This window comes from Gemmatimonadaceae bacterium, from assembly GCA_036003045.1.
Lineage (GTDB): Bacteria > Gemmatimonadota > Gemmatimonadetes > Gemmatimonadales > Gemmatimonadaceae > JAQBQB01.
In genome coordinates, this window is the sequence record DASYSS010000057.1 from 57,672 (window position 1) to 169,981 (window position 112,310).

Below are 112,310 nucleotides of genomic sequence, written 5' to 3' on the forward strand. Positions count from 1 at the left end.
CGCGCGATGCGGGATGAGCTGCGTGTGGTCGTCGCGAAACTCGGTGTGCGTCATGCCGAGCGGCTTGAAGATGTGGTCGGCTGCGTAGTCGCGGAGCGACTGGCCCGACGCGCGCTCGACGACCATGGCGAGCAGCGCGTAGCCCGTGTTGCTGTAGAGGAACTCGTCGCCGGGCGTAAAGTTCAGACTTTTCTGACGGCTGACCAAATCGATGAATTGCGACTCGGTGAGGAGGCCGTCGCTCGGCCACCCCGACAATGCGAGAAGTGTGAAGTAGTCGCGTAGCCCGCTCGTGTGGTGCAGCAGCTGGCGCAGCGTGATCGGCGAGCCGAACGAGGGCACCTGCGGCACCCAGCGCCGAACCCAGTCGTCGAGCGACAGACGCCCCTCTTGCGCGAGCAGCACGATGCTCATGGCCGTGAACTGCTTGGAGAGCGAAGCGATGTAGAAGCGCGTGGACGGTGTGATCGGCGTGTCGTGCTCGAGGTCGGCCATGCCGTACCCCTTGGCGAACGCGAGCTGCCCGTCACGCACGACGCCCACGGCGCACCCCGGCGACGATGTCGAGCTGTACGGCGCGAAGATGGAGTCGACCCATCGATTCGCGGAATCGACCGGCGTCAACCGCGCCGCCGGCGCCGACCCTGCCTGCGCACCGGCGGCCGCGCCACCGACGACAAGCGCGACGATCACCCCGACAAAGGTGCGCCGAACCAAGCTCACGGAGGTGCCTCCCATCTCAGCAGCGCTCTTCAATCCTTCCATGGTACGCAAGGGATGTCCAGCAGAGGACTGAAATCCTTGCAAGCCGTAACCGCGCGGACAACCGCGACCTAGGGACTACGCCCGCGAGGGAGTGAAGGATTCGGGGCCGACGAGGCCATCTCGTGAGCGACTGATTCGCGGGCTAAGTTGGGCCGCATGCCGAACGCCGCCGTCGACCAGACGCTCAAGACTACCCCATTCCACGCTCGCACGGCCCCGCTCGTTCGCGCCCAAACGTGGCGTCGATGGGCGGGTTATCAGGTGGCGAGCGCATACGAGCCGCACCCTGATCGCGAGTACGCCGCTGTTCGCAATGCCGCGGCCCTGCTCGATGTGTCGCCGCTGTACAAATACCGAATTGCCGGGCCGGATGCGGCGCGCCTGCTCGATCGCATGGTCACTCGCGATGTCAGCAAGTGTCGCGTCGGCCAGGTGCTCTACACGCCGTGGTGCGACGTCCACGGCAAAGTGATCGACGACGGCACGATAAGCCGCCTCGACGAGCACACGTTCCGACTGACGAGCGCCGAGCCGAACCTGCGTTGGCTATCGATGAATTCCGTCGGGCTCGAGGTCTCCATCGAGGACGTCTCGGAGCGCACCGGCGCGCTTGCGCTGCAAGGTCCATCGTCCCGGACCATTCTCCAACACCTCACACCCGCGGATCTCTCCGCCCTCAAGTATTTCCGTCTCGTGCACACCACTGTCCGCGAGATCCCGGTGACGATCTCGCGGACGGGCTATACCGGCGATCTCGGCTTTGAGCTCTGGGTCGACGCCGATCGCGCCACGGCTCTCTGGGACGCGCTGATCGAAGCTGGCACGCCGTACGGGATCACGCCGGCCGGCATTTGGGCGCTCGATCTCGCGCGCATCGAGGCGGGCCTCGTGATGCTCGACGTCGACTACTACTCGTCGCATCGCGCCGTGATCGAGGACCAGAAATCGTCGCCGTTCGAGCTCAATCTCGCGTGGACCGTGAGCGCCGACAAAGGTCCGTACAACGGCCGCCGCGCGCTACGCGCCGAACACGCGCGTGGACCCGCCTGGGGGTTCGTCGGCCTGGACGTCGACTGGGAGTCTCTCGAAAGGATCTACGCGGAGCGAGGGCTCCCGCCGCACCTGCCGACCGTCGCCTGGCGCACGAGCGCGCCCGTCTACAAGGACGGAAAACAAATCGGCTACGCGACCAGCGGTTGCTGGTCGCCGTTGCTCAAGAAGTATCTCGCGCTAGGCCACCTGGTGGCACCGCATTTTCAGCCCGGCGCCGGCGTGGAGCTCGAGGTTACCGTCGAGCACCGGCGCAAACGCGCACGCGCCGTTGTCCGCAAACTCCCGTTCTTCGATCCGCCGCGGAAGAAGGCATGAGTATGCCCGGTGTCCCAAAACAAGACGCCATCGTCGTCGGCGGCGGGCACAACGGACTGGTGTGCGCCGCCTACCTGGCGCGCGCGGGCCTCAGGACGCTCGTCCTCGAGCGACGGCCTCTCGTCGGGGGCGCGGCCGTCACGGAAGAGGTGTTCCGCGGCTTCAAGTTTTCGGTGTTCTCGTATGTCGTGAGCCTTCTGCGGCCCGAGATCATCCGCGACCTCGACCTGCCGAGTCACGGGCTGCAGATACTGCCGCTCGAGAGTACGGTCACGCCGCTCGACAATGGCGACTACCTCGCGGGGTGGGCCGATCCGGACGAGACGCGTCGCGAGCTCGCGCGGCATTCGCCTCGCGACGCCGAGGCGGCGATCGAGTTCGGGCGGATGATGCACCACATGGCGATGGCCGTGAAGCCGATCCTCGCCATGGTGCCGCCCGACCCGTCGTCGCTGGCGCCGTCGGATTTGCGCGGCCTGCTCAAGCTCGGCGGCCATCTGCGCGCGTTGGGAGCGGAGCGATTTCACGCGCTCTACAAGCTGATGACGATGAGCAGCGCCGATTATCTGGACGAGTGGTACGAGTTCGACGCACTCAAAGCGACAAAGTCCGCCAGCGGCATCATCGGCACCTTTCTCGGCCCCCGGTCGCCGGGTTCGGCGTACGTGCTGCTGCATCACTACATGGGTGAGATCGACGGTGCGTTTCGCGCGTGGGGATTTCAGAAAGGCGGAACCGGCGCGATCAGCGAGGCCATCGCGTCGTCGGCGCGCGCACTCGGCGCCGAGATCCGCACGAACGCGCCGGTCGACCGGGTTCTCGTCCAGGATGGGCGCGTGCGCGGCGTCGTGCTCGAGAACGGCGACGAGATCACCGCGCCGATCGTGGTCTCCGGGCTCGACCCCCGCCGCACGTTCCTGCAGCTGGTCGATCGCAAGGAGTTGCCGGGCGATCTCGTGGAGGAAGTCGAGCGGTACAAGTTCCGCGGCTCCTCGGGCAAGGTGAATCTCGCGTTGAGTGGCTTGCCGGAGTTCACCTGTCTGCCCGGCGTCGGTCCGCACCATCGCGGTGCGTTCTCGATCAGTCCGAGCGTCGAATATCTCGAGCGCGCGTACGACGACGCCAAATACGGGAACTTCTCGCGCAATCCGTATATGGACATCGTGTTTCCGTCGATGATCGATCCCGGCATGGCGCCGCCGGGCAAGCACGTCATGAGCATTTTCGTCCAGTACGCGCCGTACAACGTGACGGGCGGTTGGGACGCCGTGAAGCGTGAGGCGTTCGGCGACGCGGTTGTGAAGACCGTCGCACGGTACGCGCCGAACATCGAATCGCTCATTCTGCACCGACAGGTGCTGACGCCGGCCGACATCGAACGGATCACGGGCCTCTCCGAAGGGAACATCTTCCAAGGCGAGCTCGCGCTGCACCAGCTCTTTTTTCTCCGGCCGGCGGCGCAATCGGCCAAGTATCGAACGCCAATCAAGGGCTACTGGCAGTGCGGGGCCGGAACGCATCCCGGCGGCGGTATCATGGGCGCGTCGGGCCGACTCGCCGCGATGGAGATCGTCTCGTGACCGCCGTTTCCACCTTCGACGCGATCGTCATCGGCGCGGGCTCGAATGGGCTCGTTGCCGCGGCGGCGCTCGGCAGGGCCGGGCGACGCGTGCTCGTTGTCGAGCGGGCGGAGGAGATCGGAGGACAGCGACGAACGTCGGAGTTCGCGCCCGGCTTTCGCGCAGCGCTGTCCGCCGACACGGGCTGGCTTCCGCCGACGGTCGCCCGCGGGCTCGCGCTTCCGCCGATTGATGTGGTGACACCCGGCGTCGGCGCGTCTGTCGCCGGCGATGGCGGCGTGCTTGCCCTTTCCGCCGACCGCGGGTGGGCCGCGGACTCGATTCGCCCATACTCGACACGAGACGCGGAACGGTGGGCCAATTTCACCGAGCGACTCGCAAAGCTCGCTGGTTTTCTCGAGGCGCTCTACCAGCTCCCGCCGCCCGACGTTGACGCGGCGCTGTCATTGGGTGAGCTCGCGCCGCTCCTGTCGCTCGGTCGCAAATTTCGCGCGCTCGGCCGCGCGGACATGCTCGAGCTGTTGCGCGTGCTGCCGATGTCGCTTCAGGATTTGCTCGACGACTGGTTCGAGAGCCCGCTGGTCAAGGCGGCCGTGGCCGCCGGCGGGGTTCGCGACATCCGCCAAGGCCCGCGATCCGGCGGCACGTCGTTCGTGCTCCTGCACCACCTCATCGGCGCGCGAGCGGGCTCGGTTGGCGCGCGGCCGTGGTGGCGTGACGGGCCGGATGCGTTCATCAGCGCGGTCGCCGACGTCGCACGCGGCAACGACGTTGCCGTCCGCACCGGTGCCGGCGCCGCCACGATCGTCGTGCGCGACGACGTCGTCACGGGCGTCGTCCTCGACACCGGCGAGGAGATCTCGGCACCGATCGTCGTTTCGACGGCCGATCCGGTGCTCACGTTGCTCGGCTTGGTCGATCCGGTCTGGCTCGATCCCGAATTTCTCCACGCGGTGCGGAACATCAAGCTCCGCGGATGCACTGCGTTCGTGCGTTTCGCCCTCGACCGCCTGCCCGACGTGTCGGGCTTCGACGATTCAACGTCGGCGCTCACCAGCACGATGAGCTTGACGCCGTCGCTCGATGCGCTCGAGCGCGCGTACGACGCGGCGAAGTACGGCGGCGTTTGCGGCGAGCCGCACATCGAGATCACGGCGCCGACGACGCGCTGGCCGTCGCTCGCTCCCGCCGGACAGCACGTGCTCCTCGCCCGAGTGCACTACGCGCCGTATCAGTTGCGTGATGGTGCGGTGTGGGATGATACGCGTTCGTGCGAGCTCGGCGAGACCGTGATGGGGGCGATCGGCCGCGTCATGCCGGGCTTCGCCGACGCGGTGCTGCATCGAGAGGTCCTCACGCCGCCCGATATCGAGACGCGCTTCGGCGTCACGCACGGCGCGATGACGCACGGCGAGATGACGCTCGATCAAATTTTGTTCATGCGCCCGGTACCCGGTTGGGGACGCTACTCCATGCCCATCGACGGCCTCTATCTGGCCGGATCCGGGGCGCATCCCGGCCCGGGCGTCCTCGGCGGGGCGGGATGGTTGGCGGCGAAACGGATCCTGAGGGGCAAATGACCACGTATCACCGTACGGTCGAAGCGTACAAGCAGGGCGCGCATACGATGCCGCGCGAGTATTACACGTCGCCCGACGTCCTCGTCGAGGAGCGCGAGCGTATTTTCGCGCGCCACTGGAACTGCGTCGGCCGAGCGAGCCGAATCGCGCGGCCGGGTGATTACATCGTGCGCACTGTCGCCGGAGAATCGCTGATCGTCCTTCGCGATCGCGACGGCGAGCTGCGCGCGTTCTTCAACGTCTGCCGGCACCGTGGTACCCAGATCTGCCGCGAAGCGTCGGGTCAGTTCTCCGAGACGATCCAGTGCCCGTACCATGCGTGGACCTATACGACCGATGGACGGCTCATCGGCGCGCCGCATATGCACGAGGTCGAGGGATTCGACAAGCGCGATTTTCCGCTGCACGCGGCGGCCGTGGCTGAATACGGGGGCTTTCTGTTCGTGAACGTCAGCGACGAACCGCAGCCCTTCGACCAATATTTTGCGCCGATGATGCCTCGGCTCTCGCGCTTTGGTCTCTCCGATCTCGAGGTCGGTCACAGCGTACGCTACGAGGTGCAGGCGAACTGGAAGCTCGTCTTCCAGAATTACTCGGAGTGCCTGCACTGTCCGATGATTCACCCTGAGTTGTCGGTCGTCCTGCCGTACCAGAGCGGGGCCAACGATCTGATCGATGGACCGTTCCTCGGCGGATACATGGAAATCAGCGCGCCGCACGAGAGCGCGACACTCAGCGGCCGAGCCTGCGGACGACCGGTGGCTCCCGCGCTGCCCGAGGCCGATCGGCATCGCGCGTTCTACTACACGCTCATGCCCAACCTGATGCTGAGCATCCATCCGGACTACGTGAACTACTATCTGCTCACGCCCGACGGTGTCGATCGGACGATCGTCGAATCGGAGTGGATGTTTTCACCGGAGAACAGGCACGACCCGGACTTCAATCCGGCCGACGCGGTCGCATTTTGGGACGTGACCAACCGGCAGGATTGGGACATCGTCGCCTGGAGTCAAAGGGGAATCGGCTCGCGCCGATACGCGCCCGGTCCATATTCGCCACGCGAGAGCATTCCCGCGGCGTGGGATCGTGAGTACCTGCGGTTGATGACGTAGGGACCGCCGGGTCGCCGGTCCACCGGCTGAAACCCGGGCGAACGGAGTGCGTACGACCTCGGGGGCAGGTCGCGCTCACTCTCGCCGGGACCGACATGCAATCGCTGCTTCGCGACGTCCGCTACGGCCTTCGATCGCTGTTGAAAGCTCCGGGTCTCACCGCCGTCGCCGTCCTCGCGCTGACGCTCGGCATCGGGCTCACGACGACGATGTTCAGCATCGTGTACGGCGCAATGCTCAGAGGGCTGCCGTACGCCGAGGGCGACCGCATCGTCACCCTTCGCCGGGAAAACCCGGCGCGCGGAATCAACCAGTCGGGAATCTCGCTGCTCGATTTCGGCGACTACAAGGCGCAACAGCGGTCGTTCTCCGAGCTTGCGGCCGTGACGTCGGGGACGATCTTCGTGAGCGGCGACGAGAAAGCCGAGCGTTTCGACGGCGCCTGGATAACGTCCAACACGTTGTCGATGACCGGCGTGAAGCCGATTCTTGGACGGCACTTTCGCGCCGGCGAGGATACGCCGCAGGGCGAGAAGGTGGCGATTCTGGCGTACCGCATGTGGCACGACCGCTACGCGTCGGACGCGAACGTCATCGGACGCATCATCCGCGTGAACGGCGTGCCGACGACCGTGGTCGGCGTGATGCCCGAGCGGTTCGAGTTCCCGGAGAACGACCAGATCTGGCTCCCGATGCAAACGGATCCGAACGCGACCGATCGCGAACACAGCCCGCAGTACGAGGTCTTCGCAAAGCTGAAGCCGGGGGTGTCCCTCGATCAGGCAAACGTCGAGGTGGCGACGATCGCCAAGCGGCTTGCGGCCGCCTATCCGCAGGCCGACGAGGGATTCACGACCACCGCGCGAAACTTCATCGACAGCTACATCGGCAAAGAGCCGCGCCAACTGCTCTGGACGATGCTCGCGGCGGTCTTCTTCGTGCTGCTCATCGCGTGCGCCAACGTGGCGAATCTTTTGCTCGACCGCGCGGCGCATCGCACGAAAGAAGTCGGCGTGCGCACCGCGCTCGGCGCTTCGCGCGGCGCCGTCGTCCGCCAGTTCCTGGCCGAGTCGCTGGTGCTGTCGCTGGCGGCCACCGGTTTCGGCGTCGCCGTCGCGTATTTCGGCGTGGACGGATTCAACCGAGCCCTCGCCGCGACGACGCAGGTGCCATCCTTCATCGACATCCGTCTGCATCCGCAGGTCCTGCTGTTCACGATCGGCGTCGCGGCGCTCACGACGCTCGCCGCCGGCGCCATCCCGGCCTATCAATCGTCGCGCGCGGACATCAACGAGATCCTCAAGGACGATTCCCGCGGCGCATCGAGCTTCCGCATCGGCCGCATCAGCAAAGGGCTCGTGATTTTCGAGATCGCGCTGTCGTGCGGGCTGCTCGTCGCCGCGGGCCTCATGATCAAGAGCGTCGCGCAGTTGCGGAATCTCGATCCCGGGTTCACGACGAAGGACGTGCTGACCGCTCGCGTCGGCTTCCCCGCCGCCTACACCGACACGATCGCGCAGTGGCGCTTCTTCGACGACGTGCAGCAAAGAGTCGCGGCGTTGCCGGGCGTCGTCTCCGCCTCGGTGAGCTCGGGACTTCCGGCCACGAGACAGGGCTTTGGAGGCGCGACGTTCGGCCTCGAGGGACAGAGCTACCTCAAAGACAAGGATTATCCGAACGCGCGTTGGTTGTCGGTGACACCCGACTTCTTCAACACGGTGAAGGCGCCGGTCCTCGACGGCCGCGCGTTCACGATCAGCGACCGCCCCGGCGAGCTTCCTGTTGCGATCGTCAATCGCGAGTTCGTCTCGAAGTTCTTCAAGAACCAGAGCCCGATCGGCAAACGCATTCGCATCGGAAACTCGACCAGCAAGCAGCCGTGGCTCACCGTCGTGGGTGTCGTCGGCAACATGTTCACCGGCGACAACGAGCGCCCGATCGTGCCGGCGATCTACCAACCGTTCGCTCAGTCGCGCCAGAATTTCGCCTGGATCTCGCTGCGCACGTCGGGCCCACCGACGTCGCTCGCCCCGTCGCTCCGCCAAACCGTTGCGTCGGTCAACCCGGACATTCCGCTCTATTGGGTGGACACGTACGAGCACCAGATCGCGCAGCAAGTATGGTTCGTCCGCGTGTTCGGGACGATGTTCATGATCTTCGGGTTCGTCGCGCTCTTCCTGGCGTCGGTCGGCCTGTACGCGGTGATGTCGTTCTCGGTGAGCCGCAGAATCCGCGAAGTCGGTATCCGCATGGCCCTCGGCGCGCGCGCGCGCGACGTCGTGCGCATGATCTTCCGCCAAGGCCTCGTCCAGCTCGTCGTCGGCATGTCGCTCGGCCTGCTGTTCGCGACCGGGATGGGCCAGCTGCTCAAGGCCATTCTCTTCCAGGTTCAGCCGCGCGACCCGTCGATCTTCGTGGGTGTCGCGGTCGTGCTGACCCTGGTCGGCTTGATCGCGTGTCTGGTCCCCGCGCTACGCGCGACGCGGGTGGACCCGCTCGTCGCGTTGCGAAGCGAGTAGCACGATGGCGTTGACCGCGCGTGCGACGGTATCTAGCTTGCTTCGCATGGCAAACGGCGCACTGAACCGCAATCGCTCCAATAATCGGAACTCCAACCGGAACTCTGGTTAGGGCGCACTCGGCTGTTCAGTGATCGAGAGGCCCGCCAGAAGTCGACATGGCGGGCCTTTTCGTTGAGGTGGCAGTCTGTGGAAAGATGTGACGTTGGAAGCCTCGGCGAGTCTGGACGATCGACAGGGTGGTGTTCGCCGCAAGACGTCAGTTGTCGTCGATGGGGCGTAGGTCAATTGGCAGACCGTCTGACTGTTAATCAGAAAGTTGGTGGTTCGAGTCCACCCGCCCCAGTCAATAGAACATTTTTTGGATGGCACGGTTTGAGACTGCCCGCTGACCCAATCGGCGGGCAGTTTGTTGTTTCTTCATGACGATGATGTTCAGAGTAAAGCATACTGTGAAGTTTTTTGAATGGCCCGCCGACGTCGTGACCACTAAATTGCCGCGGAACCATCAAGCTGACCCGTGGAGGACATGGCGTGCCCGAATTGAGAACGAGGAGGCTGTTCCTGGTCGGGTTCGTCGGCTTTCTCTTCGCACAGTTCGCCATCGCCTTTTGGTGGTCCGAACCGTATCCCGCAGTGATCGAGCCGGGCTTCCTCGGGAGTCCGCCGACCACCGGCAGAGCGACCATTCGAGGCTATCGCGTGGTCGCCAGCGGGCCCGCCGACTCCGCGTTGGTGCTGGGGGCCGACACCTTTTTCGACCGCGTGCCGAGTTCGTATCTGATGTTCGACCTGCCGTTCCTGCTCGACTCCACGCCTCCGCCGTTTTCGGGCGTGCTTCAGGTTCGCGGCAAGTTGCTCCATCGCGCCAAGCTGCGATCGGATGCCGGCGTGCTCGAGTTCGATGCGTACGCCGAAGAGCGCTTGTCGGAGCTGACCGGGCGCGCCGACTGGGACAGCCTGCGCATTGAAGAAACGTTGCGCGACGTCGACGCCGAACGGTTGAATTACGTCGAGCCCCCGCGAGTGCATCGAAGCCGAGAGTTTCATCTCCGGTGACGGCCGGGCTCTCGACCACGGGCGCTGCCGCCTCGCCCACGGCCGGCACCGCATCCGCCGGCGGACCTCTCGGCCGCGCGCAGTCCTGGCTCGACCACGAGTATTTCGTCAGCGACGAACAGCTCGGATTCCTCCGCGTGCTGTATTGCGCGTTCGTCTTGTTCGTGATCGGCCTTCCCACGTTCACGTGGATTGCGAAGACGCCGCAGCTGCTATTCGACCCGCCGCTCCTGAGCCCGGCCGACCTGCTCTCGGGGTGGCCGTCGTACGGGTTCTTGTGGACGCTGAGTTTCGCGCTCGTCGTTTGCTTCTTGCTGTTGCTGCTCGGGTTTTTCGTGGCGACCGTGTCGGTGTTGACCTCGGTACTGCTGATCGTCGGCTCGAATCTTCAGTTCTCGTTCGGCAAGATCGACCACCACATACTGCTCGCCCTCGGGCCGCTGGTGATGGCAGGATCGGGATGGGGAAATCGGTTCACGCTCGCGCGCGGCCGGGCGGCGCCAAATCGGTCGGGGGTCTGCCTCGGCCTATTCGCGATCGTCGTCGGCTTCGCGATGTTCACGGCGGGATTTCAGAAACTGGTCACCGGCTGGCTCGATCCCCGCACGCAGGCGAGCTACGGCCACTTGATTCAGAATTTCTACGGCACCTCGAGTGGCGTGCTGCTGGCTCCGTTCGCGATGCACGTACGATCGAAGTTCGTGTGGGAAGGGCTTGACTGGGCGACTGTCGGCTTCGAACTGTTGTTCCTCGCTGCGGTGATTCGACGGACGTGGTTTCGCGCCTGGATCGTGCTCGCGGTGTTCTTTCACACCGGCACGCTCCTCGTGCTCGACATCGGCTTCGCGGTCAATTTTTCGGCGTATCTGTTGTTCGCCGACTGGCCGGTTCCGCGATTCAGATTGTCACGACGGAGCGCGTGGCTTGTCGCCGGCTGTGCGTGCGTCGTCGCGCTCTCGTTTTGGTGGCAGACCACCGCTCCGAACCAGCAGGTCCAGATGGGATCGTCGTTGGCGGGGTACGTCGTGAACCGGGCCGTTGGGCCGGCGAACGTGAACGGCACGACCGACGAGATCTTGCCCGACATCCTCGCTCTGCTCGCCGTGGCGGGGTTCCTGATTCGTCGCTCGCGGAATCCGGGACCCGGCGTTATGGTCTCTGCATGAGACCGGAAAACCACCTGCGTGCGGTACACGACGGACTCAAAGGGCAACCAGGTGCGCGCGCAACAACAGACCGAAACGACCGAACGCGAGGTGCCGATTACCGGCACTCTGCACCTCGAGACGGTCGCCCATCCCGACTGACGCCCGTGGGAGGGCGCACTGAATACCCGCCGCTCATGAGACTCCGTTTCTTCTTCCTCGCCGCGACGGCGCTCGGCGCCTGCACTCACCATGTCGTCAGCGCGCCCGCGGCATCGGTGCGCTTCGGCGTGTATCGATTCGCGGAGCATCCCGACGGCATGAAGGACCCGATTCAGGGCCGCGTTCTCGTGAAGGAGGACACCGTGGTGGTCGAAGTGGAGTCGCGGTCGTGCCGCTACTTTCCGCAGAGCACGCGGCTGGACGTGTTCGTGTACGACTGCGGCGACGTCGGGCTGTCGTTCAACCGGCTCCAGCCGGTCGCGGGCGCCCAGTTTTCGACTCACAAGACGGTCCTCGACCGCTCGGTGAGCTGCATTCGCTACACGACCGACAGAAGCGGGAATCAAGTGTGCACACAGCAACACACCGAAAACGTCGAACGCCAGGTGCCGGTCTCCGGCAAGCTGCATCTGGCATATGTCGCGAATCCGTGAGTTTCGCCGCTAGCCGCGAAACATGAAGTAGACCGCGCCCACCATGCACAGCCCCGCCCAGAGGAAATCGAGCTTGAGCGGCTGGCGCATGTAGAGCACGGCGAACGGCACGAACACGCCGAGCGTGATCACTTCCTGCATGATCTTGAGCTGGCCGAGTGTCATCGCGCCGAAACCGATGCGGTTCGCCGGCACCTGAAGAGTGTACTCGAAAAAGGCGATTCCCCAGCTGGCGACGATTGCCACGAGCAGAGGACGGCTGCCCAGGTTCTTGAGGTGGGCGTACCAGGCAAACGTCATGAACACGTTGGAACCGACGAGCAAGAGCGCGCTGCGGGCGATCGTGGGATTCATCGAAGGGTGTGCTGGTCGCGGTAGAAGTCGCGCCTGAAAGATCGAGCGTCGCGCGGATGCACGCCATTCCGGCTACACTTCAATGTCCCCACCCCCACACCCCCCACCCCGACGAGAGCTCGATCATGGTCTTCCGCGTTGTCCTTCTCGCGCTGGCCGCCGGAGCGGTCGTTGCACCGCCTCCGATGCACGCTCAAGGCGGATCGCTCGGCGCCCCTTCAGCGACGCGAGCGTTTCCGGCCGACTCGGTCGTGCGGTCGATCATCAAGCAGCGCGTGGACGACAAGCGCAGCGCCGGAATCGTCGTCGGCATGCTCGACGACGACGGCCGCACACGCGTCGTCGCCTATGGTGATCCGGGCCCCGGGCAGCCGCCGCTCGACGCAAATTCCGTCTTCGAGATCGGCTCCATCTCGAAGGTCTTCACGGCGACGGTGCTCGCCGAGCTGGTGAAGGAAGGACGGGTCCACCTCGAGGATCCGATCGATAAGTTCCTGCCCGCGTCGGTCCACGTGCCGGAGCGCAACGGGCTGAAGATTACGCTCGGCACACTTTCCGAGCAGAACTCCGGCCTGCCGCGGATGCCCAACAACTTCAGGCCCAAGGACCCGAAGAATCCATACGTCGACTACGGCGTGCCCCAACTCTACGACTTCGTCTCGCACTACACGTTGACGCGGGACCCCGGCGCGCAATTCGAGTACTCGAACCTCGGGGTCGGCCTCCTCGGCCATGTGCTGACGCTCATCACGAGTCAGTCGTACGAGGAGATGGAGCGGGAGCGCGTCTGGAAGCCGTTGGACATGCGAAACACCGGCGTCGTGCTCACGCCGTGGATGAAAGCACATCTCGCGCTCGGCCACGACGAGCAGGGAGCCGTGACGTCGAACTGGGACCTCGACGCGTTGGCTGGGGCCGGCGCGATCCGGTCGACGACGAACGATATGCTCAAGTTCGCCGCGGCGAACGTGCACCCGGAGCGCGGGCCCCTGGGGCCGACGATGGCGTTCGCGCAGCAGGAGCGCGCTCCAGCGGGCGGTCCGCAACAGAAAATCGGGCTCAACTGGTTGAGCATTCACACGGCATTCGGCGACACGATCGTCTGGCACAACGGCGGAACGGGCGGTTATCGCACGTTCATAGGCCTCGCGCCCTCACGCCACATGGCGGTCGTGGTGATGTCGAACAGCGGAGGAGAGGGCGCGGACGACATCGGCATGCATCTGCTCGACCGGGGGATCCCACTGCAGCCGAAGCCGATTCCACCGAAGAAGCGCACCGCGATCGCCGTGGGCCGCGATGTCCTTCAACGATACGTTGGCACGTATCAGCTCGGACCGCAGTTGGTGCTGGAGGTCACCTTGGCGGACTCGGTGTTACAGGTCCGTCCGACGGGGCAGAACGTCGCCGACCTGTTCGCCGAGTCGGAGACTGACTTCTTTTTCAAGGTGGTCGACGCACAGATCACCTTCACGCGCGATGCACAAGGAACCGTCACCGGGCTCGTCCTCCACCAGAACGGCGCCGATCTTGCCGCCAAGCGCATCCGATAGTTCGCAGTTCGGAATCTTACCACTTTAGGCGGAGGCTTCAGATGCGGCGGTTACTCTTGCTGGCGACGCTCCCACTCGCCCTCATGGCATGCGGCAGCGACAACGACAACACGCCGACGATCGTGTCTTTGGCGGGGACATGGAATCTCACGACGGCGAACGGCGCGGCGCTTCCGTTCACGATCTCGAATACCGGGGGCACGAAGGTCGAGCTCCTGGGCGCGAGCGTCGTGGTGACGTCAACCGGCACATTCACGGGGACCGAGTCGATTCGAACCACGGTCGGCACGGGAACGCCCACGACGTCGACGCTCCCCTTGGCGGGAACCATCAGCGCGAGCGGGACACTGGTCACCGTGACGCTCACCGGCTCGACCGCGGTGCAAGGAACGCTCACCGGCACCACGCAGTTCTCGTACAAGGATCCCACGACTCAAGCGACATTTGTGTTTGTAAAGCAGTAGATACGCATTAGTGACATAGGACACAGAGCGTACGCGGCCCTTGCGGCCGCGTACGCTCTTGTGTACAGTGCGGCGTGATGCCGCCACGCCGTCGCCCTCCGGGATTGTCGAGGGAACTCACACGCGCCGTCGGTCTTAGCGTCGCGCTCGCCGTGCCGTGCACGGCGCAGGAGACCGGGGCGGCCTCGAGTGCTCACCGCCACGCGGTCGTTGTATCGGGCGACGCCGGCTCGCTGCCGAATGCGTTCCAGGACCCAGGGTGTGGGGACGTGACCGGTGATTATGTCCCCGAGGTAGGTGTGGGCGCGTCTGTCATCGATCGTCTTACGTCGAGTTTTTTTCTTGCGGCTGACGTACGGGTGAGCTCCGGGTTCGTGGCGGTGGGCTGCGAAACGATAATCCCCTCTCCGATCGAAGTAGCACCGGGCATCTGGGAGACTCGCTACGGGTTCCGGCGAGCACCCGGAACCCCGCAGGTCCCGCTCATACGGAATCTCCTTCGAGCGGGCTTCGAGACGCCGGCCAATTATCCAGCCATCATCCGCGCGGCGCTCGGTGGCGGCTTCATCTGGAGCAGCCGGTCCGTTCCGATGGCGACCGCGTCGGTCGCCCTCAGCTCGAGCGGTGCTGGGAGACGCCTCTTCGTTGAGGCAGAGCGGGACATCGCATGGTTTCGCCTTGCCGAAAACCGATCGCAGTTCCGGCAGGACTCGATCGGCGCTCGAACGCCGCTCGCCGACTATGTCGTCACGCGAAAGACTCATCCCGCGTGGACGACGGTGCGGCTCGGTTTCGAGTGGCCTTGGGCGTGATTCGGGGCGGATTCGAATCGAAATGCCGTTGCGTTGGAGCCGGCCTCAGAGCGCCTTGAGTCTTCCCTCGAAGTAGCCGAGCACCGTCATCACGAGCATCACGCCGGCGAGAACGAACCAGCCTACCGCCAGCAGCCACCGCGGATACTCGCGCACCGGCAACACGCTCGAAAACAACAACGCGATCCCGATGAGGATCGCGTCGACGAAAACTCCGAGAACGGCTCCGGACGCTGCGCTCCACCAGATGACGGTCGCGCGCATCGCGGCGGTCAGGGCTTGATCTGGATCGGCGCTCCCTTCGGCACGGCGGTGAAGATCTCGTCGATTTCCGCGTCCGTCACCGCGATGCACCCTTCCGTCCAATCGACATCGGCCTGCGCCGCTCCCACGCTCTTGTAGACCGGCGGCAGCCCGTGGATCATGATGTCGCCGCCCGGCGAGACGCCCATCTTCCTCGCCTGCTGAACGTGTATGGCATCCGGATACGAGATGTGCAGCGCGAGATGGTATTTGCTCTGACCGTTCTTGTAGTCGACGAAGTAGAGACCTTCGGGAGTGCGCCCGTCGCCGCGCTTCACTTTGTCGCCGACGGGCTGTCCGCCGAGCGCGATGCGGTACGTGCGGACGGCGATTCCCGTCTGATAGAGCGTAAGAGTTCGCTTGCCCTTCTCGACGACGATGCTGTCGGCGATGATGTGGCTGCGCACGCCGGTCACGGGCGTGACCTTGACCGTCGGCGTCCCGGATCGCGTGATCGAAACGGCGGAATCTCCAGCGGGGACGACGAGCGCGGCAGCGAGGCCGACCAGCGGAAGGAGCATGCGACCAATACCTGCGACGGAAGGAACGCGTCCTACCTCTGACGCGTGAGATCAGGATTGATGCCCCAATATACGGTGCCGTTCGCCGAACGTTCCAGGGTAGACCCCGGACCTTTGGCCACCGAGCGGACCCGGCCGCAGGACCCACGGGCGGCTACGCGCGTTTCTTGAGCCGCTCGAGGTACGCTTTCCGTGCCTTTGCCACCTTCGGCGCGATCACGATCTGACAGTACGGTTGGTTGGCGTTGTTCGCGTAGTAATCCTGATGGTATTTCTCGGCCGAGTAGAACGCTGACGCCGGCACCACCTGAGTGACGATCGGATCCGCCCACACATGCTCGCGCGTGAGCTCGGCGATCGTCGACTCGGCCGTCTCTTTTTGCTGGCGCGAATGGTAGAGGATGACCGACCGATACTGCGTGCCCACGTCCCCGCCCTGCCGGTTGAGCGTGGTCGGGTCGTGGATGGTGAAGAACACGCGGAGCAGGTCGCGGTACGAAATCTCCTCCGGGTCGAACGTCACCTGCACGACTTCGGCGTGGCCGGTGAGACCGGAGCACACGTCGCGGTACGTCGGGTTGAGATAGTCGCCGCCCGCGTAACCCGACTCGACGCGCTCGACGCCGCGCAGCTCGCGGAAGATGGCGTCGAGGCACCAGAAGCAGCCCCCGCCGAGCGTCGCGACTTCTCGTGTGTGTTCGCTCATGGTTCCTTTCCTCGCTTCCGCAACTTAGAGGCGGGGGGAATGCCGGGCTTGCCCGCGATCGGCGAGCCGTGCATGCTCCGCGCATGGCTGAGCGACTCGCCGAAACGGTAGACATCGAGACCCCGGAGCTCGTCGTCGTCAGCTATACGCTGGCAGGCGTCGGTTCGCGCATCGCGGCGGGGTTGATCGATTTATTCGTCTGTGCCGCGCTCCTGTTCGCTGTCATCCTGCTCGCGGTTTTCGTGGGGTCGCCGGTCAGCCCCGAGGAGCTCGCCCGCGGCAGCACGTCGACGGCGTGGGCCTCGGCAGTCGTTGTGTTCATGCAGTTCGCCATCCTCTGGGGCTACTACCTGCTGTGCGAGGGCCTGTTCGACGGACGCACGGTCGGCAAGCGGCTGCTCGGACTGCGCGCCGTTCGCGACGGCGGCTACTCCGTGGGATTTGCCGCGTCGGCGGTGCGCAATCTCATGCGCATCGTTGACCTGCAGCCGCTCTTCACATACCTCGTTGGGATCGCCGGCATCGCGATCTCGAAGTCGGGCAAGCGACTCGGCGACGTCGTCGCGGGAACGATCGTCGTGCGCGAAGCCATGGTGAACCAGCCCATCGCACGCGTCGAGCCGGCGCGAGACACCGAGCTCGCCGTCGCACCCGCCACCGCGCTGCTCGACGACGCCGAGTACCAGCTGCTCGATCGCTGGGCAGCGCGCCGCGGTGACCTGGATCCCGACCGACGCGCGGCGCTGACTCGCCAAGTCGGCGCGCGATTGAAAAACGTCGTCGGCGAAGTGGACGATCGGGAGCTGAGCGGCACGTTGTCGCGACTGCTGGCGAGCGAACGCCGCGCACGCGAGCGCGGGGTCGCGGCGCGTGGCGCGACGGGCGCCAGCCGAGAGCGCTACGCGATCGTCACCACACGGTCGCCGCGCTGGATCGCGTTCGCCGCACAGTTGACGGCGGCGCAACGGCGAGGCCTCAAATCGTTCACCGAGGCGCAGGTGAAGGAGTTCGTCGAGGAGTATCGCGCGTTGTCGACCGACCTCGCACGTTTGCGAACGGCGACGCGCGGGTCGGCGAGCGACGAGCTTTTCTACCTCGGCCGGCTCGTGACCGGCGCGCACAATCTGCTGTATCGCGATCGGCGCAACACGTTCGGTGAGATCATGCGCTTCATCGCGATCGACGTTCCGACCGAAGTGCGGCGCTCCGTGGTCCCGATCGCGCTCGGCGCGGCGTTCCTCTTCGGTCCCGCGGCGATCGCGTGGACGGCCGTCATGCGCAATCCCGACATCGCGCCGACGTTCATCCCGACGTCGATGCTCGACCGCGCCGAGGAAGGCGTCGAGCGCGCGAAGCACCAGGCGGGCTACATCCCCGACCCCGAAGTCTTTCGCCCGCTGATGGCGAGCAAAATCATCGCCAACAACGTGCAGGTGACGTTCGCCGTCTTCGCGTTCGGCATCACCGCGGGCATCGGTAGCTTGCTGATGCTGGTCCTGAACGGCGTCTCGCTCGGCGGCGTGATGGGGCTCTATCAGTCGAAGGGGATTCTCACGTTGATCGTCGCCTTCGTCGCGCCGCACGGCGTGCTCGAGCTCTCCGCGATCTGCATCGCCGCCGGCGGCGGCTTTCTCATCGCCGCCGCCATGCTCATCCCCGGCGACCGCACGCGGCGCCGCGCACTCGTCGAGAACGGCCGCCGCGCCATGAAGCTCATCTCTGCGTCGACTCTCTTCCTGATCGTCGCCGGTTCGCTCGAGGGCATGGTGTCACCGATTCCAAACTGGCCGCTCTGGGCCAAGCTCGCGGTGTCCGCCGCTACACTGGTGCTGATGATCGCGTACCTCACCGGCGGAGCTTCACGGCGGCGCCCGCTCGCGGCGGTCGAGACAACCCCTGCGTTGGTGCCCGACGAAAAGCCGCTGTTGTCGCTCGCGAGTCGTTGAACACCGACCGCTTCCGCGGCGAGACTTGGGGTGGAACTGTCTTCCGCGGACCAGTGAAGTATTGCCGACACTGCCCGGCAATACTTCCTCGGCTCCGCTCCAGACAGTCCCACCCCTCGCCTTCCACTAGACTCACGCCCTTCAGATCTCGCGCTGTGCCTGGCGCTGCCGCCTGACCCTGACGACTAGAGTGACCGTCCCGCGCAGCGATCTCGTTTAAGCCACTCCGCGCTCTTTAACGCACTCACAGCTGCCCTCGCGCCTTGATCTCCAGATATCGATTGACTACGGTGGCAGCCATGCGCGCCGGGGAGACGTCGAGCACGACGAGGCCGGCGCCGCGCATGCGGGCGAGCGCTTCGTCGCGTTCGCGCACCAGCTCCTCGGCTGCAGCACTGCGATAGAGCGCGGTCGCGCCTTCGGTGCTCGGCTTGGCCGCGACCATCAATGCTTCGTTTTGAATCGCGACGACGACGAGCAGGTGGCGCTGGGCCGAGCGGCCAGCGTACGCGATGAAGTTCTTCGCCGAGCGCACGCTCACGACGTCGGTGAAGAAGACCACCAATGCGCGCCGCCGCTGTGAAGTCGCGAGGACGCGGAAGGCCGATAGGTAGTCCGGCTCGGTGAGCGTTGCTTCGAGTCCGCTCAAGGAGCGGTGCAGCGCGCGCAGGGCGCGGTCGCCGCGCTGCGGCGGGACCGACGCGCGAATCTGATCGTCGAAGGCGACGAGCCCGACGCGATCGCCGCTCGTCGCCGCCACATCGCTCAACACGAGCGCGGCGGAGAGCACGTGCTCGAAGCGCGAATAGTGTCCGGCGAGCTGAGTCATCGCGCGTCCGCAGTCGATGAGCGAGAGCACTGTCTGCGATCGCTCGATCGTCTGTTCGCGGCTGATCAGGCGGCCATGCCGCGCGGTCGCTTTCCAATCGAGCAGGCGCGGATCGTCGCCCGGGACGTAGTCGCGCAGGCCGGCGAACGCGGTGCCTTCACCGCGCAATTTGAGCGCGCGAACCCCCGCCTCGCTCAGGCGATTCTGGAGCGCGAGGAGTCGAAACCGGCGCACGTTCGTGAGCGACGGGACGACCGTGATCGACTCGTCCGTCTTCGGCGGCGTGACGACGATGCGCGCCAGCAAACCGAGCGGAGTGACGATGCGCATCGCGATCGGTCCAAGCGCGTACCGGCCGCGCGTCTCGCCAACGACGCTCAGCGCGAGCGAACGTTCGTCGAGCGGCGGCACGTCGTGCTCGCCGGCGCCAAGCTCCCCGGAGATTCCTTCGGGAATGCGGTCGTACAGCGTCGCACGCGCGGACCACGCCCACGACGAGCGCAGCGTGTAGGTGATGTCGGCGGCGTCGCCGAGTCCCAGCATGTCCGGAGCACCGCGCTCGACGACGATAGCGTAGCGGCGCGGCAGGAGCAGGTAGTCGGCAAGCGCTGCGACGGCGATCGCCGCGATCAGCGCGAGCGCGAGCTTCGCGCCGACGACCGGAACGATCCACGCGACCGCGGCGGCGAGCACGACGCCGGCGAGCCGCCGCGTCGGATAGATCCGCCACCACGGACGTTTCGCCTGCAGGCGCGCCCACCAACCGGCTGCCATCAGGTCGGCGCGACGACGCGAGTCAGCAGCGTGGAAAGGACTTCGTCGGTCGTCCTTCCTTCGACGCCGAGCTCCGGTGCGAGGATCACACGATGCCGGAGCACGGACAACGCGCGGGCCTTCACGTCGTCCGGCGTGGCGAAATCGCGGCCGTCCATCACCGCGCCGGCGCGCGACGCCCGCATCAGCGCCACGCTCGCCCGCGGCGACGCGCCGAGCACGAAACTCGGGTCGTCGCGCGTGGCTCGGGTGATCGACGCGATGTACTCGCGCACTTCGGGAGCCACGCGAACCTGGTCGACCAGTTGCCTACACTGGCGCGCCTGCTCGGCGGAGAGCACCGGCTCGACGATCGCCATCGCCCCGCCCTTCTCCGGATCGAATCCCGATTCGTGGATCTCGAGCATCTTCGCTTCGGCCTCGGCCGACGGATACCCGACGACGACCTTCATGAGGAAGCGGTCGAGCTGCGCCTCGGGAAGCGGGAACGTGCCCTCGTGCTCCACGGGATTCTGCGTCGCCAGCACGGTGAAGAGCTGATCCAAGGGGCGGCTCGTGCCGTCGGCCGTCACCTGGCGCTCGGCCATCGCCTCGAGCAGCGCCGCCTGCGTTTTCGCCGGCGCGCGGTTGATCTCGTCGGCGAGCAGCAGATCGGTGAATACGGGGCCGGGCTGAAACTCGAAGCCGCGCACCGGGTCGCGATAGAGCGACACGCCGGTGACGTCGGCCGGCATGAGATCCGGAGTGAACTGGATGCGAGTGAACCGCACGGCGAGCGCGTTGGCGATCGCGCGTACGAGTAGGGTCTTCGCTGTCCCCGGCACGCCTTCGATCAGCGCGTGGCCGCGAGCGAGGAACGTCGCCAGCACGTCCTCGATCGCGGCGTCCTGTCCTACGATGCGCGTCGAGACGGCGTCGCACACGCGTTTCGCCAGCTCCGCCCCTTCCTGAACGGTGAGTGTCATGATCGAGTTGAAGGTGTCGATTGCAACTGGTCTTCGATGTCCGACAACGCCTTCCCAACCGAAGCGAAGTCGCGCTTGCCGGTATCGCTCGTGCGCGCCCGGTTCACCATCTCCACGCGTGGCGCCAACGACGGAATCCTTCGCGCGACCGCGGCGAGAAACGCGGCGTCGTCGGCGGACGCCGGCACGGCGACGATGCCGCGCATTCGTCGCCGCAGCCCGCTGACGAGCGTCGACGTCGCGGTGCGTGTCGCGCCGACGTCCTCGTACGCGCGCCCCAAGGCCGCCGCGTGCTCGAGCGGCGAACGACGCATGATTTGCGTGGCGCTCCTGGGGACCAACGGCCGCGGCGCCATCGCGAACAACAGAAGCAGCCCGGCGACGAGCGCCTGCGCGAGCAGATGCCCGGATGCCGCGCGCCGTAGATACCCGACCGCCGCTTTGAGACTTCCGCCATGGACGCCGAATCCGTGGTGGAATTCGTCGAAGACGAGGACGGGCGGCGTTCCCGTCGGCGGACGCGTGTACTCGATGAGCCGCATGGCCGCGATATCCGCCCCCAAGCGGCAGACACGAACCGCCTCGTTGCTGAACACGTCCGACCCTCCGACGATCGCGACGTGTCCCTTCCCCATCTTCAACCCGACGCCGGACACCGGCCGACCGAACCCGGTGCCGGCGTGAAGCAGCAGTTCCACCGGACCGGGGGCATGACGAGTCCACATGATCTCGCGCACCTCGGGGGGGACGACAAAGAAGTCGGCCGTCGAAACTGCGCGGCGCTCGCAGCTGGAATCGACGGCCGCCGTCATGAGCTGGGCGCGAAATCCTGCGGTCACGCCGAGCGAATCGGCCAGCGCATCGTCGCCGTCGAGCGAGAAAAGCAGCCCGCCGCCTTTGCGCACGTTCTCGAGCAAATTGTGAATCTCGTGAGCCCCAAGCGGTTCGCTCGGAGCAAGCACGACCTGCACGGTGCGGCTCGTGTCGCCGCGTCGGCGAAGTGAGTCGAGCGTCGTGATGCGTCGCTGCGTCCGCCAGCCGAAGCGCCCGGACAACTCGTAGACGATTCCCGCGCCGCCGGGCGCGGTCGAGAAGCTGCTCAGCCCACCCGCCGACCGTCCGGGCGCCTCGGGCGTGAGCAACGCGATGAAGAGCGTGAGCACCCCGAGCGCGATGGCGATGCTCGCCGCGTTGAACCGGCCGATGTTGGAGCGCGCCGCCGAGGGAGCGCTCACGCGGCGGCGCGACGGGGCACGATGCCTTCGGCGGCGCGAGCCAATCGCACGTAGTCCTCGTGCGTCGGCGCCGTCCATCCGAACACGCTGCGGTCGAACTGTCGCGCGAACGACCAGAAATCTCCGGCCACGGGCGACTGCCGCTGTCTCAAGTCGCGCGCGTAGTCGCCGCTCGTCTTGGACGCGTGATACCGCACGGCGCCCATCCGCGTCAACGCGTCGAGCACACCGATGTACACCGCGTGACACGCGCCCACGAAGTCGCCCGCCGCGTCCATCTCGGCGGCCATCGCCCAATAGTCGCGCCGTTCACCCCCGATCGCGCGCAATCCCACGCCGACGCGCCGGCGAGCCTCGATTTGTTGGGCGATCACGATTCGGCCGGCGACCGCGAGGACGACGACCACCACCGCGGCGATGAGCAGATACCGCGCGTCGGGCCATGCCTTGATTTGCTCGAGCAGGTCGCGGATCCAGCGAAACACCGCCAGCAGAATGCGGCCAAGAATGGACTGGCGGACCGGGACGCTGTACGCGCGCTGCCGCACGATGGCAGCCACCGTATCGTGGATCTGTTTCGCCGTCCACGGACCGGCGACCGCCTGAGGCGGAAGGAGGATCATCTGACTTCGGTTACGCGACCGGTCCCGCGGTGGGCGACGTATCGGTCACTGCCCCGGCGAGATATTCGACGTCGAAGCCTTCGTTGCGGATTCGCGTGTCGAAGTAGAGCACCGTCTCTGTGATTCCGAGAATCGGATAGACCACGATCGTGACCGCCGTGGCGAGAACGCTGGTGATCACTTTGCTGGGCTGCAGGTTGATCAGCATCACGGCGCCGAGGTTCACGATCGTCGAGAGGACCACCACGAGGATCAGCGTGCCGAGAATGTGCCACTTGTTGCCTCTCGACAACCTGCCCGATCGTCCGAGTGCGTCAAACGCGCCTTTGTCCTCGAGCACAACGGCCTGTCTCACCGCGAAGAAGTACGTGGCGAGGAAGATCCCGGGAACGATCAGGAACATGAACCCGACGCCGATCAGCGCGAACGCGACGATGGTCGAGACGATGAGCGGGAGCATGCGCCCCAGCGTGTGGCGCAACGCTTGGGCAACGTCTATCGGCTCGTCGAGGTACACGGCCTTCGCCAGAATCGAAACGGCCCCGCCGGCGAGCCCGTAGATGATGATCCCGGCGGCCGCCGTGATGAGCAGTACGCGCATGATGCCGGGTGTAAACTGATCCGGCGTCTCGGGAACGTTCAGCGAGAAGATGAGCCGAAGCGCGAGCCAGGGTACGTAGACGAGCGCCATGGCGACCATGAACGGCACCGGCGCGCGGCGGTACACCTGAAACGCCGCGTCGATCAATTCCGTCGCCGAGCGGGGGCGCAGAACGAGGTCGGTCATCGGGTGGGCCGGTGGACGGGAGGACGGCACGACGGGAAGGCGTCAGGAGCAACTTTATAACTTGGGAACACCCGACTTGGCGCGCAACAAAGACCGCACACGCGCAAGGTCAAAATTGCTTTGACCATCGGGCGATTCGGCAACCACCTATTTCGGGGATCGATCGACGCAGTGCAGCCATGTCTCGTCGTGAATGATTTGAAGCTTGGAGCGAGCTACGACACGATCGCACTCTGGGCGCGAATCAGCACGGAGGGTAATTCTAGAATCTCGAGATCCAGCCGCGGTAGGCTCGCTCAGAGCCGGCACCGGCGAAACGACGAGCGCCACGAGGGAGGATGACTCCCACGTGGCGCTCGCTGTTCGGTGACCTGAGATCTGTGACCGGCTCTTTACGCAGCCATCCCGTCGCGCAGGACTCCCGCCGTGTCGCTCTCGCGAAGCCGCTTGAGCGCCCGATCGCGGAGCTGGCGAACCCGCTCACGGGTGACACCGAGCTCGCGTGCGATCTCCTGCAACGTCATCGGACGGTTGCCCTCGAGACCGAAGTACAGGATCAACACCCGGCGGTCGCGCGGCGGCAGCACGTCGAGCGCGCGGCCGATCGCCTCACGCCGCGAGTCGCTCTCGATGCCGCCCGGAAGCACGTCTTCGTCTTCACCGCGGTCGAGCACGAGCGTCTCGCCGAGCGTACGACCCGGCTCACCGGAAATGGCCGGCTCGTCGAGCGATCGCGTCGGCTGGAGCAGTGCGACGAGTCCGCGCGTGACGTCGAGCGACAGGTCGGCGACGCTGGCGATCTCCTCCTCGTACGGCTCGCGCGACAGGCGCTGGCGGAGCAGTTCCTGAGCGCGCGACACACGCGACAGGTCCGCCGCGCGGTTGAGGGGCACCTGCACCGTTCGGCTCTGCCGCTGCACGGCGGAGTGAAGCGCCTGCCGGATCCACCACACCGCGTAGCTGATGAAGTTGACGCCGACGTCCGGATCGTACTTGTCGGCGGCGCGAACAAGACCGGCGTTGGCCTCGCTCACCAGGTCGGCGAGGGGGACACCGCGGTTCTGGTACTGTTTGGCGACCGAGAACGCGAAACGAAGGTTGGCGCGAATAAGCTCGGAACGGGCGGCATCGCGCTCGGCGTCCGAGGTGGCGCGGCGCATCTGGCGAGCGAGCTCTTTCTGCTCGTTTGCCTTGAGCACCGGCTCACCCCGCAGCTCTTCTATATAGAGGTCCAGGAGGTCGCGGTCGTTCGTGGTCGGGTACATCTCAGAATCACCTCCGGCGCCAGAGGGCGCCGAACCTAAAGTCATACAGTAGTACAACCTTACGCGTCGCTAGTTCACCCGCGTGAGCCACTTTTTATCCGCAAAATCCGGGATGTGTTGCCCCCCGCGGTCAGTCTCGCACTTGTGCAGCCACTCGCCCTTTCGCCGGCTTAGAACGCGCGGAAGCTGGAGCGAGTTCCGCACCCATCCGCCTGCGCAGCTCGGCCATGTATGCCTCGAACACGTCCGGCCGAGTCCGGTAGTACACAAACTGCCCATCCTTTCGGGACTCCACCAGGCCCGCGCTCGCTAACTCCTTGAGGTGATGGGAGATAGTTGCCTGCCTGACGGGAAAGCACCCGCACAGCCGCTGGCAGCCGACCTCGGCTTGCTGCGCGATGTGCTGGAGGATTTCAAACCGCCTGGGATCGGCCAAGGCCTTGGCGATCCGCTGGAACTGCTGGGACTCCACTGTCTGCTCAGGCTCCGGAATCGTACGATCTATAGATAAGCATCTAATTGTGTCGCGCAAGAGGCGCGCGGGAACGGCAAGGTCGCGTTCGCCGAGTTGGCGGACGCGACCTGCTGTTCGGCCAGCTTTGGAGGCGGGCTAGGCGGCACGGCTGCGTTTCGCTGACGCTACTCGGGCCGAATAGAAGAGCTCGATGTGCTTGGCGACGTAGCCAAGGTGCTCCTCGACCGCGAAATGACCTGCATCGAGGCGATGCAGCTCGGCGGACGGAAGATCGGCGAGATAGGCATCGCCGCCGGCGGGAGTGAAGAAGATGTCTCCCTGTCCCCAGAAAATGAGCGTTTCCGGTTGCCGCTCGCGGAGATACGCCTGCCACTTGGGATACAGCGCCACGTTCGTGCGATAGTCGTGGAAGAGGTCGAGGTGCAGTCGCTCGGCGTGAGGCCGTTGCAGCATGGCGATGTCCGACTCCCACGCGTCGGGGCTGACCCGGTCCGGACGCTTCGCCCCGTGCAGGTAGATCTGCTTGACCGCCTCGCGCGCCAGTAAGGCGCGGAGCGGGGCTTCCGTCGCCTCGGAGCGATCTGTCCACAGCGCGTGAAGACCGGCCCACGCCGCGCTGAACCCGACTTCGTATCCGTTCGAGTTCTGAACGATCAGCCACTCGAGCGCGTCGGGGTTGGCGTCCACGAGACGGAACCCAACTGGACCGCCATAATCCTGGACGAACAATCCGAACCGGTGAAAACCCTTCAACGCGAGGAATCGGCCGATTACCTGCGCGATCCGGTCGAACGTGTAAGAAAAGATGGCCGGATCGGGGGTGTCGCTCAGACCGAAGCCCGGATAATCCGGCGCGATGAGATGGAAGCGGTGGCTCAGCGCGCGAATCAGATCGCGGTGCTGGTGCGACGACGACGGAAATCCATGCAGCAGGACCAACTTGGGATTCGCGCGATCACCGGCTTCGCGGTACGCGACATTCAGATCGTCGACGGCGATGCTGCCGTACTCGACGGGATTGATCTCGTTCGACAACGGACGCTCCTGGAGAGTGTGTGTCTCCGTTAGCGTCGCGAATGAGCGAGATCTTACCTCGGCTCTTCGGAGGCCCTCTCCCGCACCAGGGCGAGCAGCCCTTCCATGTCCTCACGACACGCGTCGCAGTTGCGCATGTGCGTCAGGAATTCCTCGAATTGATCCGAGACGGGTTCGCCGCGGCTCACAAGGTCGCAGTAGGCGTCCATCAACTCGCCGGCTTCGTCGCAGCCGGGGTCATCGCGGTCGCTGCCGAGCAAGCGATCGAGGTCGATGTCGGTCATTTGACTGGCCCTCCATCGTGATGGCCCGACGCCTCGAGCGCACGCCGCAGCTTTGCGCGCGCGTCGTGGAGCGTCTTGTAGATCGCGCCGCGCGTGGTGCCGAGGCGTTCCGCGAGCACGTCGGTGGGGACTTCGTCCATGGTCACGCTCTGAAAGATGAACCGCTGTCGCTCGGTGAGTTGCTCGTCGATTGCCCGGCGCAATGCCGCCAGCAACTGTCGCTGCTCGATGCGCTGGAGCGCGGGTGGCGCCGAGTCGGGGAGCCGGTCCCAGATCGAATCGTCGTTCTCCACTCTTCGGTTTCGCCAGGCAACGCGACGCAGGCGAGACGAGGTCTCCAGGATCGCGAACTTGCATGCCCACGTCGTGAACCTCGCGGTGCCTCGATACGAGTCCAGCTTGGCGAGGATCGCCATGAGCGCGTCGCTCGCCGCTTCGACGCAGATGTTGTCGAAGTCATCGAGCGCGCGCGCCGGCAGCGTGGGACGCCGGCGGAGCGCTTCGCTCCTCGTCGCTCGGAGCAGCAGTGCATGCAATCGGGCGACCGCGTCGTCGCGACCTGCGGATTCGGGCCGCAAGGCGCGAATCCACTCTGCCGATTCCTCGTCGAGAACGAGCGCGTTGGTCATGCGAATGTGGGGCTCAAACTAGTCGCGCCCAATGTGCCGCCGATCACCGAAATCGGCCCGGGACGCTGCGATGCGCCGAAAATTAGAGCGCTCTAATCTTTCGATGCACTGGCGCCAGCCCGGTCACTCGTTCAGCTTTCGGGGCGTGAACGACCGCCCCTCCCTCCTTCACGTTCTCCTGGTCGAAGACGAAGATGCGGTGCGCCGGGCCTTTGCCCGTGCCTTGACCGCCGACGGCTTCACCGTGGATGAGACAGATTCAGCCGAATCCGCGCTGGCGCTGGCGAACCGCACGACGTACGACATCATCGTGCTGGATATGAGCCTGCCCGCGCACGACGGCGTCTGGTTCATCGAGGAGCTCCGCTCACAGGGCTTCGAGACGCCGATCATGGTCAGCTCGGGACGCGGCGCCGACGCCGACGTCGAGGGCGCGCTCGACGCGGGCGCCGACGAATACGTGATCAAGCCGGTCTCGGCGACGACGTTGTCGGCGCGCGTGCGTGCGCTCGCCCGCCGCGCGGCTCGATCCGCACGCCGCACCGGCGTCGGCGATCTCGAGCTCCACGCGGAATCGCACACGGCCTCCGGATCGCTCGGCAGCACAAGCCTCACGGCGAAGGAGTTCGCGCTCCTCAGCCTGTTCGTCGAGCAGCCGCGCCGGCTGTTATCGCGCGACGATCTCCTGCAAGCGGTTTGGGGCTATTCGTTCGACCCGGAGACGAGCGTCGTCGACGTCGCCATGCACCGCCTGCGGCAAAAGCTCGCCAAGGTCACGGACCAGATCGCGATCGAGTCGCGGCGCGGAGCGGGGTTCATGCTCGTGGCCACCTTCGCGGCGACCCCGCCCGGCACGACGCCCTCGAGTCCTGCCTAGATCACCTTTTCGACGACCTGCCGAATCAGCTCGTCGAGCGGGATCTTGGTCAACGCGAGAGGAATGAAGGGCGCCGCCAGCATGAGCGTGTGGACCAGCAGCGCGGGAAGGCTCACCGGCAAGAGCCGAACGCTAGTCGCGACCTGGTAGGAGTTCCCGAGGTCCGCCAATGATTGAATGTCGGACGAGCCGAGCAGGCCCGTCTCTTGTGCGGTGGAGTCGTCCAGCCATTTGCGCCGAAAGCTGTCCACATAGCGCGTTGCAAGACTGCCGTAGTCGACGGCTCCCTTGAGTCGCGCCTGAACGAGCCTGAGCGAAAAGAAGGACAACGGCAGGATGGAGAGCAGTGTCAGAAAGATTGGCGCGATCCACATCTGCGCCACGAAGCTGTCGAGACTCGCGCCGTCGTGCAGGATGCGCCCGCCAATTCTGGCCGCCAGCGCCGTCGTCTGGGCGAGAAAGCCAAGTCCGAGCGCCGCCACGCTCAGCGCGAGGAAACCCAAGCCGCCGGTCCGATCCGGGTGCAGAGGGTTGAGGTTCAGCTTGAGCCGCGAGACGTGCCAGAGGAACTGGTACCAGACGAGGAGCCGGTAGTACCAGCGAAGCAAAACGAAACGGAACACGTTGAGGCTCACGAACACGTACCACCAACCGCCGAGCGTCAGAGAAACCGTGCCGTTCGGATGCGCCGAGACATACCAGACGCCGGAACGCAGCGACCAATTCTGGTGCCAGATCCATCCGGACAGCACCGTGGTCGCAACCGCGAGCGCGATGGCCATGAGCCCGGACGTGCGCATCGCCTCCGACTGCTCGACCAACGCGCGGAATCGCGGCTCGTCTTCGGAGGCGATGAGCCGGCGCTCGAGGAAGGGCCCAACGATGTAGCGGGAACGGCAGTGAATCAGCGGCTCCGCCGCGATCAGCAGCGGAAGAGCGACCAGCAGTCGAACCTGCGCATTGAGATCCTCGAGGAACGGCTCACGAACCGCATCGATCGCACGCCCTTCGAAGAGGGTGATGAGCAGAAGCGGCGCCCAGGCGACGGCGATGACGACGACGAGGTCATGCCGCAGCCCCGGTCGGCACAGCGAGTGACGCCATTGGCGGAGTAACCAGATTGCTCCTCCTCGCGAACGGTGTCGCACGGCGGCGAAGCGGCCGTGCGACATACACATCTTCGCCCGACGCGTTCGAACCGGTCCATTGGTCGAAGGTGTCATCGTGCTCGACGGCTACAGTTCACGGCCGCCTACCGGATCAAATCACTCGTCAAAGCCCCACCGCCGGCGGCGCCCAAGGCCGTTCGCTAGCCGCTCACATCGGCACGACGTCGTCCGGCTTCCACGTCTGATCGAAGAACGGCTCGAGCGGACCATAGAAACGGAACAGCACGAACCACCCTTTGCCCGGACGCGTCTGGATCCAGTTCTTCTCTTTTCCGGGCGGCGCCGCCGGCCCGAAGAAGACGTCGATCGAATCGTCGTCGTTCAGCTTGGGGCCCGTGTATGTGCTCACCGAGGGAAACGGCTGGTCGTTGCGCAGCAGCGACCGGCTGTCGGCGTCGTAGGCAACCACCGACCAGAAGTTCTTGACCGGAACATCGGCGGGAAGATGAAGGCGATAGTTCTTTCCGCCGTCGAAGAACGCGCCGGTCGCGTCGCGCGGCGTGAACAGATACTGCGACCCGGAGCCGACGTGCTTCTCGACCATCGCCGGCGACATTCCGATCGCGATGTAGGCGAAGCTCGCGCGCCGGTCGGTGTTGGTGAACCCCTGGCTGTCGAACTTCGCGCTGCCGCCGACGAACGCCCACTCCCAGCGACGGTCCGGATACACGAGACGGGCGTCGTCCTGTGACGCGAAGCTGTTCGTGCGTGCGATCGCTTCGGCGAACTGCGCCGCTTCGTCGAGCAGCTTGCGCCGCTCGGGGTCGGGCTGGAATGGCTTGCCGTGCTCGATGCCGACCGCGGCGAGCTGGAAGCGATCCTGGTCCGAAAACCGATCGGCGGGCTCACGCTCGACGATCCAGGCGAGATCGTCGAAGAAACGCGCGTCGTCGGTGAAGACGGTGTCGATCGGTTGCTGCGACGCATCGACGAACGCGGTCGGGGTCGGAGCGTCCGCCTTGCTCAGCGGATAGATCTTCGTCGTCTTGATGAGATCGACCGCCGGCAGGGTCTTGCCGTCAACCTGAAAGCCGCGCACGCCCAGACTCGCGCAGTATGTCGGCGATTTGACGACGATGTAGCCCTCGCGGACGTCATCCCTGTAGTCGGGCGGCAGCACGAGGAACTTGCCTCCCTTCCCCTTGTCGACTCCGGTCGTGCCGATGTCCGCGAGCGAGTTCTGCCACAGATCGCTGATGACGCCGAGCATCGACGGTGGAACCTCGATGACCACCGGGCCGTCGCGCTTGAGGTCGAGCGACGCCAGTCCGTAGATCGTCTCGGTGTTTCCGGTCAGGAGCAGCGACGCCGCGTCCATGAGCGTTTCCCAAATCACGACCTGGTTCGGCTTCCCCGCGCCGGCCTCGATCACACTCCGCCAGACGTGCAGCCATGAGACCGGCGGCATGTGGACGAGGTACGCTTCCACCGCGCGAATGAACACGAGCGAGTTGCGCAGCTGGCTCGCCGCGGGCCCGGCCGGGAAGCTGTTCTGGAACTCGAATGCTCCGAACCGCGTCCTGACCGTTTCCGTACCGAACCAGCCGTGTCCCTTCGTCGGCTTGGCCGGAGTCCCTTTCACCTGCGTCGCCATCGACAGCTCCTCCCCTCCCGCCGCTAGTCTCGCGCGAACGCGCCGACCGCTTCTTTCTCCAGGTCCAGGTAGACGTCGTCGCCGACGTCGAACGCGACGCCGAGGATCGTGCCGTCCGTGAACGTGCCTGGTGCCTCGTATTCATGGCTTACACGGTCTTCGCTGTCGTAGCCGACGCACAATCCGTCGCCGGACAGAGTGAAATGGCCGCTTTGCGTCCGCATCGGTCCTTCGGCGACGACTTTGTCGTCGACGTACAGCTGCGTCTTGCCGAGGGACTCACCGTATTTGCCGGACTTCTCTCTCACGAACGCCATGCCCACCGCGTGGTTACCGGGATCCAGCGGCGGCGACACGAATTTCTGTTCGGGGTGAATGCCGAGAAAGTTGTAGACGTAGTAGAGCCGGCGATCCTTGATGAACAGCGTGTGGCCGCCGAAGCGCGATCCGTGCGCGAAGATCACGCCGTGCGAGTCCGACGTGAGCTTGACGTCGGCGATGATCTTGTACGATCGGCCGCGAATGTTGACCGCGACGCCCTCGGGCACGGGCGATGTGCCGGGCAGATAGATGTACCGCGAACGCGGCGGCTCAGGGAGCGGGTGCCGGATCGTGAGCAGCTCGACGGCCGTTCGATCGTCCAGCGGCAGCACGCAGTTCTTGTCGGCTTCGTCGAACCACGCCTTGATCAGCTCATCGAGCTTTGCCGGGTTCTCTTTGGCGAGATCCTTGGCCTCGGCGCGGTCGGCGTCGACGTGGAACAGCTCCCACTTGTCCTTGTCGAAGTGCCCGACGCCGCTGATGGGCGCGTGGAGCGCCGCCGCCTTCCAACCGTCTTTCCAGATTCCTCGAGTGCCGAGCATCGCGTAGTACTGCACTTTCTTCGTCGTCGGGGCGTCGGCGCCGTCGAATGTGTAGCGCATCGACACGCCGTTCAGCGGGTACTGGTCGACGCCGCGATACACCTTCGGCATCTCGAGACCGACGACGTCGAGAATCGTGGGGACGATGTCGGTCGAGTGGTGATACTGATGCCGCACCTCCCCCTTGGCCTTGATTCCCTTGGGCCAGTGAATGACGAGCGGGTCGCAGGTGCCGCCGGAGAATTGCGAGTAACGCTTGAACATCTGGAACGGCGTGCTGAACGCGACTGCCCAACCCGTCGGATAGTGGTTGTACGTCTCCGGGCCGCCGAGCTGGTCGAGGTACTTCATGTTCTCGGCGATGTCGTCCGGGTAGCCGTTGAAGAATTTGTTCTCGTTCACCGAGCCGTTCGGCGTTCCCTCGCCCGACGCGCCGTTGTCGGCGCAATAGAAGACGACCGTGTTCTCGAGCTGCTTGGTCTTTTCGAGATACTCGATGATGCGGCCGACCTGAGCGTCGGTGTACTCGGAGAACCCGGCGTAGACCTCGGCCATGCGCGCGAAGAGTGTCTTTTCGTCCGCGCTGAGCGTGTCCCACGGGCGCACCATGTCGGCCGGCGCGGTGTCGGCGACGTCCTTCGGCAACGGATTGAGCGGCGTGAGCGCGGTGTCCTTGGGCAGGATGCCTTTCGCGATCATTTGCTGGAGGACATCGTCGCGATAGGCCTCGTACCCGTCGTCGAACTTTCCCTTGTACTTGTCGGCGTACTCTTTGGGAGAGTGGTGCGGCGCATGGTTCGCGCCGGGACAGAACCACATGAACCACGGTTTCGACGGGTTCGCCGACTGCTGGTCGCGAAGCATCCGGATGGCCTGGTCCGCGAGATCCTTCGACAGGTGGTAGCCGTGCTCCGGCGTGTCCGGTTGCTCGGTGAAGTGGTTGTCGTCGACGAGCTCGGGATACCAGTTGTTGGTCTCGCCGCCGAGGAAACCGTAGAAGCGGTCGAAGCCTTTTTGCAGCGGCCATTCGGAGCGACTGCCTCCGCTCGAGATGTCCTCGACCGGCACGTTGTGATTCTTGCCGAGCCAGAACGTGCTGTAGCCGTTGTCCTGAAGCACTTGCCCGATCGTCGCGCATTCGGCCGGCAGGCGTCCGGCGGCGCCGGGAAATCCGTCGGTCGCTTCGGTGATCGAGGCGCACCGGTTCACGTTGTGGTTGCGACCGGTGAGGAAGGTCGAACGAGTCGGCGAGCAGAGGGCGGTCGTGTGCCACTGCGAGTACATCAAACCGTTGTCGGCGAGCTTCTGCAGCGTCGGCATGTTGATGCGTCCGCCGAACGGTGACCACGCAGCGAGCCCGGTGTCGTCGTAGAGAACGATCAGAACGTTCGGCGCGCCGCTCGGCGCCTTCTTCAGCTCGTACGGTTTCCAGTCCGGCTTGGAATCGCGAACGTCGAGCTTGATGACGCCTTTGAACGGCTCGGTCATGCAGTCTCCTCTCGGTTGGCCCGCGCATACTGCCCACGCATGGACCGAAGGTCCATCGGACTTTGGCCCAAGCGACTCAGCCCGCCGGCTGCGCCTCGGGGAACGTCCACGTGCCGTGGAGAATCGCCGGGCACGGGCGATACAACCGCACGGTGTAGTTCCACCCGGGCATGATGGGGAGACAGTTCGGCAGCGCGCCGTCGCATGTGCCGAAGTGCACCGTCACCGATTGATCCTCGTTCCTCTTCGCGGTGAGATTGTTGATCGTATACGCGTCGAACGGGTTCGGCTCGAAGTAGCCTTGTGCGTTGTAAACGCTGATCGACCAGAATCCGTCCACCGGCACGTCGCGCACGGTGAGTCGGTACGGCGTGACACCGTCGTTTTTCTCCGGTATCACGTTGAGATACGTCGCGTCGCGCTCCGGATTGCCGCCCCAGGCCATCGCGCTGCCGATCAGATGGCGCACCGGATCGACCTCGGCTCGCGTGCCAAACATGCGGCGCGAGTCGGCGACGGTCGTTCCCAGGGCCAGCAACGCCTCCCGGACTGTTCTTTCCGTGGTGAGATCCCAGTCGGGGAGCTCGAGCGACCCGCGATCGCTCTGGCCGACGAGAATCGCGTCCTGGAGCGCGCGGGCCGCTTTCAGGTCCTCCGCATCGTTCGGGTTCACGAGCGTGCGGACCGCGATCATGACGTAGCGCGTGCCAAGCCGGTCTTTCGTATAGGTGTAGCGCCCCTTGCCGTAGACGACGCCGGCGGCGTACTGGTCTTCGTCGATCACCATCATCGACATGAACCGGGAGCCAGGGTCCGGCAACGTGATCGTCACCGGACCCGCGTCGAGATCGAAGACAGCCGACGAGTACAGCGTGTCCCGGTTCGGGCGCACGACCGTTTGATTGTCCACCGGCATCACGTCGCGACGGTGGTGGAATTTCCCGAGGCCGCCGGCCTGTTCCACGGCGCTCGCGAAATACAAGTCTGTTTCCGCGCGGTTGAAGTTGTCGGCCGTTACGAGGCTGATCATCGGACGCTCCGTGGACAGCTAGCCGGCCTTGGGCATGAGCTTGGCGACGACCTCGTCGAGATTGAACGCGGCGGGCTTCGCGCGGATGGGAAACTCCTTGAACGACTCCATCCACTGCGCGGCGATGGCCTGAGCGGGAATCAGCAAGAACGCGCGATCCACCATCCACTTGTCGTAGAACAGGGAGCTGTCCTCGCCCGCTTCGAATGGATCTGAGCGCATGTTGTAGAACTTTGGTATGCGCATTGTCGAAAACGGCTCGCGCCAGACGTCCAGTCCCTGTGCGCGTTGCTCGTCGAACGACGCTTTCCATTGGTGGACGCGGATCGCCAGCAGCTCTCCGTCGTCGCTCCAATAAAGGAACCCTTCGCGAGGGCAGTTCTCGACCTCGCCCCTCAAGAACGGCAAGAGGTTGTAGCCGTCGAGATGCACCTTGAAGGTTCGTCCGTCGATGGCATATCCCTTCTTGACCTTTTCGACGAGATCGGGCTCCCCAGCCGCCGCCGCGAACGTGGGGATCATGTCCTGCAGGGAACAGATGTCGTTTATGACTCGGCCCGGTTTGAGCACACCTGGCCACCGCATCACGAATGGGACGCGCCAGCCGCCCTCGAAGTTGGTGTCCTTCTCGGCGCGGAACGGCGAACAGCCGCCATCCGGCCACGACATCTTCTCCGCTCCATTGTCCGTCGTGAACACGACGACGGTGTTGTCGGCGACGCCAAGCTCCTCGAGCTTCTGGAGTAGCTGACCGACGTAGCCGTCGAGCTCCACCATGCCGTCCGGGTAGACTCCCAGGCCCGTCTTCCCCTTGGATGACGGCTTGAGGTGCGTGAAGATGTGCATGCGCGTCGTGTTGAAGTAGCAGAACCAGGGCGCGCCTTGTTTCGTCTTTCGCTCCATGAAGTCGAGAGCGCTCGCGAGGAACTCCTCGTCGACCGTCTCCATCCGCTTCGTGTCGAGCGGGCCGGTGTTCTCGATCGTCTGCTTGCCGACTTTGCCGAACTGGGCGTCGATGGTCGTGTCGTCCGTGTCGGTTGCCTTGCAACGGAGCACGCCGCGCGGTCCGTACTTTTTGCGGAACGCCGGGTCCTTCGGGTAGTCCGGGTTCTCAGGCTCTTGCTCGGCGTTCAAGTGATACAGGTTGCCGAAGAACTCGTCGAATCCGTGCACCGTCGGCAGATGCTCGTTCCGGTCACCGAGGTGGTTCTTGCCGAACTGTCCCGTGGCGTAGCCGAGATTCTTCAGGAATTGCGCGATCGTCGGGTCTTCGGCGCTCAGTCCGAGCGTCGCGCCCGGCAGACCCACCTTGGTGAGCCCGGTGCGAATCGGCGACTGGCCGGTGATGAATGCGGCTCTCCCGGCGGTGCAGCTCTGCTGACCATAAAAGTCCGTGAAGAGCGCGCCTTCCCGCGCGATGCGGTCGATGTTGGGCGTGCGATAACCCATGATGCCGAGATTGTACGCGCTGACGTTGAACCAGCCGATGTCATCCGACATGATGAACAGAATGTTCGGCTTGTTGGCGGCCGGCGGCGTCTGTTTGGTCTGCGTGGCCATTCGGTGTCTCCGGAAGGCAGGTCACTGATTGATTCGTCGATCGAATCGTGCGCGAGCGAGTGTCAGCCGAACGGTCCGACGTGGAACGCGAGACTCATCACGGCGAGCAGGCCGACGACGAGCAGCAATAGCGCCACGACCAGCGTGTACGACCGAGGAAACCGGCTTTCGCCGTGTACCAAGCCTTCGGCGCGCATCATCTCACGCTCGGCGCGCAACCCCGCCATGAACGCGAGGTGATAGCCGATTCCGACCACGAGCATCACGAGGCCGAGCACGACCAGCGAGAGGCCGAATCGGCGCGCCTGCCCGTGGGGGGATCGCGTGATCAACCCAGTCTCCGCCACGTGCTCGAAGAACTGGTAAATCGTGAAGCCGAAGCTGATCAATGACAGCGACGTTCGAATCACCGACATCAGCGTGCGGTCCGCGCTCATGCGCGTGCGCTGGAACGACATGCCGGTCCGTCGGGCCGAGAGCTCGACCGCCGGGTCGTCGAAGGAATTCGCGGCCGACTTCGGCGAGGCCGGTTCGTCAGAGGCCATACGTCGCTTTCACGATCGAAGCTGGAATGGGCGCAACCTGCGCTCGAGCGCGCGACGCACCCCATTGGACTTTCGCCACACGGCGCGGGACCGGATCGGACCAAATGCCAATGGGACCGCTGACGGGCGAGACGTACGCTCGAAGCCATGCTGCACGCCATCGTGATCGTGGCGAAGGCCGCGTTCATTCTGCCGATCGTCAAGGTGAGCCTCGCGCTCGCCGTGCTTGCCATCGGACTTCGCTCGAGCGAGGGAGACGCCCTCTGGCTTGTTCGTCACCCGGGGTTGCTCGCGCGATCGATCCTGTCGATGAACGTCATCGTCCCGCTCGTCGCGCTCGCGGTCACGCAAGCGCTCGGCGTTCAGCCGGCGGTCAAAGTCGCGCTGGTCGCGGCGTCCATTTCTCCCGTGCCGCCGATCCTGCCGAACCAGACGGGAAAGGCAGGCGGCGAATCGGCGTATGCGATCGGATTGCTCACCGTCGTTTCACTCGTCGCCATCGTGCTCGTACCCATCAGCGTCGGGGCGCTCGCCGCGCTACTCGGCGCGTCGGCGCATCTCGCCGCCGGCCCTGTTGCGATTCTGATGGGCGAGACCGTGCTCGTGCCGCTTGGCGTCGGACTCGTGCTTCGTCAACTCACGCCCACGTTTGCGGGACGCCTCGCCACGCCAGTGAACGTGGTCGCCATGGTCGTGCTCGTGGCGGCGTTCCTGCTCATCCTCTTCGGCGCCTGGCCGGCGATGCGAAGTCTTATCGGCAACCGAGCGTTGGTGGCTGTTTTGATCGTCACCGCACTCGCGCTCTTTGTCGGCCACGAGCTCGGCGGACCTGTCGACGCGAACCGCCCGGTGCTCGCCCTCGCCTCGGCGCTGCGTCATCCGGCGGTTGCGATCGCCGTCGGCCTCGCGGCCTTTCCGAGCAGCAAGCTCGTGGCACCGGCGGTCCTCCTTCAATTCGTCGTGGCAGCCATCGCGGCGAGCCCTTATGTGAGGCGGTTCAAGCGGGTCGCGACGCGGTCGCGACAGATCGCGTTTCGGGATGCGCCGGTGACGCGAGCGAATCGCAATACGTCGCCGCGATCCAATCGGCCCATGCCACCCGGCTAGCCGCGCTGGCCAACGGGACTCGCGCGTACGCCTCCTCCAAAGGTCCAATTTGGCGGCTCTCTGGCCCGCGTGAGTTTCCGAAAGTCACTGATGCAGGAGTTGTAATGAAGCACTCGAGAATTGGTGCGCGCGTCGCCGTCGGCATAGCGGCGCTCGCCGTGGCGGGGTTATCGCCGAGCCGGGCCGCCGCGCAGGACACCACCTACACGAAACCGGTCGCCGACTCGGCCGCCGGCGACGTCGACCGGATCGACAAGGACGCCATCGACGCGCTCGAGAAAATGGGCGCATACCTTCGCACGCTCAAAGCGTTCAGCGTGCACGCCCTGGTCACGACGGAAGACGTCATGGAAAACGGGCAGAAGGTCCAGCGCTCTTCGGTTGTCGATCTGACTGCGTCGAGGCCGGATAAGATGCGGGTCGAGATCGCGGATCAACGCCAGCCGCGCACCCTGCTCTACGATGGCAAGACCTTCACGATGTGGGCGCCGCGCGTGAAATACTACGCGACGACCAACGCGCCGTCGACGATCATCGCTCTCATCGACACGCTCGATGAGAGGTTCGACATCGACGTGCCGGGCGCCGATCTGTTCCGATGGGGAACCGCCGAGTCGGACGTCGCCAACATCACCGACGCGACCGACCTCGGCCCCGCGGCGATCAACGGCGTGACGTGCGAACAGTACGCCTTCCGGCAGGCGGGATTGGATTGGCAGATCTGGATTCAGCGAGGCGACTTCCCGCTGCCGCTCAAGCTGGTGCTCACCACGACCACCGACGAGGCGCGACCGCAGCATTCGTCGACCTACACGTGGAACCTCGCACCGTCGTACAACGACAAGGCGTTCGTCTTCGACCCACCGAGTGACGCCAAGAAGATCACGTTCGCCGACGTCGCCGCGGCCCGCGCCGCGGAAAAGAAAGCCGGGGGGTACAAATGAGACGATTCATCGGACGACTCGTGCTGTCGATGCTCGCGTTGCTGCTCATCGTCGGCCACGCTGACGCGCAGCGTCGCGGCGGCGGCGGACGCCGCGGCGGCGGCGGGTTCCGCGGCGGTGGCGGCGGATTCCGAGGCGGCGGTTTCTCGCGCGGCGCGGCGCGGTCCAGCGTCACGCGGCCCAGCTTCAACCGGGGCGGGGGCTCGTTCAACCGCCCGTCGATCAGCCAGCCGATCAACCGCCCGAGCGCGCCGGTCAACAGGCCGAACGTCGGCACGGCCGCTGGTCAGATCGCCAACCGGCCAGGCAACATCGTCAGTAATCGACCGGGCAACATCGTCAATAATCGACCGGGCAACATCGTCAACAACCGGCCCGGCAACATCATCAACAACCGCCCGATCGACATCGGTGACAATGTCGCCGTGATCGGCGGCGGCGGCGGTTGGTACAACGATTGGGACGGCTGCTGCTATTACGGCGGCTGGGGCGCCGCCGCCGCCGGCTACGCCGCCGGCGCGCTCGCCAGCAGCACGGTCGGCACGGTGGTGTACGACCTGCCGTCAACTACGTGCACCAGCACGGTCGTGAACGGAATCACCTACCAGCAGTGCGGCAGCACCTGGTACAAGCCCGAGTTCAACGGCACGGACGTGACGTACGTGGTCGTCAGCCCTCCGTGACGCACACGATGAGTGCCTAGCGCGACACGCGTTCGCATCTTCGAGCGCACCCTCTTCCGCCGGCGACGTGGACCTCCGCCCGTCTAACCGGTGTCATCATCGAAGAGGGTGCGTTCGCTTTTTCTCGGTAGCGCCATGGCGCCGCGCGGAGTGAGTCGCTGTCCCCTGTCGCTGACGCCTAGAGTGATCGTCCCGCGGAGCGATCGCGGTCAAGCCGCTCCGTGACACGCCGTGAAGGCAGCGACGAGACGGCTCGACGTCTGAAGCGCGAGCCGAGGCGATACTGACTGGCCGTATCGTCAGTGTTGCACGGGTCGGGCGGAAGACCTCGGGCGGCTCGGCGCGTGACTCCAGCAAACGGTTTGCACGGCGCACGCAAGAGCGGCCGAGAGGTAGAACCAGTCGGTCCTACGCCTCGGCCGCGGCGCGCTCGTCGATGTCTCAGGCGGTCAGGGCGACTTGAGCGGCCTCGAGTCGATGGGCGGCAGGAATGCGGGCGTCACCCGGCCGATGCACGACGTGGGTGGGTCGGCGTTCGGGTCCCGCAGGAAGGCATCCATGATCAACGCCGCGCATGCCATGGCGAGCGGCCGCGCGAACGCGACGTGGCCGGCGTTGGCGAAGTGAGCGCGGCGTGCGTGCGACAACGTCTTCGCGGCTTCATCGGCGAGGGCGGCGGGCGTCTGCGCGTCGTAGCCGGACGAGATCAACAGCGTCGGAATGTCGCTGCTCACCGGATTGATCGCCTCCGGCCCAGAGAACGGAACGCCGAGCGCGTCGCAGAGCATGCGGGTGCCGGCCTTCGGCTCTCCTTGCGGGCGATCGCCGCAGAGGTCGATGTAGTAGATCAACGGCGCGGTTTGGCGCGACGCGGTCTGCAGCGACGGGTCGATCGCCGCCGCGAGGAAGACGCGCAACGCGAACTCATCGTGCAGCGTGTCGTCCTGAGCGAGCTCGGTGATGATGCGGGGCACGCTGGCGCGCATGCCCTCGTCGCTCGACGCGACGCCGAGGACGCTCAACACCGCCGCGCCGGCGACCTCGATCGTGTGCCACGGATCGGACGCGCCGAACTGCGCCGTCCGGCGGAGCGCGCCGCCGCCGTCGGTCAGCTTGGCGACCCACTTGGCGAGGTCGCCGTACTGCGCGACGCACACCGAATCGCTGCGGCATTCGTTGATGACCTGAGCCGCGATGGCGCGCCCGGCGGTGGCGACGTACGTGGAGTCGAGAATCTGCGTCGCGCTCGGGGGCGCGATGCCGTCGAGGATCGACGCTTCCACCATGTCCGGATGACGCCGCATGAAGTGCAGCGATTCGCGGCTGCCGTACGACGCGCCCAACATGATGACCTTGTTCAAGCCGAGCGCGTGCGCGACGTCGGCGATGTCCTCGACCGCCGGCAGCGTGGTGAAGTTCGCCGGATCGACGCCGTGCGCGCGGAGCTCGCGTGCTCGTCGCGTGAGCGAGTCGTTGAGCGGTTTGACGGCGAGCGCGCGCCTCGCGCGCGGCTCGAACACGACCGTGCCGAGGTCAGGCGAGGCGCGGTCGGGGACGGACGAGTAGCCGCGGTGGTCGAAGGCGATGATGGGATGGTCGCGCAGCAGCGTCTGGCCGGCCGGCGTCTCGAGCAGGACGCGCTGCGCCGCGTCGATCGACGACTCGCCGGGTCCACCGGGGAGGAAGACCACCGGGTTGCCGTGCGCGCCCGCCATCGAATAGACGACGACCGGGAGCACGACGGGGACCAGATGCGAGTCTTTCGGCCGAGCGCGATTCTGCGGAACGGTCACCGTGCCGCAGCGCATCGTGATGCCGCCCGTCGGCGGCGGGCCGAAGACCGAGTTGCAGGGGAGCTCGACGAATTTCGGTGGTTCGCCGGAGGACTTCGAGCTCTGTGCGTTCGCGACGCTGTGGCCGGCGAACACGACTCCCGCGAGCAGAGCACACGCGGCAACAAGGTTCTTCTTTCCGCACGACATCATCCACCTCAGCTGCGTAACAGCGGCGCGACAGCGGAGACTGGTGTGTCAGCGCCCCAGCGCCACGATGCGCAACGTCGGTGCGGATTGCGTTCGTCGGCATTGGCCGATGAACCTACGCCGCTTTGTCGTCGGGATTGACCGTTGGACCAACGCAGGTGATCCGCACCACAACGGCATCGTTCATGAGGATTCAGTGGTTACCCGGGGCGCGTTGCCAGGTCTGGAGCCGCTCGGGCCACGCAGTCTACCTCACGCGGATACGTGAGATTCAGGAGTAATTGCTATGACAAGAACGATGATGCTCGACTTGCAGGAATTGCGACGCCCGGCCCGCAATGCCGCGCGTCTGCTGGCGCTGCTGTGCGCACTCGCGGCTGCTCCGCGCGTGCATGCGCAGAACGTCTCGACGTCGCGGCCGCAACCGACGCTGAGTTATGTGCAAGGTTCGGAAGCGAAGATCACCGGCTTCATCATCAACCGAAACGGCGACAGCCTGCTCGTGCGTGACGAGACAACTGACGCGATCAGCCTCGTTACGGTCAACGACGACACCAGGATCTCCACGCCGTCGGGCACGTTGGCGCTGGGTCGGCGTCGGCAGGGTGAAGACACGCTCATCCCCGGCCTGAAGGTTCACCTGAAGGGAACGGGCGGCATGGGTGGTGAGCTCGTCGCCTCGTCCATCCTCTTCCACGCCAGCGCGCAGAACGTTGCGGAAGGCGTCGCGGCCGGTACGCTCGACATGCGCGTGTTCATGGACTCGGCGACCGCGGCCAACCGCGACAGCCTCGAGGCCGTGACTCGCCGTGGCCGTGACACGCTCAACGCGCTCATCGATCGTGCACGTGGATCGATCGGCACCATCAACGGTCGCATCGACAACCTCGCGAAGTTCGACCTGTCGCAGTCCCGGGCAATCTTCTTCGCCAGCGGCCGCGCCCAGCTGACTCCTGAAGCCAAGCGCACGCTCGACAACATGATCTCGGCGTGCAAGAGCATGAACACCTGCGTGTTCGAGGTCTCGGGCTTCACGGATTCTCGCGGCAGCATGTCGCTCAACGAGCGCCTCAGCTATTGGCGTTCGCAGTCGGTCGTGCAGTACCTGACGCAGACCGGCGGCATCGACCTTCGCAACATCGCCACTCCGGTCGGCCTCTCGGAAACACAGCCGATTGCTACGAACGCAACATCTAGTGGCCGTGCGCTGAACCGTCGCGTGCAAGTCCGGTTGCTCTTCAACCGCGCGCTCGCTCAGTGACGCTTCGTCGAGACCGAGCTCCACACGTACGCTTACGACCCTTCGCGGGTCTGACGCGCACCTCGGACTCGGTCCCCCTCCCGGCCCTCGAGCCGGGAGGGGCTTGGGCGTTCTCGCAACGTTCGTCGCCGGCGCCCGCCAAGTGATTCGACGTTCTCGCTGGCGGCGCCCTATCGCCAGGAGCGCCGCGGTGGCGGCCTTCGCGGTGGCCACGTCTTGCTATCACTGGGCCGAGGTCACGACCTCGTGGGGCGCGCCGGGACGGCGTAGGATGCAGTTCGACAACGTCGTCGCCGTGTTCGCGTCGAGCGACGATCGTCTGCGCATCGCGATGGAGAATCGGATCGTCGCAGAGTTTCCGAGAGGAACGCCTTCGTATCGGGCGCTGGCCGCGATCGACCTCGGCGACGCCGCGGCGGTTCGCGCCGTGTTCGACGACGATCAGTTCGACGCCGCGATCATCATGACCGTCGTTCTCGCCGACCCGCGGCCGACCTCGCTACTGGCCGCTGACCTTCCGAGGTCCCGCCATCCCCTCCCGGCTCGGACGATCCGAGAGCAGTGGGACCGCCTCTGGAATCCGCCGTTCGATCCGGCGTCGGTGCCTCCCAAGCGATTGGTAGCGATCGAGGTTCAAGTGTATTCGCTGCGCGACGATCACCTCGTTTGGGCTGGACGCGGCGACCCCGGCGACGCGAAAGCCATCGCCAAGCTCGGCGACGCCGCGGTTGCCAATCTTTCGCGCGAGCTCGCGCGAGAGGGCATCCTCGCGTACGCTCTTCCGCCGCACCAGGACGGTTTTCGCGTCGCCGAATGAACGTCCGGGCAACGCTCATCGGGCTCGGCGCGCTCGGCGTCATGGCCGATGCGTCGCGCGCACAAGCAACGGCTACATCCGACACGCTGCCGTGGAACGCCGCCGTCGGCCGCTTCGGCTCGGTGCGGGTAGGATTCGCCTTCTTATATGATGCAGACGCCTATCGGCAGTCGGCGGTGAACGAAGCGCAGGTCGGTTCGCTGGCGACGGTCGGCGTGGTCCGCACCGGCCGTCTCATTCTCGACGGGACGTTGGGTTCCGCCCACCGATGGCGCTACCTGCTGGCAGTCGAGTCCAACAGGCTCGAAGACATCGACCCCCCGGAGTTCACGCTAAAAGATCTCGCGCTCAGCATTCCCGCCGGCGGGAACGTGTGGATCAGCGTTGGCCGGCAGAAAGAAGGCGCATCTCAAGACATCTATCTCGGGACGCGAACGCAGCCGTACAGCGAACGCTCAGCCGGCGTCACCGCATTTTTCCCCACGCGCAACGACGGACTTCGCGTGTGGAACAGCGGGTCATTCGCTGCTGACGGCCGCTGGGGCTGGTCGCTCGGCGCGTTCGACAGCTTTCTGTTCAACGGGGACTCGTTTCGCGCCAACGGCGGCCAGTACGCCGCACGCATCTTCGCGGCGCCGGTCGCGGACGACAAGACCGGTCGCGTCGCGCAGCTGGCGTTCGATGTCCGCGCGACCGGTGCGCAAGACGGTTTCATCGAGTTCAAGACGAAGCCCGAGGTCGACGCGGCGCCGAACTTCGTCAATACGGGGCGAATTCCGGCGTCGAGCGCGACTACGATCGACGTCGAGGCGCTCATGCAGCGACGGTCGCTTTCGTTCGTCGCCGAGCTACTGCCGACGTTCGTCGCGGGAACGCCGAACGGCACGCTCCACTTCGTCGGGTGGTATGCCGGCGCCAGCTGGCGCTCCGGCGGAACCCCGCGAGCCTACGATGATGAAACCGGCTCGCTGAGCCGCGTCGAGCTGGAACGGCGGAAGGTCGTTTGCGAACTCGCCGCCCGGTTCAGCAGTGCCGATCTCACGGACAGGTCGGTCGACGGCGGCGCGCTCGAGCGCGGAACGCTCGCCGTTGCCGTCTACGCGCCGCACGACCTTCGCGTGCTGATCGATTACGGCTTCATGTCGCTCAGCAAGAACGGCGTCGGGCGCGCGAGCTCGCTCACGGCGCGCGTGCAATGGGAACTGCGCTGACCCGGCGACGCTGAGCCACGCGTTCGCGGGCGACAGGCATTCACCGGTTGGACCATCGTCCACTGCGAGTTCGTCGGCGCTAACCCATAGGTTGCGCGACCGCACCCGCCCTACATCGCGCTCACGCGGTACGCGCCGTCAACTCATTTCGCGAGGCTCCCTGCATGCCCGCTACGAACACTCGCACCGAACACGACCTTCTCGGTGATTTTCAGGTTCCGGCCGACGCGTACTATGGCGTCCAAACCGCGCGCGCCCTCGAGAATTTCAAGATCACCGATCAACCATTGAGCGTCTTTCCGAACTTCATCAAGGCGCTCGCCATGGTGAAACTCGCGGCGGCGCGGGCGAACTTCGAGACTGACGGTTTTTCCAAGGACATACTGACCGCGATCGAAAAGGCCTGCCAGGAAATCATCGACGGCAAGCTCCACGACCAGTTCCAGCTCGACATTCTCCAGGGCGGCGCGGGCACGTCGACGAACATGAACGCCAACGAGGTGATCGCGAATCGCGGCCTCGAGCTGATGGGCAAGAAGAAAGGCGAGTACAAGTTTCTCGATCCGCACGACCACGTGAACCGGTCGCAGTCGACGAACGACTCGTATCCGACGGCGATGCACATCGGCATGGCGCTCGGCAACGCGCAAGTGATCGCCGCGTTCGAGCAATTGATCGAGGCGTTCAAAGCGAAGGGACAGGAGTTCAAGGATCTGCTCAAGATGGGGCGGACGCAGCTGCAGGACGCCGTCCCCATGACGCTCGGTCAGGAGTTCGTCGCTTTCGCGCGTACGCTGGCCGACGAAGTCCGCGCGCTCGAAGCCGTCAAGGTCGTTCTCTGTGAAGTCAGCATGGGCGGCACGGCCATCGGCACCGGTCTCAACGCGCCGCCAGGCTACGCGCAGAAGTGCGCCGATCATCTGGCGAAGGTCACTCACCTTCCGGTTCGACTCGCCAATGACCTGATCGAGGCAACGCAGGACACGCAGGGTTTCGTGCTCTATTCGTCGGCGCTGAAGAGCCTGGCGATCAAGCTCGCCAAGGTCGGCAACGATCTCCGTCTCTTGTCGTCGGGCCCGCGGTGCGGACTGCACGAAATCAACCTTCCGGCGACGCAGCCCGGCTCGTCGATCATGCCGGGTAAGGTGAATCCAGTGATTCCCGAGGTGACGAACATGGTCGCCTACCGCGTGATCGGAAACGACCTCGTCGTCACGCTCTCCGCCGAGAACGGGCAGCTGCAGCTGAACGCGTTCGAGCCGGTGATGGCGGCCTGCATCTTCGAGTCGCAGAAGCTGCTCGTGAACGCGGCGGACACGCTGCGAAAGTTCTGCGTGGAGGGGATCACGGCCAACAAGGACGTGCTCAAGCACTACATGGATTCGAGCATCGGGACGGTCACGGCGCTCAATCCGGTGATCGGCTACGACAAGGCGACCGAGCTGGCGGCCGAGGCCTTGGAGTCGGGCGAGGGGATACTCGAGATCGTCCGCGAAAAGCACATCCTCACGGACGCGCAGATCGACGAGATTCTGAGCCCCGCGGCACTGACCGGATCGGGACGATAGCGGAGCGACCGGAGACGGGTCATGGCTCTGCCGCTGCGGCGTCCCTCGCCTGAGGAACCGCAATCCACGGCGCCGGCGAGAACTCCGCCGGCGCCGGACACACCGGAGCCGCCACAACCCAAGCGTCTCGCGCGTGCCATCTCGTTGGCCATCGCGCTGATCATCTGGTTCATTCCGCCGCCCGGGGGCTTGTCCGCGCAGGCGTGGCACTTGTTCGCGATCTTCGCGGCGACGATTCTGTCGGTCGTGATCGGCGCGTTCCCGATCCTCACGGCGTCCGTTTTCGCCGTCGCGGCCTCCGTGCTCACGAGAACGCTCTCGGCCGAGGAGGCCTACGACTCGTTCGCCAACCCGACGATCGTCCTCATCATCGTCGCGTTTCTCGTCGCGCGCGCAGTGGTGAAGTGCGGACTCGGCCAGCGGCTCGGCTATCGCGCGATCAGTTGGTTCGGCAAGTCCACGCTCGGCCTCTCGTACAGCATTTTTGGCGTCGATGCGGTCATCTCGCCGGCCTTCCCGAGCAACACCGCTCGGTCCGGCGTTCTCTACCCCCTCGTGTTCTCGATGGCCGAGGCGGCAGGCGCGACTCCGGATCGGCACGATAGACGACGGCTCGGGCAGTTCTTGATGTTCTCGGGCATGGCAAGCCTATCGCTTTCATCGGCGCTCTGGCTCACCGCCATGGCGGGGAATCCCCTCGGCGCCGAGATCGCCAAGAAGAACGGCGTGAACATCGGATTCGGGTCGTGGCTCGTCGCGTCGGCCGTGCCGACGATTCTCGCGATGGCTCTCGTCCCGCTGGTGCTGTACAAGATCATCAAGCCCGAGGTGACCGCGATGCCGGAGGCGCCCGCCGACGCCCGGCGGAAGCTGGCGGAGCTCGGGCCGCTGACGCGCGACCAAAAGATCGTCGGGCTCACGTTCCTCGGCATGGTGGTGCTGTGGGGACTCGCCAGCACGCTTCACATCGATCCGACCGCAGTCGCGTTCCTCGGACTTGGCGTCATGCTCGCGACGAACGTGCTGACGCTTGGCGACATCGCGCACGAAGGAGATGTCCTCGCGACGTTCATCTGGTTCGCGTCGCTCTTCACGCTGAGCAGCCAGTTGAACAAGCTCGGCTTCATGGAGTACGTCGGTGACCGACTCGCCACGGCGTTGGGAGGATTTCCGGTCCTCGCCGCCGCGGTAGTGCTGCTGATCGCCTATGTGCTCTTGCATTACCTGTTCGTGAGCCAGACCGCGCACCTGCTTGCGCTGTTCGGCGTGTTTCTCGGCGTCGGCGTCAAGCTCGGCGCGTCGCCCTCGATCCTCGCTTTTCAATTGCTCTTCGCAACGAACTATTTCGCGGCGATCACGCCGCAGGCATCGAGCGCGAATCTGCTCTTCGCGGGGAGCGGATATCTGTCCCAGGGCCAGCTGTATCGCCTGGGAGCGCTGCACACCGCGTTCTGTCTGCTGTTGTACCTGGTCGTGGGCACCGGGTGGATCTGGCTGGTCGCCCGGTAACGTCGTCGTAAAGAGAGTCTTACCGTCGAGGCGTCAAATGCGGAAAAGGAATCTGGTCCCGATGTTCATGGTGTTCGTTGCGTCGGCGAGCGTGTACGCACAGGGCGGCACGGCGGGCGGAACGGTGTCCATCGACACGATGTCGTTGCCGAAGGTGGTCGTGCTCGCGACCGGCGGCACGATCGCGGGCGCGGCGAAGAGCAACGTGACCGCGGGGTATTCGAGCGGCCAGGTGGGCGTCGATGAGCTCCTCGCGGCAGTCCCCGAGGCGAAGCGCCTCGCGCGGTTGAGCGGCGAGCAGGTCTCGAACATCGGCTCGCAGGACATGAACGACGAAGTCTGGATGAAGCTGGCAACGCGCGTCAACCAGATTCTCGCCCAGCCGGACGTCAGCGGCGTGGTCATCACGCACGGCACCGACACGATCGAGGAGACCGGGTACTTCCTCAATCTCGTCGTCAAGTCGGCGAAGCCGGTGGTGCTGACGGCGTCGATGCGGCCGTCGACGGCGCTCTCGGCGGACGGACCGTTGAATTTCTTCAACGCCGTCGCGGTGGCAGCCGACAAACAAGCGCCAAACCACGGCGTGCTCATCGTCGTCAATGACTGGATTCACGGCGCGGCGTCGCTCACGAAGACGAGCACCACCGCGGTGCAGACGTTCCTGTCGCCGCTGTCCGGCCTGATCGGCACGGTGAACTACGGCAAGATCGAGTGGTACCGCGGGCCCGTCGGCAAGAATACCGTGAACTCGGAGTTCTCCGTCGACGCGACGACGACTTTGCCGCGAGTGGACGTGATCATGGCCACGGAAAACATGGACGGCACGCTGATCAACGCGGCGGCCGCGGCGGGGGCGAAAGGAATCGTGATCGCCGGCGTCGGCAACGGCAACATGACCAAGGCCGCGCTCGACGCGCTCGCGGCGCAGGCCAAGCGCGGCATCGTGTGCGTCCGCTCGACGCGTGTCACGACGGGGGAAGTGGGTCGCAACGTCGAAGTCAAAGACGACAGCCTGCACTTGGTCGCATCGCTCGCCCACAACCCGCAGAAGTCCCGCGTGCTCTTGCGGCTGGCACTGCTGAAAACGTCAGACCCGATGACGATCCAGCGCTACTTCGACGAATACTGACGCAACGGCCGCCGCGGTCGACGGGGGACCGCGGCGCCACTCACGCTCTCGAGCATCGCCATGACACTTCCCCGACTTGCGCTCGGAGCCCTCGTCGTTCTCTCGGCGTTCGGAGCACCGCGCGCCGCAACCGGGCAAAAGCCGGGACAGAGCCGACAGGACTCCACGCGCGACTCGATCCTGTCGGTGGAACTGACCGCCGGCGAGGCGGACAACGAGCCGATGCGCCGGAACCTGTTACGGCGCCTCGAGTGGAATCTCGGCTTCACGACGATGCACGTCGGCGGCGGGATGCTGTTCGATTGGATCGCCTACTGGCAAGATTCGGCGAGCAAGGAGCAGTTTCCCAACCTGAATCCCCAATACAAGTTTCGGGATGGGCGCATTCTGTTCGGCGGGCGCTTCAAGACGAAGCGGCCGTTCACCTGGCAGGCGGGCATCATGTACGACGTCGCGACGTCGCGCTGGCTCGTCCGCCAGACCGGGTTCATGGTCTCGGTGCCCGAGATCTACAGCCACTTCTTTCTCGGGCGAGCGAAGGAAGGGTTCAGCCTCAACAAGGTAATGGTCGGGTACGACGGCTGGTCGATGGAGCGTCTGCCCTTCACCGACGCGACCGTTCCGTTGCTGGCGGACGGTGTCAAATGGCTGTTTTACAACCCGAACAACCACTTGTTCTTCAACCTGGGCGCGTTCATGGACGCGTTCTCCGAAGGTCAGAGCTTTTCGTCGTACAACTATCAGTTCGTAGCGCGCGCCGGAATCGATCCGCTCGCCGGCGACACGGCCGGCAAGCTGTTGCACCTGGGGATGAACTTCCGCATCGGCGACGCCGACAAAGACTCGCTGCGTCTTCGATCCAAGCCCGAGGCGTTCCCGGCGCCCTACTTCATCGACACCGGAAAATTCCCCGCCAGCACCGCGTACGCGTTCGGCCCCGAGCTCTACTATCGGCTCGGCCGAGTGCTGATGGGCGGCGAATACTACTGGCAGAGGGTTCACTCGCCGCAAAATGGCAATCCGTGGTTTCACGGCGGTGAGGCCGTCGTGAGTTGGGTCACGACGGGCGAGGCTCGGCCCTTCAACCTCGCGGGCAACTACTTCACGGAAGTCGTCCCGGATAGCACCGTGATCCAGGGCTCGTCTGGCGCGTGGGCGCCGCTGGTCAAGGTCTCGTACAGCAATTTGACGAACGGTCCGATCCAGGGCGGCATCCTGTGGCGTATCACGCCCATGATCAACTGGTACCTCACGGACAACGTTCGGCTCGAGTTCGCGTACGGGTACGCGATTCTGACGCGTTTCGAGCTGCGAGGCGCGACGATGTTCTTCCAGTCGCGGTTGCAGCTGCGCCTGTGACCGGCCGCCGATCGACACCTGCCGACGGAAGTCGACTCCCGTGGTGACCGCGAACTTTGCTTTGCTGAGCATCGGCCTCGCCGTCGCGCTGTTCCTCGCGATGATGTTGATGCTCGAGGTCGGCCGGCGGGTCGGCGTGGAACGGACGAAAACGCGGGGGAACAAAGCGCGCGCCGGCGTCGGCGTCGTCGACGGCTCCGTGTACGGCCTCCTCGCGTTGCTGGCCGGGTTCATGTTTTCCGGCGCCGCGAACCGATTCGACCAGCGTCGCACGTTGGTGGGTGAGATCGCGAATGCGGCGCAACGAAGTTGGCGACGCGTCGCACTGCTGCCCGACGAATTGCGCTCGCCCGTCCGCGACGCGTTGCGCCGGTACATGGACGGACTCGTTTCCTACTACACGGGTCCGGTGGCCCCGAGACATCATCTCGAGTTTCCTCCGCAGCTCACGCAAGCGGAAGACAGTCTCTGGTCCCGCTCCGTCGCCGCCTGCAAGGCGCCGGGCGGCGAACCGGCGCGGATGCTTCTGCTCCCGGCGTTGAGCGAGACATTCGATGCCGTCGAACGCGAGCGTGTCGCCCGGCGCATCCACCCGTCACCGCTGATCTACGTGATGTTCGGCATTTCAGCGCTCGCGACGGCGCTCTTCGCCGGCTATGGCATGGCGAGCGGTCCCGTGCGCAACTGGATGTACACCGTCGGCATCGCGGCGAGCATCTCGATCGCCACGTACGTCATCATCGAGCTCGAGTATCCGCGTTTGGGGCTGGTCCGCGTGAGCGGGATGGACCAGCTTCTCGTCGAAGCTCGCGACTCGATGAAATAACGCGCGGTCGGCGGGAGCTTCATCGCTCCAGCCGCGTGACCGATCGCTTCGCTCTGGCTCGGCGCGCTACTCTCCCTCGCGGTACCAGTTCGTCCAGCCACATTCTGACCGCGATCGCCGCGGCACCGATCATCAAACGACCGATCACTTGCGCGCGCGTGGGATCGAGCAGCATTCCAACTCATCCGCAGTGGTTGAACAGGCCCGGCTCACGCAATGAATGCCGATGCCGCGGTACCGAGTCGATTGGACCGAAGCCCAATGGTCCAATGCGCCATCGCGTTCGAGCCGAAAGGCCGGCAGTCTCCGCGTGTATGGATGTTTACCACGCGCTCCTGAGCGGCGTCGACGCGTTCGCCGAGTGGACTCGCCTTGGGCTGGAAACGCTGGGGATCGCGACGATCGCCATCGGCGCGGGGGCGGTCGTCGTGCGCATCGCGCGGCAGACGCATACGCAGCGGCACCTGAGCTTCACCGAGACGCGGTTCATCCTCGCGCGGTATCTCGCGCTCGCACTGGAATTCCAGCTCGCCGCCGACGTGCTCGAGACCGCGATCCTGCCCGAGTGGACGAAGATCGGGCAGCTGGCCGCGATCGCCGCGATTCGGACCGCGCTCAACTACTTCCTGTCGAAGGAACTGGGAGAAGAGAAGCGGGAACTCGCGTCGCCTGCATCGTAGCGGGGACGACGCGCATCCGACCCAAACCGGCCGCTCAGCGTGTCGGCCGTACGATGCAGCGGAACCCGAGGTGCGTGGTCGACGTGTCGATCGGCTCCGGGAAACGCGCCGCGGGCCGATAGCGTTGGCAATAGTTCGGCGAGCAGAGATGCGACCCGCCCTTCAGCACCTTGCGAGGAATCCACGTGCCCGGCTGCGAGCGATCCATGCTGTCGAGCATGGTGCCGCCGCGCGGATTGTGTGGCGTGCAGCAATCCGTCTTGTGCGGGTCCGCGTGCGACGTGCGATACCAGTCGCAGGTCCATTCCCACACGTTGCCGATCATGTCGTACAGCCCGAAGCCGTTCGGCGGAAACGCGCCCACGGGCGACGTCCCTTCCCATCCGTCCACGAGAGTATTCTCATGCGGAAATCGTCCTTGCCACGTGTTGGCCATCGGACGGCCGTGCGGCATGAGCTCGTCACCCCACGCATACGTGGCTCCCTCGAGGCCGCCGCGCGCCGCGAACTCCCATTCGGCCTCGGTCGGCAGCGCTTTCCCTTCCCATTTCGCGAACGCTTCCGCGTCGCTGTACGCCACGTGGACGACCGGATGCTCGTCGAGACCGGCGTTGCTGCTCCCCGGTCCTTGCGGGTGACGCCAGTCCGCGAAGTGGACGAATCGCCACCAGTTGGAGATGTCGTTGAGGTGCACCGGATGCTTCGGCCGCACGAACACGAGCGAACCGGGCTTCAACTGCTCGGGCGGCGCCCCCGGATAGTCCCGCGCGTTCGGTGGCAGTTCAGCGAATGTCGTGTGATGGGTTTCCGCGCAGAAGCGCGCGAAGCGCGCGTTCGTCACCGGTGACCGATCCATCCAGAATCCGTCCACCGCCACGCGGTGGACGGGGCGCTCTTCGGGATAGTGGCGATCGGAGCCCATGTCGAATGTGCCGCCGGGGATCCACACCATGTCGGGCGACGGCGCGTCGCCCGGGGGGGAAGGCGCCTGCGGAACCGTGCTCGGCTCGTGAACGGCCGGCGCGCCTGCTGACATGATCGTGTCTACGTTCGGAAGCGACATGGGTCCACCTCCTATCCGAGAGAAGCCGCACCCACCCCCGCATCAATTCCCGCCTGCACTTCGGCCAGCACGGCGCGCATCGCCTCGTTCGAGATCGGTTTGACGATGTGACGGTCGAACCCCGCCGAGCGCGCGCGCTCGACGATGTCTTCCGAGTCCCAACCGGTGAGCGCGATGAGGTACGTGCCACGCGTGGACGACATCGAGCGCAGCTTTCTCGCGACCGCGAAGCCGTCGAGCAAGGGCAACGACAGATCGATGAGGGCCACGTCCGGCAGAAAGTCCACCGCTGACGAGACGGCCTCGATGCCGCTCAACGCGGCGCGAACCTGGTATCCTTGCGTCCGCAGCAAGCGTCCCACGCTCACCACGGATTCGACGTGGTCGTCGACGAGCAGCACGCGGAGTCCGCTGCTCGCGGCTTGCGGCGTCGTGGAATTGTTGGTAGTCGATGCGTCGTCGTTCATGCGACATCTCCGAGATCCGGCGCTCTAGGTACATCGGCGATCCGTTCCGCCCTCGAGGCCGGCCGCTGCGCCCGACTGACCATCCCCGCTCCCGCCGCTGCACTGCCGCTGCCTTCGCCGGCGAGCAACAGCCGCGTCGCCGGCGTTTCATCACCCCATAACGATCCTCGGTCGAGCCGCCAGCGCCGTCCGAGAAAATGAAAGACGTGGCGATGCTGCGGCTCGTCGCGGAGGTATACCGTGCCGTGTCCGCTCATGACGCGGCCGGTGAGCCGCTGCGCCCACGTGCGAAACTCCCGGCCGTCGATCGGCGCGTCGGCGACGAGACACCACGCGCAATGGTTCTCGCACGTCCGTGTTCGCGCCGGCCGCGAATTCTGCGGCAGATAGTCGGGCCGCCACTCGGCGAGCACAGCGCGCGCATCGAGCGCCGACGGGTCGGCGGACAATCCGAGGAGCAACGGCGGGGCGATGCGCCCATGATCCGACCACACGACGCGCGTGGCCGGCGCCAGCCGCTCGAGCGTGCGCTGTGCCGAGGCGGCGCGCTCGGCGTCGATGAGGTCGACCTTGTTGAGCAGGACGACGTTCGCGATGGTGGCCTGCTCCTGCAGGTGCGACTCGTCGGTCCCGTCCATGTCGTTCAGCGCGGGGTTCGACGCATCGACGATCAACACCGCGCCGTTGAGTGAATACCCCGGCATGTAGCCGTATCCCGTCATGCGCCGCAGGTCGGCGAACCCCGCGCGATCAATGACGACGTGATCGGGCCGGTCGCGCGACGCGCCGAGCGCGGCGAGCGCCGCCGTGCCGTCGTCGTCAGCGCGCACGTATGTGCATCCGTTGTTGAGCACGACTCTCGGGCCGTCGGAGTCGGCGACGAGCGATGCGTCGATCTCGACGCTCTCTCCCACGATCGCGGCCGTGCGTCGGCCCGCGGTGTGCTCGAGAAGGTGTCGCACGAGCGACGTCTTCCCCGTACCCGGAGCGCCCCCGACGATGGTCAGGGGAATGTTCTCACGGTGACCAAGAGAAGAACGCGCGCTCTGCATCTGCGCCTCGGTGAGATCGGGTTGCATCGAGTGCGCCCACACGTTGTTTCCGAAACAAACCGCTTCCTATTGGCCAAAGAGCCAATGCCTGTGATTTCGATTACACAAGAAACTCGTTGGCCATGACGCTCGACGAGACCACCACCCCGAGTAGCGAGCCGGACGCGGCTCACGTCGCGGCTGCACCGTCGCCTCGCTTCGTTCTCTCCGGCGACTTGGTCGCCGCGGTGACGCACGATCTTCGTCAACCGCTCACCGCCATCGAGATGAATGTCTCGGCGGCGATACAGTTCCTTCGCCGCCCCGACGCGGCGATCGACGACGCGCTCGACGCGCTGGGCGGAGCGCTCGACCAAGAGCACCGCATGCGCGACGCGGTACAGGTCTTACAAGATCTCGCAACGAGGCGCGAGCCTCGACGCGAGGCCTGCGACCTGAGGGCCGCCGTGCGCGACACGATGACGCTCGCATCCGGCGACGCGCTGGCGCGGCACGTCGCCGTGGAGCTCGACGACGAGCCCACGCTGCCGCCCGTGTCGGGCGACGGTCTGTTCATCCGCCAGGCGCTGCTCAACATCCTCGCCGCCGGCCTCGGAACGATTCCGCCGGACGCGCCGGCGCCGAACAACGTGCGCATTCTCATTCGCCGTGCGGGCGACCGCGCCGAAGTGTCGGTCACCTGTCCGGGCGTGTTCGGGTTGTCCGGCGACTCCACGGAATGGGAGCTGAGTCTCGCGCGCTCCGTCATCGCCATCCACGGCGGAACGATGAACGTCCAGCCGCTTCCCGGCGGCGGGACCATCGTCACGACTACCTGGCCGTTCCATGCAGCGTGATCCGATGCTCGTCGCCGTGATCGACGACGACGAAGCGACCTGTCTCGCAGTCGCGCGGCTCCTCGCCGCGACGGGACACCGCGTGCGCACGTTCACGACGGCGCGCGACTACCTCGAAGACCTCGACGCCGCGGCCCCGTCGTGCGTGCTCGTCGACATCCGCATGCCCGACGTCGACGGCCTCGCGCTCATTCGCGCGATGCGCGACAGCGGCATCGAGGCGCCGACCGTGTTCATGACGGGGAGCGGACACGTGCCGACCGCCGTCGAGGCGATGAAGGAAGGCGCGATCGACCTGCTCGCCAAGCCGTTCTCCGCCGAAGAACTCGCCGCCGTGATGGCGCGCGCGGCGGTGTCGTCGGAGCGCCTCTACGACGAGCGCCGAGCGTCGGCCCTGCGCTGGCGGCAACTCGAGCGCGTCACGCCGCGCGAAGCCGAGGTGTGCGCGCTCGTCGCGTGCGGCCTGCCGAACAAATCCGTCGCCGTACGCATCGGCACGACTGAGAAAACTGTGAAGGTCCACCGCAGCCGCGTCATGCAGAAGCTGCGCGCCTCGTCGCTGGCGGCGCTCGTCCGCTTCGTCGACGCGCTGCTCGCGGACCGCGACCGTAACATCGTGCGGCTCGATGGTCTCGAGATGGCGCGCCCTCGCGCCGCCGACATCATCATCGCCGTGACGGCGCGCGAGCGCGCCGGCGCGGCGGCCGTGGCTCCGGCGATTCCGTTGGACACGTCGGACGAGTCCGTAGACCATCGGGCAATGCCTCGCCCTTCATGAACAGTCGTAGGATGGCAGTGGACCCACTGGGAAGGACGGATGCAGCGCGACACGCACGCCCCCCCCGCACCCCCCGCATGGCCGCTTCCCGCGGCGGAGCTACGCCCCGCGCTCGAACTGGCGCTGACGCTGGCGCGCGCGGACATGACCGTACTGCTGTTGCATGACGAGACGGCCGGAGCGCTCGTCCCCGCGGCGGCCTACGGCCTCGACGACGACCAAGCCGCACTGATCGGCGCGCACCAGCCCGGCGCCGACGCGTTCAGTCTCGCGTTGTCCGAGCACCGGCGAGTCGTCGTTCGCGACGCGCTCGACGGCAACGAATCGTTTGGCCCCCTCGCGCACTCGCTGGGCGTTCGCGCCTTCGAGATCGTCCCCCTCTTTGGGCTCGACGGCCAGACGATCGGCGAGCTCGTGATGATGTTCCGGCAAGCGCGCACGACGAGCAAACGCATGGTGCGCCTCGTCGACCAGTGCGCGCGGCTCGTCGTCGTCGCCGTGAGCCAAGCACGCGGACGCGCGGACGCCGAGCGAGCCCGCGAGCGCACCGAACAGGCGGGCCGAGCGAAGATTCAGTTCTTCGCGCGCATGAGTCACGAGCTGCGCACACCGCTGCAGTCGATCGCCGGATACATCGATCTGCTCCGTGTCGGCGCGGCCGATCCGCCGACGCCCGAACAGGCGCGGCTCCTCGCGCGCGTGCACGACAGCGAGGAGGTGCTCGTCCACGTCATCGACGATCTGATCACGTTCTCGCGTCTCGAGGCCGGGCACGTGTCCTACCAGATCGCGCCCGTCTCGGCGGCCGAGGCGATTCGCATCGCCCACTCCGTCGTCGCACCACTCGCCTCGAGCCACAGCGTCTCGCTGGAGACGACGGCGTGCGCCGGACTGTTCGTGTCGGCCGATGGCGACAAGTTGAAACAGATTCTCGTGAATCTCGCGGCCAACGCCGTGAAGTTCTGCGGCACGGGCGGAGTCGTTCGCATTTCCTGTCAAAACGACGAGGACTGCGTGCGCTTCGACGTCAGCGACAACGGGCCCGGCATCCCCGGCGATCGGCTGGGCGACATCTTCGAGCCCTACGTTCAGCTCGCGACGCCGGCCTTCGAGGGATTCGGCGGGACGGGGTTGGGCCTCGCCATCAGCCGAGAATTCGCCACCGGCATGCACGGGCAACTGACGGTGGCGAGCAACCTGGGACTTGGATCGGTGTTCACGTTGCGGATCCCGAGCGCGGTGTCCATCGCCGCGAGCGCCGCGGCCAACGCGCGCGATGCGGCGCCGCCGTTGGCGGACAGCAGGCCGGCGGCGTAGGAATCCGATGGGCGTGTCAGAGCTTCCAGCGCGCCGGCGCTCGCCCTGCACCGTGCTCGTGGTCGACGACGACGACGTCACGCGCCTCGCCGAGCGCGTCGTCCTCGAGCACTATGGCTTCGTCGTGCGCGAAGCCAGCCGCGGGCTCGAGGCGCTGGCCCTGGCGCAGATGAGCCGGCCGCGCGTCGTGTTGCTCGACGTAGTCCTCCCCGAGATCGACGGGCCGCAGCTCGCCGAGATGCTGCGGCGCGACCCGGCGATGTGCGACGCCTCGCTGATCGCCGTCTCCGCGTCCGAGAACGAGGAGGACCGCCGTCGCGCCCTGGACGCCGGGTGCAATGAATTTCATTACAAGCCGATGACGCCTGCCTCGCTGGCCGACGCGATCATCCGTCAGGCGAGGCGACCGCCGCGCATACGACTTTGATCCACTGGAGCCGACGGCCTGGGCGGGGCGATTATGCCACCCGCCTCAAACCCCCCTCCCATGTCTCTTCCTCTTCGACAGTCCGACCTGGCTCGCCAGAGCTTCCTCAGCGCGACCGCGATGCTGCCGCCGTGCGTCCTCGTGGTGGACGACCACGAGGAAAGCCGCACCATCGCCCGCCTCGTGCTCGAACGCGCCGGATTTCGAGTGGCCGAGGCATCCACGGGGTCCGAAGGGCTTCGCCTCGCCGGATTACTCCGGCCGGCGGCCGTTCTCCTCGACCTCATCATGCCGGGACTCGACGGGTGGGAGCTCTCGCGACAACTCCACAAGAATCCCGCAACGGCGGGAGCGGCGGTTATCGCGTTGACGGCCGTCGCCGTTCCGGAAGATCACGACCGGGCGATTCTCGCCGGCTGTGACGCGGTGCTCACCAAACCGGTGCGCCCGATTCGAATCGTCGAGACGGTGCAGCAGTTCGTGAGCCCGACGCGGATCGCAGCGCGCGTCTGACCTGCCGGGAGAATCGAGTCACGCGGCCGCTGACGGCGAAGCGCCGTCAGCGAAGCGGCGTCAGCGAAGCGGCGTCAGCGAAGCGCCGTCAGCCGAATGCCGGAACCGCCTCACGCCGCTCGGTATGGAGCTCGCGCTTCTCGCCGCCGTTCAACATGTCGTACATGCGCACGAGATCGGCGATCGATTCGGCCTGCATCTTCGTCATGACGCGCGCGCGGTGCACCTTGATCGTCTTCTCCGTCGTGCCCAACGCGGCCGCGATTTGCTTGTTGAGGCGACCGGCGGCGACCCAGGAGAACACTTCGCGCTCGCGGCGCGTCAGCTTGCCCATCCGCGCGCGAAGCTCGGTGGTCAACGCCTGCTCCTGCCACTGTTGGCGCGCCATGTCCGCCGCGCGGCCGAGCGACGCCAGCAGCACCGGTTCGTCGCACGGCTTCTCGAGGAAGTCGAGCGCGCCGGCGCGAATCGCCCGCACCGAGGTCGCGACGTCGCCGTGTCCCGAGAGGAACACCGTCGGGATCTTGATGCCGCGTTCGGTCAGCATCGACTGGAGCGTGAGCCCGTCGGTGCCCGGCATGCGCAGATCGACGAGCAGCATCTGCGGCTGCCACCGCTCGAGCGACGAGAGGAACGCGGTGGCCGATGGAAACGTCGTCACGTCGTAACCGCACATCGACAACATTCGCGACAGTGAGCGCAGCACCGTCGCGTCGTCGTCCACCAAGGCGATTTGCCACCGTGGGTCGGGACTTTTCGGAATCGCGAGCATCGTCTGGTCCACTAACAAGCCGGCAAGGTCACCCGGAATGCGGCGCCGCGTTCCTGTGGTGTCTCCAATCGCACCTGACCACCATGAGCTTGCACGATCGCGCGCACGATCGCGAGACCCAGCCCGGTGCCCTGGCGCTTCGTGGTAACAAACGGTTCGAACACCCGATCGCGCAAGGGCTCCGGAACCCCGATCCCATTGTCGTGAACCCTGATCTCCACCTCGGACCCCGCGATGCGCCGCGTCGTGACGCGGACGTTACGTCGTCCGTTCGGTTGTTCGCTCACGGCTTCGATGGCGTTGAGCAGGAGGTTCATCAGTACCTGTTCGAGCTGCGCGCGCCCGCCGGCGACGGATCCGGCCCCCGGGTCCAGCTGGAGGTCGATGGCGACCTGTCGAATGATCGCGTCGCTCTTCAACAGCCGCGCGACCTCCGACACGATGTCGTTGACGGACACCGGCGCGATGGCCGGGTCGTCGCGGCGGACGATCCCTCGCGTCTGCCGCATCACCTCCGCGGCGCGCGAAGCGGCGTCGAGAATGTCGCGCGCAATCGGTTCGAGCTCTTCGTCGCCGGGCCGATTCCGCGCCAAACGGCTGATCGTCGATGCCGCGGTCATGATCACGGTCAGCGGCTGATTGAGATCGTGCGCAATCGTCGTCGCCAATTCGCCCAGCGTGGCCAAGCGCTGCATGTGCGTGAGATCGTCGAGCCGCCTCGTCAGCGACTCGGCCGCCGCGTGGTCCGTGATCTCCTCGTGCATGACGAGCGCGCCGAGCGGCGCTGGCTCGAGGCGCACGGCACGAATACGAAACCAGCGTTCGTCGGACTCCCCGGGTACCGACCAGCTGTAGTCCACGGAGGCGGTCTCGTCGACGCCCTCCAGGACTCGCCGGATTCCTTCGGCCGCTTCGCCGGCGCGAGCGTTCCCCCACTCTGCCGCACGCTGCGCGACCTCCAGGTAGCTCGCTCCGAGAAAGGCGTCGTCTCGCCCGAAGCGGCGGCAGAGCTTCACCCACGTGTGGTTGACCTCGATCACGAGGCCGTCGCGGTCGAGCACACCGGCCGACGAAGGCAGGGCGTTCCACGCGGCCTGGTAGGTTCGTTCCGTCGAGCGGAGCGAGTGCGCCCCGCCCACACGTTTGGTTTCAGCTTTGCCGGCGACTTCGCCGAGGCCGCGCGCCTCGCGCAGCTGGCGCGTCGTGAGCCCGAGCGCCTCGAGCGCACGGTGTTCGTCGGTCACGTCGAGGTGCGCCCCGCTCACCGTCCGCCCTTCTTGGTCCGCGCGAAGCACGCTGGTCCGAAGCCAGCGGACGGATCCGCACGCGTCGTAAATGCGATACTCGCAAAAGGCTCCGCGGTCCGGACGGGCGTCGTGCGCGCGATCGAGGAACAGCCGGAGCCGTCGCCGGTCTCGGTTGTGGGTTCGGTCGAGCCAGAACCCGTCAGCCCGCCACGCATCGCTCGCGTAGCCGAGCATTCGTACTACGCCCGGATCGATCGATTCGATGGCCCACGTATCGGCACGGGCGGTCCAGAAGACCACACCCAAGGCATCGATCGCGTCTCGGTTCGCGGCGTACTGAGTGCGCATTGGGGACCGATGGAAATTCGCGCCGTCGCCCATCGCCGGCCGGCCGCAGCAGGCTCCAATATAAGAATGCTCCTGCGCGCACCTAGGGGGCTGGGACCAGCCGGACGTTGGACGTTGGTCCAATAGGCGCAAAGGTCGGCGACCCAGGGCGTTGGGGTCGCCGACCTTTGGACGGGAAGACCGGGTATCCGCGTTACGGCGCCGGAACCGCCGTCAAATACGGCGAGAGCGCGAACATCTTGTCGATCGCCGTCGTCACCGTGAGGGTGGTGATCGACCCGTTGAGCAGTCCGGTCGCGACGCCGGCCCAGGCCGCCTGAATGGTCTCGTTGGCCTGATCGATGCTCGACGTCGGCACGATCGTGACGATCAACGTGCCACGGGCAAACGACGTCGCTCCGACGACCGGGGCCCACGGGTAGATGATGCCCCACGCCCCGCTGAACCCAGGTGTAAAGAAATCGAAAATCGGCGAGAATCCCCAGAAGTTGAACCACGGGAACGTGACGAACGCGTTGAAGTTGTCCGTGGCCGTCGCACCGACGAGCACGACGAAATCCGGTGTGACGCCCGGGGTGTTGCTGACGTCCGTGTACCCGCGCGCGAGCAGGTCGGCGCGGACCTGATTCAGCGCCACCGCGTCGAACTGACCCGTCACGGGTAGCGGCGTCCCGGTGATCGGAACGAGGTGCGCGACGGTGTCCGGCATGGCGAACGTGTGCAGACTGGCAAAGTTGAAATTTGAATCCTTGAACGTCGTGACGATGCCCGCTACCGGGGTGATGAGGTTCGTGTTGTCGCTGCACGCGCCGATGCCAGCCAGCACGGCGACGCCGCTCAACAAACCGAGAGTCCGCCGGAGACCATCCGCGTGGCGCCGCGTCCCCCCCCAAATGCTTCTGACCATGTGCTCCTCCAAAGGTGCTGTCGTGGTTGACTCGCGGCACGCGCCGCACATCCACTTTGGCGGGAGTACCTGCGGCGACGTATTGGCTGTTGGCCCGTCGTCCTTGGTCCAATGCGCGGCGCCGTCCCCGGTTGTGCCCGGCATTGGACTAAAGTCCACTGTGGGCAACCAACCCGGTCGCGCACGCTACACGCCGATTTCCGACGGACGAAATCCGATGGGGTACGCCCGATGAGCCAGTGGGGCACGCCAGCACCGTGACGCGCGAGCGACCGAAGCAACTCGCGCTCATGGCTCTCGTCACGGCGGCGGCGTACTACGCCGCGGCGCGCGTCGGCGTAGCGCTCCGACCGGACTCGCAAGCCATCTCGATGCTCTGGCCGCCGAACGCCGTTCTGTTCGGTGCCCTGCTCCTCGCACCGATCGAGTGGTGGGCGACCCTCATCCTCGCGACGCTGCCACCACAGCTCTTTGGCGAGCTGCAAGGGGGCGTGCCCTTCCGCATGGCGCTGCTGTGGTATCTCAGCAACGCCGCTGAAGCGCTCGTCGGCGCGGCGTGCATCCGATACCTGATCCCACGACCTGTCCGCTTCGACAGTTTCAAACGCGTTCTCATCTTCGTCGGATTCGGGGCGTTTCTCGCGCCGTTCCTGACCTCGTTCCTCGACGTCGCGTTCGTCCGCCTCGACGGCTGGCACACCGCCGACGCCGACTACTGGACGATGTGGCGCGCGCGATTCTTCTCGAACGCGCTGGCCATCCTCACGCTCGTACCCGCGGTCGTACCCTGGGACATCGAAACGTTGAAGGCGTTGCGCGTGATACGGCCGCGACGGATCGCCGAAGCGGCCGTCCTGGGCGTCGGGCTGCTCCTCGTGTGCACGCTCGTCGTATGGCGCGAACCCGTCTTCCCGCTCACCGCGCACGTGCTTCTGTTCGTGCCGCTGCCATTTCTGCTCTGGGCCGCCGTGCGTTTCGGTCCGGGCGGAGCCGGCGCATGCCTGTTGACCTTTTCCGTCCTCACGATCTGGGGCGTCGCTCACGGCGAGGGTCCCTTCGTCGATCCGCCCGAAGCCGACGATGTTCTTTCCATTCAGCTGTATCTCATCGTCACCTACATCCCGATCATGGTCTTGTCGGCCGTGATTCGGGAGCGGGCGCACGCCGAGTCGTTGGCTCGGCGCAACGAGCAGCGGTTGAATCTCGTGCTGGGCGCCGCGCAGATGGGCACGTGGGACCTCGACATCTCGAGCGGGCGCACCACGCTGTGCGGGCGCTCGCGCGAGATCTTCGGGCTCGTCGACGCGCCCTGCGAAATCGGTTGGTCCACCTTCACCGAGTCCCTCGGCGACGACGAGCGTGAACGCGTCGAAGCAGCGACGACGCGCGCGATCCAAAACGACGAGCCGTACGAGGTCGAGGTGCAGGTCGCGCCGCCTTCATCCGGCACGCGCTGGGTATTGAGCAAAGGAAGCGTCGTCCGCGACTCCGACGGCCGCCCGCTGCGTATGCTCGGCATTCACGTCGACGTCACCGAACGAAAGCAGGCCGAGGCGGCGCTGCGCGAGGAAGCGACGCTTCGCGCTCTCCGCGAAGAGCTGGAGCAACGCGTCGCCGAGCGGACCGCCGAGCTCTCGCTCATCAATCGCGTACTGCTCGAGGAGATCGACGTGCGCGAACGGATCGGACGCGCCCTCCGCGCGTCGGAGGAGCGGTTCGCCAAGGCGTTCCGCGCCAGCCCGGACGCGATGTCGATCATTCGCCGAGCCGACGCGCGCGTCATCGAGGTCAACGAGCGATGGGTGGCGATGTTCGGCTTCGCGCGCGAAGAGGCGATCGGGCAGACGCTGCAGTCGCTTGGGATCACGCCGCGTGATTCGAACCATCGAGACGGCCTCGGTCCGCTCTCATCGCCGCAGGGATCGGTTCGCGACGCGGAGGTCGAGCTGCACAATCGCCGCGGTGAGGCGCTCTATGCGTTGGTGACCTCGGAAACCGTCGAGGTCGCGGGCGAGCAGTGCCTCATCGCCATGATCAGAGACATCACCGAACGGCGCCGCGCCGAGCATGAAGTGGTCGCGCAAAGGCGGCAGCTCGCTCACCTGGGCCGCGTCGCGCTGCTCGGTGAGCTTTCCGGAGCGCTCGCGCACGAGCTGAATCAACCGCTGGCGGCGATCCTCGCCAACGCGCGCGCCGGCCAGCGGATGCTGTTCCGCGACGAGCTCGATCGCGTCGAGCTGAGTCGGATTCTCGAGGACATCGCCGCCGACGACCGACGCGCCGGCAGCGTCATCCATCGTGTGCGCGCCATGCTGCGGCAAGGCGAGACCGAGCCGCAGCGAGTCGTGGCGAACGATCTCATCGCCGAGGTGCTCGACCTCGCGCACAGTGACCTGATCCAGCGGAGCGTGACCGTCACGACGCGTCTCGATCCATCGCTGCCCTCGGTGGCGGCGGACCGCGTGCAGCTTCAACAAGTGCTGCTCAACCTCATCGTCAACGCCTGCGACGCGATGAGCGACAATGCGCCGACCGATCGACACATATGGATAGCCACCGCCAACGAGGGGGCGGCGGTGCGCGTCTCGGTCTCGGACTGTGGCGCCGGCATCGCGCGGCACCCTGTCGACTCAGTCTTCGAGCCCTTCATCACGTCGAAGGCACATGGACTCGGCCTCGGCCTTTCGATTTGCCGGTCGATCGTCGACGGACACGGCGGTCGGATGTGGGCGTCGAACAACGAGGATCGAGGCGCCACCTTCACGTTCCTGCTCCCGCGAACCGAGGTCGCGCTCGAAGTGCCGCCGGCCTGGCGAGCTCAGGACGGTATCCGTTTCAGCGCCGACCCCCGGCCTGCGGGTGCCGACCGTTTCGCCGACAGCCCGATCGTTCGCGGTGCGTAGCCGAAGCGGCGGTCGTCCGCCGGCCCGTTGTATCAATGTGTTCCACGTTCTCGCCGCGCCCGGAACACCGGGATACGATCACCGCTCATCCTGCACGAGCGGCCCGTGTTCGATTTGGCCAGGACGATCCGGTTTGCGATTCCCACCGAGGTGGCGCGAGCGCTTCCCGTGTGGGACCTGTCGGCTCGCGCGAGAATAGACGGCGAGCTCGGACCGCGACTCGAGTACTTCGAGTATCGCTATCCACGTCACGAGGTGGTGCTCACGTGCGCCGCGCCGATGGCGCACTTCGTTCTTCGGCAGCTTCACACGCTTGCCGACCGCGCCGCGATGCAAGACGAGATCAGTCTCGCGGCCGCGACGGCGGCGGCGATCTCGGCGGCGCAGCGGGCGATCGCCACGCCCGACGCGGCGTCGCGCAGCCTGTCGCCGCGCGTTCCCTAGTGGGAAACGCTTTATAACGCGGAAAACCCGGTGGCGCCTCTCTTCGCCACCGGGGTGCTTCCCCGTCCTTCAGATCTGTCGGGCTTGTTTAGCGTTTACTGACAGGCCGGTTCACCTTCGGACGCGCCCGTCACGACCGGGTTCGTCGTGTTGATACCGACGCCGCACTTGAACGGGCTCGCGATCTGCGAGTGGGTCACCGTCGCGTACCAGTTGCCCGTGCCCGCCGTGACCGACGGCTGCGAGACCTGATTCGTGCTCTGGAACTTCAGGTTGCCGACGGTCGCCGTGTACTTGGAGCTGTCGGCGAAGTACGCCTCTTCGGCCGTCACGAGGTTGCGGAGGTCCGACTTCATCGCCGTGATGTACGCCTTCTGCTTCGTGTTCGCGAACTTCGGAATCGCGATCGCGGCGAGAATGCCGATGATGACCACGACGATGAGGAGCTCGATAAGGGTGAAGCCTTTCCGTACGTTTCGCATGGGGGCCTTGGTGAAGGTGAGTTGGGGGCCGCCGCAGTGAAAGGCAAAACGAAGACCCGACTCGACGCGACTACTCAACGCTCACGCGGGTCGCGCTTTGCACTGTTTCATCATTCGAATATCAGACGGTTTTTGTCGTGCGCTCTGCAACGCACCGCGCACTTCGCGCGTACTGCCGGGCACGAACGGGTCCCGATGTATTTGGAGCCATTGTGCACAGCGGCATTATCCGGGGGATGGGACCCAACACTGCACGCGCGTCAACCGCAGTCGGAGTCGCCGCACTCGTACGGCTTGAAGTCGCACGGCACGTTGGATCCCGGCGCCGAGCAGGCGCGCGCGCGATCGAGCGCCGCTTCGATGCTCCGAAACCCGATGTCCGGGCTTGGCACTTCGACGTGCCGCCAGTCCCAGGTGCGGTCCGGTTTTCCTATGATGCGAAACTCGCCGCCGTGATACGCCGCCACCCATTGTCGAAAGGCGATCCACTGTCGTCGCGTGGCGGGCTGTTTCAGCCGTGCGTCGCCGATCACGATGTCGATCGCCCGCCCGTACGAATGAAGCGACGTGAGTGTGTACGTGCGGTGTCCCTGACGCATCAAGTAGGCTTCACGCACGGGTGAGCGAAACGTGGCGACGACGTGCAGGTCGAAGCCGGTCGCGCGCGCGTCGGCGAGCATGCGCTCGACGTCACCGCGCACCCTGGGATCGAGGGCCGAGGTGAGGGTGCTTCCGACGTGCGCCGATTCGGGAAACGCGGCAAGCGGCGTCGATCTGACGCGGCGTTCCGCCTCCTCCCACGACTCGCCGGGCCGTCGCACGGAGACGAAGCCGATCCGGTACGAGTTCACCAGGCACGAGGGACACGTCTTGCGCTTCGTGTCGTACTTGAGCACGCCTTCCTGCGATCGGTCGACGAGATACAGCCGCGACGGATCTTCGACGCCGTACACGCGCCGCAGCAGCGCGCGTTCGTCCGCGGTGAACGGTCGTGTGGTGTACTGCGGAATGGCCTCGGCGGAATCGGAGTCCTCGCCTTCACTCTCGGCCAATTGCCCGTTTGCCGGCGGGGAACTACGCCCGCAACCGAGCGCGAATGCAGCGAGCCAAACGTACACGGCGGCGCGCTGCACGAACTTCGACAGCGCGGATCTCATGCCCTCTCATAAGGGCAAGGGCGAGGCCCAAGGCGGGGGGCGAGGACCGCGCCTCACCACTCGCCCAATCGGTTCACCGCAGTTCTGTTGGGCCCGCTTCAGTCAACCGCACCATCGTGCTGCTGTCTGACGACGCGATGGGAAGGAGCGTGCTGAGGTCCGGCGAGTCGCCGCCGATCATCTTGCCGATTTTGTCCGACCCGGGCGCCGTGCGACGAGAGAAATCTTCACTCTTGATCGCCAGCCCAATGCGACGAATGCGGGGGGAACGATCCTGCATGCGACACCGTCCGTTGAGGCCGATAATCCTAGGTCAAATTCTGTGCCCCTGCTGTGCTCGGAGTCACGGCGCTCCGCGCGCGCGCGTCGAGCTGCACGTCAGCGCCGCGTAGCCGCCGAAGCTCGTCGCGACATTCGCGACGACGCTCGCGTCGCGGCCAGCTTCCAGAACTGCCGCTCGCCGATCACCGTCACCTTGTGCCCCTTCGACGCGAGGCGCCGGACGTTGATCAGCTTCGAGCCCCCGTCCTTTCCGGCGATTTGCAGGGCGTTCGGACGTCCGCGCACCAACACGTCGGTGCTCTGCCCCGGCTTCGACTGGACGATGGCGCCGGCGCGCTTGGCCGCGGCGATGGCCTCGCGCCTCGGACGCTCGAGGAATCCGGTGAACGACAGGCGCACGCCCTTGAGACTTTTTATACGACCGAGCCGCGGCTCCTTCGGCCGATGTCGCAGCGCCGCGATCAACTCGCTTGCGGCCTCGTAGCGGGCGCCGCGCGAGCCGAGGCAGCGGTGAATGACTTCCTTGAGATGGTCACTGCAGGGAAGGCCCCGCACATCCTTGCTGCGCATCGGACTCGTGATGTCGCCGCGCAGCAGCATCCCGGCGATGAGGCCGACCTGGTAGACGTCGTCGCGCCGTTGCCACCGGCGAATTCGACCCCACGCGATTTCATTCGGCGCGTGGAAGACGTTGAACGCGTCGGCGGTGACGCCCCTTCGGCTCAGCTGATGTGTCGCGATGCCGAAGTCGCCGAGCTTGAGCTTTTCGCCCGCGCAGACGAAGACGTTGAACGGCGTGAGGTCGCGATGCAGCGCCTGACCGCGATGGAGAGCGTCGAGCGCGCTCAAGATCGCGGCGATCTCGCGTCGGACGAAGCGCTCCGACTGCGCGCCGCGCTGCCCGAGCCAGGCGCCGAGGTCGCCATGCTCGGCGTATTCGAGCGCCAAGCAGTAGCGCACTTCGTCTCCGTCGGCCTCGGCAAATCGGTCGAAGACGCGAAGCGCGCGGTCCTCGCGGGCGAGGAGGTCGGCGAAATACGCCTCCCGCAGCCAGCCCGACACTCGGTCGCTGATCTTGACGCAAATCTGGCCCGGTAGCACCGGTCCGCCGATGGTGGTCGCGAGGTACACCTCGCCGAATCCGCCCTTGCCGATGCGCTTGTCGAGCCGGTAGGTGCGTCCGGATTCCGAGCTGTACGCCGTGCGGTGCGACGCCGCTTCGGGCGGCGGATGCTGAGCCGCGACCGGGGGCGCCGGCCGCGTGTGGTGCCGGGTGACGTGAGCGCGAAGCGTGACGTTGTCTGCCATACGCCAACCGAAATGTATCGCCCGGCAACTGTGGCCGAGATCGCGAATCAGCAGCCGTCCTGCCTGAGCCAGGGCTCGTCGAGCTTCGCCGGTGTGGCGGCGGCGAGTCGCTTTCGCCACGCGGACACTATGGTAGTGGTCGCCGGCCCGAGGGGCGTGTCCAAGCTGACGTCCCCGGCCTCGCCGCGCCATAGCGCGCGCACTGCCGCGACGCCTTTCCGACGTTGAAAAAAGTCGACGAGGCTCGCCGCCGTGTAATACGAGGGGAGTTCGGGCAGCGTATCGAACGCGGCGCTGGTGAGAAGCGACAACGGAGGCGCCGCGCGGTCGCGCACGTAGCCGGCCGCGATCGCGTCGATCGCATGTCCCTGGCACGTGCCAGTCGCCCGAGTGGCCAACCCTTCGTCGAGCCACGTTCCGCTTCGCCGGCGCCCCCAACGGTGCGCGGCGTAGGTGTGCGTGAGCATATGACGGTAGAACGCGCGGTAGCCATCGCCGGCGACGAGAACGGCGGTGAGCTCGCTCGGGTAGCCGTTGCCGGTGACCGGGTCGCCGATGAGGCGGCGCATGTCATCGCGCGTCTCGACGAGAAAAAGCTCGACCGGTTCTTCACCGTCGACCTCGGGCTCGTCGATCAACGCGAGGACGATCCGCCGCGCGTTCTCGACCGAATCGGCGATCACATCGATCCGCGCGGGATTCATTCCGTTCGCCAGGTGGATGCGAAAGTGCGTCGTGGCGAACGACTTCCAGGTGAAGTTCGAATCCGACAGCAACTCGCCCGCGATCGCGCCGGTCGTCTCCACCGCCGTCGACGGAATCGGTCGCGGCCGCTCTCGTGCCGGATGATGGCACGCGGTAGAAACCAGAAGCGTGAGCCAGATCGTCGCGCGCGTCGAAGTCGAGGCCACGCCCCGTATGCATCATGACCCGTTCCCGGATGCGTCGTCCGCGCGAACAGCGGCGCGCGTCTGGCGGGCGGCCCCGGCCGCAGGCAATTTCCCGTATGAAATTCGTCTTGTTCTACGAGTCGGCTCCCGACTTTCGGTCGAAGGTGCCGCTTCACATCGAAGCGCACCGTGGGCAGTGGCGGTCGTTCTCGGCCGACGGCCGGCTGTTGATGATCGGGCCGTTCGCCGACGAGCCGGCTGGGGGCGCGATGGGCGTTTTTACGACCCGGGCCGCGGCCGAGGAGTTCGCGCGGAGTGATCCGTTCGTGACCAACGGCCTCGTCGCCAAGTGGACCATTCGAGAATGGATGGAGGCGCTGGTTCCCGAGTGATTCGCCGGCGCTTCGTGGCGTTGGACTCACGCAGGCCGCGCATCGTCTTCTTCAAGAAAGGATCACGGTGACACTGCCCGAATCGTTGTTCGCGCCGTGGGAAACGTTCTATGTGATCGTCGGCTCGGCCGGCGGCGCGCTGACCGGTCTTTTGTTCGTCGTCGTCGCGCTCGCCGCGGACCGCGCCACCGCCGGCACGGAGCGCGGGCTGAGCGCGTTCACCACGCCGTCGGTGTTTCACTTCGTGCTCGTGATGGCGATCTCCGCGATCGTCACGATGCCGCGCCGCGGGTTGATGAGTCTCAGCCTGGTGCTCGTGGCGTGCGCCGTCGTCGGCGCGACCGTCACCATCGTGGCGACGTGGCGCATCATGACGTTCGAGCAGTACAAGCCGGTGGCCGAGGATTGGTTGTCGCACGGCGTCGTTCCGGGTGCGTCGTACGTCGCGCTGCTCGTCGCGGCGATCGTGCTGCCGGCGGCGACCGAGCTCGCGTCGTATCTCATCGCGTCGTCGACGCTGGTGCTGTTGTTCGTCGGGATCCACAACGCGTGGGACGTGGCGCTGTACAGCGCGACGAACATGCCGCGTCGCGACGACACGCGGCCGCCGGCGCCACCACAACCGCCGCCGCAATAACGGATCACGAGTCGCCGCGCAATCCCCGCGGTGACGACTGTCCCGGCACAGCGGCTCACGCGGCCCCACCAAACGTTCTCGCGACGCCCGGTGTAGTCGTTTCGGCGCGCAGCCTCTTCGTCCCACGCATGCGCCGGCTGGTCCGCGCGAGGCGTGCCTTAACAATTCTTAATGCGTGTTTTGTGACGCGCCGCCCGACGCGAGCGGTTGCACCGTCGACAACACGCTGACGCGGGACGGCGACGGGGGGCCGCCGTGGCGACGACGCGCGCCACCGCGGGACGTGTTCCAACCACATCCTCCGTCATGAGACCATCTGTATTACGAAGAGACCGTCCCGGTCGCGGCCGAACGTTCGCGCTGGTCGCCGCGCTGCTTCTGCCGTCGCTCGCCGGCGCGCAGGCGACGGTGACCGGCAAGGCCACGGCGGCCGGCCAACCGATCGTCGACGTCCGCGTCCTCGTTCGCGGCACGAACCTCACCGCGACGACCAACGCGCAAGGCGTCTACACTCTCCGCAACGTGCCGGCCGGCGCGCAGACCATCGAAGCCCTCCGCGTCGGATACCGGGCGCAGCAAGCCAACGTCCAGGTGACGAACGGTGACACGAAGACCGTCGACTTCACCATGGAGGCCGCGGTCGTACAACTCGCCGACGTCGTCACGACGGCGACCGGCGAACAGCGACGCGTCGAGTTGGGCAACGCCATCACGACGCTCGGCGACGTCAACAACACGGTCGAGACGACGCCGATCAACTCGCTCGCCGACCTCATGGTCGCGAAAGCGCCCGGCGTCGTCGTGCTCCCCGGCAACGAGACGGGATCGAGCCCGGTCGTGCGCATTCGCGGGACGAATTCTCTCTCGCTCAGCAACGCCCCGATTTACGTCATCGACGGCGTCCGCATGACGTCGGCGTCGGTCGGCGTGAGCACCGGCGGCACGACGACGAGCTTCCTGAACGACGTGAGTCCCGAGGAGATCGAGGACATCGAGATCGTGAAGGGACCGTCGGCCGCGACGCTGTACGGTACCGACGCGGCGAACGGCGTCATCGTGATCACCACGAAGAAGGGGCGCGCCGGCGCGACGCGGTGGACGTACTTCGGTGAAGCCGGCTCGGTGGACGACCGCAACCAATACGCGAGTCAGTACGCGCTCTTCGGCCACAACGCGTCGGGCGCACTGACGCGCTGCGTGCTCGAGACGGTCGCCATCGGCTCGTGCACGCCCGACAGCCTCCTGTCGTTCAACCCGCTCATGAACTCGAGCGTGACGCCGATTCATCTCGGCCATCGCGACGAGTACGGCGCGCAGGCGAGCGGCGGCAACGAAGCGGTGCGCTTTTTCGTCTCGGGCGACCTCGAGAACGAGATCGGCCCGATCAAGATGCCCGGCTTCGCCCAGACCTTCCTCGACTCGGTCGCCGACCCCGCAACCAACGGCGAGGTGTATCCTGAAGCGTTCCAGCGTCAGAGCCTCCGCGCGAATTTGAACGCGACGCTCTCGTCCAAGCTCGACCTGAACGCGTCCGCCGGTTTCACCAACCGGAACCAACGCCTGCCGCAGACGGACAACAACAGCACCAGCATCTTCGGCACGGCGCTCAAGAATCCCGGCTTCCAGCCGAACCACGCCGTCTGCAGCGCCACGCCGGCGAACTGCCTGGGTTACTCCGACGTCGGCAGCCTGGGTGAAGACCTGCACGGATACGGCAATTTCATGCCGGCGCAGACGTTCCAGGATCAGCTGACGGAGGGCGTGCAGCGCTTCATCGGCGCTCTCGACGCGAACTGGCGACCGTTCGGATGGATGCAGAACGAAGCGAACGTCGGCGTCGACCTCTCCGACCGCGACGACTGGCAGCTGTGCAGGCTCAACGAGTGCGCCAATTCGGGAACGACGCGCACCGGGTTCGTGCAGGATCAGCGCGGCGACAACCGCAACTTCTCGGCGAAGCTCGTCAGCAACTCGAGCTGGCAAGCCAAGACGTGGGCGAACCTCAAGACGACGTTCGGCGCCGACTACATCAACACGATGAGCGACTTCGTCGCATCGAACGGCACCGGACTTCCGCCGGGCGCGCAGAACGTCGGACAGGCGGCGGTGCTGGGCGGCAGCAACCAGCTGGAGACGGCGAACAAGACGCTCGGGTTGTACGCGCAGGAGCAGGCGGGCATTCGCGATCGTCTCTTCCTCACGGCGGCCGTTCGTACCGATCAGAACAGCGCGTTCGGCACGCAGTTCCAGCGCGTGTTCTATCCGAAGCTGAGCGCGTCGTGGATCCTGAGCGACGAAAGCTTCTTCCCGCGCGTCGGCTGGCTCGACCAGCTTCGTCTGCGCAGCGCGTACGGTGCGTCGGGCGTCCAGCCGGGCGCCACGACGTCGCTTCAGACGTTCAACGCCGTGACTCGCGCGATCAACACGGTCACGCCGGGCAACGCGACCGGCACCGATACGCCGGGTCTCATCGCCAGCGCGCTCGGCAACCCGGCTCTGCGCCCGGAGAAGTCGGCCGAGTTCGAGGGCGGGTTCGAGTCGCGGATGTTCAACAACGTGGTGAACCTCGATTTCACGTACTACAACAAGAAGACGCACGACGCGCTGATCGCGCAGCCGATCGCCGGATCCGCCGCGCCGTCGGCGACCAGCGTGACGCGCAACCTCGGGTCGGTCCAGAACTCGGGGATCGAAGCGACGATCAACGCGCGGCTGCTCGACCGCCGCGCACTCGGATGGGACATCACGCTCGCCGGGTCGCACAACTCGAACAAGATTCTCTCGCTCGGCGTCGACGCGACCGGCAAGCCGAATCCGACGATCGGCACCGGCTCGACGCGCGACTCGGTCGGGCTTCCCGCGAACGGGTGGTTCTTCCTGCCGTACACGTTCGCCGACGCGAACCATGACGGTCTCATCGCGCCGTCCGAGGTGACGGTCGGCTCGCAGGCCATCTACATGGGGTACTCGCAGCCGCGCGACATCTTCTCGGTGCAGAACGGCTTCGACCTGCTCAACCGCAAGCTCCGCGTGCAGGTCCTGCTCGACTACAAGGGCGGATTCAGCGTGTTCAACAACACGGTGCAGTTCTACTGCTCGAACCAGCCGACGTGCTACGAGGAGACCAATTCGAGCGCGCCACTCTGGCGGCAGGCGCGGGTCGTCGCGCAGCGCTACGAGCCGGTGACGACGCAGGCCGGCTACCTCGAGAACGGACAGTTCTGGCGGCTGCGAGAGGTCTCGGCGACGCTGAACATGCCGAATGCGCTCGCGCAGCGGCTCCGCGCGAGAGACGCGAACCTCGTGTTCAGCGGCCGCAATCTGCATCTCTGGTCCAAGTACACCGACGTCGATCCGGAACAGAACTACACGACGGGCGACGTGCAGACGGACTTCGAGACGATCGCACCGCCGACGTACTTCATCGTTCGCCTGAATCTTCACTACTAAACGCCGACCGGATCGAGGACTATCTGATGCTACGATTGCTTCGAAGCGCCGCATCGGCGCTCGTGACCGGCGCGACGACACTTGCGTTGCTCGCCACGACGGCGTGCAACGCCAAGGATGAGCTGCTCGCGCCGCAACAACCCGGGGTCATTTCCCCCGGCAACGTGCAAAGCCCCATCGCCGCGGAAGGTCTGTACAACGGCGCCGTCGGCCAGTTCAAGCAGGGGTTGCTGGGCGGCAACGGCAACCAGGAAACGATCTGGCAGTTCACCGGCCTGTTCACCGACGAGTACCGATCGAGCGACACCTTCTCCCAGCGGAACGACGCCGATCAGCGGGTGACGCAGACCCAGGACGCGGTTCTCAGTCCGCTGTACATCACGCTGCAGCAGACCCGCGGCTTCGCGCACAACGCGCTGCTCGCGCTGCAGCAGTTCGAGCCGACGACGAGCAACACGCACCAAGCGGAGATGTACTTCGTCATCGCGTTCGCCCAGATCCAGCTCGGCGAGGATTTCTGCAACGGGATTCCGCTGAGCTACACCATCGGCGGCATTCCGCAGTACACCGATCCGATGACCGACTCGGCGGTCTTCGCTCTGGCCGCCGCGCAAGCCGACAGCGGACTCGCGCTCGCGACGGCGACAGACGCGGCGACGACGCAGGTAAGGAACGCGCTGACGATCGCCAAGGGCCGTGCACAGCTCGATCTCGGGCAGGCCGCGGCCGCGGCGGCGACAGTGGCGTCGGTGCCCGCGAGTTTCCAGTACGCCGGGAACTACTCGCAGACCACCAACGACAACGGCTGGTGGATCATGACGACGAGCAGCAAGCGCTACTCGGTGGGCGACAGCGCCGACGCGACCGGCACGATCACCAACGCACTGCCGTTCGTCTCGGCGAAGGACCCGCGCGTGCCGACGACGCGGATCGGCAACGGCTTCGACAGCACGACGCCGTACTTCCAGCAGGGGATCTGGAACCGCGACGATCCGGTCGCCATCGTCGACGGGTTGGACGGCCAGCTGATTCAAGCAGAAGCGAAGCTGCGCGGCGGCGACATCGGCGGAATGATGTCGATCCTCAACGCGCTCCGCGCCACTCCGCCGACGCAAGGAATCTTCAAGCTGGCGAGTACGCTGTCTCCACTCGCGACGCCGGGAAGTCAGTCGGCCGCGCAGTCGCTGTTCTTCCGCGAAAAGGCGTTCTGGACGTTCGGGCGCGGCCAGCGGCTGGGTGACCTGCGGCGTCAGGTGCGTCAGTACGCGTTGCCGATGAATCAGGTGTACGAGGTCGGCTCGTTCTTCAAGAATGGCCAGTACGGAACGCTCACCCAGTTCCCGGTTCCGGACAGTGAACGAAGCAACCCGAATTTCCACGGGTGTCTGGATACGAATCCGTAGAGTCGGTAGGCCGGTGGACCGGTGGACCGGTGGACCGGTGGACCGGAACGACTTACGGCGGGCGGTCGGCGTTCAGCGCCGGCCGCCCGTCCGTGCAAGGTAGCGGTGAATTCGGCGAGCAAGACGCGCGGCGGTTCCCGCCGCTCAGAAACGCGCGACCGCGGTCGGCGTGTCCACCAGGTGCTCGGCGACGAACCACACTTGCAGCTCGTTCGTCCGCAGCACGTCCGAGACAAGGATGTCGTTCGACGATTGATCGTCGAGATCATCGGCCCGCCCGGCGAGCTTCCGCGCCTCGTCGATGATCAACTCGTGCGCCTCGAGCAGCCGCGAGAGCATCGACGGGACTTCTTCCGCGCCGTCGGGCGGACGTGGAATGCTCGTGAGCTCCGCGACGTGCCGGCCGTCGCCGACGGCGATGGCGCCGAGCGTTTGAATGCGTTCGGCGAGGAGGTCGATCAATTCTTCCTGCTCCTCAGCGTGTTTGTCCATGAGCAGATGCAATTGATAGAACGTATGTCCTCGCATCAGCCAGTGAGTCTTCTTGTACAGGTCGTACAGAACTCGCGTGTCCGCCAGGACCCGGTTGAGGCGCTGAGCCATTTCCGCCCGCACGTTCGCGGACAGTCCGATCGGCATGTCGACGAGTTGGTCGAATCGCTGAACCTCGGCCCCGTGCTGATGGAGCCGCGGCTGGGATTCGCCGTTGGCGAGGCGCGAGGCGGAATGGGCGGTCTGTGACGGTTCGCCGTTGTGGTGGCGGGCTTTTTCCCCGTTGTGGTGGCGGGCTTTGGACAGTGCTCGCTTGATCATTGGACTCTGCTCTCTGCGCGATATGGGGGGATGGCGACTGACACGGCCGGCGTCAGCCGCCCGATGAGACTGTGCAAGGAACGGCCCGTAATCAGTCGACGCTTCTACGGCGACGCGGCGGCGACGCAGCTGACCACGCCGTTCGAGCAGCACATCAGCATCGCCGGCGAGCTCGTCGCCGCCGCCTTGACGTTCGCCCTTTGGCACCCCTCGTGGTTTCCCCTGGCGTGACGCTTGCATCCAGCGTGGCGCCCGTGATCGAGCGCCGAGGCGATTTCGGAACGCGCGAGCGATTCGCGGCGACATGCGGGGAGATTCGAATCCTCATGGAGCGGACGTCCCCCGGAATGCCTGCGCCGCAGCTCGAGCGGTTGGTCGCCGAGATGGCGCGCGTGCAGCTCCGCTTCGAGCCGCTCGGCGAGTCGCTCGCCGATCGGTACTTCGTCCCGCACCGCCGCGGTTGAAAAAGCGGCACTGTCTTGGCGGGGGGATCTCCAGCGCAATCGCGAGGAGACGCTGCGCGCGCTGGCCGGATCGACTAATGTGAATGTCGTGCGACCCGATGACCTTCCACCCGGCCGGCAATCGCGGTGAGCGCTCCCTGCCCGACCCTCGGCTACACGATCAGCGTCGAACCGCGCGCAACGGTGGACTTCTCCGCGCTGGCGGACGACTTGCGCCGACTGGCCGTGGCAAACGGCCTCGTCGTCTCGCGTCATGGACCGCGCGACCCACGCCCGCTCGCGTTCGAGGTCACCCGCGAGGGAAGTCAGGCCACACAAGCCGATCGCGAGCTCCTTCTGAATTGGGCCGCGCGCTGGAACCGCGTCGCCATGATTTCCGTTTCTGATCTGGAGGATGTGAGTTCCGCCGAGGGATGAGCTGGAGTCATACGGCTCGGCTCGCTCGGCCTTCAACCGAGGCTTCGATGCGATCTCTCCGGGCTGCGGCACTCCTGCTCTGGTTGTTCCCCGCCGCTCTCGTCGCGCAATCGGCAACCCCGACGTCGTTCGTCACCACGGTCGGAAAGGACACGTTCTGTCTCGAGCAGTACGTCCGGACGGGCAACGTCGTCTCGGGAACGTGGGTCGTGATGCACCCACCGGGCGTGTACGTCCACGACTACCGAATCACGCTCGGCGACGACGGCATCCCCACGCGCTACGTGATGAAGTACAGCACCCCCGGTTCGCCGACACCCAGCCTCGATTCGCTGACGGTAGCCTACGGGCGTGATTCGGCCGAGCTGCGATTCTTCGAACGAGACTCGTCGTTCACACGGCGGATCGCGATGCACGAAGCTTTTCCACTGCTCGGACAGTCGTTCGTCGGCGTCGAGCTCGCGTTGACCCGGCTTCGCCGAATGCACGCGGACTCGATGACGATCACCCTCCACCCGCCCTCGGAACCGAACCGCCCGATGACGGTCGCTCCGATTCGATTCGTCGGCAAGGATTCGGCGTACTTGGGCGCCGCGGTGCGCCTGAGCGTCGCGGCCGATGGCGGCATCCTCGGTCTTCGATCCGGAGCTCTCGAACTTCGCCGCGTCGCACCCTACGACATTCGCGCGATCACGGACGGGTTCGTGAAGGCGTATGCGCCGCGCATCGCCGCGCTGGCCGCTGCCGCGGCCGCCCGAGTGGAAATCCCACTCTCGGGCGTACAACTCGACCGTTTCGTCGGCGAATACTCACTCGGCGCGACGACGATCCCGGTCGTGCGCGCCGGTGATCACCTTCAGATCCGCTTGCCGCAGGCTAGCCCGCTGCAACTCCTCGCGATGTCGCCAACCGAGTTCTTCATTCGCCAGCCGGATCTCGTGATCGCCTTCGAGACCGATTCGGCCGGCCACGTCACCGGCCTCACCCTGACGCAGGGCGAAGCGAAGCAGCAGCTGCGCCGCACGAAGTCCCCTTAGCGCCGTCGTTACAATGAGGGGTGAGCCCACCGCGCGCGAAAACCAACCTAGACACGAACGCCGTGGTGGCCGGCCTGCTCCGCGACCTGTCCGCGGCAAAGTCCGATCGGCAATCGAGCTTGGGTTACAAGCGCGCCGCCGGCGCCGTGTTCGATCTCGAGGAACCGCTCGAGAGCTACGTCGAGCCTGGTGGCGCGCTGCGCAAGATTGCGAATGTCGGACCGAAGTCCGAACGAGTCGCGCTCGACGTGCTGCGCACTGGTGGCTCGGAGTATGTCGAAACCACCGTTCGCGCGAGTGAAAATGCGGACGACGTAGCACAGGGTCGCGCGGTGCGCGAGAACTTCATGAGCCGCGCGCGAGTCCTGGAAGCGCTCGCCGCGCCTGCGCCGGGCGCGATCGAGGTGAGCGACTATCGGGGTGACTTGCAGATGCACTCGACGTGGAGCGACGGTCGCCAGACGCTCGAGGACATCATCGAGGCGGCGCTCGAGCGGGGCTACGCGTTTTGCGGCGTCACCGATCACTCGTACGGCCTTCGCATCGCGCGCGGCGTGTCGATGGCCGACCTCGCCGAGGAGCATCGTGAGATCGACGCTCTCAACCAGCGATACGAGGGACGCTTCCGGCTGATCAAAGGAATCGAAGCGAACGTGATGCCCGACGGCTCGATCGACATGAAGCCCGACGAGCTCGCCCGCCTCGAGTTCGTCGTCGCCGCGCCTCATTCCGCGCTCCGCACGCCGGCCGACCAAACGGCTCGAATGGTGACAGCCGTTCGCGCGCACGGGGTGCACATCCTCGGACACCCGCGCGGCCGTCACTACAGCGAGAGACTCGGCATTCAAGCGGATTGGCCGGAGGTCTTCGCCGCGGCGGCCAACGCGAACGTCGCGGTGGAAGTCGACGGTGACCCTTGGCGACAGGACGTCGACTTCGAGCTCGCGCGCGACGCGCTCGCCGCCGGCTGCCTTTTCGCTCTCGACAGCGACGCACACTCGCCGCCGGAATTGCGCAACGCGGAAATCGCCGTCGCCCACGCCCGGTTGGCCGGCGTTCCCGCTGACCGGGTCATCAACTGCTGGCCGTTCGACCGATTGATGGACTGGTTCGCCGATCGACGCTGATCGGAATCGTCGCCGAAACGATTGTTCGTTTTGACGAATTCCTCCGGGCGGGCTTAGCTTCGCGGACATGACCATCGATCAGGTCGTCCAGGTGGTGCAAGTCGCCTATCCGCAGGTCTACCTCGCCTGCCACACGCGCCACCAGCGAAAGCGCTCCACCGACCACCGGCTTTCAGCGCGCGACGCGGCCATCCTCGCGCACCTCGACGTCGAGCGCCCGATGCAACCGTCGCGGCTCGCTCATCACTTGAACGTCACACGCTCGACCTTGTCCGAAGCGCTGAAGCGCCTCACCGCGCTCGGCTTCGTGGCGCGCGTTTCCGCATCGGCGGACCGGCGTTCCTCGGGCGCGCTGCTCACTCCCAAGGGCGCGCGGGCGATTCACGACACCTCGGTGCTCGAGACGCGTCAGCTCCGCGCCGCGATCGAGCTGGCCCCGCGCGACGACCGCGCGGCGATCGTGCTCGGCATGAACCGTCTCGCCGATGCCTGCCGGCGAATGACCGAACGGCGGGCGCGCGCATGAAATACTCTCTGATCGCGCTCGGCGTCGTCGCTCTGCTGCTCGTCGTCTTGATCGCGGCCGGCTACACGTTGCCGGTCAAACACCGCGCGACGGTGGACGCTACGATCTCCGCTCAGCCCGACCGGGTGTACGCTCTCATCACGAACGTGGCGTCGTTTCCGAACTGGCGAACGGGCGTGAAATCCGTCGAAGTTCTGCCGTCCTCCGACGGGAAGCAGCGCTGGCGAGAAGTGTCCAAGAACGGAACGATTCCATTCGTCGTCGAGGCGGAGGACCCGCCGAACCGGCTCGTTGGGCGAATCGATTCTAAGTCGTTGCCGTTCGGCGGAACGTGGACCTACGAGCTCCGATCCGACTCGGCCGGACGAACCAATCTTCGGATCACCGAAGACGGCGAGATCTACAACCCGATCTTCCGGCTCATCAGCCGATTCTTCATCGGCTACGAGGGCACGATTCGCCAGTATCTCGCCGACGTCGAGCGAAAGTTGCGGTAAGGTTTAGCTGTGCGCGAGAACTCGGAGCCCGAACGTGGGCATCGGGTCAAATCCTACGTCGTCCACGTAGCAGTATCCCCACTCGTCGCCGGGCTCGAAGCTTCGAATCACCGGGTGCTGCGTCTGATGAAAATGTTTCGTGGCGTGTTTGTTCGGCGACTCGTCGCAGCAGCCTACGTGCCCGCACGTCAGGCAGAGTCGCAGGTGCACCCATTCGCCTCCCGACACGAGACACTCTTCGCATCCGTCGGGTGTGCGGGGCTCTTTGGGATGAAGTCCGACGAGATGGTCGCAGCGCGGAGGACGAGTTGACATGTGACCGGTCGTTTTCAGTTCGAGGGTAAATTGGGCCGGGCGACAATCGCCTGCGAGGCCCTTCCGAGAATTTGCTCCCCGCCCCAAGGGCTCACGACGGCTACAGGCTCGACGTGCCAAGCCCTGCCGCGCTCGCCGTCGAGTCGGTGACGAGCATGCAGCCGGGCGCGTGCGTGATCGCAAACGGAATCTTCGCTGTCGCGATCGCCGCCTGCGGCGTCACTCCACAGGCCCAGAACACCGGGACCTCCCCGGGCGCGACCTCGGCGGGATCTCCGTATGGCGGCGACGAAAGGTCCTCGATGCCGATCGCTCCCGGCGACCCGACGTGCACCGGCGCGCCGTGAGCCGACGGAAATCGCGATGTGATCTCGATCGCCCGCGCAACGTCGCCCGCGGCGAGAGGGCGCATCGAGACGACGAGCGGCCCGGCGAACGGGCCCGCGCGCGCGCACTGAAGGTTCGTACGGTACATCGCGACGTTCGTCCGCGATGCGAGATGTTTGAGCGGAATTCCGGCCGCGGTGAGCGCCGCCTCGAAGGTGAACGAGCATCCGAGGACGAACGCGACGAGATCGTCGCGTTCCCGCCAGAGACCCGAAACGTCGGTGATCTCTTTGGCCAACATACCGTCGCGCCAGACACGGTAGCGCGGTACGTCGGTGCTCACGTCGATGTCGGCGCCGAGCGCCGGAAGTTGAGTCGTGCCGGGCTCGGTTCTTCCGATCACCGGACACGGCTTGGGATTCAGCCGGCAGAACGTCGCGAAGTGGTCGGCCACGTCCATCGGAACGGCGACGAGGTTGCCCTGCACGAATCCGGGCGCGAGTCCGGCGGTCGGCCCGTTCAGCGCGCCGGCTCTGGCGGCCAGCCGAACCTCCCGCCCGTTCATGATTCCAGCGCTCGGCCGCGCGTCTCCGGCAGAAGGAACGCGGCGATTCCCATGAGGCTGTACGCGATCGTCGCGAAGATGGCGATCGCGCGCGACAACGGCATCGTCGCTGAGATGTAACCGACGAGCGCGGGGAACGTCGCGCCGATGCCACGCCCGAAGTTGTAGGCGAATCCCATCGCCGAGCCGCGGACGCGCGTCGGAAACAGCTCCGAGAAGAAAGCGCCGAGTCCGGAGAAGTAGCCGGACGCGACGAAGCCGAGTGGAAAGCCGAGAACCCAGAGGACGTTGTTCGTGACGGGCGCGCGCGTGTACACGAGCGTCATGACGAGCGCGCCGGCGGAGAACATGAGAAAGAGCATTCGCCGTCCGACACGGTCGGCCAGCCACGCTCCGGTGAGATAGCCGGTGAACGCGCCGGTGATGAGGAACGCCAGGTAGCTCGTCGAACCGACGATCGTGAGATGTCGTTCCGTTTGGAGAAACACCGGCAGCCACGTGTTGATGGCGTAGTATCCGCCCTGGGCTCCCGTGCCGAGCAGCGCGGCAAGCGCGGTCGTCTTGAGCAGACCGGGGCTGAAGATCTCCCACATCGAGCCCATTGCCGCCCGCTCGCCTCGCGCCGCGGCGGCGACCGGCGGCTCCTCAACGAAGCGCCGAATTACGAGCACGTAGATCGCCGGCACGAAACCGAGCGCGAACATCCAGCGCCACGCCTGCTGCTCCGGAAGCAACGAGTACACGATCGCCTGAAGCAGCACGGCGCTCCCCCAGCCCACTGCCCATCCCGATTGAACGCATCCCACCGCGCGGCCGCGATAGCGCGGACGAATCGTTTCGCTCATCAACGCCGCGGCGGCCGTCCACTCGCCGCCGAACCCGAAACCGAGTAGCGCGCGAAAAATCGCGAGCTGGGTGAAGCTCTGCGCGAACGCCGAGAGAAGACTGAACGCCGCGAACCACAGCACCGTGATCTGCACCGCGCGCACTCTTCCCACGTGATCGGAGACGTAGCCCGCGATCCAACCTCCGAACGCCGAGCACAAGAGCGTCGCGCTGACCGTGAGGCCCGCCGATCCGCGGTCCACATGCCAGAGCGAGATCACGCTCCCCAGCACCAGTGTGTAGATCGTGAAATCGAGGCCATCCAGCGCGTACCCGAGCGCGCAGGCGAGCATCGTGCGACGCTCGCGCAGCGTCATGCCGCGGTAGAACGCGGCCAGCCCCGAGTCGTCGGTTTCGGCGGTGGCCTGCGTGGCGAGCGTGGCTTCGATGGGGTCGGTCACCGGCGCCAACGTATCGCCCCAACGACGCGCACGCCATCGACCATTTCCTCCGGCGTGGGCCGTGGATTCCGACCTCTTGGCGATTCTGGCCCGCCTACCGAGGAGACGATATCTTGCGTCGCACAGACGCTCATTCCCGCCCCCTCCGACGACGGAGCGACGCCGTGTCCGAGTCTTTCCACGCCCCGCTCACCGCGATACTCGGCGAGCGCTACACGATCGAACGCGAGCTTGGAGCGGGCGGCATGGCGATCGTCTATCTGGCCCACGATCGCAAGCTCGATCGCGACGTCGCGCTCAAGGTTCTCCGCCCGGAGCTCGGCGCGGTCCTCGGCGCCGAGCGGTTCCTGACCGAGATCAAGATCTCGGCGCGGTTGGACCATCCACACATCCTGACGCTCATCGACTCGGGCGATGCCGACGGCATGTTGTACTACGTGTTGCCGTACGTCCGCGGCGAGAGCCTGCGGGACAAGCTGAAGCGCCAGCACCAACTGAGTCTCGACGAGGCGCTCACGATCACGAAGCAGGTCGCGAGCGCGCTCGACTACGCGCATCGCCAGGGGCTCGTGCATCGCGACATCAAGCCCGAGAACATTCTGCTGCAGGAAGGCGAAGCGATGCTGACCGACTTCGGCATCGCTCTCGCCGTCACCGAGGCGGGCGGCAACCGCCTCACACAGACCGGACTTTCGCTCGGCACGCCGCAGTACATGAGCCCCGAGCAGGCGACGGGCGACCGCACCGTCGACGCGCGGAGCGACGTGTACTCGCTCGCGTCGGTGTTGTACGAGATGCTCGCCGGCGAGCCGCCGGTCTCCGGCGGCAGCGCTCAAGCGATGATCGCCAAGCTGATGACCGAGAAGCCGACGCGTCTTCGGATTCTGCGTGACACGCTGCCGGACGCGGTCGACGAGGCGGTGGCGAAGGCGCTGGCGAAGACGCCGGCCGACCGGTTCGCTTCCGCCGGCGAGTTCATCCGCGCTTTGGACGCGGGGGGCGGCGCGACACAACCGAAAGTCGCCGCCGCGCCGAGACGAAAGACGGCGGTCTTCGGCGCGATCGCGGCGGTCGTCGTGCTGGGTGCGGCCGCGGTTGCCGCGCGCGGAACGTTCAGCCATAAATCTTCGCGCGCGTCGCTCGGACCGAAGACGCAACTCACCGTATCCGGCGGCGTGTACGTGCCGGCGATCTCGCCGGACGGCAAACAGCTCGCGTTCGTCACCCGCACGTGCGGCGCCGGTGGCTGCACATTCTCGGTGGTCGAGCAAGACATCGGCGGAGCCACGACACGCTCGATTCTGGAAGGCGCGACGGCCGCGTATGAGCTGCAGTGGAGTCCCGATCGTCGCAACCTGCTCTTCAACGGCACGGTAGGCGGGCGGTTCGGTACGTTCCTCGTCTCGGCGCTCGGCGGGCCGCCGCGTTTCCTCACCGCGGGAGCCGCAGCGTTCTACGCCGACGGCGATTCGTTGTTGGTAGGTCCAGGCACGCGCGGAGATTCCGTCTATACCATAGCTGTCTCCGGTCTCGACGGCGTGCGTCGCGACAGCATCGTCGTTCGGGGCGCGGGCCAGGGGCTCGCGGAACTCTCCGTGATTCCCGGCACGAACTGGATCGTCACGCTCATTCTCCAAGCGCCACACGGATTGTGGCAGGTCATCGATCGAACGGGCAAAGTCGCCGATCGTGTTGTCAATGCGTGCACGTGCGGCGGCATCGGCAGCATCGACGCGGTCTGGCTCCGACGCGAAGGCGACGCCGCCGGCGAATCGATCGTCCGCATCGCAGTGGACCGTGCAACCGGACATCTGTCGACGATGCAGGACACGATGGTCACGGCCCTGTTCACCAATTTTACCGTCACGTCCGACGGGTCGAAGATGGTAATGGACGAGGGCACGCTGGAGTATGGCGTGTGGGCCACCGATCTTTCCGCCATCGTCAAAGGGCAACTGCCGAACGACGGTCGAGTCGCGCGCGCGTCCAACGACGTGCAGGCCAGCGTTTCGCCCGACGGCGCGCGTCTGCTCCTCCGCCGAGTCGTGCCGACGACGGGCGTTCATACGGGAGTGCAGTTCGGGGTCCGTGCCTATGGAAGCCCGACGGAGACTCCACTCTCGATCAGCGGCGCGCCCATCGGCGCCCGGTGGGCCGACTCCGTGACCGTGAGTGTCAAATCGCGTGTCGACTCGAAGATTCACTTCGCTCTCGTCGACGTGCGAACCGGCGCTCTGAGCAACACACTGGCACTCGACGACTCGACGACCGGCGAGGCGGCCCCGATTGCCGATGGATGGGCATGGATCGCCGCGTCACATGATCGCGTGATCGTGCAGCAGGGTGGAAAACGCCGAGAGATTCGCGCACCCGCGTGGTACGCGGGATTCACTCGGCTTCTGTCGGACCCAACGAACGGCCGGCTGTTCGTCGGCGGATTCAACCGAACGACGTCCGACACCCTTGGCATCGGGGCGATCAACCTCTCCGACGGATCGTTCACGCAATGGATGTCTGCGTTCGGCGAGGATGGCGATTTCACGCTGCTGGATCACGGCGAGCTCTTTGCGGCGTTACACCGCACCCAAGAATCGTTGGACCTCTACCGATTGAGCGGCCCAGGTAAAATCCAACTCCTCGGCAGTCCCTCGCGGCCGCTCGTCGGCGTGAGCGTCTCGCGCGATCTCAAGCGCGCGGCCGCATTCGATCGCGAGTATCACGCCGACGCGTGGATGCACACGGTCGTGAAGTACTGACAGTTCACGCTCTCAGCTCAATGCGCATCATCTCGTTCGCGACCGAAGAATCCAAATGGGAGTCGCCCCGCGTGGGCATCATTCTCCACGCCAACGGCGTCGACACCCGGCAACGGCTCGACTGCGAAAAGTTGTTCGCGCCGGAGGATCGGCCGTCGAATCCGCTCGCCTGGTTCGACATGGATGGACCCTGGTTCCGAATCGCGCGCGACACGGCTGCCCGACTGGAGCGCGGCGATCCAACCGCGCTCTCGGATGCTCGCGAGAAGGGTTGGCTCGTGCCGGCTGAAGCGGCGTACTGGTTCGCGCCGGTCCCGAGGCCGGGCAAGATCGTATGCATTGGAATGAACTATCACGATCACGCGGGCGAGATCGGCCTCAACGTGCCGAAGACCCCGGCGATCTTCTCGAAGTTCTCGAGCTGCGTCGTGGCTCCCGGGGAGCCCGTCGTCATTCCACCGTCGAGCGAGCAGGTGGATTACGAGGCCGAGCTAGCCGTCGTGATCGGCCGCCGCGCGACCCGCGTCTCCGCTGATCGCGCCTACGACCACGTCCTTGGCTACACCGCCTTCAACGACGTCACCGCGCGCGACTTTCAGTTCGGCGACGTACAGTGGCAGCGCGGCAAGTCGTGCGACACCTTCGCGCCGATGGGCCAGACGATCGTCACGACCGACGAGATTCCGGATCCCCACACGCTCGGCATCAAGCTCACGGTGAACGGTCAGGTGATGCAGGACTCGAATACGAGCCAACTCATCTTCCGCGTGCCGCAGCTCATCGAGTTTATCACGCGCAGCATCACGCTCGAGCCGGGAGACGTCATCGCGACCGGCACGCCCGCGGGCGTCGGCCATGGACGCAAACCTCCGGTCTACCTCAAGCCTGGCGACGTGATGCAGGTGAAGATCGATCGGATCGGCGAATTGGGGAATCCGGTCGTGGCGGGGTAGATCGGGTGACGGGCAACCGGGCTCCCGATCAGTCAGCCCTTATCGCGAGCAACGGATCCACAGCGGCTGCCCGTCTCGCAGGCACCAGACTCGCCGCCAACGCGACGATCAGAAGCACCACCGCGACGACGATGAACGTCATCGGATCCGCGGCACCGATCTCGAACAGCATCGACCGCACGAGTCGCGTCGCGAACAGGGCGGCAACGACGCCGATTCCGACGCCGATGATCGCCAGCGCGGAGCCTTCGCCGAGTACGAGTCGCACGATGTCGGAGCGCTGTGCGCCCAGCGTCATGCGTACGCCGATCTCTTGGCGTCGCTGAGCCACCGAGTACGACACGACTCCGTAAATGCCGAGCGTCGCGAGCAGCAACGCCGCGCTCGCGAACACGCCGAGCAGCGCGATGTTGAGCCTCGGCTGCGCGGTCGACTGCTCGACGATCGACTCCATCGTCTGAACGTTGTAGAGCGGCAGCGCCGCGTCGATCGAACGCAGCGCGGCGCGCAGCGTCGCCACCGTCGTCGCGACGTCGACGCCGGGGCGCGCGCGCACGACGACGGTCATCGTGTGAAACACTCTGGCGTAGCGGCGCATCGACAGATAGACGATCGGCGCCGGCGCCGTCGCGAGGCTCGCCTGCCGCGTGTCATTCACTTCGCCGACGATCGGGTACGGCGTCGGCTGCACGTTGAACCCGATCGACTTGTCGAGCACCGACTGGCTCGGCCAGAACGCCTCGGCCGCGCCTTTGCTCAGCACGATCGACGTCGTCGGCTCGTTCCATTCGAGGTCGTGGCCGGCGATCAAGTGCATTCCCAGCGCGCGGAAATATCCCGGAGTGATCGAGCGAATCGTGCTCATGAGCGGGGAGTTCGCCGGGCGCGGCGGCTGGCCGATGAGGCGGATCGACGTGAAGATTCCGCCGCCACCCAACGGCGGCGTATCGGTCGCGCCCGCCGCTTCGATGCCGGGCCGGCCCTCGAGATCCGTCAGCAGCATTCTATAGAAGGAAACGGCCGCTGAATCGGGGTAGTTCTTGCCGAGGGTGATCGACGCGGTCACCACGCCCTGCGGACGAAAGCCCGGGTCGACGGCGAGCATGCGCCGAACGCTCCGCCACACGAGACCCGCGCACACGGCGAGCACGAACGCCAACGAGAGCTCGGCCACGACCAGTGTGCGACGCGTGCCCGCGCGCGCCGCGCCACTCGGAGAACGATCGCGAAGATCATCGCTGAGCTTCGACGACGAGCTGCCGGACCGCAACGCCGGCCATGCGCCAAATGCGAGCGCGGCGGCGAGACTGATGACGAGTGCGAAGGCGAGCACCGGGGCGCTCATGCGAATGTCGTCGGCCCGCGCGATCACGCCGAACGGAACCATGCCGCGAATCGCGCGCATCGCGAGCGCCGCGATTCCGGCGCCGAGCACGCCGCCGCACACCGCGAGAATCGCGCTCTCGACGAGAAATTGCATCGCGAGCCGCGAGCGCGACGCGCCGAGCGCCTGGCGCACCGCGATCTCTCGCGCGCGCGTCGCGCCGCGCACGAGAAGCAAGTTGGCGACGTTGATGCACGCGATCACCAGCAGCAGCAACGACGCCGCGAGCAGAATGAGGAGCGGCTGCTTGGTGTTGAGCGACAGATCGTCGGCGACGTAGAATACGCTTGCCGTCCAGCCCGCGATCTCAGGGTTCTCGGTCGCGACCCGCGTCTCGGTCTGGAGAATGTCGGCGCGAGCCGCGTCCAGCGTCACGCCGCGCTTGAGGCGGCCGATCGCGCCGAACAGGTGCTGCGCGTGCCGCTCGACGTTCGAATAGCTCGACAGCTCCATCACCGTCATGATATCGAGCGGAGCACCGACGAACGCCGGCCCGAGTAGCTCGGCGTCGGCCGGCAGGACGCCGATGATCGTGCGCGGCCGGCCGTTCACCGTGACCGAGCGGCCGACGACGGACCGATCGCCCGCGAATCGGCGCTGCCAGTAGCCGTAGCTGAGGACGACGGTATTGCTCGACTCACCGCGCTCGTCCTCGGCGCCGAACCCGCGCCCGAGGGCGGGCTTGATGCCGAGCACGTTCAGGAAGTTGGAGCTCACGTACAAACACGCGACGCTCTCCGGACCTTCGGGTGCGATGAGCGTCGTGACGTTGCCCACGTACAGCGACATGTCGTCGAACGAGTGCGAGCGCTGCTTCCAGTCGCGGAAGTCCGGCCAGGATACACCAAATCGCGGAATGCTCTTGTCCGGGTTCGTGCCCCAAATCGAGACGAGCCGGTCGCCGTCGGCGAAAGGCAACGGTTGCAGCATCACCGCGCGCACCGCGCTGAAGATCGCCGTCGTCGCTCCCACGCCGAGCGCGATGGTCAAGAGAACGAGCGTCGTGAACAGCGGGAATCGTCGCGCGAGACGCAGCGCGAGTCTGGCGTCCTGGATGAGGAATGACATGCCTGCACTCTGTCCGCGCGGGCGGCCGATCGTCAAGGATTCCTTCAGGAACCGAACCAGCCGATGTCGATCGTAAATGCAAGGCGTTGTAACACGGCCGCGGCGGCGGCGCGATGCATGGGCCGTTGCACGTACGAGAGGACGCGACCCTCGCGGTCCCAATCGGGCCGACGAGAAATGCCCGGGTCCCTTTCGTTCGGGCGCCGAACAAGAACGCCTGGTCGCTTCGCTGTTTACCGAACCATGGCCCGCGGAGCCGAGCGCGCGGCCGCCGCAACTGGACCGACCGAATACCAACCAGTTACGGTCCCGGCCAGTCCGTGATATGGCCACGCACGAACGAGGCAACGCGGTTGCAAACGCGGAGAGTCAGCCCGGAGGCTCGCGAGTGGACCGCGGCTCGTCAACGGCGTCTAATATGAACTAGCTCGGCCTCCCACCCCACTCGCACGGTCCGTTGCCGGGATGTCCTTATTTGCGCTCCGATTCGTGAGGCAGCCTCGCGCCATTCTGCTCGACCTCGGCGACACGATTCTCCGACAGCATTGGTTCGACCTGTCGGTCGGGATCGACGCCGTCGTCCGAGACCGCACACGGTCGGACGAGTTGGCGAGCGCGTTCCGCGCGTACGAGCTGCCGGCCTACGTTCGCGGCGACGAGTGCCTGTTGGCGGAATGGCTGCGCATGCAGGTTCCATCGCTTGCCGAGCAGACTCGCGACGCTATCGAGGATCGTATCTGGACCGCCGTCGTGCGTATGGAGCCATTGCCCGGCATCGCCGAGGTATTGAAGCGCATGTCCGAAGATCGCGTGCCGATCGGCGCGGTGAGCAACGCTGCGTTCTCGGGACGCGCGCTCAGGGCAGAGCTTGCGCGGCATGGACTCGACGCGAAATTCCGATTCGTGCTCTCGAGCGCCGATCTCCGCGTACGAAAACCGTCCTCCGGTATCTTCACGGCCGCACTCGAGCGGCTGGGCACTTCGGCGTCGGACACGTGGTTCGTCGGTGACACGTTTAACGAAGACATCGTCGGCGCCCTCGCCGTCGGCTTACAGCCGGTGTGGCTCGCGGACGATCGCGAGCGGCCGCACACCGCGCCGAACGTTCTCGTCGTGCGCGACTGGAGCGAGTTCTTCACGCTCTACTCGTCGTGCCGGGCTGAGGCGCGATGAACACCGGCGCCGAGCGCCCATCGGGCTCGTGTTGAGGACGCTGCTTGCGATCATCGGCGTCGCGGCGCTCGCCCGTGCGCGACTGACGGGTAAATCACAGAGTGCCGTCCGGGAGTCGAACCCGGCACCTGGCTCCGGCGCCCAGGATGTGTCGTGGGAATCGAACCCACCGCTCCGGCCTTCCCGTGGGCAACCACTCCACGGCACCGCACAAACCTAGCGCCCCGCTGTCACCCGACCACGGACCGTCGTCGGCTCAGCGGTGACTGTCCAGGAACCATCGGCACGCGTCCGCCATCGCCCGCGCGACCTTGAGGTCGGCCTCGAGCGAAGCCGCCGCCTCGGCATGCGGGGTCGCGTCCCACAGGGCGCTTCTCGCGGCGAGGTCATCACCGGCGTATATCGCCTCGATCGCTCGTACTTCGATCGTGTGTTGCTGTGCGCGAACGTCACTCAGGCGCCGCTCGATCGCGACAATCTCGGACTCGAGCTCCGTCAACTCCGCGCGAAGCGACGCCAGAGCCGAGTCTGCAGCCTCATGCATCATAAAGAGCGCCCGTGTACGCCGCTTAATTACGACCCTGTAAAGCGATTCCCTGTCTCCGATCTTTCCAGTCACCAGCCAACTTCTGTTACCACTCGACTACCCCGTACATCACCGAATTCTCTTCAGTTTTGCATGAGTTTGGTCCCTGCTCTGGTCAACATCGTTTCACCTCTCCTCACAACTCCGCCTTCACGTGAGCGAAATCGACTGGAACCTCGAGCTCCGCAAGATCGAGCGTGAGTACGACGGACTTCCCCCTGAGCGTTCGCGGACCCAGCTCCGCCTGCAGAAGATTCAAGAAATCGCCGCCAAGGACCGATTCTACGAGCGCCTCGCCATGCTCGGGATTTGGGCCCGGCTGGCCCTGATCGCGGCGCTCGGGCTATCGCTGTTCTGGTGGCCCTACGGCAGCCACTGTGGCATGCCGCTCACCGGCTACCTGCTGTCCAACGTGGTGGTGATCGTCGGCGCCGCCTCACTGGCCATCCACGGCTGGCGAGAACGCATGGTCGGGCTGTTCGTCGGCTCGGCCGGCTGCGTCCTCGTGGCGTGGACGGTCATCGCGCTGAATGTCTTGCCGCGAATGGGCTACTCGCCCGCCGGCGGGCATGTGGCGTGGAGCTGCACGACGAAGGGCCCCTAGAGCGTCACGGTAGCGCTGGGCTCATTTGCCGGCGCACTGCTCGAGCACGCGACCGGCGCGGTCGAGCGGCCTTCCGAGCTGATCCAGCGATCCGGCGACGTCCGCGCTGCCCATGGCCATCTGATCGGGGAATCCGCCCCCACGGTTGGCCAGGATCGCGCGGCCTTGGCTGTAGTCCAGCGTGATGGTCGTCGATCGCACGGCGCGCGCGGCAGCGGCGATTTGGGACGGGGTGGCGCGCGCCTCCTGACCCAAAGGAACGGCGGGTCGAAGCGGCGGACCACGACGTTCAGCAACTCGGACGATCCTCCGCGTCGAGTCAAACATGACGACGACCGTTTCTCTCGTATCCGCGGCGCTCGGGAACGAGGCGGAAACGGAAGTCAGGTTTGCGCCCATGGCTTCACGGGTTCCGCATTCGAATTGTCCGTCGATGGCGAGCAGATCGGGGACAAAATTCACGAGCGGTATCACGGTTGCCGGCGTACTGCCGACCATTACGTCGTTCGGTCGCGGCGGGCTCGACGGCGCCGGCGGTCGTTGTGCGTTCGCTCGCAAGCCAAGGGCTACGAGAGACAACGAGACGAGAACGGAACGGCACGACATGCGACCTCACGGGATGAAATCGGCAACATCACTCATCGCGCGACGTCGCGCATAGTGCTCAATCACGCGGTCACGAACTCCACGAGTAACGCCGAGTGGTCCGACAGGCGCGTCTCGCGTTCGACATGAGAGTAATAACATCGCGTCGCCTCGCTCGCCAACGATTGCGACGCCAGCGCGTGATCGATGCGAAAGCCGTTGAGCGCCACGCCACCCCGGCCGAAGCTGAACCACGTGTGCTCGGTCTCCGCGTTGCTCGCGCGCCACAGATCCACGAACCCCGCGCCGCGAATCGCAACGAGATAGTCGGAGCTCATGAACTTGTACGCGTTCGCGTCGACGAACGACTCGCCCGCGTTGAAATCGCCGATGAGCAGGTAGCGGCGGCGGGCGCGTCTCGAGGCGTGCCCAACCATTCGATCCCAAAAGGTGCGCAGCGTCGCGCGGCTGAGCGGACCGTACACCGCGCCGACCGTTGCCCAATCGCCGACGTCTACCTCGAGAAGTCCATGGGCAAAGACTCGCGCGGGTGTTCCCGCGCGGCGCCGGCGGAGCGGCGCGCGCGCCGCGATCAGCGTTCCATTTTCAGCGCTGAGCGGCGCCGTGTGCTCGTGAAAGCACAACCCGCGCGCGTGAAGCGCCGCCACCAACTCCGGCGTCGTGCGAGCGCGCAACTCGTTGATCACGACCAGGTCGGGTTGATGGCCGGCGATCGCCGAGACGATGGCGTCGAGGCGGCTCCCGCCGCCCTGGCGAATGTTCCAGGACAGGACCTTCATCCGCGTACGTAGAGGCGATGAGGTCGAAATCGCCAGCTATTGTCTTGTCTCGCCCCTCGTTGGCGGACGGCCGCCTCCGGAGAGGCGGCCGGACCACGACGACCTAGCGGACGTGGACGCTCACTTTCCCGGCTCCGGAGCCACGTCCTTTTCGGGGCGCGACGCGAACCTCGACGTCGCAGCCGAGCCGCGCGAGATACTTGACCAGACGGTCGAGCGAGAAGCCGCGCAGTCGCCCATTGGTGATCAGCGAGAGCTGCGAGGGCTGTTCGCGAATGAGATACGACGCCTCCGTCTGCGTCATCTGGCGATCGCGCAGAATACGTCCGATTTGTCGCGCCAACACTTCCTTTCGCAGGTCGATCTCGGCCGGCTTGGCCAACCGTAGCTTCGTCGCCATCGGTTTCTCCAGGGGTTATGGTCGCGCGGCACTTCCTTGCCGCCGCAATCTGGCGCCATTCGGGTCGCTCGGCCAGCCATCTCCGAGTGTATGCATCCGTTGGCGTCTCCAAACGATCAGCCCCTAACGTCGGGAACGTCGCAGCTGATGAAGGCGCGAACTCCCGAGGGCGCCGACTCCCGAACGGCGCGACCTTCCGGGTGGCGCGAAGTGCGCGAACTGCCAAGAGGCGCCCGGAAGAAGTCAGCGCTCCGAGGAAGTCAGCGCCCAAAGGAAGGAGGCGTTAGGAATTTGTCGAGATTGTGCGGACGTGAATCCGCGGAGCGAGATTTCACGTCGTATCTCGCATCTCAGCTCCACAGACCCGCCGGAGGAATCCCCGATGATTCGCTCACTCGGTCGCGGCATGACCCGATGCGGGACCGCGACGCTGCTCGCCACGGTCGCGCTCCCCCTCCAACTCGCGGGACAACGCCTCGCGACAAGTGGCCGCATCACGCGGCTGCCCGCGCCGGTTGCGATCGATACGACCGGCCGTTTCCTGGCAGCCGCGGTGCGGGTCGGTGACGATTTTTTCATCGCCGGGCAGCCGACCGAGCTCGGTCTCAGAGAAATGAAGGCAAAGGGAGTGACGACCGTCGTCAATCTTCGCTCGCCCCAGGAGATGCAGACGCAAGTGAAGTTCGACGAGCCGGCGGTCGTGAAGGAGCTGGGGATGAAATACGTGTACCTGCCGATGCGCGGCACCCCCGAGCTCCCCTACTCGCCTGACGCCGTGAGCAAGCTCGCCGCGGCGGTCGCCGGCGCCGACGGCAAAGTGCTGTTGCACTGCACGATCGCCTGGCGTGCCAGCCACCTGTGGGCCGCGTATCTGATCAAGGAGCGCGGCGTCGACGTCGAGACCGCGCTGACCAACGCGCGCGCGATCAATCTCATGGACGACCATCGCATGGGGCCCGGCGGACGTCAGCCGGTCGAAGACTTTCTGGACAAAGCGCTCCCCACACTCGGACATCCGAAGCCGGCGCCATAGGACTCCAGATCGCTTTTCACGACGGACGGGCTCGCCCGCCGGGCTGATCCTCAACCGAACGGTTGACAATTAGCCGCCTGGCCCTATCTTCAACCACATGGTTGAACAACTAGCCCGACTCGACCTCGTGTTCCGCGCTCTCTCCGACCGGACCAGGCGCGCCATGCTCGAGCGTCTCGCGAAAAGCGAGCAGACGGTTGGCGAGCTCGCCGCCCCCTACCGGATGTCCCTCGCCGCCGCCTCGAAGCACATCCAGACCCTCGAGAAGGCCGGCCTCGTGAAACGCACCGTGCGCGGACGCATCCACTACTGCCGCATCGATCCGCGGCCGCTCGAGCGCGCCGACGATTGGCTCCGCGGCTACGAACGCCTCTGGGACACGCGGATCGACCGACTCACCGAGCTTCTGCGTCACCCCGACAACGAAGACCCTTCAGACGCCAAATGAGGACCGCCATGCCGACCACCACGACCGCAGCCTCCGCCTCCACCGACCGCATCGAAAAGCTCGTCACCCTCGACGCGCCGCGCTCCCGCGTGTGGCGAGCGCTCACCGACTACACGCAGTTCAATCAATGGTTCGGCGTGTCGCTGACGTCACCCTTCATTCCAGGCGCGGCCGCCAGCGGCAAGATCAACATCCGCAACTACGACCACGTCACGATGACCATCTGGATCGAATCGATCGAGCCGGAGCGATTCTTCTCGTTTCGATGGCATCCGTACGCGATCGAGGAGGGCGTCGATTACAGCGCCGAGCCGACCACGCTCGTGACGTTCACGCTCGAAGACGCCGGAGCCGGCACCAAGCTCACGATCGTCGAATCCGGCTTCGACGCGATTCCCGAATCGCGGCGCGCGAAGGCGTTCAGCATGAACGAGCGGGGCTGGGCAGGCCAAGCGGAGAACATCCGCAAGTTTCTCGCTGCCTGACGAGACAGGGCCAACGTCGCGCTACGCCAATCGCGACCTGATAACGACGGGGGTCCCGCGCCGGTCCCCCGTGTGGTCACTCGAGGCGCGCGCGCCACGGCAAAACGAACCAGAACCCGGCGAAGAACGCGAGAGCGACGGCGGCGACGATCACGCTCGGCACGAACGCTTTTGTGATCATGGTCGCCACGATGTACACGTCGCACGCGAGGCCGATCGCGAGCGGCGGCATGCTCCACATCAAGAGCGATGAAGACAGCCGGACGAATCGCCGAGAAACGCTCATCGGCTCACGCAATCGATGCAACGCCGCGGGCGTCATCACGAGCGCGATCGCCACGACCACGCAGAGAATGGCGAATAGGTGCAACCGTTGAATGCCCCGCGATAGATCCATGAACGGCGGCTGAAACACCACGATGAGCTGAAAGCCGAGCAGCGTCTGGACGCCGGGCAACACCATGCGGCACTCATTGAGCAGCTGAGACGACGCCTCGCTCAGCGACAAGCGAGTGCCGCTTTCCATGATGCGCCGCTATCTCGCTGACGCGGTGAACCGACGCTTGCCGCGCCGCACGCAGTGAAGCGCTCGCTTCTGCCCGCGATGGTCCTTGGCGACGAAGCTCTTGCCTTCGAGACGGTTGTAGCTCACGAAAAACTCTTCGATTTGCTCGATGACGGCGGTTGGCAAATCGGACAGCTTGCGAACCTTCTCGTACAACATCGACGACGCGCCCACGGCCAGCAGGCGATCGTTCTCTTCCTCCTCACCCTCGTCGTCCTTTTGTATCGCCTCGATCACTCCGATCAGGCGGGCGGGCACGACGGTGCCACTCGGCACGGATTCGTCGAGCAGGAGAATCACGTCGAGCGGGTCGCCGTCGTCGCCCTTCGTCGACGGGATGAAGCCGTAGTCGAACGGAAAGCTCATCCCCTCCGGCAGCACCTTGCTGACGACGAAACATTGATGCTTCGAGTCGTAGTCGAGCTTCGTCCGGCTGCCTTTGGTCGTCTCCACTATCGCGGTGACGTTTCCGTTTGCGCCGACGCCTTTGAGTTTTCCGAGGTTTGTCAAAGCGAAGCGATCCGTGAGCAGTTCAAACGGAAAAGGTCAAGATCCATGCCCTCTGCCGCCCGGCGACCTGACGCGAAATCGCCGAGTTGGAACGCAACTTGAGCCGTTCGTCCGCTGCCATCCCATGGAGGTTCACATGGCTGCGAGAAAACACCATAGCTCCAGCCGCCGCAGTGGCGGCCGGAAATACTCGAAGGGCGCCAGCAAGCGCGTCGCGAGCGCGATGCGCCGCAAGAAGCACGGAACGCTTCGCCGAGGTAAACACGGTCACGGCGGAAAGGTGAAGAGCCGAAAGCAGGCGATCGCCATCGGACTCTCAGAGGCGCGCAAGAAGGGGGCGAAGGTCCCGCGCCGAAAGAGCCACTAGAAACGCGCGTCGAAAAGCACGCGGCGCCGCACCAAGGAGACTTCTCATGACGACAAAACAACTCCGGCGGCGCCGCGCTTCGAACGGGCGCGCTTCGCGTCGCGCCGACAAGCCCAAGCCGCCGTTTCCAAAGCAGAGTCAACGAAAGCCGGGCTTGGAATCAGCGATGTCACCGAAGCCACGGTTCTTCGCGCCGAGTTATCGTGGCGCCGGGCGGTTGGCCGGGAAAGTCGCGCTCATCACCGGCGGCGACTCCGGAATCGGACGGGCCGTCGCGGTGTTGTATGCGCGAGAGGGCGCCGACGTCGCGATCGTTTATCTGAAGACCGAGCAGAGCGACGCGCTCGAGACGCAAACGGTCATCGAGGCCGAGGGCGCACGCTGCCTTCTGCTACCTGGAGACGTCCGCAGCTCGGCGTTTTGCGACCGCGCGGTGCAACGCACCATGGACGAGCTCGGCCGGCTCGACGTGCTTGTGAACAACGCGGCCTTTCAACAACACGTGAAGTCGATCGAAGACCTTACCGACGAACAGATCGAGACGACCTTCCGCACCAACATCTTCGGCTACTTCTACATGGCGCGCGCGGCCGTGCGTCAAATGAAGCCGGGCAGCGCCATCGTCAACACCGGCTCCATCACCGGTCTCGAAGGCAGCGAGCACCTGCTCGATTACTCGGCGACGAAGGGCGCGATCCACGCCTTCACGAAGTCGCTGGCGCAGAGCCTCGTCGAGAAGAAGATTCGCGTGAACTGTGTGGCGCCGGGACCGGTGTGGACGCCACTCAACGTCGCCGACAAGCCCGCCGAAGCCGCGGCGAAGCACGGCCAAGAAACGCCGATGAAGCGGCCGGGCCAGCCCGAGGAGATCGCCCCGAGTTACGTATTCTTCGCCTCGAACACCGACTCGAGCTACATCACGGGCGAAGTACTCACGTTGCTGGGCGGGGAAACGACCGCGGGCTGACCCTCGACGGTTCGCGGCCTCTAGGCTCGAACGTCGTCCCCGCCGCGCTTCGCCCGCCGTTGCGCGCCTCCCGAAGAGCGACGGACCTCGGGTTCGATCGAGACTTCTCGCTCCCCCTCGCCCTCCCCCTCCGAAATTGGCGCGAGCAGCGATAGACCGATCGCCGTCAGCTTCTCGTCGGTCTCCGCCTCCTCATCGAGCGTCTGCTGGAGCAACTCGACGTCGTCATCCAGGCCGAGCGCCTCGGCGAACGTTCGCGCGCAGCCGTAGGCGGCGATCTCGTAGTGCTCCACGCGCTGGGCCGCGGCGATCAGGCCGGCATCCGTGATCGTCGGCTCACCTTCCTCGCCGACCGCCTCTTCGCCTTCCTTGAGGAGTCCCGCCATACCCTTGCACTTCTTCCCGCCGATCTTCTCCTCCATCCGCTCACCGATTTCCTCGAGCCGCCGCACGTGCTCCCGGGTCTGCTCGAGGTGTTTCGCGAATCCGTCGCTCAACTCCTGATTCGCCGCCGCTTCGACCATTTTCGGCAATGCGTCGACGATCTGCTGCTCGGCGCTGTAGAGATCACGAATCTGTTCGAAGTAGAGGTCCTGCAGTGTATCCAAGCTCATGGTGCGCCTCCGCGCGAAACGGTGAAGAACAAACGGGGCGCCACGGCGCGCACGAATTGCGCCCGGCCTCGACTTTTCTGCCTGGTGTACGGGGCCGTTGTTACCAGGCTCTAATGGAACGGCGATTGCCAGATGGGGCGCAACACTCGCTGACACGAGGCAGACATGCTGTGGACTCTCGCGGTCGTCCTGTTCGTTCTTTGGTTGTTGGGTTTCGTCGCGTTTCACGTCGGGGGCGGCCTCATCCACCTCCTGCTCGTCGTCGCGATCATTGTCGTCGTAATTCGTTTGCTCACGGGAAGACGCCCCGTCTAACGACGAATCGCGGCGAAACGGGCGGCGCCGCCGATGCTCGTGCTCTTCGAGCGCGGCGGCCTCCCGCTACCAGGCGCGGCCCGGGTAGGTCGCCTGGGACGAGACGGATCCGGAGTGGAGGGTGCCCCCAAGTGTTGCCGCGTGGACGATTTTTTATCGGCTTAGGGGAAATGCCTTGCTCGGATTTGCACGCGCACCTTCCGGCGACTCGACTTACCGGTCTCGCGAGTCCGCGACCCACATTGCTCCGCTCTTCGGATGCACCGGGTGTCCGCGCGCGGCGGCGAAGTGTTCGGTGAATTCGGCACCGAACAGCAACAGGATGCCGGCGTAGTAGATCCACACGAGGATGACGGCGAACGTGCGGGCGGCGCCGAACGCGTTGCCCGGATTGGTCTGTCCGAGGTAGAGGCCGATCGCGAACTTGCCGGCCTCGAACAACACCGCCGTCGCGATGCCGCCGACCCACACCGATCGCCATCTGATCTCGGCGTCGGGCAGAAACTTGAACATCGCCGCGAAGAGTACTGACAACGCCGCGAGAGCGACGAGCGAATTCAGCACCTGGATGATCCAGCCCACGTCGCCCAAGGCGTGGACCAACGCGGCGAGGAGAGCCGTAATCGCGAGCGACACCACGAGGAGAAAGGCGACGCCCATCGTCATCGCGATGGAGACGAGCCGCTTGAGAAGGAACCGACGCACGCCTCCCTGCTTGGGATCCGGCGCGACGCCCCACACGGCATTGAGGGCGCCCTGAAGGGCGAGAAACTCGCCGGTCGCGCCAAGCGCGAGCCCGATGATGCCATATGTCGTGGCGATCCATCCATGTCCCGTCCGCGACGCGTTCGTCACCATGTCGTGAACGGCCTGCGCGCCATCACCGCCAATCAAGGCGGCGAATTCACCTTCGATCGAGTGCTGGATCTGCTCCGGCGACCAGAGAGCGCCGGCGAGTTTGATGAGCACGATGAGCAGCGGCGGCAGCGCGAAGATCGTGGCGTAGCTGAGCGCTGCCGCGCGCAATGTGCACTTGTCCTTCGAGAAGTCTTTCCCGGCACCGATCAGGATCCCGACAATGCCCCGGTGGCCGGCCGGTGAAGCAGAATTCGCCTTACCGCTCATTCACGACGCCAATTGCGCGAACCATGCCCGATCACCTCGCCGGTTCGCGCGATTCGTGCGCCGTGTCGCGACTGCCCGGGTCTCATGTTTGCACCATGGCCGACCGGCCATGTCATTGTCATCTTTCATAACGTCACATCGCGAAGCGATCCTGGCGGAATGGGAGGACAACGCGCGACGCCGTATCATCGGCGACCTCGACATCGACATCCCTCAATTGCGAGATCATTTGGGGGAACTGTTGGATACTGTCGCCGGCGAACTCGAGCTTCGCGAACGCGCCCAAACAGCGGTCACCAATCCGTCGGCGCCGTCGGCGTCCATCGATCAGGTGGACGCGGCCGCTGAAAAGCACGGAGCGCGGCGAGCGCAGCAGGGCATGACCGTGAAGCAGGTGGTTGCCGAGTTCCCCATCATGCGGTCGTGTGTGATGCGCCTGTGGTTGCGTTCGTTGGCGGGCACTGGCCCGGCCGACCTCGAGAGCTTGATCCGATTCGACGAGGCCCTCGACCACGCGCTCACGCAATCCGTCGGTGAATTCATGAACCGGCTCGACCGAGCCCGAGAGACGTTTCTCGGAATTCTCAGCCACGATCTTCGCGATCCGATTTCGACCGTCATCACGGGCGGGAAACTGCTGCTCGAGCCCGGAATCGACGAGGGGACGTCGCGCGACGTCTTGCTGCGAATCGTCGCCACTGGCGAGCGCATGAGGTTGCTCGTCGCCGATCTGCTCGATGCAGTCCGGACGCAACTCGGTGGCCCATTGCCCATCCAGCCGCACGACGCCGACCTCGCCGATACCATGCGGCACATCGCCGGCGAATTCGCCACGGCGCATCCGAATCGCGAGCTCAAACTGCATGTGTCGGGCGATCTACGTGGACAGTGGGACGACCGGCGAGTTGGACAGGCGGTCGCGAATCTGGTCACGAACGCGCTCCAATACGGGTCGCCTGGTACGCCGATCGACGTATCGATCACGACCGACCGCGAAGTGCACATCGCCGTCCACAACGACGGCCCGCCGATTCCAGACCAACGCCGCGCCTCGCTGTTCGAGCTATTCGCCGGAGCCGGCGATCATGGGGCGGCGCGCGATCACAAGCGCCTTCACCTCGGGCTTTATATCGCCAAGGCGATCGTCGACGGGCACCACGGCCGCTTGGAAGTCGACTCGGCGGCGGATCGCGGGACGACCTTCACGATTCACCTCCCCCGAGTCCCAGCGGACTGAGCGTCGTCGTCGATCGATCCGACGACGCGCGGATCGTCGGGGTCGGAAAAATCCATCTTCGACCACGGCACCCGGGATACTCGCTTCGCCGCCGGCAACAGCCGGAAGAACGGAAGTTGGAGAGCGTATCCGCCGAGCCGTTCCCATAGCGCCGCCGGTCCGAGATGGATTTCGGTGACGACCGTCTCCCCATCGATGACGTCGGCGCGCAACTCCTCGATGCGCCCCAAGACTGCGCCATCGTCGTCGCGCACGCGGCGGCCGAGTAGCCGCTCGACGTGAAGCTCGCTGCCACTCATCGATGCGACCCCGGAATCCGTTTTACGATTCGGTCGCGCAGCCAGCGCTCGAGCGCGTTGATCGGCGTGTCATCGACCACTTCGTGCAACTTCAAGTGACGCCTCCCGCGATCGACGCTCATCCACGCGACGCGAAACGGTGTGCCGCGGTCCGGTCCAAGCCGCGCGTCCCATCGGGCGTACCAGCGCGCCAAGCGGCGATTGAATCGCGCGAGCAGCGTGATCGGGCTGATCTCGATGGCTTTGACGAGGGGTCGCCTTCCCTCTCTCAGCTCCAGAACGATTCCGTCGACGCGCCCGGCCTTCGTTCCCCGCGCATCGACGACCTGTTTGTCGAGCACTTCGGCGACCAGTCGGATCATCAGCTTCCCCCAATCAGCTCCAACGGGATCGACACCACGGCGAGGACCATTGCCATGACGCTGATCACGAGAACGATCGCGTTTCCGAAATGCCCGTTGACGTGCTCACCGAGGTAATGGCGATCGTTCATGAGGACGAGAAACGGCAGCACGCCGAGCGGCAGCGACGCCGACGTGAGAGCCATCGAGATTTGCGTGAGCGCGAGCGGATCCACGCCGAACAGGACGAACAACGCCGCGACGACGATGAGCAACGAGTACGTAAGGCTGAAGCGGGCGTCGGTGTCGGGCGGTTGATCCTCGCCCCACTGCCAGCCGAAGCCCTGCGCGATCAGGTAGGCGAGCGAGAGCGAGATTTCGAGCGTCGCTCCGAAACAGGCGATACCCAACGCCGCGACGAACAGCCAGAAGCCCGGCTTGTGCAGAATGGGGGTCACCAGTTGCGGCAGGTCGTGAAAACTTTGAATGGCTCGGCCGATCGGGTGAAAAAGGATCGCGGCCAGGACGAGCACGGCGACGGACAGCAGGCCGCCGAACCCCATGCCGATTCCGGCGATCCAGCGATTCAGCCCGAGATAGCTTTCGTCCCACTTTTCCTCGATCGCGCCCGAGGAGTAGAAGTAGTACAGGTAGGGAGATACGGATGCGCCCAGTACACTGACGGCGACGAACCAGTAGTGCGCGCCGGACGTGGCGGGAAGCGACGGCAAGACACCGCGCAGCAAGGCCCCGTAGTCCGGATGCCCCTTCACCGCCGCAACCGCGAAGACGATCGTCACGAGTCCGAGGCCGGAGACACCATTTTCGATGACGCTGAAGTTCGACCGCCAGAGCAGTCCCCACGCGAGGAGCGCGACCGGCACGGCCCACACCGGCAACCTCACGGACGTGGCCAACTCGAGCGCCGCCGCAACGCCGCCCATCTCGGCGGCCAGAACCAACAACGACACGGCCAGCATAACGACTAACGGAATGGCGAACAGGTTCATCCCGAATCGCTCGCGCATGGCGTCCGGAATCGTGCTCTTGCTGCAGGCCGAGAATCGCCCCGACATCTCGATGAGAAACGCGATGCATAGGGAGCCGAGGGCGATCGTCCACACGAGCTGATATCCGAAGGCCGAGCCCGCCTGAGCGGCAGTCGTGATCGAACCGATCTCCAGAAAGCCGCCGACGCTCGTCACGATCCCCAGCGACAGTTGAAGAAGCTTGTTCATGGTTCGTTGGCCCGAGGGCGATCAGCCACGCCGCATCGCGCGCCGGCGCCGGCAAAGTTGGTCAGCAAGCATGGGCGCTCATTTTAGAGCACGGCTGAAATAAGTTGTATGGGGAGAACTCCCGAACGCGACTCGCGGTACTCGCAACGATTCCATGATCAAACGACCGCGCAAAATCGTCGCCTATCTCGCCGTCAGTCTCGACGGCTACATCGCGCGCCCCGACGGCGACGTCGAGTGGCTCAACCGCCGACCTCACACCGTCGATTACGGGTACGCGAAGTTCACCGCGTCGGTCGACACCATTCTGCTCGGGCGGGGCACGTACGACTGGGCTGTCCGCTACATGAAGAAACACCCTGGAGCGCCCGTGTTCGATTCGCGGGCGACACACTACGTCTTCACGCGTCGGCCGCCCAGGCGCGGCGTATCCGGCGTCCAATTCACTTCGGAACCAGCCAAGGCCTTCGCGCGCCGGCTCCGCGCTCAGCGCGGAAAGAACATCTGGATGATGGGCGGCGGCCAGCTCATCGCGTCGTTCCTCGACGCCGGCGAGATCGATGAGTTCGATCTCCACGTGATCCCGGTGCTGATCGGCAAGGGAATCCCGCTGATCGCCCCGCGTCACCGCGACATCGAGCTGCGCCTCGTTGGGGCAAAGAAGTACGCCGACGGCGTCGTTCGCCTACGCTACGAGGTCCCGCGACGGCGCTGAGAACTTCACCTCGATCGAGGCCGCCGGAACATCGCCCACATGATCAGGGCGAGAACGAAGGTGACGACCACGACGAAGGCGTGGTCTTCGACGAACTGCAACGAATCCGGCAGTGGTATTCGGGAGAACCTGCTCGATGCATTCGTTGCGAAGAGGCTCTTCTGCGGCGAGAGCTGAACCACCGACCATCCGCAGAAGATCGCGAGAGCAATGCACACCAGCGCAAACCACGGCACTCTCGCACTCGGTCGCCGCGGCGGTTCGCTCGAATGGGTGATCACGTTTTGTTTTCTCTCAACCCGCGCCGATTGAGTCGCTGTAACGTTGCGTGAACGTTGTGCGGCTGATGGCGCGAATTGGAATTGGTGAAAACCCGTTTTACTGAGATGTAAGAGGTTGGGGGACCCCCGATCTGGTAGAGGCGACCGCGTGGGCGCTCACTTCCTCAGGGCGCTGACTTCTCAAAGCGCCGACTTCCTCGGGGCGCCTTTTGGGAGTGCGCGCACTTCGCGCCGCTCGGAAGTTCGCGTCCTTCGGAAGTCGGCGCCCTTCGGGAGTTGCGCCGTCATCAGCTGCGAAGCTCCCGTCGTCACGCCGTTAGGACGTCAGCGCCGTTAGGACGTCAGCGCCGTTAGGACGTCAGCGCCGTTAGGGCGTCAGCGCCGTTAGGGCGTCAGCGCCGTTAGGACCTCAGCGCTGCTAGGACGTCAGCGCCGTTAGGACGTCAGCGCTGTTAGGACGTCATCGCTCCTAGGCAATCATCTACGCCGTAGACGCCGCCCGAAACTCCGCCGGTCTCTCTCGTCTCGCCGACCCAAGTGCCGCCTGCGCCCGCTCCGAGTTCATCTCCGCGCCGTACACCGGTGTCCCTGGCTGTTGCCGCCACGAATCGGCCAGCTTGCCCGTGTCGACCCCGTCGAATCCCAGCTCATCAATCAAGCGGAGCACGAGCGCCTTCGCCTCGGGATCGTCACCGGCCACAGGCAGCGCGAGACGGCCGGACTGATCGGCGGCCCGGCCGCGCTCCAGAATATTTTTCGCATACATCGTGTTGAACGCCTTCACCACAGGCCGGCCGAGCTGCTGCGAGACCCACAGGCTTTCCGGCGTTCCCTCTTCGATCCCCGATATCCGTCCGTCGCGTTGCGGATAATAGTTGCCCGTGTCGACGACGACCGTGCGATCCGCTTGCGCGAACAAGTCTTTCGGCAGATCGCGGACGCTCTTCTCCGGAATGGCGACGATCACGAGATCCTTTCCGCGCGCGGCCTCGAGGAGGGTGACTGCCTTCGCGCCCGACTGTGACTCCAGCGCGGCGAGCGTTTCTGGCCCTCGTGAGTTTGCGATCGAGACCTCGTGCCCAAGCGCGCTCAGGCGACGCGCGAGTGTGCCGCCGATGTGGCCGGCGCCGATGATTCCGATTTTCATGTTGGCCTCCGCCGAGAGAACGTGGAGTGAACCGCCTCGCGGCGAGGCAGCAAATTCTCGGCCTACTAGTCGAGTGCGTAGACGCCGCTCTCGTCGAGCGCGTCCGCCTCCCGCCGAAGGTGCCGGTACACGTTCACGAAGAGGCCCCCATACGCTTGGATCGTGAAGTACCCGTGGAGGAGACCGAGCTGCCCCTCAGGCGAGCGCGCCGCCGGCGAATCGCCGGCGATTCGCGGCGGGAGGACGTCGGAGCCCGCCGGTCTTCGCTGATACTCGGCCACCGGAGCGCGCCGCTATCGAATGACCATGCGCGCGTCCTGCGCGTTGGGGAGCGCGTCCGCGTCGTTCGGTGAGATCGCGCGCCGCGCGATAGCGAGTGCCGCCACGCCGGCGCCAAATCCAAGTACTCCGCCGACGGCCGCCACGAGCGAACTTTGAAAGACGAAGCCGAGTGTGCCCGCGGTCGCGATGCCGCCCCACACGCCGAAGCGCCAGGAGCGAAGCTCCTCGATCTTCTTGTTTCTTTCGGTCGCGAGAACGAGGCCCGACAGGCTGAGCCCGTTGATGACGCCGATGATCGCGCCGGCGAGGGTGAGCGCTCCGACGAGCCCGCCCGGCACGGGACGTCCCAGAGTGATGTAGACGTGGGGAATGAGGTTGAATCGAAACACCATTCCGATCAGAAACCCCAAGGTCGTCCAGGGAATAGCGGTGACGATCGTGGTGCGAAGGATTCCGCGAAGTCGTTGGCGAAGCATCGGCCCCTCGAAGAGCGCTCCTTCAAACTAACGCTCGGCGGGGAGCGCTTGTCGAGGGGCCAGCGATGCGTGCGACGCTTTCGCTTGGCCACCGTCGCGCCCTACTGTCGCGCGCGGAACCACTCTCGGCGGCGTCCTACATTTTCGTCTATACCGGGGCACGGAACGTGATCGCGGTGCCTCGGAGATGTCCGACTCTTCTCCAAGAGCGATCTACGTCGCCGTCGGGGCGAACGCGGCGGTTGCCGCCACCAAATTCGCCGCGGGCGCCGTCGCCGGTAGCTCGGCGATCCTGGCTGAGGCCGTCCATTCCCTCATCGACGCGTGCGACGGTCTGCTGCTCCTGTTCGGCAGACGTCGCGCCGCGAGGCCGCCGGATGAGAAGCACCCGTTCGGTCACGGGCGAGAAGCATACTTCTGGAGCTTCGTGGTCGCTCTGCTCTTCTTTTCGTTCGGGTCCGCGCTCACCGTCGCACAAGGCGTGCGCCAATGGCTGAACCCGAGCAGTCTCGGACATCCCGGGTGGGGATATCTCGTCCTCGGCGCGTCGGCGATCTTCGACGCGACCTCGTTCGCCGTCGCCTACAAACAGTTGCGACAGGACGCGCGCGGCAGAAGCACTTGGACGGTGATCCACGAGAGCAAGAACCCGGCGCTCTTCAGCATCGTCCTCGAGGATTTTGCCGACTTGGTCGGCTTGGTCATCGCGTTCCTCGGGCTCGCGTTGAGCCATGCCCTGAACATGCCGCGCATTGACGCCGTGGCGGCGATCGCCATCGGCGTGCTGCTCGGCGCGATCGCGTTCGTGTTGTTGGTCGAAACCCACGGATTGTTGATCGGCGAAGCCGCCGGCCCGCGCGTGCTGGCCGATGTCTGCTCGATCGCGACCAACGTGCCGGGCGTCGTGAAGGCGACGAGCCCAAGCTCCTTGCATTTCGGTCCGGACGACGTCGTCGTGGCAATGTGGGTGCAGTTCGATCATGCGCTCGATGCCGACGAGGTCGCCCAGCGCGTAGCGCTCATCGAGCAACGAATTCGGGGCGAACACCCCGAAGTGCGCCACGTCTACCTCCAGAGTGGCCCATTGGCTGAGACGCGGTAACCGGGGTTATCGAACTTCGTAGCGCAGCTCGACCATGCCGTTCTTGTACGCTTTCAGGTCGGCGAGGTGCAGGGCGACGTCGCGGTCGAGCTTCTCGAAGAACGAAACTCCGTCGCCGATCAAGACCGGCAGAATCGAATAGAGCACTTCGTCGGCCAGACCGCGACGAAGGCATTCTCCGGCAACGAGCCCGCCGCCGACGAACCAGATGGACCGAAACTCGGGCCGCAATCGCTCGGTCACGAGCTGCGCGAGATCTCCCGAGTAGAACTGCACGGTCTCACGAACCTTGCGCAGCTCGCGACGGGTCAGGACGAACGTCGGTTTGTCGCCGTACGACCACCCGAATCCCTTGGCTTCGAAATTCAGGGCCGTCTCGTACGTGCGCGACCCCATCACGTAGCAATCGATCGTCTTGAGGAACGCTTCGACGAATCCCGGCTCCATGGTGGCGCCGTCAGCGAATTCATCCGACGTCTCGAGCCAGTCGACGCTCCCATCCTTTCGAGCGATGAACCCGTCGAGGCTCGCCGCCATGTGGATGGTGACGCGAGAGTCAGAGTTGGCCATTGAGGCTTTCGGGCGGGAGAGTCGTGATAGAGAACGGCGCGCCGCGATCCAGACGGCGAAGCAGCGCGTACAACCAGAGCAACGGCACGACGAACGCCCCGCGTTCGAACGTCCCCGCGAAGCCGCTCGACTTCGTGCTCCAAACGCCATACACGGTCACACAACCGATCACCGCGACGGCGGCCGCCAACGAATACGCGGACCAGCCACTCCACGCCGGATCACGGGCAAGACGAGTCGCCATCACCACCAAGCAGACGACGGACGAGAGAGCCGCGACGCCGGCGACGGCGATGTGAACGAGTCCGTGTGGCGTCGGCGCGGTGAGCGCCAAGCCGGCGGGGTCGTACCCTGGTGCGGGATCCTGCGGAACGATGCCCACCACGACGAAGCTGAACCCGAGCAGCGTGGTGAAGACCGGATACGCCGTGCTCCCCTTCCCCCCAATGAGAATTCGGCGCCATACGGGAACGGTGGTCAGCACGACCACGCCGAACACGATCAGGTTCAGCATCTGGATCCATCCACCCGGACCGAGGCTCAGCGCGCTCACGGCCTGCTGCCATCCGTCGTACCCCTCACGGAGGATTCCTTGAATCGTCGTCAGCACGAGCGAGAAAACGCCAACGGCGAAGGCAAGCCAGAGCCGACGAACCAGCGTTTCGGGAACTCGAACAGTCCGATCGTCGGCGAATGTGTCAGCCATTTGACCACTGTCGCCGCGCCGAAGCGGTTCGTGTGAGGGGCTCTCCTCAGTACTCGAGCTCATCGGGTTGCTTTCCAACGTAGTCGGGGGGCGGATCTTCGGCGAACTGCACGGCATCGATCGTCGAACGCCCCTGGAGCAGCGCCTTGGTCACACGATGCCGCCCGTCCATCACACAGCCGTCGGCGGCGAGAATGATCGGGTACGAGAGGTCGGCGGCGTTGACCAGCTCGAGGTGCTCGACGAGCGAACGCCACGTCACCGGCTCGTTGTCGCCGTGGATCGATTCGTCCAGCTCCCGGATTTGCGAGAGCGGCACCGGTCGAACGTGAAGCGCCCGCGCGAGCAGCACGAGCCGGTCGACATCCCACGCCAGCAAGCCTGTTGGAGATTTGCGGAAGTAGTATTGCTTGCGCATACGCTCCTCAGTAGCCGACCGATCGCCCTAAGCTAGCCGGAAACCGATCCCGTGACCCCGAGCGAGGACCCGCCGCCGGGCTGTCCCCGAACCCTTGCGCCCTCTCGTATCGCACCCTACACTCCCCTCTAACACAGAGGGAACAGAGCATGCGCCGCGTATTCCGGATTCCGTTCAGCCGTTCCCGGCTCGCCCGCGAAGTGGATGACGAAATTCTGTTCCATCTCCAATCGCGCATCGACGCGCTCGTCGCCGGCGGCATGCCTCCGGATCGGGCGCGCGAGACGGCGCTCACACAGTTCGGCGACGTGCGCGGCCCGCGCGGCGAGATGCTCGTGCTCGACGAAGCGCGCGAAACCGCCGCTCATCGAGCGAGCATCGCCGCCGAGATCAGGCAGGACGTCGTCTACGGCATGCGCACCCTCAGGCGCAACGCGCTTCTCACTGGACTCGTGATCGGCGGCCTCGCGCTCGGCATCGGCGCGAATGCCGCGATCTACTCACTCATCGAAGCAGTGCTCGTTCGGACGCTACCCGTGGCCAACGCCGGCCGCCTCATCATCGTCGGCGACCCGCACTACGTCGACTCGCGCGGACATGGCACGCCAGACGGCAATCTGTACTCGTATCCGCTGTACATGGACGTGCGGAACCGGGCGACCGCATTCGATGGACTCGCCGCCGTTGGCGACGCGGAGCGTGTGGACGCGTATATCGACGACGTGCAAGCGAGCGTCGAGCATCCGCACGGACGTCTCGTGTCCGGCAACTACTTCTCCGTGCTCGGCGTACGCGCCGCGGCAGGGCGCACCTTCAACACCTCGGCCGACGAGCCGGGCGCGCCAGCGGAAGCGACGATCAGCTACGAGTACTGGACGCGGCGCTTTCACCAGGATGCGTCCATCGTCGGACGCGACGTCCGGATGAACGGCATTCGCCTGACGATCACCGGCGTCGCGCAGGCCGGGTTCAGCGGAGAGATCGTCGGCGCAAAGACGGACGTGTGGTTGCCCGTTGCGCTCCGCGACCGTCTGCACCCGAACACCGCGATGCTCGACGACCGACGCATGATGTGGTTGCTCCTCATCGGTCGACTGAAGCCGGGCCTTACGCTCGAACAGGCGCGTGCCCAGACGACGCCGCTGGTCGAAGCGGCCATTCGCGCGACCTCAAAACCGGACGAGCTTGCCGAGATCAAGGAGCGGGGCTTCACGATCGCGTTCGCGCCGGGCGCGCGGGGGCTCTCGAGCATCCGCGACACCTTCGGAAATCCGCTCGTCGCGCTGATGCTCGGTGTTGCGCTCCTCCTCGGCATCGTCTGCGTGAACGTCGCGAACCTGTTGCTCGCGCGAGGCGTCGCTCGCCGTCGCGAGATGTCGTTGCGTCTCGCCCTGGGCGCCAGCCGAGCGCGCATCGTGCGACAGCTGCTGACGGAAAGCCTCCTTCTTTCGCTCTTCAGCGGCGCCGCCGCGCTCCTCGTCGCATGGTGGGGAGGCCGGGCGTTGGTGACGATGGCAAGCGAGGGTGACTCGATCAGCGTGTCGCTCGGTCTCACCCCCGGCCTGCTGGCGTTCACGTTCGGCCTCTCGACGGTGTCCGTGGTTGTCTTCGGCCTCGTGCCAGCCCTCCGCGCGTCGCGCGTCGATCTCGCGGCGACGCTGCGCACGACCGCGCGCACCGTCACCCGGGGGGCGCGCTTCGGCGCGCTGCTGATCAGCGGACAAGTCGCGCTGTCGCTTGTGCTTCTCGTGGGCGCGTCGATACTCACGCGCAGTCTGCGTCGTACGGAGTCCGTTCCGCTCGGCTTCGATCGCGATCATCTGATCGAGGCCGAGCTCGACGTGGCGACTCCGGGATACGCGGACGCGCGACTCGCCAACGTCGTGCACGCGATTCGCGATCGGGTTGCTTCGATTCCCGGCGTGGCCGCCGTGTCGTACTCGCAGAACGGCATCTTCAGCGGTACCGAATGGCACACTGATATCCATGTCGCCGGCTTCGTACCGCAGGCGTCGAAGGACTCGAGCACCGCCGCCGACGAGGCGGGTGCCGGGTACGCCGCGTCGCTCGGCGCGCATCTCGTCGCGGGACGCGACCTCGACGCGAGCGACGAAGGCATCGCGCCGCATACCGCGCTCGTCAACGCGTCGTTCGCGCAATTCTATTTTCGAGGCACCGGTGCCGTCGGTCAGCTCGTGCGCTTCGACGACTCGAGCGTGGTAGCGATTGTCGGCGTCATGGCCGACGTCCGTGGCCAATCGCTCGATACGTCGAGTGCCAACGGCGCCGCGCGACGCATCTATATCCCGTATCTGCACCAGAGCGGCACGACCAAGTTCTCGCAGCCGAAGCGTCTGCGGCTTCTCGTGCGCACCACGGTCGACCCGTCGGCGCTAACGCAGCAGGTGCGCCGCGCGATCGTCGAGGCCGATCGCCTCATGCCGATCGACGACCTCGAGCCGGTGAGTCAGCTGATCCGCTTCACGATTCGCGACGAGCGCCTCGTCGCGCGCCTCGCGACGGGCCTCGGCGCGCTGGCGCTGCTCTTGGCAGCGATCGGACTTTTCGGCGTCACGACCTACACCATCGCGCGCCGTACGAGCGAGATCGGCGTCCGCATCGCACTCGGCGCGCGTCGAGCCGACGTCGCGCGCTTGGTGATGCTCGACGGGCTGCGTCCCGTCGCGATCGGCGCAGCGATCGGCTTACCGCTGTCGCTCGGCGCCGTACGGATCCTCGAGCACCACCTCAACGATATCTCGGGCGATCCACTCTCCGTAGCGGCAGCCGTCGCCGTGCTGTTCCTGAGCGCCATCGCCGCCGTCCTCATCCCCGCCCGCCGCGCAACGCTGATCGACCCACTGAGCGCCTTGCGCGAAGAATGAGTGGACGCCGTTCGGCGCCCTCACAGCTCCGCGGTAACGATCCGATACCCAATGTCGAGCGCATCCAACTCGAGCACTCGCCCAAATCGCGCGCGCCAAGTTCCATCCGCCAGATCCGCGCGTAGTTTCGCCAGCCCCGCCGAGGTATCGATCCGGGCGAACGACGATATCCCGTCCCGAACGTTCGGATCGAGGTACGCCTCCGGCCGCGCCCAGAACGCGCCCAAGAATCCGTCGACGCAATCCCGCGGAATCGGCACCGGAATGCTTTCGACGCGCGCGCCCGGCCCGAAAGCGCCGGCGAACGCGTCCATCGATAGAAACTGTTCGCGGTCGAGCGCCATGAAGAGCGGCAGGTAGTGCTGCGTCAGCCAAAACCCGCCCGGCTCCGGGTCCCACGTGAGCAACACGACTCGGGAACGGGCCACACGAGTGCATTCGCGGAGACCGGCCATCTGGTCGGACCAGTGATGCAACGTGAGCACGCCGAGCACGGCGTCGAACGACGCGTCGGCGAACGGCAATCGCTCGGCGCGTCCGAGTACCACCGGCGCTGACTCACTGTCCCGTTGCGCGATCATCACGCGCGACGGCTCGACCGCCACGACCCGCCGGCTGCGCGGCTCGTACGACCCTGCGCCCGCCCCGACGTTCAGTACGGAGCCCGCGTCGCCAAGTGCGGTCTCGATCGCGGCAGCGATCCGCGGATCAGGGCGCCGCTGTCGAGTGTAGCCTTGCCCTATGACGTCGTAGAGTGGCTCGTCGGACAGGAGGCGGGTCTCGGTCGAGGAGATTCGATTTTACCTCCTCTCACACTACGCCGCCACGTGGCCGTGCGTCGGCGCGAGATCCGTCAGATTCGACGGCGTGCGCGGGCCGTCAACATGAGGATGGCCATCCCCAAACACGTGACGAAGCCTTCCCCGCTCCGCGAAATCCCGGCGAGTGCGGCGACGACGAGGAGAGCCGCCGCGACACGATCGGTTCCGCGATCGTGATCGAACAGGAGGCTGTTGAGACTCAACACGAGGCGCATCATCGAAGGAGGCTACGTCAACCCAACGCTAGTTGAAAGGCCCCTGGTGTGAATTGTGATGAACGACCGCGATGCTTCGCCTCATTCGAGACGTATACGATTCACGGCGTCGAACTGGGACACGTCGGACACGATCAGGCTGTCGCCGAGCTTCGCGCCGCTCTGAATCTCCAACCTGTCGTTCGAAGCTCGCCCGAACCGCCACGGTAATGCGCTCCGCCACTCCAGAATTGGGGACGTTCCGGAACAGTCCGACGGTGTCGTCTGAATTGATTCCGACAGGCCGCGCGACGTTGAGCGCGTCGCCCAACATCCATCCGCGCTTGACGACGTCGACCCAAATTGCGGTTCGCTGTAGGCGTGGCCGCTCGGCCCGGTAATACGGGACTGTGGTCGCGACGGCGAGCATCGCGAGCCCATGCCAATGGGTTGTCATTTCTCGCCTATTTCGCCTGTCTCCCGAATCTGACCGATTCAGGGACGGCTGTTCCCAAAATCGACCGCCGCCTCAGCACGACGAAACCCGTCCGCCTCTTGTTACATGAACAGCTTTGCGAGTCAGTACATCAGATTTGGAGCTCGCCCTCCGACGCGGCACGTCGCGCCGGTCTCCTGAGGTGCGACCGGGCCCACCCGAGGAGCGTGAGCGCCAGAAACGGGTACGCGTCGAACGGCAGCGGCGACGACAGCGGATTCAGCGGCGCTCCGAGAAATATTCGCACCGCCGTGACGGCGAAGAGAACCGCCGCGATCGCGCCTGTGCCTCTCACGAACGCCGGTAACAGCGGCGACGCGCTGACCAACGCGAGACCGGCCGCCCACAGCGCTGCACCAGCGG

Annotated in this window: 115 protein-coding genes and 1 tRNA gene (2 of these 116 cut by a window edge); 58 read left to right on the top strand and 58 right to left on the bottom strand. The window is 65.6% G+C overall.

Annotated features, from left to right (window positions below):
* Positions 1-723, bottom strand: the 5' portion of a protein-coding gene (locus VGQ44_14755; protein ID HEV8448087.1) for a serine hydrolase domain-containing protein. The gene continues 798 nt to the left of window position 1, outside the view; only the first 723 of its 1,521 coding nucleotides appear in the window; its start codon is at positions 721-723; its stop codon lies off the left edge, out of view.
* Between the two features lie 198 nt (positions 724-921).
* Between VGQ44_14755 and VGQ44_14760 the strand changes: the two genes are divergently transcribed.
* From VGQ44_14760 to VGQ44_14805, 10 genes are all read left to right on the top strand, one after another.
* Complete coding sequence (locus VGQ44_14760; GenBank protein ID HEV8448088.1) at positions 922-2,133, top strand: aminomethyltransferase family protein; 1,212 nt, start codon at positions 922-924, stop codon at positions 2,131-2,133.
* Positions 2,130-3,713 carry an NAD(P)/FAD-dependent oxidoreductase gene (locus VGQ44_14765; GenBank protein HEV8448089.1) on the top strand — a complete coding sequence of 528 codons (1,584 nt, stop codon included), beginning with the start codon at positions 2,130-2,132 and terminating at the stop codon, positions 3,711-3,713. Before VGQ44_14760 ends, VGQ44_14765 begins: the two co-directional genes overlap by 4 nt.
* Positions 3,710-5,293 carry an NAD(P)/FAD-dependent oxidoreductase gene (locus tag VGQ44_14770; protein HEV8448090.1) on the top strand — a complete coding sequence of 528 codons (1,584 nt, stop codon included), beginning with the start codon at positions 3,710-3,712 and terminating at the stop codon, positions 5,291-5,293. Before VGQ44_14765 ends, VGQ44_14770 begins: the two co-directional genes overlap by 4 nt.
* Positions 5,290-6,408 carry an aromatic ring-hydroxylating dioxygenase subunit alpha gene (locus tag VGQ44_14775; protein HEV8448091.1) on the top strand — a complete coding sequence of 373 codons (1,119 nt, stop codon included), beginning with the start codon at positions 5,290-5,292 and terminating at the stop codon, positions 6,406-6,408. Before VGQ44_14770 ends, VGQ44_14775 begins: the two co-directional genes overlap by 4 nt.
* Positions 6,409-6,503: 95 nt before the next feature.
* Positions 6,504-8,927, top strand: coding sequence for an ABC transporter permease (locus tag VGQ44_14780; GenBank protein HEV8448092.1), 2,424 nt, complete (start codon positions 6,504-6,506; stop codon positions 8,925-8,927).
* 273 nt (positions 8,928-9,200) lie between these two features.
* Positions 9,201-9,273, top strand: a tRNA-Asn gene (locus tag VGQ44_14785).
* Between the two features lie 188 nt (positions 9,274-9,461).
* Complete coding sequence (locus VGQ44_14790; protein ID HEV8448093.1) at positions 9,462-9,986, top strand: hypothetical protein; 525 nt, start codon at positions 9,462-9,464, stop codon at positions 9,984-9,986.
* Complete coding sequence (locus VGQ44_14795; protein HEV8448094.1) at positions 9,983-11,152, top strand: hypothetical protein; 1,170 nt, start codon at positions 9,983-9,985, stop codon at positions 11,150-11,152. The genes VGQ44_14790 and VGQ44_14795 overlap by 4 nt, the downstream gene beginning before the upstream one ends.
* Before the next feature lie 18 nt (positions 11,153-11,170).
* Complete coding sequence (locus VGQ44_14800) at positions 11,171-11,293, top strand: hypothetical protein (GenBank protein HEV8448095.1); 123 nt, start codon at positions 11,171-11,173, stop codon at positions 11,291-11,293.
* A gap of 35 nt (positions 11,294-11,328) precedes the next feature.
* On the top strand, positions 11,329-11,787 hold the full coding sequence (locus VGQ44_14805; GenBank protein ID HEV8448096.1) for a hypothetical protein: 459 nt from the start codon (positions 11,329-11,331) through the stop codon (positions 11,785-11,787).
* Positions 11,788-11,796: 9 nt separating this feature from the next.
* Here the strand turns inward: VGQ44_14805 and VGQ44_14810 are convergent, their stop codons facing one another.
* Positions 11,797-12,141, bottom strand: coding sequence for a DMT family protein (locus tag VGQ44_14810; GenBank protein HEV8448097.1), 345 nt, complete (start codon positions 12,139-12,141; stop codon positions 11,797-11,799).
* A 125-nt stretch (positions 12,142-12,266) separates the two neighbouring features.
* Between VGQ44_14810 and VGQ44_14815 the strand changes: the two genes are divergently transcribed.
* Both VGQ44_14815 and VGQ44_14820 read left to right on the top strand, forming a co-directional pair.
* Entirely contained in the window at positions 12,267-13,694 is a 1,428-nt protein-coding gene (locus VGQ44_14815) for a serine hydrolase (protein ID HEV8448098.1), read from the top strand.
* A 41-nt stretch (positions 13,695-13,735) separates the two neighbouring features.
* The gene (locus VGQ44_14820; GenBank protein ID HEV8448099.1) at positions 13,736-14,158 is read left to right on the top strand and encodes a hypothetical protein; all 423 of its coding nucleotides are present in this window, start codon (positions 13,736-13,738) and stop codon (positions 14,156-14,158) included.
* 857 nt (positions 14,159-15,015) lie between these two features.
* On the opposite strand, the gene VGQ44_14825 is transcribed toward VGQ44_14820, so the two are convergent.
* From VGQ44_14825 to msrA, 3 genes are all read right to left on the bottom strand, one after another.
* Positions 15,016-15,234 (bottom strand): hypothetical protein, encoded by a 219-nt coding sequence (locus VGQ44_14825; GenBank protein HEV8448100.1) that lies wholly within the window; start codon positions 15,232-15,234, stop codon positions 15,016-15,018.
* Positions 15,235-15,242: 8 nt separating this feature from the next.
* On the bottom strand, positions 15,243-15,794 hold the full coding sequence (locus VGQ44_14830) for a L,D-transpeptidase family protein (GenBank protein HEV8448101.1): 552 nt from the start codon (positions 15,792-15,794) through the stop codon (positions 15,243-15,245).
* Between the two features lie 154 nt (positions 15,795-15,948).
* Complete coding sequence (msrA, locus tag VGQ44_14835; GenBank protein HEV8448102.1) at positions 15,949-16,500, bottom strand: peptide-methionine (S)-S-oxide reductase MsrA; 552 nt, start codon at positions 16,498-16,500, stop codon at positions 15,949-15,951.
* A gap of 83 nt (positions 16,501-16,583) precedes the next feature.
* Here msrA and VGQ44_14840 point away from each other — a divergent pair, with 83 nt between their 5' ends.
* Positions 16,584-18,446 carry a stage II sporulation protein M gene (locus tag VGQ44_14840; protein ID HEV8448103.1) on the top strand — a complete coding sequence of 621 codons (1,863 nt, stop codon included), beginning with the start codon at positions 16,584-16,586 and terminating at the stop codon, positions 18,444-18,446.
* A 244-nt stretch (positions 18,447-18,690) separates the two neighbouring features.
* On the opposite strand, the gene VGQ44_14845 is transcribed toward VGQ44_14840, so the two are convergent.
* From VGQ44_14845 to VGQ44_14885, 9 genes are all read right to left on the bottom strand, one after another.
* The gene (locus tag VGQ44_14845; GenBank protein ID HEV8448104.1) at positions 18,691-20,049 is read right to left on the bottom strand and encodes a DUF58 domain-containing protein; all 1,359 of its coding nucleotides are present in this window, start codon (positions 20,047-20,049) and stop codon (positions 18,691-18,693) included.
* Positions 20,049-21,014 carry a MoxR family ATPase gene (locus VGQ44_14850; GenBank protein ID HEV8448105.1) on the bottom strand — a complete coding sequence of 322 codons (966 nt, stop codon included), beginning with the start codon at positions 21,012-21,014 and terminating at the stop codon, positions 20,049-20,051. Before VGQ44_14850 ends, VGQ44_14845 begins: the two co-directional genes overlap by 1 nt.
* Entirely contained in the window at positions 21,011-22,249 is a 1,239-nt protein-coding gene (locus VGQ44_14855) for a DUF4350 domain-containing protein (protein HEV8448106.1), read from the bottom strand. The genes VGQ44_14850 and VGQ44_14855 overlap by 4 nt, the downstream gene beginning before the upstream one ends.
* Positions 22,246-22,872: a DUF4129 domain-containing protein gene (locus VGQ44_14860; protein ID HEV8448107.1), complete on the bottom strand. Its 627-nt coding sequence runs from the start codon at positions 22,870-22,872 to the stop codon at positions 22,246-22,248. Before VGQ44_14860 ends, VGQ44_14855 begins: the two co-directional genes overlap by 4 nt.
* A 10-nt stretch (positions 22,873-22,882) precedes the next feature.
* Positions 22,883-23,659 carry a hypothetical protein gene (locus VGQ44_14865; GenBank protein ID HEV8448108.1) on the bottom strand — a complete coding sequence of 259 codons (777 nt, stop codon included), beginning with the start codon at positions 23,657-23,659 and terminating at the stop codon, positions 22,883-22,885.
* A 392-nt stretch (positions 23,660-24,051) separates the two neighbouring features.
* Positions 24,052-24,924, bottom strand: coding sequence for an RNA polymerase sigma factor RpoD/SigA (locus tag VGQ44_14870; GenBank protein ID HEV8448109.1), 873 nt, complete (start codon positions 24,922-24,924; stop codon positions 24,052-24,054).
* Positions 24,925-25,534: 610 nt separating this feature from the next.
* Positions 25,535-26,434, bottom strand: coding sequence for an alpha/beta hydrolase (locus VGQ44_14875; GenBank protein ID HEV8448110.1), 900 nt, complete (start codon positions 26,432-26,434; stop codon positions 25,535-25,537).
* A 53-nt stretch (positions 26,435-26,487) separates the two neighbouring features.
* The gene (locus tag VGQ44_14880) at positions 26,488-26,718 is read right to left on the bottom strand and encodes a hypothetical protein (GenBank protein HEV8448111.1); all 231 of its coding nucleotides are present in this window, start codon (positions 26,716-26,718) and stop codon (positions 26,488-26,490) included.
* Positions 26,715-27,347, bottom strand: a complete 633-nt coding sequence (locus VGQ44_14885; protein ID HEV8448112.1) for a sigma-70 family RNA polymerase sigma factor — start codon at positions 27,345-27,347, stop codon at positions 26,715-26,717. Before VGQ44_14885 ends, VGQ44_14880 begins: the two co-directional genes overlap by 4 nt.
* Before the next feature lie 145 nt (positions 27,348-27,492).
* Here VGQ44_14885 and VGQ44_14890 point away from each other — a divergent pair, with 145 nt between their 5' ends.
* Entirely contained in the window at positions 27,493-28,224 is a 732-nt protein-coding gene (locus VGQ44_14890; GenBank protein ID HEV8448113.1) for a response regulator transcription factor, read from the top strand.
* On the opposite strand, the gene VGQ44_14895 is transcribed toward VGQ44_14890, so the two are convergent.
* The 6 genes from VGQ44_14895 to VGQ44_14920 form a co-directional block, all read right to left on the bottom strand.
* Positions 28,221-29,396, bottom strand: coding sequence for a hypothetical protein (locus VGQ44_14895; protein HEV8448114.1), 1,176 nt, complete (start codon positions 29,394-29,396; stop codon positions 28,221-28,223). The genes VGQ44_14890 and VGQ44_14895 overlap by 4 nt on opposite strands.
* Before the next feature lie 145 nt (positions 29,397-29,541).
* Entirely contained in the window at positions 29,542-30,987 is a 1,446-nt protein-coding gene (locus VGQ44_14900; GenBank protein HEV8448115.1) for a DUF1254 domain-containing protein, read from the bottom strand.
* 23 nt (positions 30,988-31,010) lie between these two features.
* Positions 31,011-33,338: an arylsulfatase gene (locus VGQ44_14905; GenBank protein ID HEV8448116.1), complete on the bottom strand. Its 2,328-nt coding sequence runs from the start codon at positions 33,336-33,338 to the stop codon at positions 31,011-31,013.
* Positions 33,339-33,414: 76 nt separating this feature from the next.
* Entirely contained in the window at positions 33,415-34,368 is a 954-nt protein-coding gene (locus VGQ44_14910) for a DUF1254 domain-containing protein (protein HEV8448117.1), read from the bottom strand.
* 18 nt (positions 34,369-34,386) lie between these two features.
* Positions 34,387-35,928 carry an arylsulfatase gene (locus tag VGQ44_14915; GenBank protein ID HEV8448118.1) on the bottom strand — a complete coding sequence of 514 codons (1,542 nt, stop codon included), beginning with the start codon at positions 35,926-35,928 and terminating at the stop codon, positions 34,387-34,389.
* A gap of 62 nt (positions 35,929-35,990) precedes the next feature.
* The gene (locus VGQ44_14920; protein HEV8448119.1) at positions 35,991-36,473 is read right to left on the bottom strand and encodes a DUF202 domain-containing protein; all 483 of its coding nucleotides are present in this window, start codon (positions 36,471-36,473) and stop codon (positions 35,991-35,993) included.
* 147 nt (positions 36,474-36,620) lie between these two features.
* Between VGQ44_14920 and VGQ44_14925 the strand changes: the two genes are divergently transcribed.
* The 3 genes from VGQ44_14925 to VGQ44_14935 all read left to right on the top strand — a co-directional run bounded on the left by VGQ44_14925 (position 36,621) and on the right by VGQ44_14935 (position 39,207).
* Positions 36,621-37,580 carry a hypothetical protein gene (locus VGQ44_14925; GenBank protein ID HEV8448120.1) on the top strand — a complete coding sequence of 320 codons (960 nt, stop codon included), beginning with the start codon at positions 36,621-36,623 and terminating at the stop codon, positions 37,578-37,580.
* Positions 37,581-37,684: 104 nt separating this feature from the next.
* The gene (locus VGQ44_14930) at positions 37,685-38,524 is read left to right on the top strand and encodes a DUF2092 domain-containing protein (protein ID HEV8448121.1); all 840 of its coding nucleotides are present in this window, start codon (positions 37,685-37,687) and stop codon (positions 38,522-38,524) included.
* On the top strand, positions 38,521-39,207 hold the full coding sequence (locus VGQ44_14935; GenBank protein HEV8448122.1) for a hypothetical protein: 687 nt from the start codon (positions 38,521-38,523) through the stop codon (positions 39,205-39,207). Before VGQ44_14930 ends, VGQ44_14935 begins: the two co-directional genes overlap by 4 nt.
* A gap of 449 nt (positions 39,208-39,656) precedes the next feature.
* Here VGQ44_14935 and VGQ44_14940 read toward each other — a convergent pair whose 3' ends face one another.
* Positions 39,657-41,192 (bottom strand): alpha/beta hydrolase, encoded by a 1,536-nt coding sequence (locus VGQ44_14940; protein ID HEV8448123.1) that lies wholly within the window; start codon positions 41,190-41,192, stop codon positions 39,657-39,659.
* Positions 41,193-41,475: 283 nt separating this feature from the next.
* Between VGQ44_14940 and VGQ44_14945 the strand changes: the two genes are divergently transcribed.
* The 9 genes from VGQ44_14945 to VGQ44_14985 all read left to right on the top strand — a co-directional run bounded on the left by VGQ44_14945 (position 41,476) and on the right by VGQ44_14985 (position 51,552).
* Positions 41,476-42,450, top strand: coding sequence for an OmpA family protein (locus VGQ44_14945; GenBank protein HEV8448124.1), 975 nt, complete (start codon positions 41,476-41,478; stop codon positions 42,448-42,450).
* Between the two features lie 190 nt (positions 42,451-42,640).
* On the top strand, positions 42,641-43,267 hold the full coding sequence (locus VGQ44_14950) for a hypothetical protein (protein HEV8448125.1): 627 nt from the start codon (positions 42,641-42,643) through the stop codon (positions 43,265-43,267).
* A complete protein-coding gene (locus VGQ44_14955; GenBank protein HEV8448126.1) occupies positions 43,264-44,478 on the top strand; it encodes a porin in 1,215 nt (404 codons plus the stop codon). Before VGQ44_14950 ends, VGQ44_14955 begins: the two co-directional genes overlap by 4 nt.
* Positions 44,479-44,642: 164 nt before the next feature.
* The gene (locus VGQ44_14960) at positions 44,643-46,046 is read left to right on the top strand and encodes an aspartate ammonia-lyase (protein HEV8448127.1); all 1,404 of its coding nucleotides are present in this window, start codon (positions 44,643-44,645) and stop codon (positions 46,044-46,046) included.
* A gap of 21 nt (positions 46,047-46,067) precedes the next feature.
* Entirely contained in the window at positions 46,068-47,555 is a 1,488-nt protein-coding gene (locus VGQ44_14965; protein HEV8448128.1) for a DASS family sodium-coupled anion symporter, read from the top strand.
* Positions 47,556-47,592: 37 nt separating this feature from the next.
* A complete protein-coding gene (locus VGQ44_14970; protein ID HEV8448129.1) occupies positions 47,593-48,687 on the top strand; it encodes a type II asparaginase in 1,095 nt (364 codons plus the stop codon).
* Positions 48,688-48,747: 60 nt separating this feature from the next.
* Positions 48,748-50,046 (top strand): porin, encoded by a 1,299-nt coding sequence (locus VGQ44_14975; protein HEV8448130.1) that lies wholly within the window; start codon positions 48,748-48,750, stop codon positions 50,044-50,046.
* Between the two features lie 43 nt (positions 50,047-50,089).
* Positions 50,090-50,872: a hypothetical protein gene (locus VGQ44_14980; GenBank protein ID HEV8448131.1), complete on the top strand. Its 783-nt coding sequence runs from the start codon at positions 50,090-50,092 to the stop codon at positions 50,870-50,872.
* 269 nt (positions 50,873-51,141) lie between these two features.
* Positions 51,142-51,552, top strand: coding sequence for a DUF1622 domain-containing protein (locus VGQ44_14985; protein ID HEV8448132.1), 411 nt, complete (start codon positions 51,142-51,144; stop codon positions 51,550-51,552).
* A gap of 34 nt (positions 51,553-51,586) precedes the next feature.
* Here the strand turns inward: VGQ44_14985 and VGQ44_14990 are convergent, their stop codons facing one another.
* The 3 genes from VGQ44_14990 to VGQ44_15000 are packed head-to-tail and all read right to left on the bottom strand — an operon-like array spanning position 51,587 to position 54,161.
* Positions 51,587-52,615 (bottom strand): formylglycine-generating enzyme family protein, encoded by a 1,029-nt coding sequence (locus tag VGQ44_14990; GenBank protein HEV8448133.1) that lies wholly within the window; start codon positions 52,613-52,615, stop codon positions 51,587-51,589.
* 11 nt (positions 52,616-52,626) lie between these two features.
* Positions 52,627-53,082: a response regulator gene (locus tag VGQ44_14995; GenBank protein ID HEV8448134.1), complete on the bottom strand. Its 456-nt coding sequence runs from the start codon at positions 53,080-53,082 to the stop codon at positions 52,627-52,629.
* Entirely contained in the window at positions 53,079-54,161 is a 1,083-nt protein-coding gene (locus tag VGQ44_15000) for a GTP-binding protein (GenBank protein HEV8448135.1), read from the bottom strand. The genes VGQ44_14995 and VGQ44_15000 overlap by 4 nt, the downstream gene beginning before the upstream one ends.
* A 95-nt stretch (positions 54,162-54,256) precedes the next feature.
* On the opposite strand from VGQ44_15000, the gene VGQ44_15005 reads away from it, so the two are divergent.
* Genes VGQ44_15005 through VGQ44_15025 form a run of 5 tightly spaced genes read left to right on the top strand, consistent with a single transcriptional unit; the run spans position 54,257 to position 58,005 of the window.
* On the top strand, positions 54,257-54,970 hold the full coding sequence (locus VGQ44_15005) for a histidine kinase dimerization/phospho-acceptor domain-containing protein (GenBank protein ID HEV8448136.1): 714 nt from the start codon (positions 54,257-54,259) through the stop codon (positions 54,968-54,970).
* Positions 54,960-55,748, top strand: a complete 789-nt coding sequence (locus tag VGQ44_15010; GenBank protein HEV8448137.1) for a response regulator — start codon at positions 54,960-54,962, stop codon at positions 55,746-55,748. Before VGQ44_15005 ends, VGQ44_15010 begins: the two co-directional genes overlap by 11 nt.
* Before the next feature lie 39 nt (positions 55,749-55,787).
* Complete coding sequence (locus VGQ44_15015) at positions 55,788-57,065, top strand: HAMP domain-containing sensor histidine kinase (protein ID HEV8448138.1); 1,278 nt, start codon at positions 55,788-55,790, stop codon at positions 57,063-57,065.
* A 13-nt stretch (positions 57,066-57,078) separates the two neighbouring features.
* The gene (locus tag VGQ44_15020; protein HEV8448139.1) at positions 57,079-57,492 is read left to right on the top strand and encodes a response regulator; all 414 of its coding nucleotides are present in this window, start codon (positions 57,079-57,081) and stop codon (positions 57,490-57,492) included.
* Between the two features lie 60 nt (positions 57,493-57,552).
* Positions 57,553-58,005: a response regulator gene (locus tag VGQ44_15025; GenBank protein HEV8448140.1), complete on the top strand. Its 453-nt coding sequence runs from the start codon at positions 57,553-57,555 to the stop codon at positions 58,003-58,005.
* Between the two features lie 88 nt (positions 58,006-58,093).
* Here VGQ44_15025 and VGQ44_15030 read toward each other — a convergent pair whose 3' ends face one another.
* The 3 genes from VGQ44_15030 to VGQ44_15040 all read right to left on the bottom strand — a co-directional run bounded on the left by VGQ44_15030 (position 58,094) and on the right by VGQ44_15040 (position 61,279).
* Complete coding sequence (locus tag VGQ44_15030) at positions 58,094-58,777, bottom strand: response regulator (protein ID HEV8448141.1); 684 nt, start codon at positions 58,775-58,777, stop codon at positions 58,094-58,096.
* An 11-nt stretch (positions 58,778-58,788) separates the two neighbouring features.
* Complete coding sequence (locus tag VGQ44_15035) at positions 58,789-60,372, bottom strand: ATP-binding protein (GenBank protein HEV8448142.1); 1,584 nt, start codon at positions 60,370-60,372, stop codon at positions 58,789-58,791.
* A 193-nt stretch (positions 60,373-60,565) separates the two neighbouring features.
* Entirely contained in the window at positions 60,566-61,279 is a 714-nt protein-coding gene (locus VGQ44_15040) for a DUF4136 domain-containing protein (GenBank protein HEV8448143.1), read from the bottom strand.
* A gap of 239 nt (positions 61,280-61,518) precedes the next feature.
* Between VGQ44_15040 and VGQ44_15045 the strand changes: the two genes are divergently transcribed.
* Together VGQ44_15045 and VGQ44_15050 are read left to right on the top strand one after the other, a co-directional pair.
* On the top strand, positions 61,519-64,182 hold the full coding sequence (locus VGQ44_15045) for an MASE1 domain-containing protein (protein HEV8448144.1): 2,664 nt from the start codon (positions 61,519-61,521) through the stop codon (positions 64,180-64,182).
* A 105-nt stretch (positions 64,183-64,287) separates the two neighbouring features.
* Positions 64,288-64,626 carry a hypothetical protein gene (locus VGQ44_15050; GenBank protein ID HEV8448145.1) on the top strand — a complete coding sequence of 113 codons (339 nt, stop codon included), beginning with the start codon at positions 64,288-64,290 and terminating at the stop codon, positions 64,624-64,626.
* 95 nt (positions 64,627-64,721) lie between these two features.
* Here VGQ44_15050 and VGQ44_15055 read toward each other — a convergent pair whose 3' ends face one another.
* The 5 genes from VGQ44_15055 to VGQ44_15075 all read right to left on the bottom strand — a co-directional run bounded on the left by VGQ44_15055 (position 64,722) and on the right by VGQ44_15075 (position 68,766).
* Positions 64,722-65,108 (bottom strand): prepilin-type N-terminal cleavage/methylation domain-containing protein, encoded by a 387-nt coding sequence (locus tag VGQ44_15055; GenBank protein HEV8448146.1) that lies wholly within the window; start codon positions 65,106-65,108, stop codon positions 64,722-64,724.
* Positions 65,109-65,368: 260 nt separating this feature from the next.
* Positions 65,369-66,265: a hypothetical protein gene (locus VGQ44_15060; GenBank protein ID HEV8448147.1), complete on the bottom strand. Its 897-nt coding sequence runs from the start codon at positions 66,263-66,265 to the stop codon at positions 65,369-65,371.
* Positions 66,266-66,338: 73 nt separating this feature from the next.
* Positions 66,339-66,545 (bottom strand): hypothetical protein, encoded by a 207-nt coding sequence (locus VGQ44_15065; GenBank protein HEV8448148.1) that lies wholly within the window; start codon positions 66,543-66,545, stop codon positions 66,339-66,341.
* Between the two features lie 98 nt (positions 66,546-66,643).
* On the bottom strand, positions 66,644-67,855 hold the full coding sequence (locus VGQ44_15070; protein ID HEV8448149.1) for a protein kinase: 1,212 nt from the start codon (positions 67,853-67,855) through the stop codon (positions 66,644-66,646).
* A gap of 47 nt (positions 67,856-67,902) precedes the next feature.
* Positions 67,903-68,766 (bottom strand): hypothetical protein, encoded by an 864-nt coding sequence (locus VGQ44_15075; GenBank protein HEV8448150.1) that lies wholly within the window; start codon positions 68,764-68,766, stop codon positions 67,903-67,905.
* A 95-nt stretch (positions 68,767-68,861) separates the two neighbouring features.
* Between VGQ44_15075 and VGQ44_15080 the strand changes: the two genes are divergently transcribed.
* The 4 genes from VGQ44_15080 (at position 68,862) to VGQ44_15095 (ending at position 74,627) form a co-directional block, all read left to right on the top strand.
* The gene (locus VGQ44_15080) at positions 68,862-69,137 is read left to right on the top strand and encodes a YciI family protein (GenBank protein HEV8448151.1); all 276 of its coding nucleotides are present in this window, start codon (positions 68,862-68,864) and stop codon (positions 69,135-69,137) included.
* A gap of 67 nt (positions 69,138-69,204) precedes the next feature.
* Entirely contained in the window at positions 69,205-69,774 is a 570-nt protein-coding gene (locus tag VGQ44_15085) for a hypothetical protein (GenBank protein HEV8448152.1), read from the top strand.
* 306 nt (positions 69,775-70,080) lie between these two features.
* Positions 70,081-73,224: a SusC/RagA family TonB-linked outer membrane protein gene (locus VGQ44_15090; GenBank protein HEV8448153.1), complete on the top strand. Its 3,144-nt coding sequence runs from the start codon at positions 70,081-70,083 to the stop codon at positions 73,222-73,224.
* A 26-nt stretch (positions 73,225-73,250) separates the two neighbouring features.
* Complete coding sequence (locus VGQ44_15095; GenBank protein HEV8448154.1) at positions 73,251-74,627, top strand: hypothetical protein; 1,377 nt, start codon at positions 73,251-73,253, stop codon at positions 74,625-74,627.
* Positions 74,628-74,771: 144 nt separating this feature from the next.
* On the opposite strand, the gene VGQ44_15100 is transcribed toward VGQ44_15095, so the two are convergent.
* On the bottom strand, positions 74,772-75,440 hold the full coding sequence (locus VGQ44_15100; protein ID HEV8448155.1) for a DNA starvation/stationary phase protection protein: 669 nt from the start codon (positions 75,438-75,440) through the stop codon (positions 74,772-74,774).
* A 30-nt stretch (positions 75,441-75,470) separates the two neighbouring features.
* On the opposite strand from VGQ44_15100, the gene VGQ44_15105 reads away from it, so the two are divergent.
* From VGQ44_15105 to VGQ44_15135, 7 genes are all read left to right on the top strand, one after another.
* Entirely contained in the window at positions 75,471-75,671 is a 201-nt protein-coding gene (locus tag VGQ44_15105; GenBank protein HEV8448156.1) for a hypothetical protein, read from the top strand.
* Positions 75,668-75,904 (top strand): hypothetical protein, encoded by a 237-nt coding sequence (locus tag VGQ44_15110; protein HEV8448157.1) that lies wholly within the window; start codon positions 75,668-75,670, stop codon positions 75,902-75,904. The genes VGQ44_15105 and VGQ44_15110 overlap by 4 nt, the downstream gene beginning before the upstream one ends.
* Positions 75,905-76,030: 126 nt before the next feature.
* Positions 76,031-76,321, top strand: a complete 291-nt coding sequence (locus tag VGQ44_15115) for a hypothetical protein (GenBank protein HEV8448158.1) — start codon at positions 76,031-76,033, stop codon at positions 76,319-76,321.
* 47 nt (positions 76,322-76,368) lie between these two features.
* The gene (locus tag VGQ44_15120) at positions 76,369-77,358 is read left to right on the top strand and encodes a hypothetical protein (GenBank protein ID HEV8448159.1); all 990 of its coding nucleotides are present in this window, start codon (positions 76,369-76,371) and stop codon (positions 77,356-77,358) included.
* A 20-nt stretch (positions 77,359-77,378) separates the two neighbouring features.
* A complete protein-coding gene (locus VGQ44_15125; GenBank protein ID HEV8448160.1) occupies positions 77,379-78,485 on the top strand; it encodes a PHP domain-containing protein in 1,107 nt (368 codons plus the stop codon).
* A 67-nt stretch (positions 78,486-78,552) separates the two neighbouring features.
* Positions 78,553-79,011, top strand: coding sequence for a MarR family winged helix-turn-helix transcriptional regulator (locus VGQ44_15130; protein HEV8448161.1), 459 nt, complete (start codon positions 78,553-78,555; stop codon positions 79,009-79,011).
* Positions 79,008-79,508 carry an SRPBCC family protein gene (locus tag VGQ44_15135; protein ID HEV8448162.1) on the top strand — a complete coding sequence of 167 codons (501 nt, stop codon included), beginning with the start codon at positions 79,008-79,010 and terminating at the stop codon, positions 79,506-79,508. Before VGQ44_15130 ends, VGQ44_15135 begins: the two co-directional genes overlap by 4 nt.
* Before the next feature lie 3 nt (positions 79,509-79,511).
* Here VGQ44_15135 and VGQ44_15140 read toward each other — a convergent pair whose 3' ends face one another.
* From VGQ44_15140 to VGQ44_15150, 3 genes are all read right to left on the bottom strand, one after another.
* Entirely contained in the window at positions 79,512-79,823 is a 312-nt protein-coding gene (locus tag VGQ44_15140; protein ID HEV8448163.1) for a UBP-type zinc finger domain-containing protein, read from the bottom strand.
* A 100-nt stretch (positions 79,824-79,923) separates the two neighbouring features.
* Complete coding sequence (locus VGQ44_15145) at positions 79,924-80,715, bottom strand: putative hydro-lyase (GenBank protein HEV8448164.1); 792 nt, start codon at positions 80,713-80,715, stop codon at positions 79,924-79,926.
* Positions 80,712-82,001, bottom strand: a complete 1,290-nt coding sequence (locus tag VGQ44_15150) for an MFS transporter (protein HEV8448165.1) — start codon at positions 81,999-82,001, stop codon at positions 80,712-80,714. Before VGQ44_15150 ends, VGQ44_15145 begins: the two co-directional genes overlap by 4 nt.
* 164 nt (positions 82,002-82,165) lie before the next feature.
* On the opposite strand from VGQ44_15150, the gene VGQ44_15155 reads away from it, so the two are divergent.
* A complete protein-coding gene (locus tag VGQ44_15155) occupies positions 82,166-84,757 on the top strand; it encodes a protein kinase (protein ID HEV8448166.1) in 2,592 nt (863 codons plus the stop codon).
* Between the two features lie 20 nt (positions 84,758-84,777).
* On the top strand, positions 84,778-85,710 hold the full coding sequence (locus VGQ44_15160) for a fumarylacetoacetate hydrolase family protein (protein HEV8448167.1): 933 nt from the start codon (positions 84,778-84,780) through the stop codon (positions 85,708-85,710).
* Between the two features lie 28 nt (positions 85,711-85,738).
* On the opposite strand, the gene VGQ44_15165 is transcribed toward VGQ44_15160, so the two are convergent.
* Positions 85,739-88,162 (bottom strand): ABC transporter permease, encoded by a 2,424-nt coding sequence (locus VGQ44_15165; protein HEV8448168.1) that lies wholly within the window; start codon positions 88,160-88,162, stop codon positions 85,739-85,741.
* A 489-nt stretch (positions 88,163-88,651) separates the two neighbouring features.
* Between VGQ44_15165 and VGQ44_15170 the strand changes: the two genes are divergently transcribed.
* Positions 88,652-89,335 (top strand): HAD family hydrolase, encoded by a 684-nt coding sequence (locus VGQ44_15170; protein ID HEV8448169.1) that lies wholly within the window; start codon positions 88,652-88,654, stop codon positions 89,333-89,335.
* A 256-nt stretch (positions 89,336-89,591) separates the two neighbouring features.
* On the opposite strand, the gene VGQ44_15175 is transcribed toward VGQ44_15170, so the two are convergent.
* A complete protein-coding gene (locus VGQ44_15175; protein HEV8448170.1) occupies positions 89,592-89,879 on the bottom strand; it encodes a hypothetical protein in 288 nt (95 codons plus the stop codon).
* A 196-nt stretch (positions 89,880-90,075) separates the two neighbouring features.
* On the opposite strand from VGQ44_15175, the gene VGQ44_15180 reads away from it, so the two are divergent.
* Positions 90,076-90,525, top strand: a complete 450-nt coding sequence (locus tag VGQ44_15180; protein HEV8448171.1) for a hypothetical protein — start codon at positions 90,076-90,078, stop codon at positions 90,523-90,525.
* A 21-nt stretch (positions 90,526-90,546) separates the two neighbouring features.
* Here the strand turns inward: VGQ44_15180 and VGQ44_15185 are convergent, their stop codons facing one another.
* The 3 genes from VGQ44_15185 to VGQ44_15195 form a co-directional block, all read right to left on the bottom strand.
* Positions 90,547-90,726 (bottom strand): hypothetical protein, encoded by a 180-nt coding sequence (locus VGQ44_15185; GenBank protein HEV8448172.1) that lies wholly within the window; start codon positions 90,724-90,726, stop codon positions 90,547-90,549.
* A gap of 467 nt (positions 90,727-91,193) precedes the next feature.
* Entirely contained in the window at positions 91,194-91,910 is a 717-nt protein-coding gene (locus tag VGQ44_15190) for an endonuclease/exonuclease/phosphatase family protein (GenBank protein HEV8448173.1), read from the bottom strand.
* 103 nt (positions 91,911-92,013) lie between these two features.
* Entirely contained in the window at positions 92,014-92,310 is a 297-nt protein-coding gene (locus VGQ44_15195) for an XRE family transcriptional regulator (protein HEV8448174.1), read from the bottom strand.
* A 382-nt stretch (positions 92,311-92,692) separates the two neighbouring features.
* Here VGQ44_15195 and VGQ44_15200 point away from each other — a divergent pair, with 382 nt between their 5' ends.
* The 3 genes from VGQ44_15200 to VGQ44_15210 all read left to right on the top strand — a co-directional run bounded on the left by VGQ44_15200 (position 92,693) and on the right by VGQ44_15210 (position 94,276).
* Complete coding sequence (locus VGQ44_15200) at positions 92,693-93,343, top strand: sulfur transferase domain-containing protein (GenBank protein ID HEV8448175.1); 651 nt, start codon at positions 92,693-92,695, stop codon at positions 93,341-93,343.
* A 97-nt stretch (positions 93,344-93,440) separates the two neighbouring features.
* A complete protein-coding gene (locus VGQ44_15205; protein ID HEV8448176.1) occupies positions 93,441-93,791 on the top strand; it encodes a metalloregulator ArsR/SmtB family transcription factor in 351 nt (116 codons plus the stop codon).
* Positions 93,792-93,799: 8 nt separating this feature from the next.
* On the top strand, positions 93,800-94,276 hold the full coding sequence (locus VGQ44_15210) for an SRPBCC family protein (protein ID HEV8448177.1): 477 nt from the start codon (positions 93,800-93,802) through the stop codon (positions 94,274-94,276).
* A 76-nt stretch (positions 94,277-94,352) separates the two neighbouring features.
* On the opposite strand, the gene VGQ44_15215 is transcribed toward VGQ44_15210, so the two are convergent.
* Positions 94,353-94,802, bottom strand: a complete 450-nt coding sequence (locus VGQ44_15215; GenBank protein HEV8448178.1) for a DUF6328 family protein — start codon at positions 94,800-94,802, stop codon at positions 94,353-94,355.
* A gap of 9 nt (positions 94,803-94,811) precedes the next feature.
* Positions 94,812-95,351, bottom strand: a complete 540-nt coding sequence (locus tag VGQ44_15220) for an inorganic diphosphatase (GenBank protein HEV8448179.1) — start codon at positions 95,349-95,351, stop codon at positions 94,812-94,814.
* A 136-nt stretch (positions 95,352-95,487) separates the two neighbouring features.
* Between VGQ44_15220 and VGQ44_15225 the strand changes: the two genes are divergently transcribed.
* The gene (locus VGQ44_15225) at positions 95,488-95,718 is read left to right on the top strand and encodes a DUF6496 domain-containing protein (protein HEV8448180.1); all 231 of its coding nucleotides are present in this window, start codon (positions 95,488-95,490) and stop codon (positions 95,716-95,718) included.
* A 46-nt stretch (positions 95,719-95,764) separates the two neighbouring features.
* Positions 95,765-96,685 (top strand): SDR family oxidoreductase, encoded by a 921-nt coding sequence (locus VGQ44_15230; protein ID HEV8448181.1) that lies wholly within the window; start codon positions 95,765-95,767, stop codon positions 96,683-96,685.
* A 20-nt stretch (positions 96,686-96,705) separates the two neighbouring features.
* On the opposite strand, the gene VGQ44_15235 is transcribed toward VGQ44_15230, so the two are convergent.
* Entirely contained in the window at positions 96,706-97,299 is a 594-nt protein-coding gene (locus tag VGQ44_15235) for a ferritin-like domain-containing protein (protein ID HEV8448182.1), read from the bottom strand.
* A gap of 165 nt (positions 97,300-97,464) precedes the next feature.
* Between VGQ44_15235 and VGQ44_15240 the strand changes: the two genes are divergently transcribed.
* Positions 97,465-97,614, top strand: a complete 150-nt coding sequence (locus tag VGQ44_15240) for a lmo0937 family membrane protein (GenBank protein HEV8448183.1) — start codon at positions 97,465-97,467, stop codon at positions 97,612-97,614.
* A gap of 213 nt (positions 97,615-97,827) precedes the next feature.
* On the opposite strand, the gene VGQ44_15245 is transcribed toward VGQ44_15240, so the two are convergent.
* Entirely contained in the window at positions 97,828-98,739 is a 912-nt protein-coding gene (locus VGQ44_15245) for a YihY/virulence factor BrkB family protein (protein HEV8448184.1), read from the bottom strand.
* Between the two features lie 109 nt (positions 98,740-98,848).
* On the opposite strand from VGQ44_15245, the gene VGQ44_15250 reads away from it, so the two are divergent.
* Positions 98,849-99,976, top strand: coding sequence for a sensor histidine kinase (locus VGQ44_15250; protein HEV8448185.1), 1,128 nt, complete (start codon positions 98,849-98,851; stop codon positions 99,974-99,976).
* Here the strand turns inward: VGQ44_15250 and VGQ44_15255 are convergent.
* The 3 genes from VGQ44_15255 to VGQ44_15265 are packed head-to-tail and all read right to left on the bottom strand — an operon-like array spanning position 99,949 to position 101,854.
* Entirely contained in the window at positions 99,949-100,275 is a 327-nt protein-coding gene (locus VGQ44_15255; GenBank protein HEV8448186.1) for a hypothetical protein, read from the bottom strand. The two genes, VGQ44_15250 and VGQ44_15255, sit on opposite strands and share 28 nt — an antisense overlap.
* A complete protein-coding gene (locus VGQ44_15260; GenBank protein HEV8448187.1) occupies positions 100,272-100,637 on the bottom strand; it encodes a hypothetical protein in 366 nt (121 codons plus the stop codon). Before VGQ44_15260 ends, VGQ44_15255 begins: the two co-directional genes overlap by 4 nt.
* A complete protein-coding gene (locus VGQ44_15265; GenBank protein HEV8448188.1) occupies positions 100,637-101,854 on the bottom strand; it encodes an Nramp family divalent metal transporter in 1,218 nt (405 codons plus the stop codon). The genes VGQ44_15260 and VGQ44_15265 overlap by 1 nt, the downstream gene beginning before the upstream one ends.
* Before the next feature lie 154 nt (positions 101,855-102,008).
* Here VGQ44_15265 and VGQ44_15270 point away from each other — a divergent pair, with 154 nt between their 5' ends.
* Entirely contained in the window at positions 102,009-102,569 is a 561-nt protein-coding gene (locus VGQ44_15270; GenBank protein HEV8448189.1) for a dihydrofolate reductase family protein, read from the top strand.
* Positions 102,570-102,574: 5 nt separating this feature from the next.
* On the opposite strand, the gene VGQ44_15275 is transcribed toward VGQ44_15270, so the two are convergent.
* The 4 genes from VGQ44_15275 to VGQ44_15290 form a co-directional block, all read right to left on the bottom strand.
* The gene (locus tag VGQ44_15275; protein ID HEV8448190.1) at positions 102,575-102,805 is read right to left on the bottom strand and encodes a hypothetical protein; all 231 of its coding nucleotides are present in this window, start codon (positions 102,803-102,805) and stop codon (positions 102,575-102,577) included.
* Between the two features lie 526 nt (positions 102,806-103,331).
* On the bottom strand, positions 103,332-103,997 hold the full coding sequence (locus tag VGQ44_15280) for an NAD(P)-binding domain-containing protein (protein ID HEV8448191.1): 666 nt from the start codon (positions 103,995-103,997) through the stop codon (positions 103,332-103,334).
* Between the two features lie 65 nt (positions 103,998-104,062).
* Entirely contained in the window at positions 104,063-104,278 is a 216-nt protein-coding gene (locus VGQ44_15285; protein ID HEV8448192.1) for a hypothetical protein, read from the bottom strand.
* Between the two features lie 12 nt (positions 104,279-104,290).
* Positions 104,291-104,755 carry a hypothetical protein gene (locus VGQ44_15290; GenBank protein HEV8448193.1) on the bottom strand — a complete coding sequence of 155 codons (465 nt, stop codon included), beginning with the start codon at positions 104,753-104,755 and terminating at the stop codon, positions 104,291-104,293.
* Positions 104,756-104,942: 187 nt separating this feature from the next.
* On the opposite strand from VGQ44_15290, the gene VGQ44_15295 reads away from it, so the two are divergent.
* Positions 104,943-105,857, top strand: coding sequence for a cation diffusion facilitator family transporter (locus VGQ44_15295; protein ID HEV8448194.1), 915 nt, complete (start codon positions 104,943-104,945; stop codon positions 105,855-105,857).
* Positions 105,858-105,863: 6 nt separating this feature from the next.
* Here the strand turns inward: VGQ44_15295 and VGQ44_15300 are convergent, their stop codons facing one another.
* From VGQ44_15300 to VGQ44_15310, 3 genes are read right to left on the bottom strand one after another with little or no spacing between them, the layout of a single operon-like run.
* Complete coding sequence (locus tag VGQ44_15300; GenBank protein HEV8448195.1) at positions 105,864-106,427, bottom strand: dihydrofolate reductase family protein; 564 nt, start codon at positions 106,425-106,427, stop codon at positions 105,864-105,866.
* On the bottom strand, positions 106,414-107,133 hold the full coding sequence (locus VGQ44_15305) for a DUF998 domain-containing protein (protein HEV8448196.1): 720 nt from the start codon (positions 107,131-107,133) through the stop codon (positions 106,414-106,416). Before VGQ44_15305 ends, VGQ44_15300 begins: the two co-directional genes overlap by 14 nt.
* 46 nt (positions 107,134-107,179) lie before the next feature.
* A complete protein-coding gene (locus VGQ44_15310; GenBank protein HEV8448197.1) occupies positions 107,180-107,551 on the bottom strand; it encodes a hypothetical protein in 372 nt (123 codons plus the stop codon).
* Positions 107,552-107,700: 149 nt separating this feature from the next.
* Between VGQ44_15310 and VGQ44_15315 the strand changes: the two genes are divergently transcribed.
* Entirely contained in the window at positions 107,701-110,436 is a 2,736-nt protein-coding gene (locus tag VGQ44_15315) for an ABC transporter permease (protein ID HEV8448198.1), read from the top strand.
* Positions 110,437-110,456: 20 nt separating this feature from the next.
* Here the strand turns inward: VGQ44_15315 and VGQ44_15320 are convergent, their stop codons facing one another.
* From VGQ44_15320 to VGQ44_15330, 3 genes are all read right to left on the bottom strand, one after another.
* Entirely contained in the window at positions 110,457-111,230 is a 774-nt protein-coding gene (locus tag VGQ44_15320) for a class I SAM-dependent methyltransferase (GenBank protein HEV8448199.1), read from the bottom strand.
* A gap of 59 nt (positions 111,231-111,289) precedes the next feature.
* Positions 111,290-111,475, bottom strand: a complete 186-nt coding sequence (locus tag VGQ44_15325) for a hypothetical protein (GenBank protein HEV8448200.1) — start codon at positions 111,473-111,475, stop codon at positions 111,290-111,292.
* Between the two features lie 563 nt (positions 111,476-112,038).
* Positions 112,039-112,310, bottom strand: partial view of a hypothetical protein gene (locus VGQ44_15330; GenBank protein ID HEV8448201.1) — the 3' portion only. The gene runs 277 nt beyond the window's last position; 272 of the gene's 549 nt are visible here — the last part of the coding sequence; the start codon falls outside the window, past its right edge; it ends in the stop codon at positions 112,039-112,041.

Bases quoted from the DNA above. Each gene is read 5' to 3' on its own strand.
- VGQ44_14760 (HEV8448088.1), top strand. From the start codon at position 922: ATGCCGAACGCCGCCGTCGACCAGACGCTCAAGACTACCCCATTCCAC.
- VGQ44_14865 (HEV8448108.1), bottom strand. From the start codon at position 23,659: ATGACCGACCTCGTTCTGCGCCCCCGCTCGGCGACGGAATTGATCGAC.
- VGQ44_14880 (HEV8448111.1), bottom strand. From the start codon at position 26,718: ATGACCGACATCGACCTCGATCGCTTGCTCGGCAGCGACCGCGATGAC.
- VGQ44_14905 (HEV8448116.1), bottom strand. From the start codon at position 33,338: ATGACCGAGCCGTTCAAAGGCGTCATCAAGCTCGACGTTCGCGATTCC.
- VGQ44_14930 (HEV8448121.1), top strand. From the start codon at position 37,685: ATGAAGCACTCGAGAATTGGTGCGCGCGTCGCCGTCGGCATAGCGGCG.
- VGQ44_15040 (HEV8448143.1), bottom strand. From the start codon at position 61,279: ATGGTCAGAAGCATTTGGGGGGGGACGCGGCGCCACGCGGATGGTCTC.
- VGQ44_15290 (HEV8448193.1), bottom strand. From the start codon at position 104,755: ATGCTTCGCCAACGACTTCGCGGAATCCTTCGCACCACGATCGTCACC.
- VGQ44_15080 (HEV8448151.1), top strand. From the start codon at position 68,862: ATGAAATTCGTCTTGTTCTACGAGTCGGCTCCCGACTTTCGGTCGAAG.
- VGQ44_15145 (HEV8448164.1), bottom strand. From the start codon at position 80,715: ATGAACGGGCGGGAGGTTCGGCTGGCCGCCAGAGCCGGCGCGCTGAAC.
- VGQ44_15295 (HEV8448194.1), top strand. From the start codon at position 104,943: ATGTCCGACTCTTCTCCAAGAGCGATCTACGTCGCCGTCGGGGCGAAC.
- VGQ44_15225 (HEV8448180.1), top strand. From the start codon at position 95,488: ATGGCTGCGAGAAAACACCATAGCTCCAGCCGCCGCAGTGGCGGCCGG.
- VGQ44_15100 (HEV8448155.1), bottom strand. From the start codon at position 75,440: ATGATCAAGCGAGCACTGTCCAAAGCCCGCCACCACAACGGGGAAAAA.
- VGQ44_15300 (HEV8448195.1), bottom strand. From the start codon at position 106,427: ATGGCCAACTCTGACTCTCGCGTCACCATCCACATGGCGGCGAGCCTC.
- VGQ44_14825 (HEV8448100.1), bottom strand. From the start codon at position 15,234: ATGCGCGCGACCGTCATCTGGTGGAGCGCAGCGTCCGGAGCCGTTCTC.
- VGQ44_15065 (HEV8448148.1), bottom strand. From the start codon at position 66,545: ATGCAGGATCGTTCCCCCCGCATTCGTCGCATTGGGCTGGCGATCAAG.
- VGQ44_15130 (HEV8448161.1), top strand. From the start codon at position 78,553: ATGACCATCGATCAGGTCGTCCAGGTGGTGCAAGTCGCCTATCCGCAG.
- VGQ44_14860 (HEV8448107.1), bottom strand. From the start codon at position 22,872: ATGATCCTCCTTCCGCCTCAGGCGGTCGCCGGTCCGTGGACGGCGAAA.
- VGQ44_14910 (HEV8448117.1), bottom strand. From the start codon at position 34,368: ATGATCAGCCTCGTAACGGCCGACAACTTCAACCGCGCGGAAACAGAC.
- VGQ44_15280 (HEV8448191.1), bottom strand. From the start codon at position 103,997: ATGAAAATCGGAATCATCGGCGCCGGCCACATCGGCGGCACACTCGCG.
- VGQ44_14845 (HEV8448104.1), bottom strand. From the start codon at position 20,049: ATGGCAGCCGGTTGGTGGGCGCGCCTGCAGGCGAAACGTCCGTGGTGG.
- VGQ44_15240 (HEV8448183.1), top strand. From the start codon at position 97,465: ATGCTGTGGACTCTCGCGGTCGTCCTGTTCGTTCTTTGGTTGTTGGGT.
- VGQ44_15165 (HEV8448168.1), bottom strand. From the start codon at position 88,162: ATGTCATTCCTCATCCAGGACGCCAGACTCGCGCTGCGTCTCGCGCGA.
- VGQ44_14830 (HEV8448101.1), bottom strand. From the start codon at position 15,794: ATGCTCCTTCCGCTGGTCGGCCTCGCTGCCGCGCTCGTCGTCCCCGCT.
- VGQ44_15210 (HEV8448177.1), top strand. From the start codon at position 93,800: ATGCCGACCACCACGACCGCAGCCTCCGCCTCCACCGACCGCATCGAA.
- msrA (HEV8448102.1), bottom strand. From the start codon at position 16,500: ATGAGCGAACACACACGAGAAGTCGCGACGCTCGGCGGGGGCTGCTTC.
- VGQ44_15205 (HEV8448176.1), top strand. From the start codon at position 93,441: ATGGTTGAACAACTAGCCCGACTCGACCTCGTGTTCCGCGCTCTCTCC.
- VGQ44_14815 (HEV8448098.1), top strand. From the start codon at position 12,267: ATGGTCTTCCGCGTTGTCCTTCTCGCGCTGGCCGCCGGAGCGGTCGTT.
- VGQ44_15315 (HEV8448198.1), top strand. From the start codon at position 107,701: ATGCGCCGCGTATTCCGGATTCCGTTCAGCCGTTCCCGGCTCGCCCGC.
- VGQ44_14775 (HEV8448091.1), top strand. From the start codon at position 5,290: ATGACCACGTATCACCGTACGGTCGAAGCGTACAAGCAGGGCGCGCAT.
- VGQ44_15265 (HEV8448188.1), bottom strand. From the start codon at position 101,854: ATGAACAAGCTTCTTCAACTGTCGCTGGGGATCGTGACGAGCGTCGGC.
- VGQ44_14805 (HEV8448096.1), top strand. From the start codon at position 11,329: ATGAGACTCCGTTTCTTCTTCCTCGCCGCGACGGCGCTCGGCGCCTGC.
- VGQ44_14965 (HEV8448128.1), top strand. From the start codon at position 46,068: ATGGCTCTGCCGCTGCGGCGTCCCTCGCCTGAGGAACCGCAATCCACG.
- VGQ44_15140 (HEV8448163.1), bottom strand. From the start codon at position 79,823: ATGTCAACTCGTCCTCCGCGCTGCGACCATCTCGTCGGACTTCATCCC.
- VGQ44_14895 (HEV8448114.1), bottom strand. From the start codon at position 29,396: ATGTCGCACGGCCGCTTCGCCGCCGTGCGACACCGTTCGCGAGGAGGA.
- VGQ44_14975 (HEV8448130.1), top strand. From the start codon at position 48,748: ATGACACTTCCCCGACTTGCGCTCGGAGCCCTCGTCGTTCTCTCGGCG.
- VGQ44_15200 (HEV8448175.1), top strand. From the start codon at position 92,693: ATGATTCGCTCACTCGGTCGCGGCATGACCCGATGCGGGACCGCGACG.
- VGQ44_15175 (HEV8448170.1), bottom strand. From the start codon at position 89,879: ATGCATGAGGCTGCAGACTCGGCTCTGGCGTCGCTTCGCGCGGAGTTG.
- VGQ44_14780 (HEV8448092.1), top strand. From the start codon at position 6,504: ATGCAATCGCTGCTTCGCGACGTCCGCTACGGCCTTCGATCGCTGTTG.
- VGQ44_14900 (HEV8448115.1), bottom strand. From the start codon at position 30,987: ATGGCGACGCAGGTGAAAGGGACTCCGGCCAAGCCGACGAAGGGACAC.
- VGQ44_15025 (HEV8448140.1), top strand. From the start codon at position 57,553: ATGTCTCTTCCTCTTCGACAGTCCGACCTGGCTCGCCAGAGCTTCCTC.
- VGQ44_15095 (HEV8448154.1), top strand. From the start codon at position 73,251: ATGCTACGATTGCTTCGAAGCGCCGCATCGGCGCTCGTGACCGGCGCG.
- VGQ44_15230 (HEV8448181.1), top strand. From the start codon at position 95,765: ATGACGACAAAACAACTCCGGCGGCGCCGCGCTTCGAACGGGCGCGCT.
- VGQ44_14765 (HEV8448089.1), top strand. From the start codon at position 2,130: ATGAGTATGCCCGGTGTCCCAAAACAAGACGCCATCGTCGTCGGCGGC.
- VGQ44_15005 (HEV8448136.1), top strand. From the start codon at position 54,257: ATGACGCTCGACGAGACCACCACCCCGAGTAGCGAGCCGGACGCGGCT.
- VGQ44_15105 (HEV8448156.1), top strand. From the start codon at position 75,471: ATGGCGACTGACACGGCCGGCGTCAGCCGCCCGATGAGACTGTGCAAG.
- VGQ44_14920 (HEV8448119.1), bottom strand. From the start codon at position 36,473: ATGGCCTCTGACGAACCGGCCTCGCCGAAGTCGGCCGCGAATTCCTTC.
- VGQ44_14985 (HEV8448132.1), top strand. From the start codon at position 51,142: ATGCGCCATCGCGTTCGAGCCGAAAGGCCGGCAGTCTCCGCGTGTATG.
- VGQ44_15310 (HEV8448197.1), bottom strand. From the start codon at position 107,551: ATGCGCAAGCAATACTACTTCCGCAAATCTCCAACAGGCTTGCTGGCG.
- VGQ44_14810 (HEV8448097.1), bottom strand. From the start codon at position 12,141: ATGAATCCCACGATCGCCCGCAGCGCGCTCTTGCTCGTCGGTTCCAAC.
- VGQ44_14840 (HEV8448103.1), top strand. From the start codon at position 16,584: ATGGCTGAGCGACTCGCCGAAACGGTAGACATCGAGACCCCGGAGCTC.
- VGQ44_14870 (HEV8448109.1), bottom strand. From the start codon at position 24,924: ATGTACCCGACCACGAACGACCGCGACCTCCTGGACCTCTATATAGAA.
- VGQ44_14995 (HEV8448134.1), bottom strand. From the start codon at position 53,082: ATGAACGACGACGCATCGACTACCAACAATTCCACGACGCCGCAAGCC.
- VGQ44_14955 (HEV8448126.1), top strand. From the start codon at position 43,264: ATGAACGTCCGGGCAACGCTCATCGGGCTCGGCGCGCTCGGCGTCATG.
- VGQ44_15000 (HEV8448135.1), bottom strand. From the start codon at position 54,161: ATGCAACCCGATCTCACCGAGGCGCAGATGCAGAGCGCGCGTTCTTCT.
- VGQ44_15015 (HEV8448138.1), top strand. From the start codon at position 55,788: ATGCAGCGCGACACGCACGCCCCCCCCGCACCCCCCGCATGGCCGCTT.
- VGQ44_14960 (HEV8448127.1), top strand. From the start codon at position 44,643: ATGCCCGCTACGAACACTCGCACCGAACACGACCTTCTCGGTGATTTT.
- VGQ44_15120 (HEV8448159.1), top strand. From the start codon at position 76,369: ATGCGATCTCTCCGGGCTGCGGCACTCCTGCTCTGGTTGTTCCCCGCC.
- VGQ44_14915 (HEV8448118.1), bottom strand. From the start codon at position 35,928: ATGGCCACGCAGACCAAACAGACGCCGCCGGCCGCCAACAAGCCGAAC.
- VGQ44_14945 (HEV8448124.1), top strand. From the start codon at position 41,476: ATGACAAGAACGATGATGCTCGACTTGCAGGAATTGCGACGCCCGGCC.
- VGQ44_15255 (HEV8448186.1), bottom strand. From the start codon at position 100,275: ATGAGTGGCAGCGAGCTTCACGTCGAGCGGCTACTCGGCCGCCGCGTG.
- VGQ44_15250 (HEV8448185.1), top strand. From the start codon at position 98,849: ATGTCATTGTCATCTTTCATAACGTCACATCGCGAAGCGATCCTGGCG.
- VGQ44_15245 (HEV8448184.1), bottom strand. From the start codon at position 98,739: ATGAGCGGTAAGGCGAATTCTGCTTCACCGGCCGGCCACCGGGGCATT.
- VGQ44_14935 (HEV8448122.1), top strand. From the start codon at position 38,521: ATGAGACGATTCATCGGACGACTCGTGCTGTCGATGCTCGCGTTGCTG.
- VGQ44_15035 (HEV8448142.1), bottom strand. From the start codon at position 60,372: ATGCGCACTCAGTACGCCGCGAACCGAGACGCGATCGATGCCTTGGGT.
- VGQ44_15305 (HEV8448196.1), bottom strand. From the start codon at position 107,133: ATGGCTGACACATTCGCCGACGATCGGACTGTTCGAGTTCCCGAAACG.
- VGQ44_14885 (HEV8448112.1), bottom strand. From the start codon at position 27,347: ATGACCAACGCGCTCGTTCTCGACGAGGAATCGGCAGAGTGGATTCGC.
- VGQ44_14925 (HEV8448120.1), top strand. From the start codon at position 36,621: ATGCTGCACGCCATCGTGATCGTGGCGAAGGCCGCGTTCATTCTGCCG.
- VGQ44_14850 (HEV8448105.1), bottom strand. From the start codon at position 21,014: ATGACACTCACCGTTCAGGAAGGGGCGGAGCTGGCGAAACGCGTGTGC.
- VGQ44_15070 (HEV8448149.1), bottom strand. From the start codon at position 67,855: ATGGCAGACAACGTCACGCTTCGCGCTCACGTCACCCGGCACCACACG.
- VGQ44_15260 (HEV8448187.1), bottom strand. From the start codon at position 100,637: ATGATCCGACTGGTCGCCGAAGTGCTCGACAAACAGGTCGTCGATGCG.
- VGQ44_15270 (HEV8448189.1), top strand. From the start codon at position 102,009: ATGATCAAACGACCGCGCAAAATCGTCGCCTATCTCGCCGTCAGTCTC.
- VGQ44_15135 (HEV8448162.1), top strand. From the start codon at position 79,008: ATGAAATACTCTCTGATCGCGCTCGGCGTCGTCGCTCTGCTGCTCGTC.
- VGQ44_15195 (HEV8448174.1), bottom strand. From the start codon at position 92,310: ATGGCGACGAAGCTACGGTTGGCCAAGCCGGCCGAGATCGACCTGCGA.
- VGQ44_15055 (HEV8448146.1), bottom strand. From the start codon at position 65,108: ATGCGAAACGTACGGAAAGGCTTCACCCTTATCGAGCTCCTCATCGTC.
- VGQ44_15215 (HEV8448178.1), bottom strand. From the start codon at position 94,802: ATGGAAAGCGGCACTCGCTTGTCGCTGAGCGAGGCGTCGTCTCAGCTG.
- VGQ44_15090 (HEV8448153.1), top strand. From the start codon at position 70,081: ATGAGACCATCTGTATTACGAAGAGACCGTCCCGGTCGCGGCCGAACG.
- VGQ44_14940 (HEV8448123.1), bottom strand. From the start codon at position 41,192: ATGATGTCGTGCGGAAAGAAGAACCTTGTTGCCGCGTGTGCTCTGCTC.
- VGQ44_15160 (HEV8448167.1), top strand. From the start codon at position 84,778: ATGCGCATCATCTCGTTCGCGACCGAAGAATCCAAATGGGAGTCGCCC.
- VGQ44_14990 (HEV8448133.1), bottom strand. From the start codon at position 52,615: ATGTCGCTTCCGAACGTAGACACGATCATGTCAGCAGGCGCGCCGGCC.
- VGQ44_15030 (HEV8448141.1), bottom strand. From the start codon at position 58,777: ATGCTCGCGATTCCGAAAAGTCCCGACCCACGGTGGCAAATCGCCTTG.
- VGQ44_14970 (HEV8448129.1), top strand. From the start codon at position 47,593: ATGCGGAAAAGGAATCTGGTCCCGATGTTCATGGTGTTCGTTGCGTCG.
- VGQ44_15010 (HEV8448137.1), top strand. From the start codon at position 54,960: ATGCAGCGTGATCCGATGCTCGTCGCCGTGATCGACGACGACGAAGCG.
- VGQ44_14820 (HEV8448099.1), top strand. From the start codon at position 13,736: ATGCGGCGGTTACTCTTGCTGGCGACGCTCCCACTCGCCCTCATGGCA.
- VGQ44_15190 (HEV8448173.1), bottom strand. From the start codon at position 91,910: ATGAAGGTCCTGTCCTGGAACATTCGCCAGGGCGGCGGGAGCCGCCTC.
- VGQ44_15060 (HEV8448147.1), bottom strand. From the start codon at position 66,265: ATGAGATCCGCGCTGTCGAAGTTCGTGCAGCGCGCCGCCGTGTACGTT.
- VGQ44_15235 (HEV8448182.1), bottom strand. From the start codon at position 97,299: ATGAGCTTGGATACACTGCAGGACCTCTACTTCGAACAGATTCGTGAT.
- VGQ44_15325 (HEV8448200.1), bottom strand. From the start codon at position 111,475: ATGATGCGCCTCGTGTTGAGTCTCAACAGCCTCCTGTTCGATCACGAT.